Source organism: Streptomyces sp. NPDC052496, assembly GCF_040679095.1.
Classification (GTDB): Bacteria; Actinomycetota; Actinomycetes; order Streptomycetales; family Streptomycetaceae; genus Streptomyces.
The window spans coordinates 111,850-194,241 of the sequence record NZ_JBFAUH010000019.1 but is presented as its reverse complement, the minus strand read 5'-3'; the positions used below and the strand labels follow the sequence as shown (position 1 = coordinate 194,241).

The window sequence follows — 82,392 nt, the reverse complement described above, 5'->3', positions numbered from 1 at the left end:
GCCGCCGCAGTCCGCGCCCGCCGGGCCGGTGGCCGCCGCGCCGCCGCTCTCCGCGGCCCCGCAGGCCCCGTCCGCCCCGCTCGCAGCGGCACGGCTGCCGGACGCCGACATTCCCGACGGCTCCGTACGCCTCGCCGGCACCTCGGCACCGATAGGCCCCGGCCCCCGCGCCGGGGACGGCGGCCAGCCGCAGCCGCCGCGCGCCCAGGCGCCCGCGACGGACTGGGTCCGGCCGCCCGCCGGCGCGCCCGCGCCCGGCTCGCACGAAGGCGAGCCGGCCGCGCCCCTGCCGCAGCAGGGCGGTGCCCCGGGGCACGGCTCCGGGCAGGCCCCCGCCGGGGCTTCCGCGGGCGCGGCCCCGGCCCGCTGGCGCCCCTGGCGCTTTCGCATGTCCAACGATGTGTGGGGCACGCCCACGGTCGCCGGTGACCTGCTGTACGTCACCTCCTTCGAGGTGCACGCCCTCGACGTGGCCAGCGGCCGGCGCCAGTTCAAGACCCGGGACGTGGCCTGGAGCATGGCCGTCGCGGACGGCCGTATCCACGCCTCCGACGGGCCCAGCCTGTACGCGCTGGACGCGGCCGACGGCGCCGAGCGCTGGCGGCTGGGCAGCGACGGCTGGATCTACGCGCTCAAGGCCGACCGGGGCACCGTCGTCACCGGCACCCGCGGCGGCGGCGTCCAGGCCTGGGAAGCCGCCACCGGCGAACGGCTGTGGGAGACCGGCGGCGTACAGACCGACTTCGAGACCGCCGACCTGGGACCGGTCCTGCACGAGGGCACGGTCTTCGTCTGGGCCGACGGGCGGCTGAAGGCCCTGGAGGCCCGTACGGGCGTGGAGCGCTGGTCGTACCCGGTCGGCGACGCGGCCTCCTGCGGCGGCGTGCCGGTGCGGCTGCTGCCCGCGCCGGACGGTGCCGTGTACGTCACCGCGGGGACACGGGTGCTGGCGATCGACATCGCCCGCGGCGAGGTGCGCTGGCACTTCGAGGCGCCCGCCGCCTTCCTCAGCCGCCCCGCGTTCGCACCGGGGCCCGCGGTGACCGGCGGCGGCCTCTACCTCGCCGACTACCTGGGCACGGTCTACGCCCTGGACGCGGCCGACGGCCGGGACCGCTGGCGCATCGCGACCGAGGCCCGGCAGTCCACCGAGCCGGTGCTGGTCGCGGACGGCGCCGTGCACCTCGGCAGCGGCAAGGCGCTCTACACCCTCGACGCCGTCACGGGCACGCCGCGCTGGCGCTTCCAGGCGGGCGGCGAGGTGATCGGCGCGCCCGTCGTGGCGGACGGCCGGGTGCACTTCGGCTCCGCCGACCACTGCCTGTACACCCTGGACGCGATGGGCGGACAGCTGCGCTGGAAGCTGGCCACCGGCGGCGAGATCACCGGCACACCGGTGGCCGTCGGGGGCGTCGTCTACGCGTGCAGCAAGGACCGGTGCGTGTACGCGCTGGACGCGGCGAAGGGGACGGGGCTGGCGCGGCGGTCGTGACGGGGGTCACGGCTCCTTGTCGAAGCGCGGGCGCTCCTCGGCAGCGGGCTCCGGGGGGCTCTGCTCCGGCCGCTCCGGGGGTTCCGAACGCTCCGGAGGCGGTGTGGTCCTCATGGGGCGCGTCTCGTCGTCGGGCCGGGGCGGCGGCTGTCCCGGGTCGTCCGAGGCCGGCGGCATCCGGACCGCGCGTGTGGGCTGGTCGTCCGCGGCCGGCTGACCCGACTCCGGCGGCGGGTGCCCGGCGCCCGGCCACCGTACGGGTGGCTGCTGGTGCGGTGCCTGGGGCGGCGGCGCGCCGTACGCGGGCACGCCCTGCGGCGGGGTGTCCCCGCCGCGGACCGGTCCGGGCTCCCACTCGGGGCCGGTGTTCACGAAGGCGGGGCCGCCGTACGGAGCGTCGTGCTCCGCGTCGTGGCTGACGGTGCGTACGCCGCGGCGCCCGCTCATCACCAGCGCCCCCAGCCACAGCAGCGCGCCCCCGCCGAGGGCGTACGCCACCCCGATGCCCAGGCCCCGGTCCGCGTTCTCGCCGACGGTCAGGCTGCCCGCCTCCTGGCCCTGGCGGACCATCCACAGGATGGTGAAGCCGAGCACCACCGCGCCGGCCACCGCGACGAGCAGGCGGGAGCGCAGCAGTACGCCGACCAGGGTCAGCAGCGCGGCGAAGGCCATCGGCAGGAACACCGAGCCGAACAGCTCGGCCTCCCCGTCGGTGAGGCCACGGAACAGGTCCTCGATACGGATCTCGCGTCCGGGGCGGCCGTCGTACCAGGCACGGAAGGGGCTCCAGACGGCGGCCGCCGCTCCGGCGAGGGCCAGTACGGATCCGAGTACGTTGCGCACCACAGGCGTCGCCTCTCAGGTCGCTGATTCGTCCCGTTTCCCTCTGTAAAAGACGCTACGCCCGACTGCGGGGGTGCGCCAGATCTCTGCGTTTTACCTGGTCAGGAGGAGATTTTGGGTAATGCAAAGAGGTTGCTAGTCTGCCGTGCACTCGTCAAGAAAAGATAAGGACGAGGTGCGCTGCCGCGTGCGGCGCGGTTCTTCCAACGGGGTCAACGGGGGCACAACATCATGAAGTTCCGTCATGTCCGCGCGGTCGCGGCGGCCGGGGTGGTCCTGGTCGCGCTCACCGGCGCCCGGCACTCGCACGGCGGCGGCTGCGGCAGCAGCCACAGCAGCAGCACGGGCGGCTCCAGCAGCAGCGGCAGCAGCACCAGCGGCGGCTACGAGGCCGGCACCGGCGGCTACGACGGCGGTACCAGCAGCGGCAGCTCCACCAGTGGCAGCTCGACGAGCGGCAGCACCTCCAGCGGCAGCACGTCCGGCTACACCACCGGCGGCTCCGGCAGCAGCCGCAGCGCGATGGGCGACATCAAGATCAACGGCTGCCAGTACAACGGCGCCGGAAGCGTGAAGACCACGGTCAGCGCCACCAACAGCTCGTCGACCACCAAGTACACGTACCTGCTGACGGTGAAGTTCACCGCGCCGGGCGGCAAGGACCTCGGTACCCGCCACCCGAGCATCCCGTACGTGATGCCGGGCCGCACCGACTCCACCGACGTGATCCAGTACGTGCCGTCCGACGCCGCCGTCGCCGGTACGTACCGCTGCTCGGTCACCGACGTCCAGCGCACCCCGCTGTCCTGATGGCCACCGAGGGACGACGGGCCGGCCGGGCGGCCGTCGCGGCCGCTGCGGTGGCCGCCTGCGCGCTCGGGCTGGTCGGCTGCGGTGCCCTGCTGCCCGGCGGGCACGCCCGCCGGGTGACACCGCCGCCGCCACCGCCCACCGGCTACAGCTACTCGCCGTCGTACGAGCCGTCGTACTCCTACTCGCCGTCGCCGACGCCGCAGGAGACGTACGACCCGGACGGCCGCACGGACGCGCGCGGCAGCAGCTGCCGCTACGACCAGTCGGCCCGCCGCCTCGAATACTCGGTCTCGGTGACCAACCCGTCGCTGAGCAAGACCTTCAAGTACGAGATGGCCGTCAACTGGATGAAGGCACGGCCCGCCGACGGCACGGCGTTCGGGCTGCACCAGCGCAGCATCATCGTCCGGCCTGGGCAGACCGAGACGTACACGGCCACGTACTACTACACCAACCGGTCGACGCAGGAGATGTGGTTCACCTGCGAGATCCGCAGGGCGCGCAAGTCGGAGCTGTGACGGGTCCGCCGGCGGCCCGGGGCGCCCACCGGGCCCTGCGGGCGCCGGGCGGCCCCTCGGGTCAGCGGACCCGGAAGTCCCGTGAGCGGCCCGCGAAGAGCTCCGCCTGCCGCTCCGGCGGCAGGCTGCCCAGCGCGATGAGCTGCGGGGCATGCGCGACCGCCTGTGCCAGCGCGGCCTGGCGGGACGCCCACAGGGCCCGTACGGTGCCCTGCACCGCGCCGGCCGGCTGGGCGGCGAGCACGGCGGCGGCGCGCCGGGCCGCGGCCACCGCGCCGCCCGGCGGCGTCAGCTCCGACACCAGGCCCGTCTCGTAGGCGCGCCGGGCGCCGAGCCGTTCCGCCGTGCCCATCAGGGACAGCCGCGCGATCTCGCCGTACGGCATCCGCTGCGCCATGAACACCGACTCGTACGCGCTGACCATCCCGTACGTCGTGTGCGGGTCGAAGAACGTGGCCTCCTCGGAGGCCACCAGGAACTCGCACTCGCCCAGCAGGTAGAACGCCCCGCCGCAGGCCATCCCCTCGACGGCCGCGACGACCGGCTTCCACAGGTCGTTCGCCTTCGGGCCGATGCCGAGCAGCGGGTCGTCGGCCGAGTACGGGGAGGACGGCTGCGGAACGTCCGCCGAGCGGTCGATGCCGGTGCAGAACGCCGCCCGCCCGGCGCCGGTCAGCACGATCGCGCGGATGTCGTCGGCGGAGCGGAACCGGCGCCAGACGGCCGCGAGCGCGCCGGCCGTCTCCAGGTCGACGGCGTTGTGGCGGCCGGGCCGGTCGAGGGTGACCAGGGCGACGCCGTCCGGCGTCGCCTCGACGCGGACCGGAGGCGGGGGCTCCGCAGGCGCGGACGGCGCTGTCACGGCCGCTCCAGCAGCCAGCGCGGCACGGTGACACCCGGCGCCTGCTCGTGGAACGCCACCCGCACCGCGGCGCCGATCCGGATCCGGGCCGGGTCGACGGAGTTCAGCGGGGCGTCCGGGGCGGTGACCAGATTGCCGACGAGGCGGATGCGCGGAGCGTCGGCCAGCTCCACCACGACGACGTTGTACGGGGCCTGCGCGGCGTAGGCGGGCAGCAGCGGTGGGTGCGGCACGACGTACGACCAGATGCGGCCCCGGCCGGACATCCGCCGCCAGCGGTCGTCGAAGGACTGGCAGTGCGGGCAGCACGGGCGGGGCGGGAAGCGCAGCTCGCCGCAGGCGGCGCAGGCCTGGACGCGGAGTTCGTGGCGGGCGGTGTACGCCCAGAACGGGGCGCCGTCGTCGTCGGGGACGGGGAGCAGGAAGGTTTCGCCGGATCCGTTGTCAGTGGCCGGCCCCATGCTGGTGGACATGAGCACTCAACTCCTCAGCAGCAGCGCCGATGTCGGGACGCCCTCCCCGGCCGTGACCAGGCAGGTGGCGGCGTCCGGGACCTGCGCGGTGCTGGTGCCGCGCAGTTGCCGGACGCCCTCGGTGATGAGGTTGAAGCCGTGGACGTACGCCTCGCTCAGCCCGCCGCCCGCGGTGTTGAGGGGGAGCCGGCCGCCGGTCTCCAGGGCGCCGCCCTCGGTGAAGGCCGCGCCCTCGCCGCGCCCGCAGAAGCCGTAGCCCTCCAGGGAGAGCGGGACCAACGCGGTGAACGCGTCGTAGATCTGCGCCACGTCGACGTCCCCGGGGCCGAAGTCGGCCTGCTTCCACAGCTGCCGGGCGGCGGTCCAGGCCGGTCCGGTGAGCGGGTCGTCGGTCCAGTAGTTCACCATGCCGTGGTGCTGGGCGGGCAGGCCCTGCGCGGCGGAGTGGACGTAGACCGGGCGGTGGCGCAGGTCGCGGGCGCGTTCGGCGGCGACGACCACGCAGGCCAGCGCGCCGTCGGTCTCCAGGCAGTTGTCGAAGAGGCAGAGCGGCTCGCTGATCCAGCGGGCGGTCATGTACATCTCGCGGGTCAGCGGCCGGTCGTACATGACCGCGGCCGGGTTCTGGTTGGCCCGGTTGCGGCAGGCGAGGGCGACGTTGAAGAAGTGGTCGCGGGTGGCGCCGTAGTCGTGCATGTAGCGCCGGGCGAGGATGCCGATCTCGTCGGCGGGCCGCAGCAGACCGAAGGGGCGGGTCCATTGGGCCGGAGTGGGCAGTTGGACAGCGGTGTTCCGCCACGGGCGGGGCCCCGAACCGCGCTTGCGCGAGCGCCAGGCGACCCCCACGCTCGCCTGCCCGGTGGCGATCGCCGCCGCCAGGTGCGCGACGGTCGCGCACGAACCGCCGCCACCGTAACCGGCCTTGGCGAAGAAGGTGACGTCCCCGGCGCCGATGGCCTTGGCGACCTCCACCTCGTCGGTCTCCTCCATGGTGTACGAGGCGAACGCGTCCACCTCGGCCGGGGCGATCCCCGCGTCGTCCAGGGCCGCGACGATCGCCCGGCACGCCAGCGCGCGCTCGGACTCCGGCAGCCGCTTGGCGAACGCCGTCTGGCCTATCCCGGCTATCACCGCCGCGTCCTTGAGGGTCGCGCCCATCGCCACCTCCGTGGTCGGCCGTCCTTACGGACCTCGGTGCCGCCGGCGCGGGCGTCCGGGCCGGGGCCGGGGACGTCCGTGCTGACAGCCGAGGAGGCTACCGCTAACCTGACGGGTAGTCAGCTCCCTGTATCCGGTCGGCTTTCCCGCGGGAGGTTGTGCGATGCCCGGTGACCTGGACGAGCCCGGCGCCACCGACCCCCGCGCCGACCTGGAGCACGGCACGATTCCCCGCCTGGTGCGCGCCGCCGCCGCGCGGTACGGCCCGGCCGAGGCGGTCGCCGAAGGGCGCCACCGCCTGACGTACGCCGCGCTGGGGGAGCGGGTCGGACGGGCCGCGGCGGCCTGCGTCGCCGCCGGCGTCGGCCCCGGTGACCGGGTGGCCGTCTGGGCCCCCAACACCGCCGACTGGATCACCGCGGCGCTCGGCGCGGTGACCGCGGGCGCCGTCCTGGTGCCGGTCAACACCCGCTTCAAGGGCGCCGAGGCGGCCGATGTGCTGCGCCGCACCCGCACCCGCCTGCTCTTCGTCACCGGCACGTTCCTCGGCACGTCCTACGTGGCCTCGCTGCGCCGCGCGGCCCGGGACGGCACCGGCCGCGGACCGCTGCCCGGCCTGCCGGACCTGGAGCAGGCCGTCGTCCTGTCGGCGGACGCCCCCGACGGCTTCCGCACCTGGCAGGACTTCCTGGCGGCGGGCGAGGCGGTGCCCGCTGCCACGGTGCGCGCGCGGGCCGACGCGATCCGCCCCGAGGACCCCTCCGACATCATCTTCACCTCCGGTACCACCGGCCGCCCCAAGGGCGCGGTGATCAGCCACGCCCAGACCCTGCGTGCGTACGCCGTCTGGAGCGAACTCGCCGGACTCGCGCCCGGCGACCGCTACCTGATCGTCAACCCCTTCTTCCACACCTTCGGCTACAAGGCCGGGATCATCGCCTGCCTGCTGCGCGGCGCGACGATGATCCCGCAGCCGGTCTTCGGCGTCCCCACGGCGCTCGCCCACATCGCCGCCGAGCGCGTCACGGTCCTGCCCGGCCCGCCCACCCTCCACCAGCAGCTCCTCGACCACCCCGACCGGACCCGGTACGACCTGGGCTCGCTGCGCCTGGTCGTCACCGGCGCCGCCGTCGTACCGCTGGAACTGGTCGAACGGCTCCGCACCGAACTGGGCGTCGGCACGGTCCTGACCGCCTACGGCCTCTCGGAGTGCTCCGGCATCGTCACGATGTGCCGCCGCGACGACCCGCCCGCGACCGTCGCGGCCACCTCCGGACGCGCCATACCGGGCACCGCGGTACGGATCGCGGACCCCGGCGGCCGGCCGGTGCCGCCCGGCACGGCGGGCGAGGTCCAGGTCCGCGGCTACCACGTCATGTCCGGGTACTACGAAGACCCGCAGGCCACCGCGGACGTGCTGACGCCGGACGGGTGGCTGCGCACCGGCGACGCCGGAGTGCTGGACGCCGAAGGCAACCTGCGCATCACCGACCGCCTCAAGGACATGTTCATCGTCGGCGGCTTCAACGCCTACCCCGCCGAGATCGAGCACCTGCTGGCCCGCCACCCGGAGGTGGCCGAGGTCGCCGTCGTCGGCGTTCCCGATCCCCGGCTCGGCGAGGTCGGCAAGGCGTACGCGGTGCGCCGCCCGCGCTCCACGCTCACCGCGGCGGAGCTGATCGCCTGGGCGCGCAGGGAGATGGCGAACTACAAGGTGCCGCGGGAGGTCACGTTCGTGGCGGCGCTGCCGCGCAACGCGAGCGGGAAGATCGTGAAGAGGGAGCTGGGAGACGGACTCCGGGCCTCCTCGTAGCAGGTTGGAAAGCGGGCCTCGCGTGGAAGGCGTGCAGTATGAGCACTCCGTACCCCGACGGGCCGGAACCCGGCGGCCCCGTACCCGACCCGCCCGGCCCCACCCCCGGCCCGCAGCCCGGGCACGACCCCCGGCCGGGCCCCGGCCACCCCGACCCGAGCCCGCCCCCGCCCGGACCGAGCGACCCCATGGGGCCGGACCCGATCCCGCGGCCGTCCGACCCCGACGCGGCTCCGGAGCCGGCGCCGCAGCCCGGCCCCCTCACCTGACCCAGGCCCCTCACTGGCCCCGGCCCCTCCATGACCCCGGCCCCTCCATGACCCCAGCCCCTCACCTGACCCCGGCCGGCGGCTCAGTGCCCCCGAACCGTTCCCGCAGCGCCCCCTTGAGCACCTTGCCCAAGGGCCCGCCCCGCGGCAGCGCGTCCAGCACCTCCAGCTGCTCCGGCAGCTTCTGCGGCATCAGCCCGGCCCGGCGCAGGTGGGCGGTGAGCGCGTCCAGCGTCAGCGCCCCCGCGCCCGGCCCGGGCACCGGCCCGGACCCCGGCCCCGGACCCGCTGCCGCCGGCGTCACCACCGCGCAGACCCGTTCACCGCGCTCCCGGTCCGGCAGGCCGATCACCGCCACCTCGCCCACCGCCGGGTGGGCGCGGATCAGCTCCTCGATCTCCGGGGCGGAGATGTTCTCGCCCTTCCTGATGATGATGTCCTTGAGCCGCCCGGTGATGACGAGATGCCCGTCCGTACGCAGCAGCCCCAGGTCACCGGTGCGGAAGTAACCGTCCGCGTCGAACACCTCGGCCGTCAGCGCCGGATCCGTGTAGCCGCGGCAGACCATCGGCCCGCGTACCGTGATCTCGCCCGCTTCGCCGGGCTCCGCCGCGCTGCCGTCGGGACGGGCGATCCGGACACGCGCCCCGGTCACCGGCTTCCCCACGGTGTGCGCCAGCTGTTCGTCGGTGTCGTACGGCGTGCCCATCGTGATCATGGGACACTCCGTCATCCCGTACCCGTGCACCACCGCGCACTCCAGCTCGCGGCGCGCCGCGTGGTACAGCTCCGGCGGGAGCGGTGCCCCGCCTCCGGTCAGCAGCCGCAGGGTGGGGATGAGCGGGTCCGCCGGCCCCGGCCCGGCATGTGCCCGCCGTCGCCGGGCCTCGTCGAGGAACGCCTGGTAGAAGGCGGTGCTGCCACCGGCCGTCGTCACGTGGTGCCGCCGGTACGCGGCCACCGCCGCGGCCGGCTCGAACACGTCGAGCAGTACGGCCGGAAAGCCGCTGAGCAGCATCGTGATGACGTAATCGGGCCCGGCGACGTGCGCGAACGGGAAGGCGACCGAGCCGGTGTCCGCGTCCGTCGTGCCCAGCGCGGTGGCCAGCCCGATGCCGCCCGCGAGGAGCGAGCCGTCGGTGTGCTCGACGCCCTTGGGCTCGGCGGTGGTGCCGGAGGTGTAGTAGATCCAGGTCGGTGTGCTGCCCGGCGGTACGAAACCCGGCACACTGCCGTCGGGCGGGGCTTCCGGCAGCCCGTCGGCGACGGAGAGCACGCGTACGCCGTCGGGCGCGGCCTTCCGCAGCATGGCCGCGTAGTCGTGGCCGCGCCACTCGCCCGGCACGATCGCGTACGTGGCGGCCGACTGCCGGAGCGCGAAGCCGACCTCGCGCTCCCGGTGCAGGTGCAGGACGGGTATCTGTACGGCTCCGAGGCGGGCCAGCGCGAGGGACACCGCGACGGTCAGGGGCCAGGTGGGCAGCTGCCACAGGACGCGCGTGCCGGCGCCGATCCCCAGCCCGTGGAAGCCGGCCGCCAGCCGCAGGGCCCGGTCCCGTACCTCGCCGAAGCTGACGGACCGGCCGGATCCGGTGGTGGTCTCGTCGTGGAACATCGGCGCCCGCGGGGACAGCTCCGCCCGGTACTGCATCAGTTCCCACAGCGAACGCACACGATCGGGTTCGAACACGTCGCGCCTCCTAGGGGAGCGGGGGCGTGAACGTACCAGACCCGCCATGATGTGACGAGGCGTCAGGCAGGGTGCGGGTGGAACATTCCCGCGAGCGGCGACGTTGGGCGGGCTGGTGGCCTTGTCCGCACGAGCACGCGAGGAGACGATCCATGCCGTTGAGTACGGAAGAGCGCGCAGCATTCCTGGCCGAGCCGCACATCGGGGCGCTGTCGGTGGCATCGGGCGAGGCGGACCGCGCCCCGCTCACCGTGCCCATCTGGTACGCGTACGAGCCGGGCGGTGACCTGTGGATCACCACCGAGCGGGACTCGCGCAAGAACCGGCTGATCACGGCGGCGGGCCGGTTCTCCCTGATGGTGGACCGGGTCACGCCGACGGTCCGCTATGTGTCGGTCGAGGGCGAGGTCGTCTCGGCCGAGCCGTCGACGGACGGGGAACTGCGCGCGATGGCCGAGCGCTACCTGCCTCCGGAGGCCGCGGCGGCGTACCTCAAGGACGTACTGCCCACGTTCGGTCCGTCGGTGACCATCCGGATGCGGCCGCGGCGCTGGCTGTCGGCGGACATGGGATCGCTCGGGTAGCGGCGGCGCGGTACGCCGCGGGGGCCGGCCCCTCACCCGGACCGGCCCCCGCGGCATGCGTACCCGGGCCCGGAACGGGCCGGCGGGTCACGGCCGGTGGTTGTCCTGCGGTGCGAGACCGCCGGCGTCCGGCCGGTGGTTGTCCGGTGCCACCGAGCGGTCGGACGGTATCGGGCGGTGGTTGTCCTGGGCGCCGACGCCGGCCGCCCGGACCGGCGTGTGGCTGTCGGCCATGGCGGGGGCCGCCGCGGCGCCCGCCACCGCGGTGGTCAGGGCGAGGGTGACGAGGGTGCGCTTGATACGGCTCATTTCCAACTCCTCCGTGGGGGAATCCCTGGTGAGTGACGCTAGCTAACGGTGAGGCGGATGTTCGATCCCCCCGGCTGGAAATAGCCGTAAAAATGGGGAGAAATCAATATGGCTGTGGATATGCCGCGGGGACCGGCTTCGATGGCTCCCCCCTGAGTGCCATCGAAACCGGCCCCCGCGATCCCCCGGATCCCCCCGGATCCCCCGATCCCCGGATTCAGCGGTCCCCCCGGATCCCCCGATCCCCCGGACCGCCGAAACCGCAGTGGGTCTCTGTGTGGTGGTGCTCGCCGTACGGGCGGGCCGTGCTTCCCCCGTGGCCCGCCCGTACGGGCGTCGCGCTACTTCGGCTCGGCGACGGGCACGCTGCCCTCGTCCATCACGACCACATGGGCGTCCTCGGCGACCAGCGGGCCGTCGATGATGGGCCGGTGGCTGTCCTCGGGCTTGATGGGCCGGTGGCTGTCCATGGGCTGGATCGGCCGGTGGCTGTCCTCCGGCAGAATCGGCCGGTGACTGTCCATGGGCTGGATCGGCCGGTGGCTGTCCATCGGCTGGATCGGCCGGTGGCTGTCCATCGGCTGAATCGGCCGGTGGCTGTCCTCCGGCTGGATGGGCCGGTGGCTGTCCATCGGCTTGACGATGTCCTTGTCGTCGTCCTTTCGAGCCTGGTTCTGAGAGCTCACGGTGATCAACTCCGTTGTGTGGGCGCTGTCGGCCCACCCGGCCGGCAACTCCCCCGTGGGTCGCCGGACGGGCGGACCGCGGCCTGGCACCTTACGGTGGGGCCTGGTCACCGAGCCGCTTGCCCCCCGAGGCGGCGGATCGGTTAAGAAGAGACTGGCCCCTCGCGATGAACGATCGATAAACGCCTGAAGCCCACGGTCCGGGCGGCTTTTACACCAGCGCGACGGGGGCGGTGAGACGGTGTATCTCCCCGTCCACGGGCAGGCCCATCTGCTCGTGGATGGACACGACTTCCTGCCAGCAGACCTTCGCCCGGCCGGTGTGCCCGATCTGGTTCAGGGCGTGCCCCAGGGTCGTCAGCGCGTCGGCCCGCCACCGGCCGCCGCCCAGCCCCCGCAGGGCGGACAGTGCCTGCTCGGCGTAGTTGGCCGCGTTGGCCGGCCGGTGCGCCGCGAGGTCGACCTCGGCCAGCCGCAGGTAGGCCATGCCCTCCCAGAACCGCTGCCGGCTGTCGCGGAAGATGGCGAGCGCCTCGGTCAGCTGCTGGGTGGCCTCGTCGAGTCTGCCGGCCAGCGTCAGCGCGATGCCGAGCGCGTACATCCCGTTGCCGAGGCGGCGGGAGGCACCGACCTCCCGCAGGGCGGCGATGCCCTGCTCGGCGAGCTGGATGGCGCTCTCGACGCGCCCGGTGTCCAGGTGCAGGCGCGAGAGGTTGCACAGCGCGCTCGCCTCGGACTGCTTGTTGTTGTTCTCGCGGAAGGCCAGCAGGGCCTGGTTCAGGTAGCCCTCGGCCGCCTCGTGGCGGTGCTGGATGCTGGCGATGATGCCCCGGTCGTTGGGGCCGTTGGAGGCGGAGAAGGAGTCTCCGGCGGCGAGCCCCAGCAGGGTGGCCAGCTTCGCGTGCTCGTCCGCCTCGTTGAGCCGGCCGGACTGGATGTAGATGGGGGCCAGCGACCAGTGGGCCCGGCCTTCCGCGTGCTGGTCACCGGCCCGGCGCGCGGCGGCCAGCAGGGCGAGGTTGGCCTGCTCGTACTGGCGGTTGTTGGCGCCGGACTCGGCCATGTCCCGGGTCAGGAGCAGCAGGTCGACGGCGCGTCGCAGCACCTTCTCGCCGGTGTTCTGCAGCGCGCAGGCGATCAGGCAGCGGGTCTCGTTGAAGAGCCAGCTGAGCGCCTCGGAGCGGTCGGCGAAGGTCAGGCCCGGGTAGTGCGGGGTCTCGGTGTGGTCGGCGAGGCGGTCGCCGGGGCGCTCCAGCGCGTACATGTGGGTGGCGGTGGCCAGGTAGAAGTCCAGCAGCCGGGACAGGGCCGCCGCGCGCTCCTCCGGCGGCTGCTCGTCGCGCTCGGCGCAGCCGCGGGCGTAGAGGCGTACCAGGTCGTGGAAGCGGTAGCGGCCGGGGGCCGCGGACTCCAGGAGGGAGGTGTCGACGAGCGTTTCGAGGAGTTCCTCGGCGTCGTCGGTCTCCATGTCGAGCAGCGCGGCCGCGGCGGCGAGCGAGATGTCGGGGCCGTCGGCCAGGCCCAGCAGGCGGAAGGCCCGCGCCTGGCGGGGCTCCAGCTGCTTGTAGCCCAGTTCGAAGGTGGAGTTCACGGCGAGGTCGCCGGCGCGCAGCTCGTCCAGCCTGCGGCGTTCGTCGGCGAGCTTGCGGGCGAGTACGGAGACGGTCCAGGTACGGCGGGCCGCCAGCCGGGACGCGGCGATCCGGATGGCCAGCGGCAGGAAACCGCAGGCGCCGACCACGTCCATGGACGCCTCGCGCTCGGCGTTGACCCGCTCCTCGCCGACGATGAGGGCGAAGAGGGTGAACGCTTCGTCAGGGCTCATCACGTCCAGGTCGACCAGGTGCGCGCCGGCCAGGTCTATCATCCGGATGCGGCTGGTGATCAGCGCCGCGCAGCCGTCCGTACCGGGCAGCAGCGGGCGGACCTGGGCGGCGTCGCGGGCGTTGTCGAGCAGGACCAGCACCCGGCGGCCGGCCAGGGACGAGCGGTAGAGGGCGGCCCGTTCCGCGATGCCGTCGGGGATGGCCGTACCGGGGGTGCCGAGTGCGCGCAGGAACGCGCCCAGCACCGCTTCCGGGTCGGACGGGGAGTGTCCGGCGCCCTGGAGGTCCACGTACAGCTGGCCGTCCGGGAAGTGCGCGTGGGCGGCGTGCGCGACGTGCACGGCGAGGGTCGTCTTGCCGACGCCGCCGATGCCGGTGAGCGCCGAGACGGCCATCACCCGGCCCTCGGCGGTGGCGAGCTGCTCGCTCAGTTCCGTGACGAAGGCGGCCCGGCCGGTGAAGTCGGCGACCGTGGCCGGAAGTTGCTGCGGGCGGACGAAGACGGGCTCGCCGGGGTCCTGGACGCCGGGCGGCATGGTGGGCGCGTCCAGCTCGGTGTCCGCGCGTAGGATGCGCTGCTGGAGGTCGGAGAGCGACGCGCAGGGGTCCACCCCCAGCTCATCGGCGAGCAGACGCCGCGTGTCGGCGTATACGGCGAGTGCCTCGGCCTGCCGGCCGCTGCGGTACAGCGCCAGCATGAGGAGTTCTCGCAGCCGCTCCCGCAGCGGGTGGGCGGCGGTCAGCGCGGTCAGCTCCGAGACGGCCTCGGCGTGGCAGCCCAGCTCCAGGTCGAGTTCCAGGCGCGTCTCCATGAGGGACAGGCGCCACTCCTCCAGGCGGGTGCGCTGGTTCTCCGCGTAGGGCCCGGCGAGGTTGGCCAGCGGTTCGCCGTCCCACAGGGCCAGCGCGGAGTCCAGGAGGTCCCGGGCGCGGCAGCGGTCGCCGGACGCCTTGGCCTTCTCGGCCTCGGCCGCGTACTGCTCGGCGTGGTCCATGTCCAGGTCGAGCGGCTGGTTGTCCACGGGCCGCAGCGCGTAGCCGCCGGACTCGCTGACCAGGGTGTCCGCGTCCGCGCCGAGCGCTTTGCGGATGCGGGAGGCGTACGTGCGCAGCGCCGCGAGGGCGGCGTGCGGTGGTTCCTCGCCCCAGAGGGCGTCGACGAGTTCGGACGCGGTGGCGGTGCGTCCGCCCCGCAGGAGAAGGGCGGCCAGCAGCGCACGCTGCTGCGGGGAGCCGGCCGCCAGTGGCGTCGCGCCGCGCCAGGCCCGTACGGGACCGAGCACGGTGAAGCGGAGCCGCTCCTGGCCCTGCCCCGGACCGTCGTCCATGGTGTCCCCCTGCCCTGTGCACTTCGTTCGCATCGGCCAGTCTGCCTTGTCGTAGCCCCTTACGTCAGTAGGGGTCCGGTCTCAGCACCGACTCTCCACGCCTGGTGTTCGGGCTGGTGTTCGGCTGTGCGGCGGGTGGGGGGCCGGGCCGGGCGGGGGTGCGGATGCCCGTGCGGATGCGCGTGCAGCTGCCCGTGCGCGGTCCGGGCGCGGTCGCGGGCCCGAGCGTCGCTGCTCAGCCGCCTGTGCGGCCGCGTGCTGCCCGGTGTGCGCGGAAACCGGTGTCATCTGCATGCATTCCCTCGCGTCACAGCTTTGCTGACGGGCCGTCAGTTCGGCGCTACCGTAAAAACATGGAGAGTTTTCCGAAGATAATCTCGGTGGACGACCACACGGTGGAGCCACCCCATGTCTGGCGGGACCGTCTCCCCATGAAATATCAGGACATCGGCCCCCGAATCGTCCGGGCACCCCTGGCGGAGATGACGTTCGTCGGCGGCAGATTCGCGCCGAAGATGGGCCGGCCGGGGGACGCGGGACCGCTCGCCGACTGGTGGGTCTACGAGGACCTGCACCGCCCGCTGACCCGCCTGGACACCGCCGTCGGCTGCGCCCGCGACGACATCAGGCTGGAGGGCATCACCTACGAGCAGATGCGCCCCGGCTCCTTCAGCGTCCCGGAGCGGCTGGCCGACATGGACCTCAACCACGTCCAGTCGGCCCTGTGTTTCCCCACGTTCCCGCGCTTCTGCGGCCAGACCTTCACCGAGGCGAAGGACCGCGAACTGGGGCTGCTGGGCGTGCGCGCGTACAACGACTGGATGGTGGAGGAGTGGTGCGGTCCGGAGGCGCGCGGACGCCTCATACCGCTCGGCCTCATCCCGTTGTGGGACGCGGAACTGGCCGCACAGGAGGTGCGCCGCAACGCGGAACGCGGCGTACGGGCGGTCTGCTTCAGCGAGATTCCGCCACATCTGGGCCTGCCCAGCGTGCACACCGGCGACTGGGATCCCTTCCTGCGCGCCTGTGAGGAGACCTCGACCGTCATCGCCATGCACATCGGCTCCTCCAGCAGGATGCCGTCCACCTCCGCCGACGCGCCGCCCGCCGTCGGCTCCACGATCACCTTCGCCAACTGCTGCTTCTCGATGGTCGACTGGCTGATGAGCGGGGCGTTCGACCGCTTCCCCGGCCTGAAGATCATGTACGCGGAGGGGCAGATCGGGTGGATCCCGTACATCCTGGAACGCGCGGACGTGGTCTGGCAGGAGAACCGCGGCTGGGGCGGCGTCGCCGACAAGGTCCTGCGGCCGCCGTCCGAACTCTTCGCCGGCCATGTGTACGGCTGCTTCTTCGACGACGCCTTCGGGCTGCGCAACCTGGACGCGATCGGCGTCGGCAACGTCCTGTACGAGACGGACTACCCGCACTCCGACTCCACCTGGCCGCGCTCCCGGGAGGTCGGCGAGGCACAGATGGGACACCTGGCGCCCGACGTGGTCGAGCGGATCGTCCGCGGCAACGCCATCGAACTGCTCGGGCTGACGCCGGAGGGGCTGTGGGCCGGGGCGGGGGCCGGAGCGGGAGCGGGGGTGTAGCGCCGGCGCGCGCCCGCGCGGCATGACGCCGTTCGTGCACCCGGAACCTCCGGAAACCTCCCCGTACGGCAGCCGAGCGGTCACGATGGGAGGTCTGGGAGGTGACACACATGACGACGTTCGTGCTGGTGTCGGGCGGGTACACCGGAGGATGGATCTGGCGGGAGGTGGCGGACCACCTGCGCGCGGCGGGACACCGGGCGCAACCGGTGACCCTGACCGGGATGGGGGACCGCCGCCACCTGTCAGGCCCGGGCACCGACCTGAACACCCACATCGAGGACGTGGTGCAGGTCCTGGACCACGAGGGCGCGGGGGAGGAGGGCGAGGCCGGGGAGACGGTGCTCGTCGCCCACTGCTACGGCGCCTACCCGGCGCTGGGCGCCGCCGACCGCGACCCGGACCGCCTGGCGCGCCTGGTGTTCGTGGACGCGGGCCTGCCCCGGGACGGCGCCGCCGTCCTCGACGCGCTGCCCGACCCGGCCGTACGGGACCGGCTGCGGCGCCGTGCCCAGGAACACGGCGACGGCTGGCGGCTGCCGCCCCCAGCCTTCGAGGAGACCGACATCTGGGGCAGCCTGGACGGCATCTCGGCGGAGGACCGGGACCGGCTGGCCCGCCTCGCCGCGCCGCAGCCGCTGCCCACCCTCACCCAGCCGATCCGGCTGACCGGCGCCACGGCCGCGCTGCCCGCCACGGGCATCTTCTGCACGAAGAACGTCACCAGCACCGCGGCCCTCCGCGCCCTGGTGGCGTCCGGCGATCCGCTCTTCGCGGACTTCGCCGACCCCCGGTACGGCTTCTTCGACCTCGACACCGGGCACTGGCCCATGCTGTCGTGCCCCGGCGAGCTGGCCGACCTGCTGCTGCGGGCGGCGGCGGGCGAGGGGGAGCGCCTCGGCCCGTCCGATCACGCCCCGGCATGATGGGGGCATGAGGACACGACCCGTACTCGTCTACGACGGAGACTGCGGCTTCTGCACCACCTCCGTGCGGTTCGCCGAACGCCGCATCCGCCCCCGCTGCACCGTCACGGCCTGGCAGTTCACCGACCTGGAGGCGCTCGGCGTCACCCAGGAGCGGGCCGAGCACGAGGTCCTGTGGATCACCCCGGCCGGGACGGTGCACGGCGGCGCGCAGGCGGTCGCCAAGCTGCTGATGAGCGCGCGGGGCGCCTGGGCGGTCCCGGGCGCGCTGCTGACCCTGCCGCCGTTCCGCCAGGCCGCGCACGCCGTGTACCGGCTGGTGGCCGACAACCGGCACCGGATGCCCGGCGGCACGGCGGCCTGCTCGCTGCCGTCCCACCTCCGGCCCTGACGCCCGCACCCCCGCAGCCCTTGCCTGACGGCCCGTCAGGCCGGACCATGACGCGAGGCCGTCGAGGACGGGCCGCCGGCCGGGAGCGCGGGGGTGGACGTGGACAGCGGCACGGAGCACGGCACACCGGACAGCGGCACCGGCGTACGGATCCTCCCCGAGGGGCGGCTGTCCTACGGCATCCAGCTCCCCGTGCAGTCCCGGAGCACCCTCTACGCGGAGCCGTGGGAGGCCGCGGCCGGGCCCGCCGATCTCGTCGAGACCGCCCGGGCCGCCGACCGCCACGGCTTCGCCTACATCGCCTGCTGCGAGCACATCGGCATCCCGCGACGCCTGGCCGCCGCCATGGGCACGGTCTGGTACGACCCGGTCGCCACCCTCGCCCACCTGGCGGCGGTCACCACCCGCGTACGGCTGCTCAGCCACATCGCCCTGGTCGGCCTCAGACACCCGCTGCTCAGCGCCAAGCAGTACGCGACGCTCGACCACCTCTCGGGCGGGCGGCTGGTCCTCGGGGTCGGCGCCGGGCACGTACGGGAGGAGTTCGACGCCCTCGGCGTGGATTTCACGCGGCGCGGTGCCCTGCTGGACGAGGCGGTCGACGCGCTGAAGGCGGCCCTGGGGCCGCGGGAGTTCCCCTCCTACCGCGGCGAAGAGGTCGCCTTCGAGGGGCTGGGGCAGTCGCCGCGCCCCGTACAGCGGCCGCGCCCGCCGCTCTGGGTGGGCGGTTCGTCGCCCGCCGCCGTCCGCAGGGCGGCCCTACGGGGGGACGGCTGGCTGCCGCAGGGCGGCCGCCGCGACCAGCTCCCGGCGCTCCTCGCCGAGCTGCGCCGGCTGCGCGAGGAGGCCGGCATCCGGACGCCCGCCGAGACCGGCGCCGTCACCGAACCGCTGTACGTCGGCGAGCCCGCGTGGGACGTCGGGCGGCGCACCCTCGCCGGGGCGCCCGAGCGGCTGGCGGAGTCGCTGCGCGCGTACCGGGCGATGGGGGTGGACCAGATCCAGGTCCGGTTCCGCAGCCGGAGCCGTACGGAGCTGACCGACCAGCTGGCGGCGTTCGCCGACGGCGTGGCCCCGCACCTCGACGGCTGAGCCGTTCCTGTCACCGGCCGCTCGCCTGACGGCTCGTCAGGTATTGACGCCCCGCGTACCCGGTGCGAGAGTCGGTGCCGATCTGACGAGGCGTCAGGTAGCGCGCCAGGGCGGACGAGGGACGGTGAACCTCCGTGGAATTCGGGCTGTTCGTACAGGGATATGTGCCCGCCGCGCGGACGGCGGTCGACCCCGAGGCAGAGCACCACGCACTGATGGAGGAGACCGAGTACGTCATCCAGGCCGACCGGTCCGGATTCAAGTACGCGTGGGCCTCCGAGCACCACTTCCTGGAGGAGTACTCCCACCTCTCCGCCAACGACGTCTACCTGGGCTACCTCGCCCACGCCACCGAGCGCATCCACCTCGGCTCCGGCATCTTCAACCCGCTCGCCCCGGTCAACCACCCGGTCAAGGTCGCCGAGAAGGCCGCCATGCTCGACCACCTCTCCGGGGGCCGCTTCGAGTTCGGCACCGGGCGCGGCGCGGGCAGCCACGAGATCCTGGGGTTCATGCCGGGCGTGACCGACATGAACCACACCAAGGAGCTGTGGGAAGAGACCATCGCCGAGTTCCCGAAGATGTGGCTCCAGGACGAGTACCAGGGCTTCCAGGGCAAGCACTGGCAGCTGCCGCCCCGCAAGGTGCTGCCCAAGCCGTACGGGACCGCGCACCCGCCGATGTGGTACGCCGCCGGCTCACCGTCCTCGTACGCGATGGCCGGGCGCAAGGGCCTGGGCGTGCTGGGCTTCAGCGTGCAGAAGGTCGCCGACATGGAGTGGGTCGTCGAGTCGTACAAGACGGCCGTGAAGGAGGCCGAGCCGGTCGGCGCGTACGTCAACGACAACGTCATGGTGACCTCCACCGCCATCTGCGCCGAGACCCACCAGAAAGCCGTGGAGATCGCGGTCGGCGGCGGGCTCAACTACCTCCAGTCGCTGCTGTTCCGCTACCACGACACCTTCCCGCGCCCCGAGGGCATCCCCGAGTGGCCCGAGCTGCTGCCCGCGTACACCGAGGAGATCATCGAGCTGCTGATCGCCGAGGAACTGATGATCTGCGGCGACCCCGACGAGGTCTTCCGGCAGTGCAAGCGCTGGGAACAGGCCGGCGCCGACCAGCTCTCCTTCGGCCTGCCGATCGGCGTCTCGCCCGAGGACACCCTCACCACCATCCGCCTCATCGGCGAACACGTGATCCCGAAGATCGACACGGACCCGGTGCACCGGACGGCCCGCTTCCGGCAGGGCGCCGCCGGGCCGGACGCCTGACCGGAAGGGGCCACCCGGGGATGTACGACCACCTGATCAAGGGCGCCACGGTCGCCGACGGCACCGGCGCCCCCGCGTACGAGACCGACGTCGCCGTCCACCAGGGCCGGATCGCCGCCATCGGCCGGGGCACCGGCCCCGCCAGGACCACCGAGGACGCCCACGGCCTCGTCCTCGCGCCCGGCTTCGTCGACCCGCACACCCACTACGACGCCCAGCTCTTCTGGGATCCCTACGCGACCCCCTCCCTGCACCACGGCGTCACCACCGTCGCCGGCGGCAACTGCGGCTTCACCCTCGCCCCGCTCAACCCGGACCGCCCCGGCGACGCCGATTACACCCGGCGCATGATGAGCCGGGTCGAAGGCATGTCGCTGGCGGCGCTGGAGCAGGGCGCGCCGTGGAACTGGTCCACCTTCGGCGAATACCTCGACGCCCTGGAGGGCCGGACCGCCGTCAACGCGGGCTTCATGGCCGGCCACTGCGCACTGCGCCGCCACGTCATGGGCCCGGACGCCATCGGCGGGCAGCCCACCGACGCGCAGCTGGCGGCCATGGTCCGGCTCCTCCACGACGCCATGGACGCGGGCGCCTGGGGCCTGTCCACCACCCAGTCCTCGACCCACGCCGACGGCGACGGGCAACCGGTCGCCTCCCGGCACGCCCGCCCCGCCGAACTCCTCGCGCTCTCCCGCGCGGTCGCCGAGCACGAAGGCACCCAGCTGGAGGCGATCGTCGCCGGCTGCCTCGACCAGTTCGCGGACGAGGAGATCGACCTGCTCGTGCAGATGTCGGCCGCCGCCGGACGCCCGCTGAACTGGAACGTGCTGACCATCGACAGCGCCGTACCGGAACGCGTGCCCCGCCAGCTGGAGGCGAGCGAGCGCGCCCGGAAGGCGGGCGGCCGGATCGTCGCCCTCACCATGCCGATCCTCACCCCCATGAACATGTCCCTGCGCACCTTCTGCGCCCTCAACCTCATCCCCGGCTGGGGCGACGTCCTCGCCCTGCCCGTACCGGAGCGCGTCGCCCGGCTGCGCGACCCGGCCGTACGGGAGGAACTGCTGCGGCACGCGGCGAGCAAGGAGGCGGGCGTCTTCCGGCGCCTGACCGACTTCGCCCGGTACGTCATCGGCGACACGTACTCCGCCGCCAACGCGGGCCTGTCCGGCCGGGTGGTCGGTGACATCGCCGCCGAGCGCGGCCAGGACCCCTTCCCCTGCCTGGTCGACATCTGCGCCGCGGACGACCTGCGCACCGTCCTGTGGCCGATGCCCACCGACAACGACCCGGCCAGCTGGGAACTGCGGCAGCGCACCTGGCAGCACGAGGACGTCATGCTGGGCGGCTCCGACGCGGGCGCCCACCTGGACCGCATGTGCGGCGCCCCGTACACCACCCGCTTCCTCGGCGACTGCCTGCGCGGCCGGAAGCTGGTCGGGCTGGAGCAGGCCGTACGGATGCTGACCGACGACCCGGCCCGGCTCTTCGGACTGCGCGACCGCGGCCGGATCGCCGTCGGCCACCACGCCGACCTCGTCCTGTTCGACCCGGAGCGGATCGACGCGGGCCCGGCCCGGCTGGTGCACGACCTGCCCGGGCAGAGTCCGCGGCTGGACTCGGAGGCGGCCGGGATCGTGAGCGTACGGGTCAACGGCGTCGAGACGGTCCGGGACGGCGCGGTGACCGGGGCGGTGCCGGGGACGGTGCTGCGGTCGGGGCGGGACACCGAGACGGTGCGGACGCGGTGAGCGCGGCCCCTGGTACGTCTTCGCCCTCGTTCGAGCCCCGCCCCGAGCGGCTGCTGATCGGCGGCGAGTGGAGCGCACCCGACCACGGGCACTACGAGGTGACCGACCCGGCGACGGAGGGGACCGTCGGGCTGGCGGCGGAGGCGAGCCGCGACCAGGTGTACGAGGCGGCGCGCGCGGCGCGCGAGGCGTTCGGGCCCTGGTCGCGCACGGCGCCCGAGACCCGCGCACGGGTCCTGGACCGCGCCGCCGGCATCCTGGCGCGCAACCTGGACCCGTACACCCGGCTCGCCCGGGCGGAGACCGGGGCGACCACCGGCACGGCACGCGCGATGCAGGTGGGCGTCGCCGTCGCGCGCCTCAAGCGGTACGCGCGCGGAGCCCTGGAACCCGTCGAGACGGCCCTGCCCCCGCAGATCAACGAAGCGGGACCGTTCGGCAAGGCCACCGTCCTCGGCGCGCTCGCAGTGCGCCGCCCCGTCGGCGTCGTCACCTGCATCACCTCCTACAACAACCCCTGGGCCAACCCGGCCGGCAAGATCGCCCCCGCCCTGGCCATGGGCAACACCGTCGTGATCAAACCCGCGCCACAGGACCCGCTCTCCGTCCACCGCCTGACCGAGGCACTCCAGCAAGCCCTGGACGAGGCCGGGGCACCCCCGGGCGTCGTCAACCTCGTCACCGGCGAGGACCCGGCGGTCGGCGCGGCCGCGGTCGACTCCCCGGACGTGGACATGGTCAGCTTCACCGGTTCCACGGCCGTCGGGCAGCGCATCGCCGAAGTGTGCGGACGCGGCATGAAACGCCAGCTCATGGAGTTGGGCGGCAAGGGCGCCGCGCTGGTCTTCGACGACGCCGACCTGGCCGCGGCGGTCGCCGGCATCGGCACCACGTACTCCTTCTACAGCGGCCAGATCTGCACGGCGCCGACGCGCGTGCTCGCGCAGCGCGGCATCCACGACCAGCTGGTGGAGAAGCTGGCCGGGTACGCGGCGCGGCTGAGGATCGGCGACCCTGCCGACCCGGACACGGTCGTCGGCCCGGTCATCTCCGCCGCGCACCGCGACCGCGTCGAGTCGTACATCGAACTGGCCCGCAAGGAGGGCGCCCACCTGGTCACCGGCGGCGACCGCCCACCCCGCCCACGCGGCTTCTACGTATCCCCCACCCTCTTCACCGACTGCACCCCCACCATGCGGGTGGTCCGCGAAGAGATCTTCGGCCCGGTGATCGCCGTCCTCCCCTTCACCGACGAGGAAGAGGCCGTGGCCCTGGCCAACGACACCGATTACGGCCTGCTGGACTACGTGTGGTCCGGGGACGTGGCGCGCGCGTTCCGGGTGGCGGGGCGGCTGCGCGCGGGTGGGGTCGGGGTCAACACGGTCGGCCGGAACATGGAGGCCCCGTTCGGCGGCTTCAAACGGAGCGGGGTGGGGCGCGACGTCGGCTCGTACGCGCTGCACGCGTACAGCGAGACGCAGGCGGTGGTGTGGCCGGGGTGAGTCCGGTGCGGGACGGTGCGGGACGGCGCGGGAAAATTTTGAAACGGGGCAAAACGGATGGGGCTGCGGTTCCCGCAGTCCGGAACTCGACCGTACGGCCTTCAAGTTACCGCCCGTAACGCGCGATTGGCCTTACAAACCTCACCCAGTAAACGTTTCGCACCTCACGAAGCGAGGAATTCGGCACCGCTCGGGGGTGGATCTTCAGCCCCACGATGCGGAAACAGCAGCCCTTAACGTCCTGTTCATGGTTCAGGTAGACCCCCGGCCCCAGGCCGGAGACATGGTGACGAGGGCCGGTGACACGGCTGGTGACACGGCCGGCGGCGGCACCGGCGGAACCCGCGGCAAGGGCCTGAGCGGCAACTCCGTCGGCCTGCTCGGCAGCGCCGTGATCGGCGTCTCGACCGTCGCCCCGGTCTACTGCCTGACCTCGACACTCGGCCCCACCGTCGGCGAGGTCGGCCTCCAGATGCCGGCCGTCTTCCTCGCGGGCTTCCTGCCGATGCTGCTGGTCGCCTTCGCCTACCGCGAGCTGAACAAGGCCGTCCCGGACTGCGGCACCTCCTTCACCTGGTCGGTGAAGGCGTTCGGCCCGCGCATCGGCTGGATGTGCGGCTGGGGCCTGGTGATCGCCACCATCATCGTCCTCTCCAACCTGGCGGGCGTCGCCACCTCCTTCTTCTACCTCCTGCTCGGCGAACTCACCGGCAGCGACGCGATCGCCGCCCTGGACGGCAACAAGGTGGCGCACGTCCTGACGTGCCTGGCCTTCATCGCCCTCGCCACGGCCGTCAGCTACCGCGGCATGACCGCCACCAAGGGAGTCCAGTACGCCCTGGTCGGCCTCCAGCTGGCCGTCCTGGCCGCTTTCGTGATCATGGCTTTTGTCGCGTCGGGGTCCGGCAGCCTCCCCACCTCCCTCCACTTCTCCCTCACCTGGCTGAACCCCTTCGCCGTCCAGTCCTTCTCCGCCTTCACCGCCGGCCTGTCCCTCTCGATCTTCATGTTCTGGGGCTGGGACGCCTGCCTGACCGTCAACGAGGAAACCGCCGGCAGCGACCGCACCCCCGGCCGCGCCGCCCTCCTCGCCATGCTGGTCCTCATCGGCTCGTACCTGCTCACCGCCGTCGCCGCCCAGATGTTCGCCGGCATCGGCACGAAGGGCTCCGGCCTCGGCAACCCCGACACCGCCGACAACGTCTTCGCCGCCCTCGCCCACCCCGTGATGGGCCCGGTCCTCGGCGTCCTCCTCTTCGTCGCGGTCCTCGCCTCCGCCGCCGCCAGCCTCCAGACCACCTTCATCCCGGTGGCCCGCACGGTCCTGGCGATGAGCGCCTACGAGGCCCTGCCCCCGTCCTTCGCCCGCATCCACCCACGCTTCCGCTCCCCGGGCCGCGCCACCGTCGCCGCGGGCATCGCCACCGGCGTCTTCTACGCCGGCATGACCTTCCTCTCCCAGCACGTCCTCGTCGACACCATCTACGCCCTCGGCCTCATGATCTGCTTCTACTACGCGATCACGGCCTTCGCCTGCACCTGGTACTTCCGCCGCGAACTGCGCCACTCAGCCCGCGACCTGCTCTTCAAGGGCGTCTTCCCGACTGCCGGCGGCGCGCTCCTGTCCGCCGTCTTCTGCAAAACCCTCATCGACATGTGGAACCCGGCCTACGGCTCCGGCAGCTCCGTCTTCGGCATCGGCTCGGTCTTCATCATCGGCGTGGGCCTGTTGCTGCTGGGCTTCATCCTGATGCTGATCATGCAGCGACGCAGCCCGGCATTCTTCCGGGGCGAAGTCCTGGGGCGGGGGACGCCGGTGTTGGTGGTGGAGGAGTAGGGGGACCTGCTCCGATCCCCACGTGACGTGTCTCTGGAACGGCAAGGGCGAGGCCTCGGCCGGGCTCAGGATTTCGCCGCCGCTATGTCCCGGACGCGTGCGCTCAGGTCACGTACCGCTCTGACGTGGCGGTGGGGGCGAATACGGCTGCGGAGGGCGGCGACGTGCAGGTGGCCGAGTTCGAACTGGCGCTGCGCGAGGAGGGCGTGGGAGTGGACGCGGCCCTGGCGTTCCTGGCGGGGCTGGGCTTTCAGGGAGCTGTGCAGGGCCTTGACCGAACCGGGCAGGTCCTGGAACTCGTACAGCACGTGCGAGACGTGGAAGAGGTACGCCGGCCGGTCGTAACCGCCGATCGACTCGCGGCGGGAGTCCGCCCTGGAGAGGGCGGTCTCCGCCTCTCGGAGCCGGGTGATCGCCGTATGCCGGTCACCGGTCATCGAGGCCGCGTGTGCCTGCTGGCCGCGGAGGAACGCCACGAGGCGTGGTCCGGCCGCGGGGGCGGCGGTCGCCGCCGAGTCGGCCAGCTCCAGGGCCTTGGCGCCGTAGCCGAGGCTGGACGCCTGGAGGGACATGCCGCGCAGCGTGCGGCAGTACGTCAGGTGGTCGTCGGCCTCGCCCGCCAAGTGCAGGGCTTTGACGTAGTAGCGCTGCCCGAGACCGTGCGCTCGCTCGTACATCGCCATCCAGCCGGTGAGGTACGTCAGATCCGCGGCGGCGGACAGCAGGTCCCGGTGCACCTGTTCCGGCGCGGGCGCCGTCAGCCACGGTCCTACCGTGTTCACCAGGAACGCCGCCGCCATCGGCCGTGCGTGGCCGCCCCCGTACTCGTCGAGAATGTCCGCCACCCGGTCGGTCACCGCCCGCACCGTCGCCACCTGTGCCGGGCCGGCACGGCCGGTCCGGCCCGGCCTCGCCGCCGCCTCGGCCCGCCCGGAGAGCTCCGAGAAGAGCGGCACGGCCAGCGCGGCGGAGTAGAGACCGGCCTGGAGGACGCCCCTGCGGGACGGGTCCATGTCGTCGCGGCTCAAGTCCGCCATGATCAACTCCCGGCGGTTTCCGGGGGGTTCGTCATCCCGTCGGCTGTCCACGGTACGCGCGCAGGTGACGTACCGGGCCGGACTCCGGCCCCAGCTCACTCCCGTACGGGCCGCTTGTCTGTGTGTGAGCAGGTCAGGCGTGGTACGTCGTGCCCCAGCGCATGGACCTGCGCAGGTAGCCGCGTCGTACGTGCGCGTCGGTTTCGTGCTGGTCGGCCCCGGCCGGCAGAGGGTCGAACAGGGCCAGGACGCGTACGGGGGTGCCGGTACTCACCATGCGAGCCCATGAGGGCGCGGCGGGCAGGCAGAGGCGGTACGAGTCGTCGCCGTAGTCGAGCCATGGCAGACCGCGCCATATCCGGACGCGATGGCCGATCAGGGGTGGGTTTTCGGCGACCGGCCCGAGGCGGAGGGAGGTGGCGAGCGATTCCATACCGGTTCGGATGTGTTCGTCGCTCTCGTGCGGGAGCCGGGGCGGTAGATGCGAGACGAGGAGCTGGGCGACGCTGTGCGTCGGGGTGTGGTGCAGGCCGGTCGCGAGCCGGAGACCGGCGACGAACCCGGGGCCGGGAGGCGCTGTGACGCCGGGCGTGGTCACACTGTCACCTCCGCCCACACGGATTTACCGAAAGGGATGTCGTCGACGCCCCAGTTGCCGGGGCACAGAGCGTCGAGGACCAGCAGGCCGCGCCCACGGGTGCGCACTCCGGATTCGGGCCTGGTGCGGGGGCGGCGGCGTACGGGGTCGTGCACCTCGACGCGCGTACGGTCGCCGTCGGCGTCGAGCACGAGGCGCAGGGAGTCGCCCGGTTCGGTGCCGTAGCGGATGGAGTTGGTGACCAGCTCAGAGGTCACGAGGGTGACCCGGTCAACGTGGTCTTCGGAGGCCCCCGGTACGTGGCAGGCGATGTACTCACGTACGAACTGCCGCGCGAGGCAAGCTGATTGCGGGGATCCGGCCAGGGTCAATACGGCTGAAGGGGCGATAACGGTGATGCCGCAGGCGGGTTGGTGATCCCGCCGTAGTTCGATCATGCAAGTCCCCTAACGGGAGCGCACTATGGAGCACGAGCCAGTCGAGAGTGCGCCGATGGCTCGATCGCGGTTCGTCGCACAGAGTGCTCCCGGTTCGCCACGCTCGGCAATAGCTGGCATGGGTGAATGCAAAATTGCACTCTTATGTGGGAGGGGATGTCGCGTGCGCAGCGCGTTGATGACAGGCGATGACGGAGCACGGCAGACTGTCGGGCATACACCGACCGGAGGGGGAAAATGTGAGCGCACCCACCGTGCGCCGTCGGCGCCTCGGTGCGAAACTGCGCACCTTGCGGGGTGACCTCACGCTCGACCAGCTCGCCGAGAAGTCCAGCGGCCGGTTCGTCGCCTCGAAGGTCTCCCGGATCGAGACGGCCAAAACAGCGGCCAAGGCCAAGGACGTGGAGGCCCTGCTCGACCTGTACGCCGAGGCCGGCCGCGAAGTGAGCGAGGAGCTCCGGGCCGCGCTGTTGACGCTCACGAAAGAGGGCGGTCAACGGGGCTGGTGGCACTCGTACCGGGGCGTACTGACGCCGGTCTACGAGGATTTGATCAGCCTGGAAGCCGAGGCGGAAGCGGTGTCGTCGTGGCAGTTGGGTGCCATTCCCGGCCTGCTGCACACAGCTGAGTACGCCCGCGAGATCATCGGCGCGACGGCGATGTCCGAAGCGGTTGAGGCGCGCGTCGATGCGCTGGTCGAGGTTCGACTCGCACGACAGGCGGTACTCACCAGGGAGGACCCCCTCGCCTTGTGGGCCATCATCGGCGAGGGCGCCCTACGCTCCAGCTCCGAGGGTGAGGGCGTCATGCACGAGCAGCTTGGTCGGTTGCTGACCATCGGAAAGCGACCGAACGTGAACGTGCAGGTGCTGCCCTCGGACGCCCCGTTGCACGTGGGGCAGCTGGGCAGCTTCACGATCCTTGGTTTCGGACCGCATATCGACCTCGATGTCGTGCATTCCGAGGGGCTGACCTCGGCCCTGTACATCGAGGAAGCCGACAAGGTCGCGGCTCACCGGGACGCCTGGCAACGGCTCACATCTGCCGCGCTCTCGGTCGAGGCGTCGGCGGAACTGATCACAAAGATAAGGAAGAACACATGAGCCACGTTGACGACGCCTCCGCACTCCGCGTGAGCTGGCGGAAATCCTCGTACAGCGATACGGGAGCCCAGTGCGTCGAGTGCGCCATCGTCGACGCCGGGACGGTGGCCGTACGGGACAGCAAGAACCCGAACGGGCCGGCGTTGCTGCTCGACCGCGAGCAGCTGTCCGCGTTCGTTTCCGCCGTGGCCGGGGGCCGGTTCGGCGGTCTCGGGTAGGGAGCCAGGTATGAGCGGCGGCCCGTCCCTCGGTACCCGGGGCGGGCCGTCGGCCGTGTCAGCCCCGCCCCAGGAAGATGGGATTCGTCATGGCCGCCATCGGGCCCGGCACCCCCGGTGTCGTCGCCGGGTGCCGTACCTCGGCGCGTACGTAGGCGGCGTTGGCCGGGGTGGTGTGCCATGTGGTGGTTTCCGTGGCGGGGGTGGTGAAGCGTTGGCCCTGGTCGGTGAGGAGGCGGATGGTGGTGTCGGGTGGGGCGCCGGTAAGGGTGAGGCGGATGGTGACGGGGGTTGAGGGGGATACGGGGAGGCGGTCGCCGATGGTGGCGTGTTCGCCCTTCGGGCCGGTGGCGGTGAAGGTGAGGGTGAGGGCAGCGGATTCGGCGAGGTAGGTGTGGCCCGTGCGGATGCCGGTGAGGATCGCGTCGCGGGAGAGGGCGTCGGCGAGGACGACGGTCTGGGGGAGGCCGATGACGTCCGGGTCGCGGTGGGCGTCGCTGTGGCCGACGGCGGGGAGGAAGCGGCCGTGTCCTTGGGCGTGGGCGATCAGGGAGTTGTCCCAGTCGGCGATGGCCACCTCGTCGTCGAGGGTGAAGGGGCCGTTCCAGACTTCGACGGCGTCCGCGTCGGCGTAACCGAATTTCCAGTTGCAGCCGATGCAGGGGGCGTGCGGGTGGGCCGGGACGACGAGGCCGCCCGCGCGGCGGATGCGGCGGGCGAAGCGGGGGAAGGCGTCGTCGCGGGCGCGGTAGCGCCAGTCGATGAAGGTGCCGGGGTCGGTGCCCATCGCCACCACGTGGCCGTTGCGGGTGGTGACTTCCTCGCCGGTGAGGATGAGCAGGTCATCGCCCCACAGGCCGTCCCACGCGCGGTGCGAGGACGTGGTGTTGTGCTCGGTGGTGGTGAGGAAGTCCAGGCCGGCGGCGCGGGCGAGGGCGGCGATCTGGGCGGGGGTGCGCTTGCCGTCGGAGTGGACGGAATGGAGGTGGCTGTCGCCGCGATACCAGGAACGGCCGCGGCCCTTGGCGCGTTGGGGTGGGTAGACGGGTGTGCGGGGCGCGGGAGGGGGGCCGTGGTGGAGGGTGATGGTGACCTCGTAGGCGAGGCCTTGCGGGGCGACGGTGTACGGGCCGAGGGCGATGTGCCAGGTGCCGGGGTTGACGGGGCCCGGGAGATAGCCGGGCGTGGCGTCGTCGGCGCGGAGGAAGAACTCCGTACGGGCGCCGCCTGACCAGCCGCGGAAGCCGCGGCCGCCCAGGTCCGTGCCGCGTTCGTCGAAGATGCCGATGTCACAGGCGTTGCCGGCGGTGCCGGGGGGAGTGGTGGGGCGGTCGTAGGTGTAGGAGACGGCGATCTCGCGTACGCCGGCGGGGACTTCGACCGGGAGGTATACGTAGTCGGGCGCGCCGGGCGGGAGCCGGCCGGTGAGTTTGCGCGTGGTCTCACCGGTCCGGCCGCCGTCCTGGGCCGCCCCGGTGCCGTCCCCGTCGGCGGCCGCGAAGCTCACACCGTTCAACGTAAGCGCCGCGGCGGCTCCCGTCACCAGGAGCGCGCGGCGCCCGAGCGGATCGGTAGTGCCGGGTGTGTCGCTGGTGCCGATGATGTCGATGGGGTTTCTGGCGTCGGTGGCGTCGGTGGCGTCGGTGGCGTCGGTGGCGTCGGTGGCGTCGGTGGTGCCAGCGGTGCCGCTGGTGTCGCTGGTTCTGTCGTCGTCGCACATGGGCATCGCTCCCGGGTGGTCGTGGCGGATGCGGTGTACGGAGGCCTTCGTGGGCCCTCGTGGGCCACAGCGAACCTTCGTATTCAGGCGTGAACGGGCGGACAAGGGAAGGGGGCGGGGCGGAAGCACTCCCGCGTACGGGGGACGCGGCGGGTGTGGTGGCGCGGCACGTGTCGCCTGAGCCGTACGCGTCCTCCGTACCGGCCCCCGGCGCCTCATGGACGCCGGCTCTCCCCGCCGGTAGGAAGGAAGCACTGCCGACGCGGAGGTACGCCCAGTATGCGGATCTCGACCACCATCTTCCTGACCGACGAGACCGTCCGGCCCGACCGGCTGGCCCGGGAACTGGAGCAGCGCGGTTTCGCCGGGCTCTACCTTCCGGAGCACACGCACATCCCGGCGAGCCGTGACACGCCCGCCCCCATGGGTGAGCCGCTGCCGCGCGAGTACGGGCGCACCCTCGACCCGTTCGTGGCGCTGAGCCAGGCCGCCGCCGTCACCGAACGGCTGACGGTCGCCACCGCCGTCACCCTCGTCGCCCAGCACGACCCGATCGCCCTGGCCAAGCAGGTGGCCTCGCTGGACTTCCTGTCGGGCGGTCGGTTCACGCTGGGGGTCGGGTACGGCTGGAACGTGGAGGAGGCGGCCGACCACGGGGTCGAGTGGTCCACCCGGCGCGCACTCGTACGGGAGCGGATGCTGCTGATGCGCGCCCTGTGGGCGGACGAGCCGACCTCGTACGAGGGCCGGTTCGTCTCCGTACGGGCCAGCCTGGCGCACCCGAAGCCGGTCAAGGGCGCGCCGCGCACGCTGCTCGGCGGCGCGGCGGGGCCACGGCTCTTCGCGAGCATCGCGGACTACGCGGACGGGTGGCTGCCGATCGGTGCCTCGGGGCTGGCGGAGGCGTTGCCGGCGCTGCGGCAGGCGTGGTCGGAGGCGGGCCGGGACGGCGAGCCGGTGGTCGTGCCGTGCGGGGTGCGGCCGTCGGCGGGGAAGCTGGCGCGGCTGCGGGACTTGGGGCTGGAGGAGGTCGTCGTGGGGCTGCCGGCGGCGGGGGAGGCGGAGGTGCTGCGGACGCTGGACGAGTACGCGCAGTATTTGTGACGCGGGCGGTGCCGGCGAGGGTGGGGCGGCGGCTCTCGCGCGCATACGGTCACATTCGTCCCGTCCGCCCTGCCCGCCTTACGGGCGCGTCCCTCCCGTCCAGGCTGTCCGCCCCACGGCCGCACCCCTCCCCGCCCAGGCTGCCCGCCGCGCCTCCGGAGGGAACCTCCGCATGACGTGATCAGTGGCACACCGTCGCAGGCCATCCGGTCGGCGGCACGGTCGGTGGTCGCTCGTATGCTCGTTGGATGACTAGCAGCGCGCAGGTACCCGGGCAGGGGACGGATCCGGTGGCAGTCCCCGCCGACACCACCCCGCCCGTCACCGCCCCCACCGCCAACGCCATGCGCCGCGCCCTCAAGCGCGCCCGTGACGGCGTCGCGCTCGACGTCGGCGAGGCGGCGGTGCTGCTCCAGGCGCGCGGCGACGACCTGCGGGACCTGTGCGCGTCGGCGGCCCGGGTGCGCGACGCGGGGCTGGCGGCCGCCGGGCGGCCGGGTGTCATCACGTACTCCAAAAGCGTGTTCATCCCGCTCACCCGCCTGTGCCGCGACAAGTGCCACTACTGCACGTTCGTGACCGTCCCCGGCAAGCTGCGCCGCGCCGGTCACGGCATGTTCATGTCCCCCGACGAGGTGCTGGACATCGCCCGCCGCGGCGCCGAACTGGGCTGCAAGGAAGCCCTGATCACGCTCGGCGACAAGCCGGAGGAGCGCTGGCCCGAGGCGCGTGAGTGGCTGGAGGCCGAGGGGTACGACTCCACGATCGCGTACGTCCGCTCCATCGCCATCCGCATCCTGGAGGAGACGGGGCTGCTGCCCCACCTGAACCCGGGCGTGCTGTCCTGGACGGACTTCCAGACCCTCAAGCCGGTCGCCCCGTCGATGGGCATGATGCTGGAGACCACCGCCGAGCGCCTGTGGAGCGAGCCCGGCAACCCGCACTACGGCTCCCCCGACAAGGAGCCGGCCGTCCGGCTGCGCGTCCTGGAGGACGCCGGGCGCTCCAACGTGCCGTTCACCAGCGGCCTGCTCATCGGCATCGGTGAGACGTACGAGGAGCGCGCCGAGTCGCTGTTCGCGCTCCGCAAGGTGCAGCGGGCGTACCACGGCATCCAGGAAGTCATCGTCCAGAACTTCCGCGCCAAGCCGGACACGGCCATGCGCGGGATGCCGGACGCCGAGCTGGAGGACCTGGCCGCCACCGTCGCCGTCGCCCGGCACATCCTGGGCCCGGCCGGCTGCATCCAGGCGCCGCCCAACCTGGTCGACTCCGAGTACGCGCTGCTCATCGACGCGGGCATCGACGACTGGGGCGGCGTCTCCCCGGTGACGCCCGACCACGTCAACCCCGAGCGGCCGTGGCCCCGGATCGAGGAGCTGGCCGAGAAGTCCGCCGCCGCGGGCTTCGAGCTGCGCGAGCGGCTGGCCGTCTACCCGGAGTACGTACAGCGTGGCGAGCCCTGGCTCGACCCGCGCCTGCTGCCGCACGTACGGGCGCTGGCCGACCCGGAGACCGGCCTGGCCCGCCCGGACGCCGTGGTCGAGGGCCGCCCCTGGCAGGAGCCCGACGAGGGCTTCTCGATGAGTTCAGCGGGCCGTACGGACCTGCACCGCACCATCGACACGGACGGCCGCACCGCCGACCGGCGTGACGACTTCGACGAGGTGTACGGCGACTGGGACGCGCTGCGCGAGGCCGCCGCCCCCGGTATGGCGCCCGAGCGCATCGACACCGACGTCCGCGCCGCCCTGGCGCAGGCCGCCGACGACCCGACCAAGCTCAGCGACGACCAGGCGCTCGCCCTGCTGCACGCCGACGGCCCGGCACTCGACGCGCTCTGCGGCATCGCCGACGACCTGCGCCGCGCCACGGTCGGCGACGACGTCACGTACATCGTCACCCGCAACATCAACTTCACCAACGTCTGCTACACCGGCTGCCGGTTCTGCGCCTTCGCCCAGCGCCGCACGGACGCCGACGCGTACACCCTCTCCCTCTCCCAGGTCGCCGACCGCGCCCAGCAGGCGTGGGACGTGGGCGCGGTCGAGGTCTGCATGCAGGGCGGCATCCACCCCGACCTGCCCGGCACGGCCTACTTCGACATCGCCCGCGCCGTCAAGGAACGCGTGCCCGGGATGCACGTCCACGCCTTCTCGCCCATGGAGGTCGTCAACGGCGCGTCACGCACCGGCCTGTCCATCCGCGAGTGGCTGAGCGAGGCCAAGGCCGCCGGCCTGGACACCATCCCCGGTACCGCCGCCGAGATCCTCGACGACGAGGTCCGCTGGGTGCTGACCAAGGGCAAACTGCCCACCGCCACCTGGATCGAGGTCATCAAGACCGCCCACGAGCTGGGCATCCGCTCGTCCTCGACGATGATGTACGGCCACGTGGACCAGCCCCGGCACTGGCTCGGCCACCTCCGCCTGCTCGCCGGGATCCAGCAGGAGACCGGCGGCTTCACCGAGTTCGTGACCCTGCCGTTCATCCACACCAACGCGCCCGTCTACCTGGCCGGCATCGCCCGCCCCGGCCCGACCACCCGCGACAACCGCGCCGTGACCGCCATGGCCCGCGTCCTGCTGCACCCGCACATCCCCAACATCCAGACCAGCTGGGTCAAGCTCGGCACGGAAGGCGCCGCCGAGATGCTCCGCTCCGGGGCCAACGACCTCGGCGGCACGCTGATGGAGGAGACCATCTCGCGCATGGCGGGCTCCAGTTACGGCTCGTACCGCTCCATCCAGGACCTGATCGCCATCGCGGACGCCGCGGGCCGCCCGTCGCGCGCCCGTACGACGACGTACGGCCCGGTGCCGGCGGAGCGCGAGGCGGCGGCGCTGGCCTCGGACGGGCACCTGCCGGAGCTGCTGCCGGTGGTGGAGTAGCGGGGCGGGGCCGGGCGCGGCCGTCTCCCGCTACGGTTACGCCCGGAAGCCCGCCGGGGGAGCGCGGGCCCGGGAGGTGAGCGGTGGACCGCAGGCGGCTCTCGCGCCAGGAACTGATCCGCGCCCGGCGCGGGGACGGCTTCGTCGGCAGGGAAGGGGAGCTGACCGCGTTCCGGGCCAACCTCCACCGCGACCCGGCCGACCCGGACTTCCGCTTCCTGCACCACCTGCACGGCCAGGGCGGCGTCGGAAAGACCTCCCTGGTGCAGCGGTTCGAGCAGCTGGCACGCGACCGGGGCGCGCTGACCGTGTACGTCGACGAGTCGGCGCACAGCGTCCCGGACGCGATGGCCGCGATCAGCGCCCGCCTGGGCCGCCAGGGCAGCCCGCTGAAGGCCTTCGACAAGCTGCTGGCCACCTACCGGGAGCGGCGGCACGAGGCGGAGGCGGTGCTCGCTGGGCCGGACGAGCCGGGCGGCGAGCCGCCGCCCTCACCCGGCAGCATGGTCATCGCCAGGGCGGGCGTGGCGGGCCTGGGCCTGATCCCGGGCGTCGGACCCTTCGCCGGCGCGCTGGACACCACCCACGTCGCCCGCGGCGCCGAACGGCTGCGCGGCCGGCTCGGCGCCCGGCTGCGCAGCCACGACGACGTCCAGCTGGTCCTGTCCCCGGTCGAGGTGCTGACCCCGGTCTTCGTACGGGAACTGGGCGACGCCGCCGACGCCGTGCCCCTGCTGGTGCTCTTCTTCGACACGTACGAGGCGACCGGGCCGCTCCTGGACACCTGGCTGCGCGACGTCCTCTTCAGCGACCGCTACGGGCTGCTGGCGCAGAACGTCGTGGTCGTCCTGGCGGGGCGCGACGCGCTGGACCGCACCTGCTGGGCCGACCACCTCGACCATGTCACGGACGTACCGCTGGACGCCTTCACGGAGGCGGAGGCGCGGCAGTTCCTGTCGGCCAAGGACATCACCGACCCCGGCACCGTCGACGCCATCCTGCGGCTCTCCGGCGGCCTGCCGGTACTCGTCTCCACCCTCGCCGGGAGCCGGCCCGGCGCCGCGGACGCCGTCGACGATCCCAGTGACACGGCCGTCGAGCGCTTCCTGAAGTGGGAGACCGACCCGGTACGGCGGGAGGCCGCGCTGGCCGCCGCCCTGCCGTGCCACCTGGACGAGGACGTGTACCGGGAGGCGGTCGGCGCGGAGGCCGCCGGCCACTTCGGCTGGCTGTGCGCGCTGCCGTTCGTGACCGGGCGCGGCGGCCGGTGGCAGTACCACGAGGTGGTCCGTTCGGCGATGCTGCGCCTCCAGCGCCGCCGCTCGCCGCGCGCGTGGGCCGAACGGCACGGGCGGCTGGCGGAGGCGGCGCGGCGGTGGAGGCAGGAGTACGCGGGGGACCGGGGCGCGGGCGGGTGCCGCAGGGACGAGCGGTGGCGGGAACTGCGGCTGGGGGAGATCTACCACGGGCTGTGCGCCGATCCGCGGGGGTTCCTGCCCGAGGCGCTGTCCGAGGTGACGGCCACCGCCGAGCACGAGCCGTCCGCCGTACGCCTGGTCGCGGAGACCGTACGGAAGGCGGGGGAGGACGCGGACGCGCCGGAGGTACGCGACTGGGGCACGCGGCTGACGGCGGCCCTCGACGGGGCGGACGGGCTGGTCGCGGTGCTGACGGCCCTGCTGGCCCGGCCCGGCCTCGACCTGCCGGAACAGGTAGGGATCCACCGCCTGCGCGGCCGCGAGCACCGCAAGGCCGAGTCCTGGCAGCAGGCCCTCGCGGACTTCGACCGGTGCCTGGAGCTGGCGCCGGACGATGTGCGGGGGCTCGTCGGGCGGGGGCTGACGTACCGGTACCAGCGGGAGTTCCTGAGCGCGGCCATGGACTTCCTCCGCGCCCGCACCCGCGAACCCGGCATGGTGTCCGCCGCCTTCCAGTTCGCCGAGGTCATGCGCCTGATGGGGTGGCACGAGGGCGCGCTGGCCGCCTTCGACCGAACGCTGGAACTGGACCCGCGGCACGCGCCGGCGCACGGCAGCCGCGCCGTCTGCCTGCGCCGCCTGGGACGGTGCGAGGAGGCCCTGGCGGGCCTGGCGCGCGCCATCGAGCTGCGGCCCGGATACGCCTGGGCGATGGCCGAACGGGGCATGGCCTACTGGACGATGGGCCGGTACGCCGAGGCGTTCGCGGAGTTCGACCGGGCACTGGCCCACAACCCGCGGTACGGGTGGGCGTACGGGGCCAGAGGCAGCCTCCGCCTCGTGACGGGCCGGCTCGACGCCGCCCTGGCGGATCTCGACACGGCCGTCGGCCATGGGACGGCGACCGAATGGACCTTCGCCCGTCGCGCCACGGCCCACCTCCTGCGGGGAGCGGAAGCCGCGGCACTCGCCGACTGCGACCGGGCCCTCGCCGCCGACGGGGACGGGCCACCGGCCTTCCTCCTGGCCATGAAGGCCGGCTGTCTGCGCCGCGCCCACCGGCCGGACGCGGCGCGGGAAGCCGTCGAGGCGGCCGCGGGCCTGGCGCCGGAACGGCCGGTGGTCCGGTACGAGGCCGCGATGCTCGCGAGCGCCGACGCGGGCGTACGGGGCGCGGCGTCCGCCTGGGAGGCGCTGCGGACCGCGACCGAGGAGAGCCGGCCGCCGGGGAGCAGTGACCCCGCGGGGGAGGCCAGGGCCGCCGTCGTCAGCAGGTGCGCGCTCGGCGACTGGGACGGCGCGTGTACATCGGTCGCCGGGCTGCTGGGTGACGGGACGGCGTGGGAGCACGTGGCCGATGTGGAGTTCGGCGTACGGGACCTGACGGCGACCTGGCCGGAACGGGACGCGTCGGCCGGCGGCCGGCTGGAGGCGGTCCGTCACCTGCTCCTGCGCCGCATGGACGAAGCGGCCGCCGCCGGCCGCTGACCCTCACCCGTCCCCCGACTCCGCCTCCGCCTCGTGCTGGAGGATGCACTGCTGCCACTGCGCCAGTGCTTCCGCACGGTCGCCGCCGGTGTCCTCGGCGGCGGAGATGAGCGCGTCGGCGGCCATCGCGGCCAGCCGGACGGTGACCTGGCACACGTCGCGCTGGGAGAGCGGACGGAGGAGTTCCACGGCACCGTCGCTGTCACCGGCCAGGGCACAGGCCACGGCGGCCATGGCGGTGCGGTCCCACTCGAAGTCGGGCATGGCGGAAGCATTCCCCCGGCGCGCCGGTCGTATGGCCTCGGTACGCAGGGGGCACGACTGTGCTGATCGGGACCGTCGTGATCAAAAGCCTCCTCCGGGGTGACTGTTCGCATAGCGTTCCTTGCCCGAAGCTGACTGTTCTTGGTCGATTACAGTGCTGCGGCAGGGGGAGAGTAAGGGCCCCGTAAGGGAAGTGGTGGGCCACGGGGAGGGACGAGAGTGAGCACAGCGGCAGGCGGCACGGCCATCTGGGGCCGGGCCGAACAGCAGGACTTCCGCAGCCGGGTACGCGGCTGTCTGCTGGGCGGGGCGATCGGCGACGCGCTCGGCGCCGGCATCGAGTTCAGCTCGCTGGACGCGATCCGCGAGGCGCACGGCCAGGACGGCGTGACGGACTACGTACCCGCCTTCGGACGGCGCGGCACGGTCACCGACGACACCCAGATGACCCTGTTCACCGTCGACGGCCTGATCCGGGCCCAGGTGCGGCGCGACACCGGCGCCTGGCACCCGCCCACCGACGTGCACCGCGCGTACCTGCGCTGGGCCGCCACCCAGCGCGACTGGGGCCCCGACGAGCGCAGGAAGGACGACGGCTGGCTGGCGCGCGAGGAGTGGCTGTACGCGCAGCGGGCGCCCGGCCGGGCCTGCCTGTCCGGGCTCGGTGACGAGGTCATGGGCACGCTGGAGAAGCCCAAGAACCCCGACTCCAAGGGCTGCGGCGCGGTGATGCGCTCCGCGCCGTTCGGGCTGCTGGTCGGCTGGGAGCCGCAGCTGGTCTTCCAGCTCGCCGTCGAGTGCGCCGCCCAGACGCACGGCCACCCCACCGGGTACCTCGCGGCCGGCGCCCTGGCGGTGATCACCCACTCGCTGGCCCGGGGCGAGGACCTGGACGGCGCCGTACAGAAGTCCCTGGCCCACCTGGCCGCCCGGCCGGGCCACGAGGAGACCAGCGAGGCGCTCAAGCAGGCGCTGGGCGCCGTACGGCAGGGCACGCCCACAGCAGCCCGGGTGGAGTCACTGGGCGAGGGCTGGACCGCCGAGGAGGCCCTGGCGATCGGTGTGTACTGCGCGCTGGTCGCCGAGGACGTCCGGCACGGGCTGCTGCTGGCGGTCAACCACGGCGGGGACAGCGACTCGACCGGCGCCGTCTGCGGCAACCTCCTGGGCACCCTGCACGGCGAGACCGCGCTGCCGCCCGTGTGGCTGGCCGAGGTGGAGGGCCGGGCGACGATCCTCCAGCTCGCCGACGACTTCGCCATGGAGATGACACAGGGGCCCGCGCTGCACGGGCCGGGGCACTCGGCGCCGGGGTGGCTGGAGCGGTATCCGCGGGCGTGACGGCCGGGGCCGGACCGACCCCTCGCTCGCCCGGTGAACTCCCGCACCCCTCACCGCCGTTCGCTTCGTCCCGCTTTAGGGGAGTCCCGGTCGACAAACCCGCCCCCCGCATGCGAGAACAGCCCAGGGGGCCGCGGACGGTCCGTGCCGGAAGCGTACGAGGGGGAGAGACAGCATGGGCCGCTACCTGCTGCGCAGGCTCGCCGGTCACCTGGTCCTGGTGATCGTGGCGGCGTCCCTGACGTACGTCCTCGCCGGCCTGAGCCTGAACCCGCGCGCCCGCTTCGAGAACCGCAACCCGCCGCTGCCCGAGGCCGCCGTCACCCGCACCCTCGACGACGTCAACATGAACCCGGACACCCCCGTGGTGACCCGCTTCACACGCTGGGCCGGTGACCTCGTCGGCCACGGCGACCTCGGCCGCACCGTCTCCGGCGACTCGCTCAACGACGACTTCGGCCGCCGGGTCGGCGTCAGCACCCGGCTGCTGCTCCTGGCCACGTTCGCCGGCTCGGTCCTCGGCGTCGCCGTCGGCGCGTACGGAGCGATCCGCCAGTACCGGATCTCCGACCGCTTCTCCACCCTCGCGTCATTCTTCGTGCTGGCGATGCCGGTGTTCGTGATCGGCGTCGCGCTGAAGATCGGTGCCACCGCCCTCAACGACGGTACGCAAACGCTCAAGGTGCTCGGGGAGTACGACGCGCAGTACGCCGGCCGATGGGATCCCGCCGCCCTCCTCAACCGCGCCCAGCACATGCTGCTGCCCGCCCTGACCCTCATCATCGTGCAGGTCGCGCTCTACAGCCGCTACCAGCGCAACACCATGCTGGACGTGCTCGGCGCCGACTTCCTGCGCACCGCCCGCGCCAAAGGCCTGCGCCGCCGCACCGCGCTGTTACGGCACGGGCTGCGCACGGCCGTCCTGCCGGTCGTGCCGCTGCTGGTCTACAACATCGTGCTGCTCTTCGCCGGTGCCACCTTCGTCGAGAAGACCTTCGGCTGGCACGGCATGGGCGAACTGCTCGTCGACGCGGTCGCCGGGCAGGACGTCAACGCGGTCGCCGCGGTCGGCGTGTTCACGGCCGTACTGGTGCTGGCCGCCGGGCTGCTCTCGGACCTCCTGTACGCGGCCCTCGACCCCCGCGTACGGGTGCGGTGATGGCAGCCCCGAAGCGCGGCCGTACGCCGCGGGACCGCCCCACCGCCCGGCCCGCCTCGCGCACCCGCCTCACCGCCCGCCGCTTCGCGCGCAACCGGCTCGCGGTGGCGGGCCTGGCGATGCTCGTCCTGCTCTTCCTCGCCGCGTACGCGGGCCCGCTCCTCACCCCCTGGGACCACCGCACCCACGACTTCCTCAACTTCCTCTCCGGGCCGTCCGCCGAGCACTGGTGGGGCACCACCCAAAGCGGCCTGGACCTGTACGCGCTGACCCTGCGCGGGCTCCAGAAGTCCCTGGTCATCGGCCTCCTCGTGGGCGTGCTGTCGACCTTCCTGTCGGCCGTCGTGGGCGCCTTCGCCGGATACTTCGGCGGCTGGACCGACCGCGCGCTGACCGGGTTCGTCGACCTGCTGCTGGTGATGCCCGCGTTCCTGGTCGTCGCCGTCCTGTCGCCGCTGGTCCGCGGCTCCGGCTGGCCGGTCTTCGTCGTCCTGCTGGCCGCCTTCAGCTGGATGGTCACCGGGCGGGTGGTCCGCAGCGTGACGCTCACGCTCAAGGAACGCGAGTACGTCAAGGCCGCCCGCTACATGGGGGTTCCGGGGCCGGTGATCGTCTTCCGGCACATCCTGCCCAACATGGCCTCGCTGCTGATCATCGAGGCGGTGATCCAGGCCGGCGCCGCGGTCATCGGGGAGAGCGGACTGTCGTACTTCGGCTTCGGGGTCCAGCCGCCGGACGTGTCGCTCGGCACGATCATCGCCGACCACACCAACATGGCCGCGAGCTACCCGTGGCTGTTCTTCTTCCCCGCCGGGTGCCTGGTGCTCATCGGCGTCTCCCTCGCCTTCATCGGCGACGGGCTGCGGGACGCGCTGGACCCCGGCGCCGTGGGGGCACAGGCCCGCGCCAAGGGCCGTGCGAAGCGCGGCCACCGCGCCACCGCCACGGAGGGCCGCCGCCCGTGACCGGACCCCGCACCACCACCCCGGACGCGCCGCCCGCCGCCCGCCCCGCCCTCCAGGTGACCGACCTGCACGTCACCTTCCCCGGCGAGGACGGCCCGGTGCACGCCGTACGCGGTCTGAGCTACGCCGTACGGCCCGGAGAGGTGCTCGGCATCGTCGGCGAGTCCGGCTCGGGCAAGTCGGCTGCCGCGCAGGCCGTCCTCGGGCTGCTGCCGGACGGCGCCGAGGTACGGGGCTCCGTCCAACTGGACGGCCGCGAACTGCTCGGCCTCGACGACGCCGCGCTGTCCGGCATCCGCGGCAACGGCATCAGCATGGTCTTCCAGGATCCGCTGTCCGCCCTCACCCCCGTCTACAGCATCGGCAGCCAGCTCGTCGAAGCGCTCCGCGTCCACCAGGACATCAGCCGCAAGGCCGCACGGGCCCGCGCCGTCGAACTCCTGGCCCTGGTCGGCATCCCCGACCCGCACCGCCGCGCGGACGCCTTCCCGCACGAGTTCTCCGGCGGGATGCGGCAGCGCGCGGTGATCGCCATGGCCATCGCCAACGACCCGCGGGTCATCGTCGCGGACGAGCCGACGACCGCGCTGGACGTCACCATCCAGGCCCAGATCCTGGACGTCCTGCGCACCGCCCGGGAGGTGACCGGCGCCGCGGTCGTCCTGATCACCCACGACCTGGGGGTGGTCGCCGGGTTCGCGGACCGGGTGCAGGTCATGTACGCGGGACGGCCGGTGGAGTCCGGGACGGTCGACGAGATCTACTACCGGCCCCGGATGCCGTACACGATCGGCCTGCTGGGCGCCACGCCCCGGCTGGACGCTCCTACGGGCGAGCCGCTCGTACCCGTACACGGCACCCCGCCGTCCCTGGCGTCCCTGCCTCCCGGCTGCCCGTTCGCACCGCGCTGCCCGGTAGCCGTAACCCCCTGCCACACAACGGAACCCGCCCCGTCCCGGGCCGCGACCACCGCGCACACCGCCGCCTGCCACCGCAGCGGGGAGATCGCGACGGGGGCGGTGCCGCGGGCGGGGATGTTTGGTGGGGCCGGGGCGGGGGCGGGGGCGGGGGTGGGAGTGGGAGCGGGGGAGGGGGCCTCGGGGTCGGCGGGGGTGCTCCTGGGGACGGACCTGGGAACGTCCCTGGGAACGGACCCGGAATTGCAACCGGACCCGGAGTCGCACCCGGACCCGGAATTGCACCCGGACCCGGAGTCGCACCCGGACCCGGAGTCGCACCCGGACCCGGAGTCGCACCCGGACCCGGAGTCGCACCCGGCCCCGGGCCCGGAGCCGCACCCGGACCCGGAGCCGCACCCAGCCCCGCAACCGGCCCCGGAACCACAACCGGAACCGGACCCACCGCATACGCATCGCGCGCCTACGAGGCCGAATCGAACGGCCACGTCCCCCCAGCTGGGGGTTACCCAGGGGCGGCGGCCACGAAGCGTGCCGCCTCCCGTCCTCGAAGTCGACGGTCTCGTCAAGCACTTCCCGGTCACCCGGGGCACCTTCGTCAAGCGGACCGTGGGCACCGTACGGGCCGTGGACGGCATCAGTCTCACCGTACGGGAGGGCGAGACGGTCGCCCTGGTCGGTGAGTCGGGGTGCGGCAAGACCACCACCCTGATGGAGATCATGGACCTGGCGGCCGGGCAGGCGGGCACCGTCCGCCTCTTCGGCCGGGACGTACGGGACCTGGACCGCGCCGCGCGCCGCGGCCTGCGCCGGGACCTCCAGATCGTCTTCCAGGACCCGACGGCCGCGCTGGACCCGCGGATGCCGGCCGGCGACATCCTCGCCGAGCCGCTGCGTACCCACCGCCGGCCCCGGGACCGGATCGCCGCCCGCGTCACCGCCCTGCTGGAGACGGTCGGGCTGTCGGCCGCGGACGCCGGCCGGTACCCGCGCGAGTTCAGCGGCGGCCAGCGCCAGCGCATCGCCATCGCGCGCGCCCTGGCGCTGGAGCCGCGGCTGCTGGTGCTGGACGAGCCGGTCTCCGCGCTCGACGTGTCCGTACAGGCCGGCGTGCTGAACCTGCTGGACGAGCTGAAGGCCCGGCTGGGGCTCAGCTACCTGCTCGTCGCCCACGACCTGTCCGTCGTGCGGCACAGCGCCGACCGGGTCGCGGTCATGTACCTGGGCCGCATCGTGGAGTCGGGGGACACGGCGGACGTGTTCGCGGCGCCGTCGCACCCGTACACGCGGGCCCTGCTGTCCGCCGTACCGCTGCCCGACCCGCGCAAGGAACGGGCCCGGGCGCGGAACCGCATCCTGCTGAGCGGCGACCTGCCCAGTCCGCTGGACGTGCCGTCCGGCTGCCGGTTCCGCGGCCGCTGTCCGCTGTACGCGACGCTCGGCCCGCCGGAGCAGCGCCGCTGCCGGGACGAGGACCCGGCGCCGCGCCCCGTCGCGCCCCGCCACCAGGCGGCCTGCCACTACGCGTCGGCCGACCCGTACGCCGCAGCCGCCCCGGCCTCGCCCGGAGGAGGCTGAAGAACACCTCCCGCACCGCGCCCGCCCTGTGTTTACGTCAGTCAGCCCAGTCGAGAAAGGGATCGTCTCCGCAATGAAGCACTCCAGAGTTCCGCTCGCCCTCGTCGCCACCGTAGCGGTGTCCGCACTGGCACTGACCGCGTGCGGCGGGTCGGACGACGAGGGCGGTGGCGGCAAGCCGGAACAGGCGCCGAAGACCACCGCACTGGACATCAACAGGACCGACCCCGCGCAGCTCACCCAGGGCGGCACGCTGAACTGGGCGATCGACCAGTTCCCGGTGCAGTTCAACGAAATGGAGACGGACGGCAACCAGGCCGCCACCAACGCCGTGGTCGAGGCCGTGCTGCCGTCGCTGTGGCACTCGGCGCCCGACGGCGAGCAGGTGCCCAACAAGGCGTTCCTGCTCGACGCCGCCAGCCGTACGGAGGGCGGCAAGCAGATCGTCACGTACCACCTGAACCCCAAGGCCAAGTGGTCCGACGGCACCCCCATCACCTACCGGGACCTGGAGGCCAACGTCCGGGCGCTGAGCAGCAAGGACCCGGCGTTCAAGGTCGGCGCGCCGGCCGGGTACGAGGACGTGTCGTCCGTCCGCAGGGGCAAGGACGACCACGAGGCCGTGCTGACCTTCGACAAGCCGTACGCGGACTGGCGCGCGCTGTTCGGCGCGCCGAACAACACCCCGCTCTACCCGGCGAAGTACATGGCCGACGCCAAGAGCTTCACCACCGGATACCTCAACGCGATCCCGGTCACCGCCAACGCGTACAAGCTCGGCGGCATCGACAAGACCGCGCAGACCGTCACCCTGGTGCCCGACCCCGCCTGGTGGGGCGAGAAGCCGAAACTCGACAAGATTGTCTTCCATGCGATGACGACCGAGTCGATGCCCGGCGCCTACGCCAACGGCGAGATCGACTACTTCGACCTGAACGCCGGTGTCGCCGCCTTCAAGCAGGCCTCGGCCGTGAAGTCGGGCGAGATCCGCGAGGCCGGTGGCCCCAATTACCGGCACCTGACGTTCAACGGCCGCAGCCCCAAGCTCAGCGACCCGAAGGTGCGCAAGGCGCTGTTCACGGCCACCGACCGCGAGACGCTCGTGAAGTCCAGCGTCAAAGGCCTCAACTGGGCCGCCAAGCCGCTCGACAACCACTTCCTGATGCCCAACCAGAAGGGCTACCGGAACAACTCCGGCGACCTCGGCACGTACGACCAGAAGGCCGCCGGCCGCATGCTGGACGAGGCCGGGTGGAAGCTGGACGGCGGCAAGGTCCGCAAGAAGGGCGGCGAGGAGCTCAAGCTGCGGTTCCTGATCCCCACCGGCCAGCCCGCCGCCAAGAACGAGGCCACCATCCTCACCCAGATGTGGGCCCAGGTCGGCGTCCGGCTGGACATCCGGACGGTGCCGGTCAACGAGTTCTTCGACAAGTACGTGACGCCGGGCGACTTCGACGTGGCGCCCTACAGCTACTCCCGTACGCCGTTCCCCGCGACCGGCTCCAGCAACACCTACCGCCGCGACGGCGGCGGCAACGACTCCAAGACCGGCAGCGCCAAACTGGACGACCTGCTGGACAAGGCCGGCCGCAGCCCCGACCAGGCCGCCGCCCTGGCGGCCGTCAACGCGGCCGACGCGGAGGCGTGGCAGGTCGCGGGCGTGCTGCCCACCTACCAGCTCCCCGAGATCACCGCGGCCAAGAAGAACCTGGCCAACCTCGGCGCGCAGGGCATGGCCGACATCGTCTACGAGCGGATCGGGTACACGAAGTAGCCCGCGGGGGCGGCACCCGCGCCACCGGTGCCGCCGCCGTCACCGGCCCCGTCCTCGCTCCCGCCCCCGTCCTCGCTCCCGGCCCCGTCCTCGTCGTCACCGGAGTTGATTCGGGCCAGCACCGCGTCCCGCTCCGGAGTGTCCTCCGGGCGCACGAAGCCGATCAGGACGTACAGCACCAGCGAGGTGGCCACCGGCGCGACGATCTGGAGCTGGAGCTGGACGCCGGACAGCCCGTCATGGGTGAGCCAGAAGGCGAACAGCCCGGCCGCCCAGGACACCAGCGCCGCCGTCGGCCCCGACCTGCGGAACCGCGGCACCATGCCCAGCAGGAACGGGATGGAGACCGGACCCACCAGCCCGGCCACCCACGTGATGACGACGGTGATGATGTCCTCGAACGTCGGCGAGTTCACCTGGGTGGCGACGGCCATCGACAGGGCCAGGAACGCGACGGTGGACAGCCGCGCCGCCAGCAGCCCCGCCCGGTGCGACCAGCCGCGGGCCCGCGCGCCCAGCTTCGGCAGCGCGGGCGCGATGTCGCGGGTGAAGACGGCGGAGATGGCGTTGGCGTCTGAGGAGCACATGGCCATCGTGTGCGAGAAGAACCCGACGATGACCAGGCCCAGCAGGCCGTGCGGCAGCAGGCGTTCGGTGAGCAGCGCGTACGCGTCGGACGCGTCCGGCCTCTCGGCCCTGACCAGCAGCGGCGCCACCCACATCGGGAAGAAGAGCACCGCGGGCCACACGAACCACAGGGCCGCGGACAGCCGCGCCGAGCGCCGCGCCTCGCGTGCGTTGCGGGTGGCCATGTAGCGCTGCGCCTGGTTCCACATCCCGCCGCTGTACTCGAAGGTCTTGATGAACAGGTACGCGAGCAGGAACGTCAGCGTGTACGGGCCGGCCGTCGGCCGCGCATGACCGTCCGGCAGCCGGTCCCACACCGTCCACAGCGCGCTGACGCCGCCCAGCTCGGCCAGCACGGTCACCAGCATCGCCACGCCCGCCAGCAGCTGGATGACGAACTGGCCCAGTTCGGTGAGCGCGTCCGCCCACAGGCCGCCGACCGTGCAGTAGACGCCGGTGACCACCCCGGTGATCAGGATGCCCTGGTGGAGGGAGAGGCCGGTGAACACCGACAGCAGGGTCGCGATCGCCGCCCACTTGGCCCCCACGTCCACGATCTTCAGCAGGACGCCGGACCAGGCGAGGGCCTGCTGGGTGGGCAGGTTGTAGCGGCTCTTGAGGTACTCCAGCGGGGACGCGACGCGCAGCCGCGAGCGCAGCCGGTTCAGCCGCCCGGCGAAGAGGCGCGCCCCGACGGCGATACCGACCGCGATGGGGAAGGACCAGGTGACGTACGAGGTGACGCCGTACTGGTAGGCGATGCCCGCGTACCCGGTGAACATCACCGCGCTGTAACCCGACATGTGGTGCGAGATGCCGGACAGCCACCACGGCATCCGGCCCCCGGCGGTGAAGAAGTCGCTCACGTCGTCCACACGCTTGTGGGACCACACGCCGATCGCGACCATCACGCCGAAGTAGCCGATGAGCACGGTCCAGTCGAGACTGTTCATGTGCCCCTCCAGGGGTCCGCCTTGTGAACGGGGAGACACGTGGCCGTACGTTCCGCGGGGCGGCGCCCCCGTGCGGGAGCGGGGACTTCGGGGATTGAACCGTTCTTGGCGTGGGGTGGTCAAGGGTGCGGGTGGTCAAGGATGTGAACTGGTGGCAGGGGAGCGAACGGATATGTGTTCTCACCCGGAGGGGACGGGAAGGGGCGGGAGGGGACGGAGAGGGGGAGGGGGCTGGCAGCGCCTGAGGGAATCAGCGGGTTTGAGAGATTCGGCGGGGCCTAGCGCATGATCTCCCCGGCGTTCACCAGCAGCGACTGGCCGGTGATCGCCCGCGCCCGGTCGGACGCCAGGAAGACCGCGGTCTGCGCGACATCGGCGTCCGTCGCCATCTCCGGCAGCGCCATCCGCGCGGTGAGCCGGTCCAGCACCTCGCGCTCCGGTACGCCCTCGGCGTGCGCCGCGTACCGTACGTACGCCTCGACCTGCGGCCCCCACATCCAGCCCGGCTGCACGGTGTTGACCCGTATCCGGCGCGGCCCCAGCTCCCGCGCCAGCGAGTACATCGCCGAAACCAGCGCCCCCTTGGACGCCGCGTACGCCGCCTGCCGCACCTCGGACGGCGCGGCGACCGACGACTGGGTGCCGATCAGCACGACCGACCCGCCGCCGCGCTCCGTCATCGACGGCAGGCAGGCGCGCGTCATGCGCAGCGCGCCGAACAGGTTGATGTCCACGACCTGCTGCCAGGCGCCGAAGTCGGCGTCCGCCAGCCCGCCGAAGTGCGAGTCCAGGGCGGCCACCTGTACGACGGCGTCGACGCCCCCGAAGCGCTCGGTGGCGAGGGCGGCCAGGGCGGCGCACTGTTCCTCGTCCGCGATGTCCGTCACCCGCCAGGCGACGCGCTCGCCGGACGGGTCGGCCTGCGCCGCCGTCCCGGCGAGGCGAGCCTCCGTACGGGCACCGAGCACCACCGAGGCGCCCTCCCGTGCGCACGCCGTCGCCACCTGGTGACCGAGACCGGCGCCGACGCCCGAGACGACGACGGTCTTGTCCCGCAGCAGCATGCGCGCCTCCAGGGCGGTACGCCGATCGGTGGCGGTGGCGGTGGCGGTGGCGACCGGCGGTAGGTGACGGGCCGTCAGGATAAGTGCGGCCGCCCACGATGGCTACGCCCGTACACTCCGCAGGGTCTTCGCCAGCCGCAGCAGGCCCTCCCGGATCTCCTCCGGCGGATGCGTCACGAAGGACAGCCGCATGGCTCCCGGGTCGGCCGGCCCCGCGTAGAAGGGCGCGCCGGGCACGTACGCCACGTCGTGCCTGACCACCTCGGGCAGCAGCGCCGTCGCGTCGTACCCGGCGGGCATCGTCGCCCAGACGAACATCCCGCCGTCCGGCCGGTTCCAGCGCGAGCCCTCGGGCAGGGCGTCGCCCAGGCCGTCCACCAGGGCGTCGCGCCGGGCGCGGTAGGCGCCGCGCACCCGGTCCAGGTGGGCGTCCAGGCCGGGGCCCGCCAGGTACCGGGCGGCCGCCGCCTGGTCGACCGTCGAGGTGTGCAGGTCCGCCGCCTGCTTGGCGATGACGCAGGCGCGGCGCAGTGCGTCCGGCGCGCGCAGCCAGCCCAGCCGCAGCCCGGGCGCCACGATCTTGGAGAAGGACCCGAGCAGCGCCGTACGGTCCTCGGCGCCCGGGAACGAAGCGAGGTACGGCACCGCCTCGCCCTCGAAGCGCAGCTCCCCGTACGGGTCGTCCTCCAGGAGCCACAGGCCGCGCCGGGTCGCCACCCGGGCCACCGCGGCCCGCCGCTCGGCGGACAGCGTCCGGCCCGTCGGGTTCTGGAACGTCGGTACGAGGTAGAGCAGCTTCGGCCGCTCGCGCGCGGCGATCTCGTCCAGCGCTGCCGGGTCCAGGCCCGCGTCGTCGGCCGGCACCGGCACCACCCGCGCGCCCGCCAGCGAGAAGACCTGGAGCGCCGCCAGGTAGCACGGGTCCTCGACCAGCACCGTGTCGCCGGGCTCCAGCAGGGCCGAGGCCAGCAGGGACAGGCCCTGCTGCGAGCCGGTGGTGACCAGCAGGTCGTCCGGCCCGGTGTCGAGGCCGCGGGCGCTCACCCGGGCGGCCACGGCCGCGCGCAGGGCCGGGTCGCCCTCGGTCGTCGAGTACTGGAGCGCCTGCCGCGGCGCCTCTTCGAGTACGTGCCGGAAGGCGGCGGTGATACCGCCGGTGTCGAACAGCTCGCCCGCCGGCAGCCCGCCGGCGAAGGATATGACCTCGGGCCGGGCGGTCAGGGCGAGAATCTCGCGTACCGGGGAGCCGCCGGTCTGCGCCGCCCGCGCGGCGAGCGGCGGGGCGGGGCGGCTGCCGGTCGGCAGGGTGTCCGGGGTGTCCGGGGCGTCCGGGGCGTCCGGGGTGTCCAGGGCGTTCATGGCGTTCATGGCGTTCTCCCGTCGTGGTGCCGCCTGCGCCGCGGGCGCGCGAAGTCGTCCGTCCCTCGATAGGTGCAGGGTGCAGGGAGCTTAGTTGCGGACTCCGGGGGTGCGCAGGAGTGCCCGCATGGTGAGCGGAGTGTGCTGCTGCCGCCGCACCCCTCCTCAGCTGGCGAGGCGTCAGCTACACCTGAGGGGCATGACCCATGACCCCGGCACGCACCGTCAACCGGACACCCGCAGCGACACCTACGCCGACCTGGCCGCCGTCGGCCCCTACGGAGTGCGCCCCGGACACGCGCTGATCACCCTGGTCGAGCCGCACCCGGGCCACGAGTACAGCTACAACCGCTGGTACGAGGACGACCATTACCTGGCCGGCGCGATGGCGATGCCCTGGATCTTCGCGGGCCGCCGCTGGGTCGCCACCCGCGACCTCCAGCTGCTGCGCCACCCCGAGCGCTCCGCCGTCGCCCACCCGGTCACCGCTGGCTGCTACCTCGCCACGTACTGGATCACCGAAGGACGCTACGCCGACCACATGCGGTGGACCGTCGCCATCAACCGGCGGCTGAACGCCGACGGCCGGATCCACCACGACCGTACGCACGTCTTCACGGCCTTCCACGACCACCAGGCCACCGTCTACCGGGACGGCCCCCGGGGGCCGCGCGACTTCCACGCCCTGGACCATCCGTACGCCGGACTGGTCGTCGAGGTGGTCGACGCGGCGGACGCGGCGGGCCGCGCCGCGCTGCTGCGGTGGCTGGTGGAGGAACGGCTGCCGCGCCGGCTGGCGGGCTCGCCGGCGGCCATGGTCACCGTCTTCCGGCCCACGACGCTGCCGGCGGACCGGATGGCGTACATCCGGCAGGCGGAGGGCGTGGACACCCGGCTGACGCTGCTGTGGTTCCTCCAGGAGGATCCGCGGGCGTGCTGGGAGCCGTGGTTCACGGGGCTGGACGGGCGGCGGGGCGGCGCCCGCGGTGGGGACGGAGAGGGCGCCGGTGCGGGGCTGGGGAGGGTGGAGCTGGTCGCGCCGTTCGTCCCGACGGTGCCCGGGACGGACCGGTACGTGGACGAGCTGCGCTGAGGAGCCGCTGCGCCCGGGGTGCCGGGGGTGCCCGGGGTGACCCGGGTGCCGCGCTCCGGGCCTGCCCGTGGGCAAGGCCGAGCCCCCTCGGCCGGGACGGCGATCCAGTCGAGAGGGCTCTGGGGTGGTGCAGGTCATGCGGTGCGCGGTACGCGGTGTGCGGTCACCGGAACCGGGCGGCTCAGGTCAGGTCGTACGCGCCTTTGCTCACGCCCGCCACGAAGGTGCTCCACGCGGAGGTGTCGAAGGTCAGGCGCGGGCCGTCGGGGTTCTTGGAGTCACGGACGGCGATGGCGGCGGGCGCCGGGACGGCGATCTCGACACAGGCGCCGTTGCCGCCGGAGTACGAGGACTTCGTCCAGGAAAACGCGGAATTGGGCTGAATGGCCATGTTCACTCCGACTCGCTCTGGGTTGCACCGCGTTGCCGCGGATTCGGTAGTCCCGACGCTACGCGCCAACATCACCGACGGCAGGAGTAGTTCACCCATCCGTATGGCATATTCCTTGATCTCTTTCCAAGGGAGTGCACCTCGGTGTACGGTGCCGGACTTCCTTCCGGAATCCTGGATTCAGCCATTCTGGTGCCACGATCACGCCATGCTGTCCGCGTGCCGCTTCGACGCCGCGGCGATGAACTCCCGGCTCTGGTCCGCACTCAGGGCCTGGGCCCGCAGATGCTCGTACATGATCGTGTACTTGTGTACGTCGTTGGTCTTCTCCAGATACAGATCACTGGTGACGCCCTCGATGTAGACCACGCTCGAATCCGCCGCGTCGTCGAACTCCAGGATCGAGAACGTGCCCGACATGCCGGCGTGCGCGCCCGCGTCGTACGGCAGCACCTGCACCGTCACATGCGGCAGATTGCTGACCTCCACGAGGTGGTCGAGCTGCTCGCGCATGATGAGGTGGCTGCCCACGACCCGCCGCAGCGCGCTCTCGTCCAGGACGACCCACAGGCGCAGCGGATTGTCGGGGTGGTTGACTCTTTCCTGGCGGCGCATCCGCACCTGGATGCGTTTTTCCAGTTGCTCCTGGGTCAGTTCCGGGACCGTGCCGGGAATGACGGCCTCGGCATATCCGGGCGTCTGCAAGAGGCCCGGTACGAGCAGCGACTCATACACCCGCAGCGACGCCGCCTCGGTCTCCAGACCGATGTAGACGCTGTACGGGATGTCGCCGAACGCGTGCCACCAGCCCTGCTGGCGGGAGTCCTTGGCCATCTGCATCAGCGAATCGACGACCCGGTGGTCGTCGACCTCGTACACCCCGCACAGATCCCGGACGTCCCGCTGGCTGATGCTGCGGCGGCCGTTCTCCAGCCGGCTGATCTTCGACTGCGACACGAGCAGGCGCTCGGCGACCTCCTCGGCCGTCATGCCCTTCAGCTCGCGAAGCCTGCGCAGCTCCTGGCCCAGCCGGCGCCGCCGGACGGTGGGATTGATGTTGGACGCCACGGGACGTGCACCTCCGGCTCCGTACTGCTGATTTCTCCTGCTCAGCAGATTGCCATCCCAGGTCCGCGCAGCGCAGTGGAATGGACACACAAGGCGAGCGGACGTGCGCGCGGGGTGGCGGGCCCGGCCGTCGTCCGGAACGGCCGTGCCCGCCACCCCGCGCTTGCTGCGGCTCCCGAACGGGACTGTGGGGACGGTGGTGCGGGTCGTGCGGGTGCTGGGGTGGTGCGGTTGCTGCGATGGTGCGGGTGCTGGGGTGGTGCTGGTGGTGCGGGTGCTGGTGGTGCGGTGGATACGTGCGGCTCCGTGCGCCTGCTGTGGGGGCGCCGGGTGTACACGTGGTGCGCCTGACACACACCACACGTGGGTGCCACGTGGTGTGTTCGCGCTACAGCAACTGCTGGTGGTGCGGTGCCGACCCGTCGTCAGCGCGCGCCGACGCGGGCCATGGCCCCGTGCCGCGGCTGTGCCGGAACGCCCGCCGGCTCGGCTGCGATACGGGCCGCGGGCTGCCTGCCCGCTCCCGGCCCGGATCCCGCTCCGGACGCCGCCACCGGTGCGCGCCTCGGCTGCGCCGCGACGCCGTTCTGCACATCCATGACGGCATGTGCGACCAGCCCGCCCATCGGGTCGTGCCGGATCAGGTCCCGGAGACGGGAGCGCGAGGAGCGCCCTTCGTTCCCGGGATACAGGTGCTTGCCGAGACCGACCGCGTGGGCCAGCGCGGCGAGCGCCGCGGTCCGCGGGTCCGGCGGTACGCCGGTGCGGATCGCGCTGTCCAGCCGGTTCTTGATCTCCCGGCTGATGGCCGTGTCCGTCGCCTGGTAGCGAGTCGTCGGCAGCACCCCGCACATCTGGCCCGCCACGGCATGGACCATGCCGCACCGCTCCAGATGCGTGAGATACGTCTGGCGCAGCCCCAGCCGGGGCCCGCCGATCCAGTGGACGGCGCGCACCGGGCTGCCGCGTCGGCGCAGCAGTTCGAGCGCGGAGTCCAAAGTCGGATCTCCGGTCGGCCGTGGCAGCACCACGGCGATACGATCCCCGTCAGGGGCTATCCGTCCGGCCAGAGCCAGCTCTACTAGCTGTGCCCCGGCCAGACCGAGGTCGAGCGACTGCGGCTGCGCTGTGGTTCCCGTTGCCGGGTCCAAAGCGAGCAGCAGAAGCTCCTCCGGAATTGTTCTGCGGCTCCTGCCCATCCATGCCTCCCCGCGTGGATGAATGACAGGGTGACCCCTCTCACATTCATCTGTCGAGAGCGCGTGGGGGGTTAGGCAGGGAACCTGTAGGTATGTCGTTCTCGTCTAGCACCTTGGCGACGCCTTCTGTGGGGCGGGGCGCCCAGCGTTTCGCGTGGCGGTGCGGGCGCGCCTCGCGGACACAGGACACTTGGGAACACTGGGCCAGACAGAGCGCGACGTATCGCGGACGTGTGAAGGAGACATAGGTGGCGGGCGAGTCCCCCGGCAAGCCGGAGCAGAAGCAGTCGTCGGGGGAGACGGCGGGGAGCGAACGCGATCCGCGACTCGCGGTCTTCCGCGAATCTCCGGCCGAGCCGGCGAAGCCGGCCGGGAAGGCGAAGGCCGACGAGACCGACGAGACCGACGAGATCAGCGGAACCGGCGTATCCGACGAGACGGCCGAGGCCGAAAAGTCCGATAAGGCGGACAAGGCTGACGCGGGCAAGGCTGACAAGGGCGGCGAGGGCGGTACGGCCGGCGCCGAGGGCGAGGGCCGGGACGAACGACTGCGGGAAGCGGTCGCCGCCTGGGTGGCGACCAAGGACGACGACGGTGACGAGGACGGGTCCGGCGACGCCGCCGGAGCTGGTACGGACGCGGAGAAGGAAACGCGTGCGAAGGCTGAGGCGGGGGAGGCGCCGGTGACGAAGGCGTCGGCCAAGAGCGTGGCGAAGGGTACGACGAAGGGCGCGGCGAAGCGTGGCGCTTCGGAGGAGGCGTCGAAGAGCGCCGCCGAGGGCGCCGCGAAGGATGCCCCCAAGAGCGCCGAGAAGGCCGCTTCCGCGGCCGGGGGCGCTGCCGGGGGTACGGACGGCCCCGATGCCCCTGAGCGGGCCGCGCAGCCCGTCGACCAGCCGACGGCGATCTTCAAGGCACCGAGCTTCGAAGAGGGCGGCGAGAAGCCCGCCGACGAGGCCACGCGAGTGTTCTCGATCGCAAAGCAGAAGGGTGCGGACGAGGGGGCCGGCAAGGACGTGACTGCGGCCGGGGCGAAGGGTGCGAAGGCCGGCGCGAAGGGCTCAAAGCCTGACGAGAAGGCCGAAGCTTCCGGCGAGAAGTCCGCTGCCGAGGCCGCCGCCCCGAAGTCCGGGGAGCCTGCCGAAAAGGGCGCTGAAAAGGGCGCTGAAGCTGAAAAGGGCGCTGAAAAGGCCGCCGGAAAGCCCGACCCGAAGCCCGACCCGAAGTCCGAGGGCAAGGCCGAGCCGAAGTCGGAGGCCGAGCCCGCTGCCCCGAAGTCCGCCGAAAAGCCCGACCCCAAGTCGGACAAGCCCGGCGACAAGTCTGACGCCAAGTCCGGCCCGAACTCCGACGCCAAGCCCGACGCCGAGTCCGATCCCAAGCCCGACGCCAAGTCCGGCCCGAAGTCCGACGCCAAGAAGTCCCCGGTCGACCAGCCGACCACCGCGATCAAGGCCGTACGGCCCCCCGGTGCCGCGGAGTCGGACGGGGAGCGCACCAGCCAGTTCGTGGCGCTGAAGTCCACCGATCCGCAGCCGATCAAGCCGCCGCGGCCGGTCGGCGGTGACAAGCCCGGCAAGGCGGGCAAGGGCGGCAAGGCGGCGGCCAAGGGCGCCGTAAAGGCCGACGAGAAGGACGGGAAGCCGGGCACCGGGCCGGGCGCGCAGCCCGCTGCCGAGCCGGACGTCGCCCCGGGCACGAAGTGGGGCGCGAAGGCCGCCGGCAAGACCGGTGCCGCTTCCGGCGCGCAGCCGGCCGCGAAGACCGGTGCCACCGAGGCGCCCGCCGCCGCTGCCGTGACCGGTGCCACCGCACAGCCGGGCGCCACCGCACAGCCCGGCGCGCTGCCCGACTCGGAGCAGACCAAGCAGCAGCCGCTGCCGCCGCTGGACCTGCTGGCGCAGCTGACCAACACCCCGCCGCCGCCCGAGACCCCGCTGCGCGTCGTCGCCCGCCGGTTCAAGATCTGGACCCCGCTGGTGATCCTGCTGGCGGTCATCTTCGTCGTCGTGCAGCAGGTGCGTCCGCTGCCCGACCCGACCCTGGCGCTGGGCGAGAAGACCTCGTACACCTTCGACGGCGACAAGTTCCAGATGCCGTGGCCGGGTGAGGGCCAGGCCGCGGCGAAGGTCGTGGGCGCGGGCAGCCTCGGTTCGTACGGCAGCGAGAAGCCGGTGCCGACGGCGAGCGTCGCCAAGATAATGACGGCGTACGTGATCCTGAAGGACCACCCGCTGAAGAAGGACGAGGAAGGCCCGAAGGTCAAGATCGACGACGCGGCGGTCAAGGACGCCGAGTCGAAGAACGAGTCGCGGGTGATGGGCCTCAAGGCGGGCGACGAGTACTCCGAGCGGCTGATGCTGCAGATGCTCATGATCCCGTCCGGCAACAACATCGCCCGGCTGCTGGCGCGCTGGGACACCCAGTCCTCGACCGTGGACGCGTTCGTCAAGAAGATGAACGACGCCGCCAAGGACCTGGGCATGAAGAACACCACGTACACCGACCCCAGTGGGCTGAACAAGACCACCGTCAGCACCGCCGTCGACCAGCTGAAGCTGGCCGAGGAGGTCATGAAGATGCCCGCGTTCCGGCAGGTCGTCGCGATGCCGAACGCCGACAAGGGCCTCCCGGAGCGGATCTACAACAACAACAACCTGATGTCCGAGCACCGCGAGCTGAGCATCAAGGGCATCAAGACCGGCTCCAGCACGGCGGCCGGCGGCGCGCTGGTGTGGGCGGCCTACAAGGGTGTGGACGGCAAGGACCAGCTGATCCTCGGCGCCACGATGGATCAGCACGCCAAGGGCCTGGACCCGGACGGCAGCACCAGCCTCCGGCTGGTCCAGGACCGCACCAAGCCCATGATCGAGGCCATCCGCAACGCGCTGACCTCCGCCACCACCGTGAAGAAGGGCCAGGTCGTCGGCTACGTGGACGACGGTGTGGGCGGGCAGACGCCGGTCGTGGCGACGAAGGACCTGAAGGCGATCGGCGTGCCCGGCCAGAAGATCGAGTTCAAGATCGGCCCCGCCGCCGGCAAGCCGGTCCCGCACGAGGCCAAGGCCGGGACGGTGGTCGGCGAGCTGACCGTCGGTTCCGGTGCGAGCGCGGCGAAGGTGCCGGTGGCCCTGCAGAAGGACCTGGCCGAGCCCACGTTCGGAGCGAAGCTGACGCGGATCGGCTGACGCAGCTCGACCGGCATGAGCCGGCCGGCATGAGCCGACCGACATGAGCCGGCCGACACGGGTCGGTTGAGCGCGGACGGACGTACAGCCGCCGCGCACCGGTGGGCCCCGGCCTGCCGGTGCGCGGCGGCTGTCGTACGGTCTAACCGTGTCCGCCCTGCCCCGCACTGTCCTGTACTGTCCGCCCGTCCCGGTGAAGCGGAGCCCGCCATCGATGTAGCGCAGACCGCGTACGCGTCCCCCGCGCGCGCCCGGAGCGTCTGGGCGTCCCGGGGGGCCGTCGCGCTGTTTCCGGCCGCGCTGATGCTCGTACTGGGGCTGTGGGGCATCCGGCGCCAGGACAGCATGTGGCGGGACGAGGCGGTCACGTACGACATGGCGCACCGCACCCTGGCGGAGCTGTGGCCCACCCTCCAGACCGTGGACGCGGTGCACGGCCTGTACTACGTGCTGATGCGCGGCTGGTTCCTCGTCTTCGACGGGGGTGTGGTGGCTCTGCGGCTGCCGTCCGTGGTCGCGATGGCGGCGGCCGCCGCCGGCGTCACCCTGCTGGGCAAGCAGCTGGCGGGCCGGCGGGCGGGGCTCTTCGCGGGCCTCGTCTTCGTGCTGCTGCCGATGGTGCAGCAGTACGCGCAGGAGGGCCGCTCCTACGCGATGGTCTGCGCACTGGTGGTGTGGTCCACATACCTCCTGGCGCGGGTCACCGCCCGGCCGTGCAGGCGCCTGTGGGCGGGGTACGCGGCGCTGTCGCTGACCGCCTGCCTGATGCACGAGTTCGCCGTGCTGGTCCTGCCCGCGCACGGCGCCGCCGTCGTCCTGTCCGGGCTGCCGCGCGCGGTGCGCCGGGCCTGGTGCGTGGCGGCGGGCGCGGTGGTCGCCGGCCTGGTGCCGCTGGCCCTGTTCAGCATGGGGCAGTCGGAACAGCTCGCCTGGCTCCAGTGGCCCAACCCCGTCCAGCTGGGCACCTTCATCGCCCTGGTGCTGGGCGGCCTGCTCTGCTCCCGCGCCCCGGTCGCCCGCGCGGGCCGGCAGCGGCTGCGGCTGCGGCCGGTCGCGTTCCCCCTGCTGGTCCTGCCCACGGCCCTGCTGGTGCTGCTCTCCCAGCTCAAGCCGATGTACGTGGACCGCTACGTCCTGTACTACGTGGCCGGCTTCGCCCTCCTGGCGGGCGCGGCGCTCGACTGGGTACTGCGCCCGCCGGGACGCCGCGGCCAGACCCGGCGCCGGGTGCTGTACCGGTCCGCCGCGCTCGTCGCCGTACTGGCGCTGCTCGTCCCCGTCAACCTCTTCCTGCGCAGCCCGCAGAGCCGTACCGACGACGCGATCGCGGTGACCCACGCCGTCCAGGAACTGTCCTCGCCGGGCGACGGCGTGCTGTTCCTCCCCGCCCGGCGCCGGGTGTGGACGGCGGCCGCGCCGCACGAGTTCCACCGCCTGCGGGACCTGGCGCTCGACGAGAGCCCGGTGGACTCGCACACCCTGTACGGCACCGAGCTGTCCGGCGACCGTGTGCACGCGCACATGATGCGGGCCCGCCGTATCGTCGCGGTCGGCGACGCGAAGGGGCAGCCGCTCGACCGGACCGATCAGGAGATCGCCAAGCGGACCACCCTGAAGTCCGCGTTCCAGGCCTGCGCGATGAGGGACGTGAAGGGCGCGCGGATCACGCTCTACGCCCGTCCTGGGCAGTGCCCGGGGGCGGGGATGAAGGCGGAGCCGGGGGCGGGGACGAGAGTGGGCACAGGAACGGGAGCGGGGACGGGATCGGATACAGGACCGGGGCCGGGATCGGGATCGGGACCGGGGTCGGGATCGGGATCGGGATCGGGGTCGGGGTCGGGGTCGGTCCGGTCCCGCTAGAGCAGCTCCGCCGCCTCCGCGTCCAGGCCGAGCAGGTCACGCAGCGCCTCGGCCCCCGTGGGCGTCAGCCGTACGGCCCGGCCGCTGCCGATACGCCGTACCCACGCCCGTTCCAGCAGCCCCGTGCACAGCCGCGCGCCCGCCACACCGGCCAGGTGCTGCCGCCGCTCGGTCCAGTCCAGGCAGCCGCGGGCCGTCGGGCGCCGGCCCGCGCGGAGCGCGGCGGCATCAGTGGCCAGGGCCTCGGCGAACCAGGTACGGCCCGCGCCGGTGAGCGCGAAGCCGCCGTCCTGGTCGATCAGGCCACGCCCGGTCATCGCGTCCGTGACGGCCACGCCCAGCCGCCCGGCCAGGTGGTCGTAGCACGTGCGCCCGCGGGCCAGCGCGGCCGACGCGTTGGCGGCGCGCAGCCCGCGCGGCCGCTCGGCGGGCGGGTCCAGGTGCGCGGTCAGCCCTTCGATCAGTTCGGCGACGCGGGGGCTCGCGAGCTGCACGTACCGGTGGCGGCCCTGGCGGTGTTCCACGAGCAGCCCGCCCTCGGTCAGCCGCGTCAGGTGCTCGCTCGCGCTGGACGGCGCGACCCGCGCGTACGCGGCCAGTTCACCCGCCGTCCAGGCCCGCCCGTCCAACAGGGCCAGGCAGAACGCGGCCCGGGTGCGGTCCGCGAGGAGGCCCGCGAGGCGCGCGAGACCGATGCTGTGCGCCGGTGCCGCGTCCGGGCGCGGTGCCTGTGTGGTGGTCATGGGTCCATTGTGCGCGGGTACGTTTCGGCCGGGCCCGAAACGAGACGGGCCTACGGTCCTGTCCATGCAGATCTTGGATTCCTCGGACAACGTGGACGACGGCACGCGGGTCACACGCGTACCGGTCGGCCCGGAGGCGTTGACGGACCCGGACTGGGTGGTCCCGCCGGTGCCCCAGGACGTACCGGAAGGCACGATGGCCTGGCTGCGTGCACACGTCGCCCGCTTCAGCAGCGGCGACGCGCACACGCGGCGGCGGGCGCTGGCGGTCGGCCCGCTCGCCGGGCTGGACGGTGGTCCGCTCAGCGACGCGGATGCGGACGCGAACGTGGCCGCGAGCGCGGATGCGAACGCGAACGTGGATGCGAACGTGGATGCGGACGGAGCGCTGCGTGCCGCGGCGCGCGTACGGGCGGAGGAGCTGCTGCGGGCCTCGGGAACGGTCGAGGTGATGTCGCGGGTGGCACGTGTCGTCCCCGCCGAAGTGCTCGCCGCGTCCCTCGGGTTGGCGGTCACGGCGGAGACGGCCGCCCTGGTGGGTGACGTGGCCCGCGCGTACCACGCGCACGGCGAGACCGTCCCGGCCGCCGACCGCGCCCTCACCCGCCTCGTGGCGGTCTGCGGCGGTACGTGGGACGAGGCCACGGCGGCCCGGATCGGCCTGCTGGTGCAGGCGCACGACGCGACGGCGGGGCTGATCGGCAATGCCGCTCATCTGATGCTGGTGGGGGATGCGGGGGTGCCGTGGGCGGGGCGGGCGGCGCCGCCCGGGCCGGTCCCGGTCGAGGACTCCGGTACGGGCCGTCCGGTCACCGACCCCGTCACAGACCGACTGGATCAGGCGCTGCGCACCGATCCCCCCGTACGTGGCACCCTCCGCGCCCCCGTGGACGGCGGCGAGCCGGTACGGATCAGCCTGGTCAGCCCCGACGGATCGCTGGCCTTCGGAGCCGGGGCGCACGCCTGCCCCGGGCGCGCCCAGGCCCGGGCCCTCGCCGCCGGAGTGCTGGACGCGCTGCGCGCACGCGGCTGCCGCCTGGCAGGCCCGGAGATCACGTACGAACCGTCCGCGAACCTGCGGGTGCCGACGAAGCTGGAGGTGACGTGCGGATGAACACGGACCACGGAACGCCGACGAGCCCCACCGACCAGGCCCGTGCCGATCAGGTGCGTGCCGACCAGGCCCCTACCGACCAGGCCCCTACCGACCAGACCCCTGCCGGCCGGACTCACATCGCCCGCCCCCATGCCGACCGGACGCACGCCGCCCGACCCCGTACCGACCGTACGCACCTGACCCGCGCCTTCCACGCCCTGCACCACGCCGACGAGCCGCTGCTCCTGCCCAACGCCTGGGACGCCGCCTCGGCCGCCGCGCTCGCCGCCGCGGGCTTCGCCGCGATCGGCACCACGAGCCTGGGTGTCGCGGCCGCGCTGGGCGAACCCGACGGGCAGGGCTCGGCCACCGTACGGGATGCCACGGTCGCCTTCGCGCGACGGCTCGGCGACCGCCTGACCTGCCCCTTCACGGTGGACATCGAAGGCGGCTTCGGCGGCGGCCCGGAGGAAGTGGGAGCACTCGCGCGCGAGTTGGCGGCGGCCGGGGCGTCCGGCGTCAACCTGGAGGACGGGCTGCCGGGGCGGACGGGGGACGGCCCCCTGGTCGCGGCCGGGCAGCAGGCAGAGTTGATCCGCGCGGTCAAGGAGCATGCGCCGGAGCTCTACGTCAACGCCCGGGTCGACACGCACTGGCTCGTGGACGATCCCGCCACGCGGCCGCTGGACGAGACGCTGGCCCGTGCCGAAACGTATCTGGCGGCCGGGGCGGACGGCATCTTCGTACCGGGTGTCACCGACGAGCGGGCCCTCGCCACGCTCGTCGCAGGCATCCCGGCGCCGCTGAACGTCCTGTACGCGCCGGGCCGGCACCGCCTCGCCCGCCTGGCCGAGCTGGGCGTACGGCGCGTCAGTACCGGGTCACTGCTGTTCCGTTCGGCTCTGCACGCGGCCGTGACACTCGCCGAGTCCGTGCGTGCGGACGGGGTGGGTGGGGCGGTTGGGACGGCCGGGGGTGATGGTGCGGCCGGTGGGCCCGATCTCGCCGGGGTGCCCGGGTACGGGGAGGTGCAGCGGCTGGCGGAGTGAGGGGGCTTACGGGCGGGGGGCTTACGGGCGTGTGGGTTACGGGTGCGGGGGACCGAGGGCGGGGCGCGCGGGGTGCGGCGCGCCCTCGGCCGTCACTCAGGCCTGCTGTGCCTGGCGGCGGCGGTGCACCGCGACGCCCACGCTCGCCGCGCCCAGTACGCCGGCCGCACCCGCGAACCCGCCCGCGGGGAGGTGGCCGATCCGCTCGGCGACACCGGCGAGCCCGTCCGCGGGGAGCACGGCGGACAGGCGGCCCGTCGCGTGCTGGGTGGTGGCGGGGGAGGCGTCGGCGGCGAACGCGCCGCCCGCCGGGAGGAGCAGGGCGGCTGCGACACCGGTCGTGACGGCGGCGGTACGGAACACGGAGCGGCGCTTTGCCCGCATGAAACTACTCCTCGTCGTAGCGGCCCTGGCCGCCATAGGTCTGCTGTTTCGCTCGTCGTGCTTCATCGTTGTGCTTCATCGTCGTGCGGCGTGCGGCGTGCGGCGTGCGGATCTGCTCAGCCGTGCCGACGAAGAAGAATGTACGAGGTGTGTTTCACGGCGATCCGTAGGTTGTGTAACAGCCTGGATCCGCTCTGCGGGCAGTGATGTCACGGCATGAGCGTCGGTGACCGTAAGCGCGCCGCCACTATGGGTAGCTTTGTCTCGTTACGTTGATCTTTATCCGTACCGGGAAGGCGGTGGGCCGTGCGGTGCCGGACGTTCTCAGCGGCGGCGCCGTTCGTGGTGCTGCTGCCGCTCGCCCTGGTGGCCGGCTGCGCGGGCGTCGCGGGTCTGCACGACGACGGGCGCGCGCGGAACGTGAAGGCGCCACTGGCCCTGTGGGCGGACCGTACGCCCGCGCCGCGCATCCGCGACGAGGACCCCGGCGACCAGCGGGCCGTGCCGGGCCTCGCCCGGGTGCCCTCCGGCGACATGAAGGACACCCGCCCGGAGGCCGTCGTCCGGGCGGACTTCGCGGCCGACGGGGACCACCCGCCCGCCCCGGACGCCGTACGCAGCCCGGTCTTCCACGACCTCACCGACGACGGGAAGCCCGACCTGATCAGCGCGGTCGACCTGGACGCGCGGACCAGTCTGCTGCGCGTCTACAGCGTCCGGAACCAGGTCGTGACCCGCGTCCTGGCGCTGCGTGCCGTGCTCGCGGGCGTCGAACTGGCCGCGGGTCACCTCGCCGTCCGCGAGGCCACCAAGGACCCGCGCTACGTCAGCGTCACCGATTACGTGTGGGACGGCAGCCGGATGGGCCTGTGGGACCTCACCCTGGACGATTACCGGACGCCGCAGAACCCGCTGCCAACGGCAGCGTCGAGCCCTGCGAGCCCTGCGAGCCCTGCGAGCCACGAGAGCCCCGCAAGCCACGGGAGCCCCGCGAGCCCCGAGAACCCTGCGAGCTCCGAGAACTCTGCGAGCCCCGCATGACCCGCCCGTCGCGCCCGACCCGCCCGTCCCACCCCGGCCCCCGGGGCCTCCCGGCACTCTCCCTCCGCTGGAAGATCGCGCTCACCGTCACGGCGGTGTGCTGCGCCGTCGCCGCCGTACTGGGCGTCCTCGTCCACAACGCCGTCGCCCGCCAAACCGTCGGCCAGGTACGCAAGGAGACCCTCACGGACCTCGACGAAGCGCTGGACCTGTACGAGTACGGGACCTCCCGCGAGGGCTTGAACTCCGTCCTCGACCCCGCCGAACTCCCGGCGCCGCTCCGCACGTTGGTGCACCACGACCGCCGCGGCAGCATGGTCGGCACGTACCACGGGCAGCGCGTCATGTGGACGGCCGCGCCGGCCGGTGACCAGGTGCTGGCCGTCTGGTCCCCGTACGAGAACACCCGCCGCTCCCTGGAGAACCTGGACACGGCGATCTTCGGGTCCGCCGTCCTCGCCGCCACCGCCGTCGCCCTCGCCGGACTCTTCCTCGCGCACCGCATCAGCCGCCGGCTGAGCACCACGGCGGCCGTCGCACGCCGTATCACCGCGGGTGACCTGGACGCGCGGGTCGACGCCGAGGGGGCGGGCCGGCGGGCCCGGCCGGGCGCGAAGGACGAGGTGGCGGCGGTGGCCGCGGCGCTGGACTCGGTGGCAGGATCGCTCCAGGGCCGCCTCCAGGCCGAGCAGCGCTTCACCGCCGACGTCGCCCACGAACTGCGTACGCCGCTGACCGGCATCCTCGCCTCGGCCGAGCTGCTCCCCGAGGGCCGCCCCAAGGAGATGATCAACGACCGGCTGCGGGCGCTGCACCGGCTCACCGAGGACCTGCTGGAGATCTCCCGGCTCGACTCCGGCGCCGAACGTCCCGACCTGGCCGCGTACGAGCTGGGCGCGCTGGTCCGGAGTTCGGTGCGCGGCATGGGGCTCGACACCGAGGTACGGGTCGTGCGCGACGCGGTCGTACGGACGGACCGCCGCCGACTGGACCGCATTCTGTGCAACCTCGTCCTCAACGCCCACCGGCACGGGCGGCCCCCGGTGGTGGTGACCGTGGACGTACCGGGCGCCGGCGATGCCGCACCGGACGACGGACACGAAGCGAACGGAGTACGTGGAGCGCAGGAAGTACGTGGAGCGCAGGAAGTACGTGGAGCCCACGAAGCGCAGGGGGCGCAAGAAGTACGTGGAACCCACGAAGCACACGGAGCGCAGGGAGCCCACAGAACACGCGAGGCGCACGCAGCTCACGCATCACACCGAGGCGGCCCGCCCCCGGTACCCGTCGTCGAAGTCCGCGACCACGGGCCCGGCTTCCCGGACGAGCTGCTGCACCGCGGCCCGCAGCGCTTCCGTACCGACGCGCCGGGCCGTGGCAAGGGGCACGGTCTCGGCCTGACCATCGCGGTCGGCCAGGCAGCCGTCCTGGGCATCGAGCTGCACTTCACCAACGCACCGGACGGCGGCGCGCGAGCCGTCCTCCGCCTCGAAGCGGAGGACTGACCGGCGCCCCGGCCCCGGCCCCGACCTCGGCCTTGGCCCCTGCCGGGCCCCCCCCGGCCCACCGCCCGGCCCCTACCGCGCCACCGCCCCGCCCCCGACCCGGATCGCCAAGGCGTACACCCGGGTGATCTGGTGCGGACTGTTGTTGTTGTCCGACACGAGGAAGAGCGGCAGCCGCCCCTTGTACGGGCCAGAGGCCAGCGGCGCGGATCCGAGCGCCATCCCCTCGATGTTCTCCAGCAGCGGGTTCAACTGCGGCTGAGCGGCCGCCGCGCCACCGCGCGGACACGTGACCAGGTCGACCGGCTCCCACTTCTTCGCGAATGCGTCGACCGGCTCGGACTGCAACGACGCGACCTTCGAGACGTCCTTCGCACGGCTCAGGTCGGCCCCGAAGATCCGCACCGCGTTGCCCTGCCCCTCGGCGTGGTTGGTCTCCAGGACGAGCAGTCGGTCACCGCCCAGCGCCACCAGCTCCGACACACGCAGCCCGGCCGCCGACTGGTAGGCGAACTGCCGGTCCGGCACGTACGCGCCCCCCGGCTTCCCCACGAAACGCTGGATACGGAGCAGGCTGCGGCCGCGCGCCTTGCCGTCGCGGAAGAGCGGCGCCTCCATGCCCGCGTACAGGTACCGGCCGTCCGGGGACGCGCCCAGCGCCTCCAGGTTCTCCGGCCCGGACCACTCGACGAGGTTGCGCGGCAACTCGATACGGCCCGTCTCCGCGCCGTCCGACACCCGGAACCTGCGGATCGACGGGCCCGCCTCCGAGGCGACCAGGACCGTACGCCCGCCCTTCTCCAGAACCAGGCCCTCACCGTCGAAACGGCCGCCACCGGTGGGGCGGAGGGTGCGCATGTGGACGGCGCGGACGTCCGGGGGCGAGGCGCCCGACGTACCGAGGTCGAGGTCGAAGATCCGGCCCGGCGGGTTGTCGGCCAGCGCCCAGGCCCGGGAGGGCCCGGACATCGCCAGCGCGGAGAGCCCGTCGACCGGTACGGCGGCCTCGTACTCGACGCCGTTGAGCGCGTCGCTGTGACCGACCAGCGCCACGTCGTCCGAACAGCCGCCGGAGGACGGCTCGTCGTCCCGCGACTGCCACCACACGGCGGACGGAACCGCCACCACGACCGCCGCGACGCAGAGCGTGGCCATCAGCGCCCGGCGGCGGATCCGGCGGGCCCTGGCGGCTTCGGGGTCGGGGGCGTGGGTGATGCCTGGGGCGCCCGGGGCACCCGGGGCACCCGGGGCGCTTGCGGTGTTCGTGACGTTCGAGGTGCCTGTCGTGCCTGCACCTCCTGTGGCTCCCGGAACGCCTGAAGCCCTTGTGACCTCTGTAGCTCCTGTAGCCCCTGTAGCCCCTGTGATGCGTGCGGCGCCTCCAGCCGGACCGACCGGACCGACTGGGCCGACTGGGCCGACCGAACCGACCGAACCGGGGCCCGAACCCTGCCCAGGCTGGCCGGAATGCTCCGGCCGCCCCGACTGCTCCGGCTGCCCTGGCCACCCTGGCTGCCCAACCTCCCCCACACCGATGGCCGGACCCACCGAAGGAGCAGGGAACGCCGCACGATTCCGTACGAACGGCAGCTTTTCGATCCCGTTCTGCGCCTGTTGCTGAGGCAGCGGGCGGTTCTTCTCGCGGAGGGCGCGGCGGACCTCGCGGTAGATCGCCTCCAGGCTGAGGTGTTCGGGCGGCGGGGGCGCGGCAGCGGCGGGCGGCGTGGGTGCCGGAATCCCGTCCCGCAGCACCCGCAGGAACTCCCCGGTGAAGGCGGTGTGCTCCTCACCTTCCGGGGCCAGCGCCTCGACGTTCCAGGGTGTGGAGGTGAGCAGGTACGAGACGCCCTCAAGGCTGTCCATGCCCTCGAACAGCGCCTCGCCCAGCCGGCTGGACGCCTGCTGCGTGGCCGCCGCGGTGGACAGGGTGCCGGCGGCCATCGTCCCGGCGGACATGCCCTTGATCACGCTGCCGCTGTAGCAGCAGTCGAGGATGATGATCCGGCGTTTGGGCGGCGTACGGGTGCCCAGGGCGCTGCGCAGCCAGGTGTACGGGATGCCGCTGTGCACCTTCCCCGGCTCCGTACCGGGCAGCGTGAGGTACAGGCCCTCCTGGCGCGAGTCGAGGAAGCCGTGGCCCGCGTAGTACACGATCAGGGTGTCGTGCGCGGCCCGTACCGCCTCCTCGATGGGCTTCAACGCCGCGGTGACCGTACGCGGATTCGCCACGATCCGGCAGTTCTTCTTGGGCATCCCCCCGATGGTCCGGTCGGTCAGCGCGGCCTTGAGCGCCTTGAGGTTGTTGCGCACGCCGGGCAGTGGGGGCAGGTGGGCGTACCGGTCCACCCCGACGATCACGCAAGCCGACTCCGCGGGGTCGAACGCCACCCCCGCATCTCCCCCGACTCCACCCATTCCGTCAGCCCCCACTCGTCAGGTCGCACCTGTCAGCCCGCACCTGTCCCACCTTCGCTCGCGTCGTCGGGGCGCGCTTCTCCCTCGCGTGCGGCTGCCACGCCGGCCGCGTCACCGGGGCCGCTGCTCGCCCGTTCCAACTCCTCCAACGCGCGAAGGATGCTCCGGGCACCGTCCGTGTCCGACGTGGCGAAAGTGACCCGCACGCCGTTGCGCTCGACCGTGATCTTGGGGCGCGCCGCGTACGCCCTGCGCCAGCCGTCGATGGCGATGGCGAGGCTGCTCAGCTGGAACGCGCTGTCGACGATCAGCTGTACGGCCTCGAACGCCAGCCCCATCTCCCCGGGCCGGTGCTCCCGCGCCCGCAGCGAGACGTCCGCGCCGCGGCCCACGGCGGGATCGTCCGCCAGCCACTCGCACAGCGACCGCAGCTCCAGGTCGCTCTCCGCCTCGTCCAGCCTGACCTGAATCGTCATTCGTCCCCCATGCTCCGGACCGGCCTCACCTCAACTCTCGCCCCATACCCACCCCCTCCGCAGCAACTCCCGCAACCACCCGCAATCACCCTGCGCGCGCAGTGCCGGTCCGGGCGGCCGAAGTGGAAGCGCGTGCACGAAGGTCGGCCGCCTGCCAAGATCCGGTGCATGTCGAACGTTTCATCGATGACCTACACCCGTATCGGCGCGATCCTGCACGAGATCGGCATGGTGTCCGAGGAGCAGCTGCGCAGCGCCCTCGAAGAGGTGGCGAACTACGCCGACGAGCCGCTGGAGGAGCACTACGAGGCGGCGAGCGCTCTTGAGGAATTCGGGGTGGCGGTCTCGGTCCACGCCGACGACATCGACTCGATCCACTACGACTACGCCATCCTGCTGGAAGACGCCGCCAGGGTGGCCGGCGACCGGGTCGAGATCAGCAACGTCCGGATCGTCGCGGGCGAGGGCGACTTCGAGGGCGGCCGCCTGGACCAGCTGGAGTTCGAACGGGATGGCCGACCCGTATCCATCCTCGCCGACCACCTCGCGGAGGACTACTTCGACCAGGGCGCCGCCTGCGAGGCCATCGCCGAAACCGCCCACGACGACGACCCCCGCACCTGGCGCTACCTCGACTTCGACCGCAAACCGAGCCACGGCTACGACAGCATCATGGTCCTGGCCACCCCCGACCAGGCCCAGGACCTGCACGACCGCCTGGGCTTCACGTTCCCTGAGTGATCACCACTCCTCTTCGAACGGCGGCTCCCCCCAGTCCAGCTCTTCCTCCCTCTCCACCCCTTGCGACTGCCCCGACGGTTCCGCCCGACGCAACTGTTCCGCCTGACCCGCCTGGTCGGCCTGGCCGGCCTGCTCAACCTGGCCCGCCTGACTCGCCTGTTCCGTCTGACCTGCCTGTTCCGCCTGTCCTGACTGTCCCGACAGCACGGCCAGGATCTGCTCGCCGTACTTCGCCAGCTTGTTCTCGCCCACCCCGCTCACGGATCCGAGCTCGCCCACGCTCGACGGCCGGACGGTGGCGATCTCCCGCAACGTCGCGTCGTGGAAGATCACGTACGCCGGTACGCCCTGTTCCTTGGCCGTACGCCCCCGCCAGGCCCGCAGCTCCTCGAACACCGGAACCGCCTCCTCCGGGAGGTCCACCGGCGCCGCCCGCCGCCCCTTGGCCGCCTTCGCGGCCTTGGCCTTCACGGCCTTCTCCGGCTCGCGCCGCATGGGTACCTCGCGCTGCCCCCGCAGCACCTCACCGCTCGCCTCGGTGAGCACCAGCGTGCCGTAGTCACCCTCCACCGCGATGAGCCGCTGCGCGAGCAACTGCCGTATGACACCCCGCCACTCGGCCTCCCGCAGGTCCGCCCCGATCCCGAAGACGCTCAGCTGGTCATGGTCGAACTGGATGACCTTCGCGGTCTTCCGCCCCATCAGGATGTCGATGATCTGCCCGGCGCCGAACTTCTGCTTCCGCTCGCGCTGCAGCCGTACCACCGTGGAGAGCAGCTTCTGCGCGGCGATCGTGCCGTCCCAGGTCTGCGGCGGCGTCAGACACGTGTCGCAGTTCCCGCACGGACTGCTCTGCTGCCCGAAGTAGGCGAGCAGCCGCACCCGCCGGCACTCCACCGTCTCGCACAGCGCCAGCATCGCGTCGAGGTGGGCCGACAGCCGCCTGCGGTGCGCGTCGTCCCCCTCCGAACCGTCGATCATCTTCCGCTGCTGGACCACGTCCTGCAGCCCGTACGCCAGCCACGCGGTGGACGGCTGGCCGTCGCGCCCCGCGCGCCCCGTCTCCTGGTAGTACCCCTCCACCGATTTCGGCAGGTCCAGGTGGGCCACGAAGCGTACGTCGGGCTTGTCGATGCCCATCCCGAACGCGATGGTGGCGACGACCACCACCCCGTCCTCCCGCAGAAAGCGGGCCTGATGTTCCGCACGCGTCCGCGCTTCCAGCCCGGCGTGGTACGGAAGCGCCGTAATGCCGTTCTGCACCAGGAATTCGGCGGTCTTTTCCACAGACGCCCGCGAAAGGCAGTACACGATGCCCGCATCACCGGCGTGCTCGGTCCGCAGCAATTCCAGGAGCTGCTTCTTCGGGTCGTTCTTCCCGGCGATCCGGTACTGAATGTTCGGCCGGTCGAAGCTGGCCACGAAATGCCGGGCGTTCTCCATACCCAGCCGCGAGGTGATCTCCTGGTGCGTCGCTTCCGTGGCCGTCGCCGTCAGGGCCATCCTCGGGACGTCGGGCCACCGCTCCCGGAGCATGGAAAGAGCCAGGTAGTCCGGCCGGAAGTCGTGACCCCACTGCGCGACACAGTGCGCCTCGTCGATCGCGAACAGCGAGACCTTGCCCCGGTCCAGCAGGTTCAGCGTCTGCTCCACGCGCAGCCGCTCGGGCGCCAGATACAGCAGATCCAGCTCCCCGGAGAGGAATTCCGCCTCCACCAGCCGCCGCTCGTCCAGGTCCTGCGTGGAGTTGAGGAACCCGGCCCGGACCCCCAGCGCCCGCAGCGCGTCGACCTGGTCCTGCATCAACGCGATCAGCGGTGAGACGACCACCCCGACGCCGGGCCGCACCAGCGCCGGAATCTGGTAGCACAGGGATTTTCCGCCGCCGGTCGGCATCAGTACGACCGCGTCGCCGCCCGTTATGACGTGCTCGATGATCGACTGCTGTTCCCCGCGGAACGCGTCGTACCCGAATACCCGCCGCAGCACGCTCACCGCGCCACTGACGTCGTCCTCGGTTTCCCCGGCACCGGAAGCCATCTCCACCTCGCTCATGCCAGCAGCGTACGAGCAATCCCACCACCCGCGCTCAGCCCTGTGGATAACTCCGCGCCGAACCGTCCTTCTCTGCTACTTCCCGTACGGACCCACACGGCCCCGAAGCGCCGCGCCCCACGGCCGTACAACGAAAACCGCCCCCCGCCCGTCTCACAGAACGACGACGAACATCACATATCGCGCCCCGCGAACGCCGCGCCCCACCCCTCCCAGCACCCGGGCCTGCCCTCGCACCCTCCGCCACCAGTAATCCACCCACAGGACGGAGATCCACATGCGCGCCCACAACCACGCATCCCTCAGCCAGCCACCCCACAGCCACTCGCCCCACCACCGCACCGACCCCACTCACCCCAAGCGCCACCGCCCGGCCAGGCCCACCACAACTCTTCTCGCCACCCTCACAGCCACCCTCGCAACCTTCACCGCTCTAACCACCCTCGCCCCCACAGCCTCAGCAACCTCAGGAACCTCAGCGACCTCGTCGACATCGACCTCGACGGCCCCAACCCCCACCTCCTCCCCCCTCACCCCCCGCTGCCCAGACTCCGCCTCCACCCTCCCGATCAAAGCTTCCGTCCTCACCCATCAGCACCCCGACGTACTGCGCATCAGCGTCACCAACCGCACCACCAAGCCCTGCGTGATCGACCGCATCCCGACCGTCACCTTCGGTGATCTGGACGGCGCCGCCGAGCCTGACCCGCCCACCGAGAGCGCCCCGTACCGCCTCGCACCCGGCGCCACCGCGTACGCCACGGTCCGCACCGTCACCGGCCGGCCCACCCCACCCACCCGTACCGTCGACCACATCACCGTCGCCGCCGACCCGTCCCACCACGGCCGCCGCTTCGACGCCTCCGCCATCGGAGCCCCGCCCACCGGCATCCGTGTGTGGTCCCCGACCACGACCTGGTGGAGTCCCACCCCCTCCTGAGGACCGACGCCCACCCCCTCCGCAGAGCCGATGCCCAACCACCCGCAAGCCCACCTCGGTCCTCAAGTGCCCGCCAACGGGGGCGGGTTGCCCCGAACCGCCCGCCCCCACCCCCTCGATCCACCAAAGTGAGCGCATGAGCCTCACGACTGCCGGCGACCCGCCGGGCCCCGTACGTTTCTTCCTGCTGTGCGACCGTCCGGGCTGCGACGCCCGCGCCGTCCTCGACCTGGTCGTCCCGGATCGGCCGCCGGACATCGAGACCGACCTCTTCGGCCACCTCCTGCACAGCGCCCAAGCGGCCGCCCCGCACATCGCGGACATGGGGTGGACGTACTACCAGGGTGACGGTTACTGGTGCCCACGCTGCTCGACCCCCCGCTCCCAGCGCCCCCGAAGAGGCCGCACCCGCTCCTCATGACAACCGCCCCACCCGGGAGGCGTCCCCCGCTTGCCCTCCCTCTCGAACAGGAGTAACCGGCCAGTAGCTCTCCGTAAAATTTTGCCTTCTTTCGTTGCACGACTGAGCACTCCTGAACGCTATTGCGGTCAGAGAGCCCGTACTGGCTCTCCGGTGCCGGGACGAGCAGGCACCGTCCATCCCGACCGGAGGGACCGAGGGTTCCGTGAACCTTGATCTCGTACGTGACTGGGCCGTGGCCGCCGTCGTGCTCCGCGTGTTCAGCGCCGACATACGGCTGCTGCTGCGCCGCCTCGCCGCCGCCCAGGTGCTGGCGGGCGTCTCCGAACTCACGCGTACGGGTACGAGCGCCCGCCCACGCCCGCGTACCCGCGCCTGCACCCACCGCACGCCCGACCGCGACTCCCCGTATGACCTCCAGCGCGACCACGACCTCCAGGAGGGCGAGCGCTGATGCCCGACCACGAGCCGATGGCCGACCACCACCCCACGACCGACTGCCACCCCAAGACCAGCCATCACCCCAAGACCAACCACCACCCCGAGAGCAACCACCACCCCACGACCAGCCACCACCCGAGGCCCCCACAAACACCTCCCCAACCCACCCACCCAGCCTCCACCCCAGCCCCCATGCTCCCCACACCTCCCATCCCCGCACCCCCCATCCCCACACCCTCCACCCCCGCACCCTCCACCCCCGCACCCCCCATCCCCCCACCCCTCATCCCCACAACCTCCACCACCCTCGGCCTACCCCCCGACTTCCGCGCCTTCCACCAGCTCTACCGCGCCGGCTACATCCGTTACGCCGAACTCCACCTGGAGTCCCGGGCGGACGCCGAAGAAGCCGTCGACCTCGCCTTCGAGCAGCTCTCGCTCTGCTGGCGCACCGTCCTCGAACAGCCAGTACCCGAGGCGTACGCCTGGCGCGTCGTGAAGAACCGCACCATCGACCACGCCAGGGCCCGCGGCCGCCGCCCGGTCGTCGTCGACGTCGCCGCCTTCGAGACGCACTCCCTGCGGCACTCCCTCGACCCGATAGGCGAGCTGGAGGAGTCCCTCACCCTCTACCAGGCCGTCGCCGCCCTGCCCGAGCGGCAGCGCGACGTCATGCTCCTGCGTTACGCACTCGGGTACGCCACCAAGGAAACGGCGCGCCTCATGGGCATCACCGAGGCCGGCGTCCGCTCGACCACCCGCCACGCACGCCGCAGACTGCGCCAGGCGTTCGGCCTGGAGGAAGGAGAGGACGATGCCCGCCTCGCGGACTGAACTCGACCGGATCCTGCGCAAGGCGCGCCTGGACACACCCGCGTACACCGCCGACGAACTGGCCGCCGCCGAAGCCCGCTTGACCACCCGCGTCGCCAACCGCGTCCTGTACGGCGCCCTCTCCTTCGACGCCGCCGTACAGGCACGCGTAGAGGCCGCCCTCGGCCGCGACCGTACCCCCGGCGAACGCGGTGAACCCACCGAACAGCGCCAGATGCGCGACGCCGCCCAGGACCTCCAGCGCCTCTGCGCCCTCGTCGTCGGCGAGCCGGACGCGCTGCACCAGATGTCCGTCTTCATCGGCGGCCGCGTCCTCGAACCCGACGGCGCCCGCGTACTGGCCTGCGTCCTCCAGCTGGCCGGACGGGAGGACTCCGCCCGCTTCTGGTGGCAGTACGCCGCCGGCGCCGGTGACACCTCCGCGGCCTACTGCCTCTACCTCCACCACCTCTCCCTGGCCGAGGTCGGCGAGGCCCACTGGTGGCACGCCCACGCCGACCCGGACCGCCCCGCGCGCTCCCGCCCCCCGGCCGACGCGTACGACCTGTTCGTCTCCTGGGCCATCACCCTCGAAGTGGCCCGCGACTCCGGCACGCCCCCGCCCCCGGCCGCCGTCGTCGGCTACGTCTCCCGCGCCATCCAATTCACCGACAACCCCGACCTCGACCTCCCCCTCCCCCCCGCCGGCTTCGCCGAACGCATAGAACAACTCACCACCACGACCCCCTGACGCCCCTGACGCCTCTGACGCCTGACGCCCCTCACCGGGAGCATCGGCCCGCAGCTCGCTCCACAGCCGCCCTGGCCAACCCCGCGATCAACGGGTGTACCCGGTGATGGGCACCCTCGCCATCCAGCTCAGGCTGAAAGAGAGTGGCCAAAAAGAAGGAATGCCCAGGCAGTTCGGCAATACGAACGTTCCCGGACTCATCGATACCACTGAAGGACATTCCATGCTCACGCAGGACACCGAGGTGCTGGGGATTGGGCCCGTAACTGCAGTGGTAGCGGGCCCGCGTACGGTCCGATCCGATCAGCTGGGCGGCCCGTGAACCGGCAGCGATCTCGACCATGCCTTCGTGACCGACCAGCGAGCACGCCAACGGCACGACGACGGCCTCCTCCGCAGGAGTCTCCGGCTCATTCTCGGCATGACCGGCACGGTCGAGACCGCACACATTCCGAGCGAACTCCAGCAGCGCATGCTGGAACCCACCACACGTACCCAAGAACGGGACGCCCCCTTCCCGCGCCGCCCGAATCGCCGCCAGCACACCGGCCTCACTGCGATACGGACTACCAGGAACCACCCAAACAGCATCAAACCCCCCAACCTCCACTCCACCCCCAACCCCTCCCCCTATTCCCGTCCCCGCTCCCGCCGCCGCCCCCTGCTCAACATCCTCACTACCAACCCAATAAGCATCCAGATCCAGCCCATCCCGCACACGGAGGGCATCGAGCAGGCCAGGAATACGGACATGGGAACGCACGGCCTCGGAGCGGTCCCCAACCAGAGCGATACGAGCGGTAATTGCCATGCCGCAGATCCTGCCGCCGCGCACGGATCGCGTCCAACAATGATCCCTGCACTCTCCATAAGCACTACTGATGCTCATCGGTGATGCTTGAGCCCATGGACCCGCACCTCCTGCGCACCTTCGTCGCCGCCCTCGACCACCGCTCCTTCTCGGCCGCCGCCACAGCCCTCGGCTACACCCAGTCCGCCGTCTCACAGCACATCGCGGCCCTAGAAACCGACCTGGGCACCCGGTTGCTCGAACGCCGCCCCGTGGCGCCCACCCCGGCCGGCGCACGGCTGATGGAGCACGCCCCCGCCGTGCTGCTGCGCCTGGACGCAGCGCGCGCCGATATCGCGCGCCTGCACCACACCTGCCCCGCCCAACTGACGCTCGCCTGCTCGCCCGCATCCCTAGGCCCGGCCGTAACCCGCGCCCTGGCCGATCTACGCGCGACCTCCCACTCCCTGGACCTGGAGGTACGCGTACTGACCCGCGAGGCAGTGATCGAGGACGTACTCACCGGGCGCGCCGACATCGGTCTCGTCGACGGCATCGCCGCCCCCAGCGACCCGCTGCCCCTCCCCGACCTCGGCTCCACCACCATCCTCCCCGCAGCCGAGGAACCCCTGGCCGTCCTGTTCCCCCGGGACCACCCTTTGGCGCGGTGCCGCTTAGTACGCCTGGCCGACCTGGCCCAAGCTCACTGGATCGACGCCCCGGGCACCGCCATCCCCCTCGACCGGCTACGCGCCGTAACCCACACCGACGGCTTCCAGGCCCACATGCACCACCGCGGCACCGACCTCCACAGCCTCGCCGCCCTGACCAACGCCGGCCACGGCCTGGCCACCCTCCCCCTCGCCCTGGCCACCACCCTCAACACAACCCCCGCCCCCATAACCCACCCCCACCTACTCCACCGCACAGAACTCCTCCACCCCCACACCCCAACCACCCCCACCCGCCACCTCATCTCCCTCCTCACCCCGCACACCGTCACTGCACTCTCCGCCCCTTCGACGCCTCCCGTACCTCCCGCCGCACCAACACCTCCGCGAACGGCTCCCCGGTAGCCCGCGCATGAGCCATTCGCTCCCGCACCTCCCCGAGTGTTCGAGGCCGATACCCGGGCCCGTCACAGCAGCCCATGTGAAAGCGGATCCCGGCATGCAGCAGCACGGAAAGCGTCCGCCAGGCAGCGGTGTCCCGCCTCTTGGGTGCGGCAAAGGCAGACCCGACGTGGATCAGCGGTCCGGCACACCGAGGACAGACCCGCTCGCCGGCGTCACGACCGGGCCGGGCCTGCTTGTACGAGGCCCGGCAGGGCAGACAGACGTACGACGTCTTGGCCGAAGGCATACGGCAAGCCTAAAACTGCTCCCACCCAACCTCGACGCCTTTTCCACCCACCCACCCCCCCCACGTCCGCTTAGCCTCCGCACGCACGACCCCGCCCTCCCGGACCGGCCACTGGCGACGCGCACCCATCACCGCTGCTACCGCACGAGAACGCCAAAGGCCACCCACACACATGCGTAGGTGGCCTTCACACTGGTGCCCCCGGCAGGATTCGAACCTGCGACACCCGCTTTAGGAGAGCGGTGCTCTATCCCCTGAGCTACGGAGGCGGGGAGTGGTCGGCGCCTGGTGGGCGCGCGGCCGGGCTGCTGGTGGGCAGCTTTGGACAGGGTAGCGGATGGGGGGTGGGTGGTGGGGAGGGTGGCTTCGGCTGGGGGTCGGGGGTGGGGGTGGGGGCTTCGGGGTGGGGGCTTGTGGGGCGGGGCTGTGCCGGGGGTGGGGATGTGTGGGAGGCGCCCACGCCCCGGGGTGGGGGAGTGGGCGCCTCAGTGGTTGGGGGTGCGGGTGGGGTTAGGGGGCGTGGGCCGGGTTGTCGGGGGTTGGGGAGTTGGTGGAGGTGGTGCGGTGGTTGGACCAGGTGGTGAGGGCGGTGGCGCAGGCGTGGTCGAGGTGGCGCAGGCCGGAGAGGTCGAGGGTGACTTCGCGGTCGTGGGGGAGGGCCTCCAGCTGGTCGAGGATCTTGGGGAGGCGGAGGAAGGTGGCGTTGCCGAGGGCGCGTACCTGGATGGGCTCGCCGGCCGGGGCGTCCAGGCCGCTGATCTCCAGGTGGACGTGCGAGGTCTCCCAGGCGGTCTTGGCGACGGCCAGGAGGAGGCCGATCAGGACGCCCTCGAACATGTTGGTGACGACGATGGCGATGGCCGTCGCGGCGAGGACCACCGCTTCGCCGCGGTGTTCGCGCCACAGGGGGACGAAGTCGCGTACGGGCAGGAGTTTCCAGCCCGCGTGGACGAGTACGCCGGCCAGCGCGGCCACCGGGATGATGCCCAGGGCCGCCGGTACGGCCGCCGCGAAGATCAGCAGCCAGGCGCCGTGCATCACGCGCGAGGCCTTCGTACGGGCTCCGGCGCTGACGTTCGCGGAGCTGCGGACGATCACCGCGGTCATGGGCAGGGCGCCCAGGATGCCGCAGACGGTGTTGCCCGCGCCCTGCGCCATCAGTTCCTTGTCGTAGTTCGTCCGCGGCCCGTCGTGGAGCCGGTCCACGGCCGCCGCGCTGAACAGGGACTCGGCGGACGCGATGAGCGCGAAGGCGAGGATGGTGCCGATCGCGCCGATGCCTGCCAACTGGGCGAAGTCCGATCCGCCCGGCGGCTGGATCGAGGAGAGGAGACCCTGTACCTCGACACGCGCTATGGGCAGGTCGAGGGCGAAGACGGCGAGCGTGGCCAGGGCCACTGCCGCGAGCGGGGCCGGCAGGATGCGGGCCGCGCGCTTCCACCGGGGCCAGAGCACCAGTACGGCGATGGTGCCCGCGCCGACCGCGAACGCGGCCAGGGCCGCTCCCGAGCCGGCGGTGCCGATGACCAGGCGGGGCAGGCCGCCGAGGTTGGCGAGCCCGCTGCCGGGGGCCTTGGCGTCGGTGAGGGTGTACAGCTGGGCGGCGATCAGGACGAGGCCGATGCCCGCCAGCATGCCCTGGACGACGGCCACGGAGATGGCCCGGAACCAGCGGCCGAGGCGCAGGGCCCCCATGGCGAGCTGCAGCAGGCCCGCCACGAGGACGAGTGCGCCCAGCGTGCCGAGTCCGAACTGTTTGACCGCCTCGAAGACGAGCACGGTCAGTCCGGCGGCCGGGCCGCTGACCTGGAGGCTGCTGCCGGGCAGGAGGCCGGTGAGCAGGCCGCCGACGATGCCGGTGATCAGTCCCAGCTCGGCCGGTACGCCGGAGGCGACGGCCACGCCGACACACAGCGGCAGCGCCACCAGGAAGACGACGATCGAGGCGGTGAAGTCGGCGCGGAGGTGGGGCCAGCGGCGGGAGGGGGGAGAGGAGGAGGGAGAGGAGGGAGGGGAGGAGGGAGAGGAGGAAGAGTTGGTGGAGGGGGTGGATGTGGTGGAGGTGGTGGAGGTGGTGAGGGGCGCGTCCGTGGTGGTGTGCGCCGGTGGGGGAGCTGTCACGCCCGTGGTCACGTCCGTAGCCGCGCCTGGGGTCGATTTCGGTGTCATGGGAGGCGCCTTCGCCGTCAGAGGGGGAGGAACGTGTCGGTGTCGGGCTGGTGCGCCGAGACGAGGCCGGTGTGCACCTCGTAGTACCAGCCGTGCAGGTTCACCTCGCCGGCGTCGACGCGCTCGCGTACGCAGGGGTACTGGCGCAGCCGTGCCAGCTGTTCGGTGACGTGCCGCTGGACCGCGGTCGCGACCGTCGGTGCCTCGTCCATCGGCAGCTCCGTGGAGAGCTGCTGGGTCAGCCAGGCGCGTACGTCGGGAGCGCCGGCCAGGTCCTCGCGGCGCGCCATGGCGCCGACCGCCCCGCAGTGCGAGTGACCGCAGACCACGATGTCCGCGACGCGCAGTACCCGCATCGCGTACTCGATGGTGGCGGCCTCCGCGCTGGCGGGCATGTCCGGCCGGTGCGCGGGCACGGCGTTGCCCGCCGTACGCAGCTCGAAGAGTTCGCCCGGCAGTGCTCCGGTGATCAGGGACGGAATGATCCGTGAGTCGGAGCAGGTGATGAACAGGGCGAGCGGCGACTGGCCGTCGGCGAGCCGCTGGTAGGTCTCACGCTCCTCGTGCGCGGCCGCGATGCGGGCGTTGAAGGAGCGCGCGTGTTCGATGAAGGTTTCCACGTGGGAATGTCTCCTGCTGGTCGGTAAGTGGTGCCATTGAGGGCATGGCAGAACCCGTTCGACTGGTGCGGAGCAGGGAGCCCCAGCGGGGCCCCTCAGCAGCGGAAGACGCAGTGCAGACAGTGCAGGGCGGGGCGATTGGACACGCCTGGTCTTGAAGTGGTGAGTGTGGCGGCGGTGCCGGTGTGCGAGAGGGAGAAGGCAGCGGCCGGGTAGGCCCGGGACGCGCAGGGGTGCGGCGGCAGCGGCCGGCGGCACGGGGACGGTGCGCCCGGCGCGGCCCGCGTGCAACGCCGCGCCTGGTTACGGTCCTTGTCCTTCTCACGCCCGGGGTCGCGCTCGCTGTCGCGCCGGTACTGGATGCCCGTGGAGGAGTTGGCCTGGACGGGGGACACCTGGGTCGGGGGGCCGTGCGCGCCGGGGGGAGCCGCCGGGGTGGGGGTGGGGTCCGGGGCCTGTACGGGCGCGGCGCCGGCGGCCGTGCGGGACGGGATCTTGCCGCCCTTGGCCGCTGCCGTCCCGTAGAAGAGCAGGGTCAGGACCACGGCGAGGACGCCGAGGATGCTGAGGAGGTGGGGGGTGGTGCGGTGGGGGGTGGTGATGTGGCCGGGGCTGGCGGTGGCGGTGGCGGTGGTCGTACGCGTCGCCGCGCGGGCCGCCGTACGGACCGCTCCCGCGCCCGGCGGGCTGTGCGGGCGGTTGGAAGCCGTGTAGTGGGCCGGGTGGCCTGCTGTGTCCGGGCGGGTCTGGAGCTGCGGGAAGCCGGTACGGCCTGTGAAGGTCTTGAGGTACTTCATGCCTGCTTCCCCGGGGGTGCGGTGGGGGAAGAGGGGGCCGTGATCGGTGCGGGCGTCGGTGACGTGGCCGTACCCGTACCTGTACTTGTACGTGTACTCGCATTCGTATCCGCGGCCGTACCTGTACTTGCGTCCGCATCCGCATCCGCATCCGTAGCCGTAGCCGTAGCCGTACGGCCCCCACGTCCGCCCACCACCAGAAGCAGCGGTACGAGGCCCAGGGCCACGATTCCGCCGCTCAGCGCCAGCGTGGCGTAGCCCCCGGTGGCCACGACCAGCCCCGACGCCATGCCGCCCGTCGCGCCCGCGACGGCGATGCCCACGTCGACCAGGCCCTGCGTCGAGGCGCGGGTGGCCAGGGGCACGGCGTCGGTGACGATGGCGGTGCCGCTGACGAGTCCGAAGTTCCAGCCGACGCCCAGGAGTACGAGGGCGGTGGCGAGCGCCGGTACGGAGTGCGCCGGCGCGAGCGCGGCGAGGGTGCCGGCGGCGAGCAGGACGATGCCGGAAGCCACCGCGACGCGCAGCCGGCCGATCCGGTCCACGAGCATTCCGGTGAGCGGTGACGGCAGGTACATCGCCGCCACGTGCAGGGCGATGACCAGGCCGGCGGTCTCGGTCGCGTGGCCGTGCGCCCGCATGTGGACGGGCGTCATCGTCATGATCGCGATCATGACGAGCTGGGTGAGGGTCATGACGGCGGCGCCGGTGCCGACCTTGCGGATGTCGGCGCGGGCCGCGGGGGTGCCGGCCGTGGTCTCCGCCGCGTCCTGTGCGGTGTCGTCCGGTGCGTCCTGTGCGGACTCCTCCGGGGCCTCCGGGGCCTCCTGCGCCGCCGCGAGCTCCCGTGCCAGGTGCAGCGGGTCCGGGCGCAGGAACAGCCCGAGCACCACGGCTGCCGCCGCGTACGCGACCACCGCCAGCAGGAACGGTCCCGCCAGGCGCGGTACGCCCATGCCGGCCGCGACATCACCCGTGACGCCGACCAGGTTCGGCCCGATCACCGCCCCGAGCGTGGTGGCGAACAGTACGAGGCTCACCGCACGCCCCCGGCGCGCGGGCGCGGCCAGGTCGGCGCCCGCGTACCGGGCCATCAAGGTCGTCGCCGTACCCGCCCCGTACACGAGGAGCGAGAGGAACAGCAGCCACACGGAACCGAGGGCGGCGGCGAGGACGACGCCGAGGCTGCCCAGGCCGGCGGTCGCGTACCCCGCGGTGAGGCCCGGCCGCCGGCCCCAGCGCTGGCAGACCCGTCCGATGCCGACGGCACCGAGCGCCGCCCCACCCGTGAACAGGGCCGCGGGCAGGCCGGCCAGCCCCGTCGAGCCGAGCATCTCCTCAGCGAGCAGCGCGCCCACCGTGATGCCCGCGGCCAGCCCGGCGCCGCTCAGCGTCTGCGACAGCGCGAGCACGATCAGGACACGCTTCTGCTCCGGGGGCTCCGCGAGCTCCACGGGCTTCGCAAGCTCCACGGGCTTCGCGGCCGGATCGGCGGGTGCGCCTTGAGGTGTGGCGTGGGGGGCCGGTGTGCCGGGCCGAGCACTCATAGGTCCTTTTCCTCGTTCTCGGGGCTGCCCCGGAAGCACGCTCAGGGCGCGCCGGCAGGCTGGAGTGCCGCGATGTCCCGCAGCGACATGCTCAGCTGGTCGTGCAGGAAGCGCACGATCGTCCAGTGCGGCAGGGCGCCTTCGTCGAAGGGCCCGAACTCCCGGACGTACAGCGGTATCCAGCGCAGCGCCTCCTCGATCACCTGCTCCCGCCCCGGCTCCTGCTGGTACGCGTCGTAGCCGATGCTGCGGTGCTCGATGAAGAACCGTCCCGGCAGGCGCTGCTCGCACCATTCGCGGTATTCGCGCGTCTGGAGGATGAGGTAGTGCCAGATCTCGTCGATGTCCTGTTCGACGGGCAGGAAGAGACCGCTGAGCTGCTCGCGGTGGCGGGAGACGAGGTAGAGGTAGCGCAGGCACTCGACGACCTGGCGTTCCACGTACTCGGGCGGGGCGTCGGTCAACGCCACGAAGTGCTGCACCACTTCGGCGTGCAGGCGTTCGCCGAGCAGGGATATGAGGGCGTCGGGGGTGACGGGGCCGTCGGGGGTGACGGGGCCGTCGGGGGTGACAGGGCTACCCGTACGGACGAGAGCGTCCGGGGTCTCCGGGGCGTCCGGGGTGACGTGTGGGTCCTGCGGTTGGGTGGTCATGGTTCTCCCGTGGTCCAGGGGCGATCCGTACGGAGGTGAGGTGGTGCGGGGCGGGTCGGGGCGGGGTGGCGGGGCCGGTACCAGGACGGCGCCGGAAGAGGCCGGTGGCGGCCGGTGGCGGCTGGAGGCGGCTGGTGTCGGCTGGAGGATGCCGGAGGCCGGTCTCGTCGCCGGCTCAAGCACCGGCTGCGGCTTCGGCACCGGATTCAACGCCGGCTTCAACACCGGCTTCGGCTCCGGTCTCGGCAGGCCCCGGCCCGCTCCCGTTCCCGCTCCCGCTCCCGCGCTCAGCGACTCACGGCTCGCCCGCCTGCTCCCGCTCCAGCCACGCGTACTTCCCCGACTTCCCGATCGGGATGTGCGCGCGGTGCTCGACCCGGCACGGCAGGCCCGTCAGCTGCTCCACCCCCGTGCTCAGCGCGGCCGTTTCCGACGCGTCCACGGGAGCGCCGTCGAACGTCGTGTACCGCAGTTCGGCGTGGCTCCGGTCAGCCGGTACGCGCAGCTGGTGGACGAACACGCGGGACGACGCCGCGCTGACGCAGTCGTCGAGGTCGCCCTGGGCGACCGGGCCCTGGCCGTGTGCCGACGCGAACAGCTCCTTCTCGCGGCCGCAGAACCGGGAGATCTTCGTCGGGTCGGGCGTGCCGTCCAGCGTGCGCGCGCAGTCCCCGGAGCGGTAACGGATCAGCGGCATGTACGGGTTCCGGACGCTCGACACGATCATGCTGAAGATGTGGCTGCCCGGCTCCACGGGGACCAGCTCGACGCTCATCTTGTCGAGGTACGGGTGGTACCGGCCGTGCCGGTCGCTGTAGTACAGGTAGCCCAGCTCGGTGCTGCCGAACAGGTCGATGACCGGGCAGTCGAAGTGCTCGTGGAGGTAGCGCCGTACGTTCACCGGCGTGTACTCGTACGCGTGCACGATGCTGGCCGGCCGCGGGAAGCGGTGCCACAGGCCCCAGTCGGTCACCTTCCGTACGAGGTGCGCCAGGTGGTAGCTGGAGCAGTCGAGGTGGTAGCGGCCCTGCGGGTGTGCCTCCTGGGCCGTACGGATCTCGGCGAGCATCCGTTCGACGTCCGCGCGCTCCCAATGGGCCGGGTCGAGCGTGAGGTTGACGTAGAAGGTGCGGTCGTCGAGGCGCCGGTCCGCCAGGTCGGGTACGGGCGCGGGCCGGCTCCGGCCGTGCTTCTTCGCGTTGACGCGCGCCACGTGCTCCGTGGCCAGCACCGTGGTGAGGGAGACGCGGCGGCACCCCTCGTGCCAGGTGCCGGCGATGTCCGGGTGCTCGCTCCACAGCTGGTAGTAGGAGTTCAGCAGGAAGTACGGCGGCCGGATGATCTGCATCCGCGCGTGGTTGGTGCCTGTGGAGAGCACGTACTCCGCCTTGCCGGCGGCGAGTGCGTCGGCCAGTACCGGCGTCATCCAGTTGTCCGGAAATCCCCGGGCGATCTCGGGCTTGTCCAGTATGGGGAAGTGCCCCCGCTCGATCGACGAGCGGTAGATCGGTATGTCCCTTATCCGGTTCACGATGTCGGCGGTCGGTTGTCCCGACCGGCTCGGCTGGCCATCCATGGTCACCCTCAGGTCTGTCTTGTCTGGCGGACGGGGAGTGATCGGTGTCGCGGCGTACGAGAACCTGTACCAAAACGTATGAAGTATGCGGAACGCTCGAATTCCACGGAATGCGTGGTGTCGTGCGACCGGACCTCGTGCCACTGCGCGGTGGCGGGAAG

70 protein-coding genes, 1 tRNA gene and 1 pseudogene are annotated in these 82,392 nt (G+C 72.5%); 38 read left to right on the top strand and 34 right to left on the bottom strand.

Annotated elements, in window-relative coordinates:
- Positions 1 to 1,492: PQQ-binding-like beta-propeller repeat protein (locus AB0L45_RS25285; RefSeq protein ID WP_365843596.1), on the top strand; the 1,492-nt coding region annotated here is incomplete at its 5' end.
- Positions 1,493 to 1,498: 6 nt separating this feature from the next.
- Here AB0L45_RS25285 and AB0L45_RS25280 read toward each other — a convergent pair.
- Complete coding sequence (locus tag AB0L45_RS25280) at positions 1,499 to 2,338, bottom strand: hypothetical protein (RefSeq protein ID WP_365843594.1); 840 nt, start codon at positions 2,336 to 2,338, stop codon at positions 1,499 to 1,501.
- A gap of 228 nt (positions 2,339 to 2,566) precedes the next feature.
- Here AB0L45_RS25280 and AB0L45_RS25275 point away from each other — a divergent pair, with 228 nt between their 5' ends.
- Together AB0L45_RS25275 and AB0L45_RS25270 are read left to right on the top strand one after the other, a co-directional pair.
- Complete coding sequence (locus AB0L45_RS25275) at positions 2,567 to 3,145, top strand: hypothetical protein (protein WP_365843592.1); 579 nt, start codon at positions 2,567 to 2,569, stop codon at positions 3,143 to 3,145.
- Positions 3,145 to 3,666 (top strand): hypothetical protein, encoded by a 522-nt coding sequence (locus tag AB0L45_RS25270; protein WP_365843590.1) that lies wholly within the window; start codon positions 3,145 to 3,147, stop codon positions 3,664 to 3,666. The genes AB0L45_RS25275 and AB0L45_RS25270 overlap by 1 nt, the downstream gene beginning before the upstream one ends.
- Positions 3,667 to 3,727: 61 nt before the next feature.
- Here the strand turns inward: AB0L45_RS25270 and AB0L45_RS25265 are convergent, their stop codons facing one another.
- The 3 genes from AB0L45_RS25265 to AB0L45_RS25255 are packed head-to-tail and all read right to left on the bottom strand — an operon-like array spanning position 3,728 to position 6,159.
- Positions 3,728 to 4,528 (bottom strand): enoyl-CoA hydratase/isomerase family protein, encoded by an 801-nt coding sequence (locus AB0L45_RS25265; RefSeq protein ID WP_365843588.1) that lies wholly within the window; start codon positions 4,526 to 4,528, stop codon positions 3,728 to 3,730.
- Positions 4,525 to 5,001, bottom strand: a complete 477-nt coding sequence (locus AB0L45_RS25260) for an OB-fold domain-containing protein (protein WP_365843586.1) — start codon at positions 4,999 to 5,001, stop codon at positions 4,525 to 4,527. The genes AB0L45_RS25265 and AB0L45_RS25260 overlap by 4 nt, the downstream gene beginning before the upstream one ends.
- 6 nt (positions 5,002 to 5,007) lie before the next feature.
- On the bottom strand, positions 5,008 to 6,159 hold the full coding sequence (locus AB0L45_RS25255) for a lipid-transfer protein (protein ID WP_365843584.1): 1,152 nt from the start codon (positions 6,157 to 6,159) through the stop codon (positions 5,008 to 5,010).
- Positions 6,160 to 6,322: 163 nt separating this feature from the next.
- Here AB0L45_RS25255 and AB0L45_RS25250 point away from each other — a divergent pair, with 163 nt between their 5' ends.
- Together AB0L45_RS25250 and AB0L45_RS25245 are read left to right on the top strand one after the other, a co-directional pair.
- Positions 6,323 to 7,972 carry a FadD3 family acyl-CoA ligase gene (locus AB0L45_RS25250; RefSeq protein ID WP_365843582.1) on the top strand — a complete coding sequence of 550 codons (1,650 nt, stop codon included), beginning with the start codon at positions 6,323 to 6,325 and terminating at the stop codon, positions 7,970 to 7,972.
- Between the two features lie 38 nt (positions 7,973 to 8,010).
- Complete coding sequence (locus AB0L45_RS25245; protein WP_365843580.1) at positions 8,011 to 8,241, top strand: hypothetical protein; 231 nt, start codon at positions 8,011 to 8,013, stop codon at positions 8,239 to 8,241.
- 61 nt (positions 8,242 to 8,302) lie between these two features.
- Here AB0L45_RS25245 and AB0L45_RS25240 read toward each other — a convergent pair whose 3' ends face one another.
- Positions 8,303 to 9,931, bottom strand: coding sequence for an AMP-binding protein (locus AB0L45_RS25240; protein ID WP_365843578.1), 1,629 nt, complete (start codon positions 9,929 to 9,931; stop codon positions 8,303 to 8,305).
- 152 nt (positions 9,932 to 10,083) lie between these two features.
- Here AB0L45_RS25240 and AB0L45_RS25235 point away from each other — a divergent pair, with 152 nt between their 5' ends.
- Positions 10,084 to 10,515 (top strand): pyridoxamine 5'-phosphate oxidase family protein, encoded by a 432-nt coding sequence (locus AB0L45_RS25235; protein WP_365843576.1) that lies wholly within the window; start codon positions 10,084 to 10,086, stop codon positions 10,513 to 10,515.
- Positions 10,516 to 10,602: 87 nt separating this feature from the next.
- Here the strand turns inward: AB0L45_RS25235 and AB0L45_RS25230 are convergent, their stop codons facing one another.
- The 3 genes from AB0L45_RS25230 to AB0L45_RS25220 all read right to left on the bottom strand — a co-directional run bounded on the left by AB0L45_RS25230 (position 10,603) and on the right by AB0L45_RS25220 (position 14,664).
- Positions 10,603 to 10,824, bottom strand: coding sequence for a hypothetical protein (locus tag AB0L45_RS25230; protein WP_365843574.1), 222 nt, complete (start codon positions 10,822 to 10,824; stop codon positions 10,603 to 10,605).
- A 341-nt stretch (positions 10,825 to 11,165) separates the two neighbouring features.
- Positions 11,166 to 11,510 (bottom strand): laminin G, encoded by a 345-nt coding sequence (locus AB0L45_RS25225; protein WP_365843572.1) that lies wholly within the window; start codon positions 11,508 to 11,510, stop codon positions 11,166 to 11,168.
- Between the two features lie 211 nt (positions 11,511 to 11,721).
- Complete coding sequence (locus AB0L45_RS25220) at positions 11,722 to 14,664, bottom strand: BTAD domain-containing putative transcriptional regulator (protein ID WP_365843570.1); 2,943 nt, start codon at positions 14,662 to 14,664, stop codon at positions 11,722 to 11,724.
- 353 nt (positions 14,665 to 15,017) lie between these two features.
- On the opposite strand from AB0L45_RS25220, the gene AB0L45_RS25215 reads away from it, so the two are divergent.
- The 8 genes from AB0L45_RS25215 to AB0L45_RS25180 all read left to right on the top strand — a co-directional run bounded on the left by AB0L45_RS25215 (position 15,018) and on the right by AB0L45_RS25180 (position 25,032).
- Positions 15,018 to 16,262, top strand: a complete 1,245-nt coding sequence (locus AB0L45_RS25215) for an amidohydrolase family protein (protein ID WP_365843568.1) — start codon at positions 15,018 to 15,020, stop codon at positions 16,260 to 16,262.
- 110 nt (positions 16,263 to 16,372) lie between these two features.
- Positions 16,373 to 17,188 (top strand): alpha/beta hydrolase, encoded by an 816-nt coding sequence (locus AB0L45_RS25210; protein WP_365843566.1) that lies wholly within the window; start codon positions 16,373 to 16,375, stop codon positions 17,186 to 17,188.
- A gap of 7 nt (positions 17,189 to 17,195) precedes the next feature.
- Positions 17,196 to 17,579: a DUF393 domain-containing protein gene (locus AB0L45_RS25205; RefSeq protein ID WP_365843564.1), complete on the top strand. Its 384-nt coding sequence runs from the start codon at positions 17,196 to 17,198 to the stop codon at positions 17,577 to 17,579.
- Positions 17,580 to 17,729: 150 nt separating this feature from the next.
- A complete protein-coding gene (locus AB0L45_RS25200) occupies positions 17,730 to 18,671 on the top strand; it encodes a TIGR03619 family F420-dependent LLM class oxidoreductase (protein WP_365843631.1) in 942 nt (313 codons plus the stop codon).
- A 134-nt stretch (positions 18,672 to 18,805) separates the two neighbouring features.
- Positions 18,806 to 19,942 carry an LLM class flavin-dependent oxidoreductase gene (locus AB0L45_RS25195; protein ID WP_365843562.1) on the top strand — a complete coding sequence of 379 codons (1,137 nt, stop codon included), beginning with the start codon at positions 18,806 to 18,808 and terminating at the stop codon, positions 19,940 to 19,942.
- A gap of 20 nt (positions 19,943 to 19,962) precedes the next feature.
- Positions 19,963 to 21,693: a D-aminoacylase gene (locus AB0L45_RS25190; protein WP_365843560.1), complete on the top strand. Its 1,731-nt coding sequence runs from the start codon at positions 19,963 to 19,965 to the stop codon at positions 21,691 to 21,693.
- Positions 21,690 to 23,195, top strand: coding sequence for an aldehyde dehydrogenase family protein (locus AB0L45_RS25185; RefSeq protein WP_365843558.1), 1,506 nt, complete (start codon positions 21,690 to 21,692; stop codon positions 23,193 to 23,195). The genes AB0L45_RS25190 and AB0L45_RS25185 overlap by 4 nt, the downstream gene beginning before the upstream one ends.
- A 247-nt stretch (positions 23,196 to 23,442) precedes the next feature.
- On the top strand, positions 23,443 to 25,032 hold the full coding sequence (locus AB0L45_RS25180; protein WP_365843556.1) for an APC family permease: 1,590 nt from the start codon (positions 23,443 to 23,445) through the stop codon (positions 25,030 to 25,032).
- Between the two features lie 65 nt (positions 25,033 to 25,097).
- On the opposite strand, the pseudogene AB0L45_RS25175 reads toward AB0L45_RS25180, so the two are convergent.
- The 3 genes and pseudogenes from AB0L45_RS25175 to AB0L45_RS25165 form a co-directional block, all read right to left on the bottom strand.
- Positions 25,098 to 26,078, bottom strand: a pseudogene (locus AB0L45_RS25175) (hypothetical protein); the annotation flags it as partial.
- A gap of 124 nt (positions 26,079 to 26,202) precedes the next feature.
- The gene (locus AB0L45_RS25170; RefSeq protein ID WP_365843554.1) at positions 26,203 to 26,667 is read right to left on the bottom strand and encodes a hypothetical protein; all 465 of its coding nucleotides are present in this window, start codon (positions 26,665 to 26,667) and stop codon (positions 26,203 to 26,205) included.
- On the bottom strand, positions 26,664 to 27,104 hold the full coding sequence (locus AB0L45_RS25165; protein ID WP_365843552.1) for an ATP-binding protein: 441 nt from the start codon (positions 27,102 to 27,104) through the stop codon (positions 26,664 to 26,666). The genes AB0L45_RS25170 and AB0L45_RS25165 overlap by 4 nt, the downstream gene beginning before the upstream one ends.
- Positions 27,105 to 27,343: 239 nt before the next feature.
- Between AB0L45_RS25165 and AB0L45_RS25160 the strand changes: the two genes are divergently transcribed.
- Together AB0L45_RS25160 and AB0L45_RS25155 are read left to right on the top strand one after the other, a co-directional pair.
- Entirely contained in the window at positions 27,344 to 28,207 is an 864-nt protein-coding gene (locus AB0L45_RS25160) for a helix-turn-helix transcriptional regulator (RefSeq protein ID WP_365843550.1), read from the top strand.
- On the top strand, positions 28,204 to 28,425 hold the full coding sequence (locus tag AB0L45_RS25155; RefSeq protein ID WP_365843548.1) for a DUF397 domain-containing protein: 222 nt from the start codon (positions 28,204 to 28,206) through the stop codon (positions 28,423 to 28,425). The genes AB0L45_RS25160 and AB0L45_RS25155 overlap by 4 nt, the downstream gene beginning before the upstream one ends.
- A gap of 58 nt (positions 28,426 to 28,483) precedes the next feature.
- Here the strand turns inward: AB0L45_RS25155 and AB0L45_RS25150 are convergent, their stop codons facing one another.
- A complete protein-coding gene (locus AB0L45_RS25150; RefSeq protein ID WP_365843629.1) occupies positions 28,484 to 29,932 on the bottom strand; it encodes a CehA/McbA family metallohydrolase in 1,449 nt (482 codons plus the stop codon).
- A 492-nt stretch (positions 29,933 to 30,424) separates the two neighbouring features.
- On the opposite strand from AB0L45_RS25150, the gene AB0L45_RS25145 reads away from it, so the two are divergent.
- The 3 genes from AB0L45_RS25145 (at position 30,425) to AB0L45_RS25135 (ending at position 37,046) form a co-directional block, all read left to right on the top strand.
- Positions 30,425 to 31,249, top strand: a complete 825-nt coding sequence (locus tag AB0L45_RS25145) for an LLM class F420-dependent oxidoreductase (protein WP_365843546.1) — start codon at positions 30,425 to 30,427, stop codon at positions 31,247 to 31,249.
- 248 nt (positions 31,250 to 31,497) lie between these two features.
- The gene (locus AB0L45_RS25140) at positions 31,498 to 34,140 is read left to right on the top strand and encodes a bifunctional FO biosynthesis protein CofGH (RefSeq protein ID WP_365843544.1); all 2,643 of its coding nucleotides are present in this window, start codon (positions 31,498 to 31,500) and stop codon (positions 34,138 to 34,140) included.
- An 83-nt stretch (positions 34,141 to 34,223) separates the two neighbouring features.
- Positions 34,224 to 37,046 (top strand): tetratricopeptide repeat protein, encoded by a 2,823-nt coding sequence (locus tag AB0L45_RS25135; RefSeq protein WP_365843542.1) that lies wholly within the window; start codon positions 34,224 to 34,226, stop codon positions 37,044 to 37,046.
- A 3-nt stretch (positions 37,047 to 37,049) separates the two neighbouring features.
- Here AB0L45_RS25135 and AB0L45_RS25130 read toward each other — a convergent pair whose 3' ends face one another.
- Positions 37,050 to 37,310 (bottom strand): hypothetical protein, encoded by a 261-nt coding sequence (locus tag AB0L45_RS25130; protein WP_365843540.1) that lies wholly within the window; start codon positions 37,308 to 37,310, stop codon positions 37,050 to 37,052.
- 219 nt (positions 37,311 to 37,529) lie between these two features.
- On the opposite strand from AB0L45_RS25130, the gene AB0L45_RS25125 reads away from it, so the two are divergent.
- The 5 genes from AB0L45_RS25125 to AB0L45_RS25105 all read left to right on the top strand — a co-directional run bounded on the left by AB0L45_RS25125 (position 37,530) and on the right by AB0L45_RS25105 (position 45,044).
- Positions 37,530 to 38,651: an ADP-ribosylglycohydrolase family protein gene (locus AB0L45_RS25125; RefSeq protein ID WP_365843538.1), complete on the top strand. Its 1,122-nt coding sequence runs from the start codon at positions 37,530 to 37,532 to the stop codon at positions 38,649 to 38,651.
- A gap of 175 nt (positions 38,652 to 38,826) precedes the next feature.
- Positions 38,827 to 39,810 (top strand): ABC transporter permease, encoded by a 984-nt coding sequence (locus AB0L45_RS25120; protein WP_365843536.1) that lies wholly within the window; start codon positions 38,827 to 38,829, stop codon positions 39,808 to 39,810.
- Positions 39,810 to 40,775 (top strand): ABC transporter permease, encoded by a 966-nt coding sequence (locus AB0L45_RS25115; RefSeq protein WP_365843534.1) that lies wholly within the window; start codon positions 39,810 to 39,812, stop codon positions 40,773 to 40,775. Before AB0L45_RS25120 ends, AB0L45_RS25115 begins: the two co-directional genes overlap by 1 nt.
- The gene (locus AB0L45_RS25110) at positions 40,772 to 43,270 is read left to right on the top strand and encodes a dipeptide ABC transporter ATP-binding protein (protein WP_365843532.1); all 2,499 of its coding nucleotides are present in this window, start codon (positions 40,772 to 40,774) and stop codon (positions 43,268 to 43,270) included. Before AB0L45_RS25115 ends, AB0L45_RS25110 begins: the two co-directional genes overlap by 4 nt.
- Before the next feature lie 73 nt (positions 43,271 to 43,343).
- Complete coding sequence (locus tag AB0L45_RS25105) at positions 43,344 to 45,044, top strand: ABC transporter family substrate-binding protein (RefSeq protein ID WP_365843530.1); 1,701 nt, start codon at positions 43,344 to 43,346, stop codon at positions 45,042 to 45,044.
- Here the strand turns inward: AB0L45_RS25105 and AB0L45_RS25100 are convergent.
- The 3 genes from AB0L45_RS25100 to AB0L45_RS25090 all read right to left on the bottom strand — a co-directional run bounded on the left by AB0L45_RS25100 (position 45,017) and on the right by AB0L45_RS25090 (position 49,047).
- Positions 45,017 to 46,624 (bottom strand): sodium:solute symporter family protein, encoded by a 1,608-nt coding sequence (locus AB0L45_RS25100; RefSeq protein WP_365843528.1) that lies wholly within the window; start codon positions 46,622 to 46,624, stop codon positions 45,017 to 45,019. The two genes, AB0L45_RS25105 and AB0L45_RS25100, sit on opposite strands and share 28 nt — an antisense overlap.
- Before the next feature lie 278 nt (positions 46,625 to 46,902).
- Positions 46,903 to 47,688, bottom strand: a complete 786-nt coding sequence (locus tag AB0L45_RS25095; RefSeq protein ID WP_365843526.1) for an SDR family oxidoreductase — start codon at positions 47,686 to 47,688, stop codon at positions 46,903 to 46,905.
- A 102-nt stretch (positions 47,689 to 47,790) separates the two neighbouring features.
- Positions 47,791 to 49,047, bottom strand: a complete 1,257-nt coding sequence (locus tag AB0L45_RS25090) for a PLP-dependent aminotransferase family protein (protein ID WP_365843627.1) — start codon at positions 49,045 to 49,047, stop codon at positions 47,791 to 47,793.
- A gap of 199 nt (positions 49,048 to 49,246) precedes the next feature.
- Here AB0L45_RS25090 and AB0L45_RS25085 point away from each other — a divergent pair, with 199 nt between their 5' ends.
- Entirely contained in the window at positions 49,247 to 50,140 is an 894-nt protein-coding gene (locus AB0L45_RS25085; RefSeq protein ID WP_365843524.1) for a hypothetical protein, read from the top strand.
- Positions 50,141 to 50,321: 181 nt separating this feature from the next.
- Here the strand turns inward: AB0L45_RS25085 and AB0L45_RS25080 are convergent, their stop codons facing one another.
- The 3 genes from AB0L45_RS25080 to AB0L45_RS25070 all read right to left on the bottom strand — a co-directional run bounded on the left by AB0L45_RS25080 (position 50,322) and on the right by AB0L45_RS25070 (position 52,798).
- Complete coding sequence (locus AB0L45_RS25080; RefSeq protein WP_365843522.1) at positions 50,322 to 50,531, bottom strand: DUF397 domain-containing protein; 210 nt, start codon at positions 50,529 to 50,531, stop codon at positions 50,322 to 50,324.
- Positions 50,532 to 50,732: 201 nt separating this feature from the next.
- Positions 50,733 to 51,599 (bottom strand): helix-turn-helix transcriptional regulator, encoded by an 867-nt coding sequence (locus tag AB0L45_RS25075; protein WP_365843520.1) that lies wholly within the window; start codon positions 51,597 to 51,599, stop codon positions 50,733 to 50,735.
- Between the two features lie 425 nt (positions 51,600 to 52,024).
- A complete protein-coding gene (locus tag AB0L45_RS25070) occupies positions 52,025 to 52,798 on the bottom strand; it encodes a GPP34 family phosphoprotein (RefSeq protein ID WP_365843518.1) in 774 nt (257 codons plus the stop codon).
- A gap of 248 nt (positions 52,799 to 53,046) precedes the next feature.
- Here AB0L45_RS25070 and AB0L45_RS25065 point away from each other — a divergent pair, with 248 nt between their 5' ends.
- Positions 53,047 to 55,986, top strand: a complete 2,940-nt coding sequence (locus AB0L45_RS25065; protein ID WP_365843516.1) for a D-alanyl-D-alanine carboxypeptidase — start codon at positions 53,047 to 53,049, stop codon at positions 55,984 to 55,986.
- A 303-nt stretch (positions 55,987 to 56,289) separates the two neighbouring features.
- A complete protein-coding gene (locus AB0L45_RS25060; protein ID WP_365843514.1) occupies positions 56,290 to 57,846 on the top strand; it encodes a glycosyltransferase family 39 protein in 1,557 nt (518 codons plus the stop codon).
- Here the strand turns inward: AB0L45_RS25060 and AB0L45_RS25055 are convergent.
- Entirely contained in the window at positions 57,843 to 58,589 is a 747-nt protein-coding gene (locus AB0L45_RS25055; RefSeq protein ID WP_365843512.1) for a winged helix-turn-helix domain-containing protein, read from the bottom strand. The genes AB0L45_RS25060 and AB0L45_RS25055 overlap by 4 nt on opposite strands.
- A gap of 64 nt (positions 58,590 to 58,653) precedes the next feature.
- On the opposite strand from AB0L45_RS25055, the gene AB0L45_RS25050 reads away from it, so the two are divergent.
- Together AB0L45_RS25050 and AB0L45_RS25045 are read left to right on the top strand one after the other, a co-directional pair.
- The gene (locus AB0L45_RS25050) at positions 58,654 to 59,703 is read left to right on the top strand and encodes a hypothetical protein (RefSeq protein ID WP_365843510.1); all 1,050 of its coding nucleotides are present in this window, start codon (positions 58,654 to 58,656) and stop codon (positions 59,701 to 59,703) included.
- Positions 59,700 to 60,734: an isocitrate lyase/phosphoenolpyruvate mutase family protein gene (locus AB0L45_RS25045; protein ID WP_365843508.1), complete on the top strand. Its 1,035-nt coding sequence runs from the start codon at positions 59,700 to 59,702 to the stop codon at positions 60,732 to 60,734. The genes AB0L45_RS25050 and AB0L45_RS25045 overlap by 4 nt, the downstream gene beginning before the upstream one ends.
- Positions 60,735 to 60,830: 96 nt before the next feature.
- Here AB0L45_RS25045 and AB0L45_RS25040 read toward each other — a convergent pair whose 3' ends face one another.
- Positions 60,831 to 61,118, bottom strand: a complete 288-nt coding sequence (locus AB0L45_RS25040) for a hypothetical protein (RefSeq protein WP_365843506.1) — start codon at positions 61,116 to 61,118, stop codon at positions 60,831 to 60,833.
- A gap of 306 nt (positions 61,119 to 61,424) precedes the next feature.
- On the opposite strand from AB0L45_RS25040, the gene AB0L45_RS25035 reads away from it, so the two are divergent.
- Together AB0L45_RS25035 and AB0L45_RS25030 are read left to right on the top strand one after the other, a co-directional pair.
- A complete protein-coding gene (locus AB0L45_RS25035; RefSeq protein ID WP_365843504.1) occupies positions 61,425 to 62,159 on the top strand; it encodes a hypothetical protein in 735 nt (244 codons plus the stop codon).
- The gene (locus AB0L45_RS25030) at positions 62,156 to 63,664 is read left to right on the top strand and encodes a HAMP domain-containing sensor histidine kinase (protein ID WP_365843502.1); all 1,509 of its coding nucleotides are present in this window, start codon (positions 62,156 to 62,158) and stop codon (positions 63,662 to 63,664) included. Before AB0L45_RS25035 ends, AB0L45_RS25030 begins: the two co-directional genes overlap by 4 nt.
- A 72-nt stretch (positions 63,665 to 63,736) precedes the next feature.
- On the opposite strand, the gene AB0L45_RS25025 is transcribed toward AB0L45_RS25030, so the two are convergent.
- Positions 63,737 to 66,052 carry an esterase-like activity of phytase family protein gene (locus AB0L45_RS25025; RefSeq protein ID WP_365843500.1) on the bottom strand — a complete coding sequence of 772 codons (2,316 nt, stop codon included), beginning with the start codon at positions 66,050 to 66,052 and terminating at the stop codon, positions 63,737 to 63,739.
- A gap of 59 nt (positions 66,053 to 66,111) precedes the next feature.
- Positions 66,112 to 66,555 (bottom strand): hypothetical protein, encoded by a 444-nt coding sequence (locus tag AB0L45_RS25020; protein ID WP_365843498.1) that lies wholly within the window; start codon positions 66,553 to 66,555, stop codon positions 66,112 to 66,114.
- 168 nt (positions 66,556 to 66,723) lie between these two features.
- On the opposite strand from AB0L45_RS25020, the gene AB0L45_RS25015 reads away from it, so the two are divergent.
- The gene (locus AB0L45_RS25015) at positions 66,724 to 67,296 is read left to right on the top strand and encodes a hypothetical protein (protein ID WP_365843496.1); all 573 of its coding nucleotides are present in this window, start codon (positions 66,724 to 66,726) and stop codon (positions 67,294 to 67,296) included.
- Here the strand turns inward: AB0L45_RS25015 and recQ are convergent, their stop codons facing one another.
- Positions 67,297 to 69,336, bottom strand: coding sequence for a DNA helicase RecQ (recQ, locus tag AB0L45_RS25010; RefSeq protein WP_365843625.1), 2,040 nt, complete (start codon positions 69,334 to 69,336; stop codon positions 67,297 to 67,299).
- 366 nt (positions 69,337 to 69,702) lie between these two features.
- Entirely contained in the window at positions 69,703 to 69,939 is a 237-nt protein-coding gene (locus AB0L45_RS25005; protein WP_365843633.1) for a hypothetical protein, read from the bottom strand.
- Between AB0L45_RS25005 and AB0L45_RS25000 the strand changes: the two genes are divergently transcribed.
- From AB0L45_RS25000 to AB0L45_RS24980, 5 genes are all read left to right on the top strand, one after another.
- Positions 69,920 to 70,291: a DUF4232 domain-containing protein gene (locus AB0L45_RS25000; protein ID WP_365843623.1), complete on the top strand. Its 372-nt coding sequence runs from the start codon at positions 69,920 to 69,922 to the stop codon at positions 70,289 to 70,291. The two genes, AB0L45_RS25005 and AB0L45_RS25000, sit on opposite strands and share 20 nt — an antisense overlap.
- A 136-nt stretch (positions 70,292 to 70,427) precedes the next feature.
- Positions 70,428 to 70,712 carry a hypothetical protein gene (locus tag AB0L45_RS24995; protein ID WP_365843494.1) on the top strand — a complete coding sequence of 95 codons (285 nt, stop codon included), beginning with the start codon at positions 70,428 to 70,430 and terminating at the stop codon, positions 70,710 to 70,712.
- Positions 70,713 to 70,917: 205 nt separating this feature from the next.
- Positions 70,918 to 71,166 (top strand): hypothetical protein, encoded by a 249-nt coding sequence (locus AB0L45_RS24990; RefSeq protein ID WP_365843492.1) that lies wholly within the window; start codon positions 70,918 to 70,920, stop codon positions 71,164 to 71,166.
- Positions 71,166 to 71,987 (top strand): sigma-70 family RNA polymerase sigma factor, encoded by an 822-nt coding sequence (locus AB0L45_RS24985; RefSeq protein WP_365843490.1) that lies wholly within the window; start codon positions 71,166 to 71,168, stop codon positions 71,985 to 71,987. The genes AB0L45_RS24990 and AB0L45_RS24985 overlap by 1 nt, the downstream gene beginning before the upstream one ends.
- On the top strand, positions 71,968 to 72,717 hold the full coding sequence (locus AB0L45_RS24980) for a hypothetical protein (RefSeq protein ID WP_365843488.1): 750 nt from the start codon (positions 71,968 to 71,970) through the stop codon (positions 72,715 to 72,717). The genes AB0L45_RS24985 and AB0L45_RS24980 overlap by 20 nt, the downstream gene beginning before the upstream one ends.
- 31 nt (positions 72,718 to 72,748) lie before the next feature.
- Here AB0L45_RS24980 and AB0L45_RS24975 read toward each other — a convergent pair whose 3' ends face one another.
- Positions 72,749 to 73,528: a hypothetical protein gene (locus tag AB0L45_RS24975; RefSeq protein ID WP_365843486.1), complete on the bottom strand. Its 780-nt coding sequence runs from the start codon at positions 73,526 to 73,528 to the stop codon at positions 72,749 to 72,751.
- A 95-nt stretch (positions 73,529 to 73,623) separates the two neighbouring features.
- Between AB0L45_RS24975 and AB0L45_RS24970 the strand changes: the two genes are divergently transcribed.
- Entirely contained in the window at positions 73,624 to 74,583 is a 960-nt protein-coding gene (locus AB0L45_RS24970; protein ID WP_365843484.1) for a LysR family transcriptional regulator, read from the top strand.
- Here the strand turns inward: AB0L45_RS24970 and AB0L45_RS24965 are convergent.
- From AB0L45_RS24965 to AB0L45_RS24930, 8 genes are all read right to left on the bottom strand, one after another.
- A complete protein-coding gene (locus AB0L45_RS24965; RefSeq protein ID WP_365843482.1) occupies positions 74,507 to 74,869 on the bottom strand; it encodes a deoxyxylulose-5-phosphate synthase in 363 nt (120 codons plus the stop codon). The genes AB0L45_RS24970 and AB0L45_RS24965 overlap by 77 nt on opposite strands.
- Before the next feature lie 193 nt (positions 74,870 to 75,062).
- Positions 75,063 to 75,138, bottom strand: a tRNA-Arg gene (locus AB0L45_RS24960).
- 241 nt (positions 75,139 to 75,379) lie between these two features.
- Positions 75,380 to 77,038, bottom strand: coding sequence for a SulP family inorganic anion transporter (locus tag AB0L45_RS24955; protein ID WP_365843480.1), 1,659 nt, complete (start codon positions 77,036 to 77,038; stop codon positions 75,380 to 75,382).
- 17 nt (positions 77,039 to 77,055) lie between these two features.
- The gene (locus AB0L45_RS24950; protein ID WP_365843478.1) at positions 77,056 to 77,658 is read right to left on the bottom strand and encodes a carbonic anhydrase; all 603 of its coding nucleotides are present in this window, start codon (positions 77,656 to 77,658) and stop codon (positions 77,056 to 77,058) included.
- 95 nt (positions 77,659 to 77,753) lie between these two features.
- Positions 77,754 to 78,455, bottom strand: coding sequence for a hypothetical protein (locus AB0L45_RS24945; RefSeq protein ID WP_365843476.1), 702 nt, complete (start codon positions 78,453 to 78,455; stop codon positions 77,754 to 77,756).
- Positions 78,452 to 79,867, bottom strand: coding sequence for an MFS transporter (locus AB0L45_RS24940; RefSeq protein ID WP_365843621.1), 1,416 nt, complete (start codon positions 79,865 to 79,867; stop codon positions 78,452 to 78,454). Before AB0L45_RS24940 ends, AB0L45_RS24945 begins: the two co-directional genes overlap by 4 nt.
- A 176-nt stretch (positions 79,868 to 80,043) precedes the next feature.
- Positions 80,044 to 80,655, bottom strand: coding sequence for a hypothetical protein (locus AB0L45_RS24935; RefSeq protein ID WP_365843474.1), 612 nt, complete (start codon positions 80,653 to 80,655; stop codon positions 80,044 to 80,046).
- 295 nt (positions 80,656 to 80,950) lie between these two features.
- Positions 80,951 to 82,231 (bottom strand): hypothetical protein, encoded by a 1,281-nt coding sequence (locus AB0L45_RS24930; RefSeq protein WP_365843472.1) that lies wholly within the window; start codon positions 82,229 to 82,231, stop codon positions 80,951 to 80,953.
- Between the last annotated feature and the right edge of the window lie 161 nt (positions 82,232 to 82,392).

Coding starts and splice junctions, on each gene's coding strand:
- AB0L45_RS25275 (WP_365843592.1), top strand. CDS start 2,567: ATGAAGTTCCGTCATGTCCGCGCGGTCGCGGCGGCCGGGGTGGTCCTG.
- AB0L45_RS25270 (WP_365843590.1), top strand. CDS start 3,145: ATGGCCACCGAGGGACGACGGGCCGGCCGGGCGGCCGTCGCGGCCGCT.
- AB0L45_RS25260 (WP_365843586.1), bottom strand. CDS start 5,001: ATGTCCACCAGCATGGGGCCGGCCACTGACAACGGATCCGGCGAAACC.
- AB0L45_RS25255 (WP_365843584.1), bottom strand. CDS start 6,159: ATGGGCGCGACCCTCAAGGACGCGGCGGTGATAGCCGGGATAGGCCAG.
- AB0L45_RS25250 (WP_365843582.1), top strand. CDS start 6,323: ATGCCCGGTGACCTGGACGAGCCCGGCGCCACCGACCCCCGCGCCGAC.
- AB0L45_RS25245 (WP_365843580.1), top strand. CDS start 8,011: ATGAGCACTCCGTACCCCGACGGGCCGGAACCCGGCGGCCCCGTACCC.
- AB0L45_RS25235 (WP_365843576.1), top strand. CDS start 10,084: ATGCCGTTGAGTACGGAAGAGCGCGCAGCATTCCTGGCCGAGCCGCAC.
- AB0L45_RS25230 (WP_365843574.1), bottom strand. CDS start 10,824: ATGAGCCGTATCAAGCGCACCCTCGTCACCCTCGCCCTGACCACCGCG.
- AB0L45_RS25220 (WP_365843570.1), bottom strand. CDS start 14,664: ATGGACGACGGTCCGGGGCAGGGCCAGGAGCGGCTCCGCTTCACCGTG.
- AB0L45_RS25215 (WP_365843568.1), top strand. CDS start 15,018: ATGGAGAGTTTTCCGAAGATAATCTCGGTGGACGACCACACGGTGGAG.
- AB0L45_RS25210 (WP_365843566.1), top strand. CDS start 16,373: ATGACGACGTTCGTGCTGGTGTCGGGCGGGTACACCGGAGGATGGATC.
- AB0L45_RS25205 (WP_365843564.1), top strand. CDS start 17,196: ATGAGGACACGACCCGTACTCGTCTACGACGGAGACTGCGGCTTCTGC.
- AB0L45_RS25190 (WP_365843560.1), top strand. CDS start 19,963: ATGTACGACCACCTGATCAAGGGCGCCACGGTCGCCGACGGCACCGGC.
- AB0L45_RS25180 (WP_365843556.1), top strand. CDS start 23,443: ATGGTTCAGGTAGACCCCCGGCCCCAGGCCGGAGACATGGTGACGAGG.
- AB0L45_RS25165 (WP_365843552.1), bottom strand. CDS start 27,104: ATGATCGAACTACGGCGGGATCACCAACCCGCCTGCGGCATCACCGTT.
- AB0L45_RS25155 (WP_365843548.1), top strand. CDS start 28,204: ATGAGCCACGTTGACGACGCCTCCGCACTCCGCGTGAGCTGGCGGAAA.
- AB0L45_RS25145 (WP_365843546.1), top strand. CDS start 30,425: ATGCGGATCTCGACCACCATCTTCCTGACCGACGAGACCGTCCGGCCC.
- AB0L45_RS25140 (WP_365843544.1), top strand. CDS start 31,498: ATGACTAGCAGCGCGCAGGTACCCGGGCAGGGGACGGATCCGGTGGCA.
- AB0L45_RS25130 (WP_365843540.1), bottom strand. CDS start 37,310: ATGCCCGACTTCGAGTGGGACCGCACCGCCATGGCCGCCGTGGCCTGT.
- AB0L45_RS25120 (WP_365843536.1), top strand. CDS start 38,827: ATGGGCCGCTACCTGCTGCGCAGGCTCGCCGGTCACCTGGTCCTGGTG.
- AB0L45_RS25115 (WP_365843534.1), top strand. CDS start 39,810: ATGGCAGCCCCGAAGCGCGGCCGTACGCCGCGGGACCGCCCCACCGCC.
- AB0L45_RS25105 (WP_365843530.1), top strand. CDS start 43,344: ATGAAGCACTCCAGAGTTCCGCTCGCCCTCGTCGCCACCGTAGCGGTG.
- AB0L45_RS25100 (WP_365843528.1), bottom strand. CDS start 46,624: ATGAACAGTCTCGACTGGACCGTGCTCATCGGCTACTTCGGCGTGATG.
- AB0L45_RS25095 (WP_365843526.1), bottom strand. CDS start 47,688: ATGCTGCTGCGGGACAAGACCGTCGTCGTCTCGGGCGTCGGCGCCGGT.
- AB0L45_RS25090 (WP_365843627.1), bottom strand. CDS start 49,047: ATGAACGCCCTGGACACCCCGGACGCCCCGGACGCCCCGGACACCCCG.
- AB0L45_RS25085 (WP_365843524.1), top strand. CDS start 49,247: ATGACCCATGACCCCGGCACGCACCGTCAACCGGACACCCGCAGCGAC.
- AB0L45_RS25080 (WP_365843522.1), bottom strand. CDS start 50,531: ATGGCCATTCAGCCCAATTCCGCGTTTTCCTGGACGAAGTCCTCGTAC.
- AB0L45_RS25070 (WP_365843518.1), bottom strand. CDS start 52,798: ATGGGCAGGAGCCGCAGAACAATTCCGGAGGAGCTTCTGCTGCTCGCT.
- AB0L45_RS25060 (WP_365843514.1), top strand. CDS start 56,290: ATGCTCGTACTGGGGCTGTGGGGCATCCGGCGCCAGGACAGCATGTGG.
- AB0L45_RS25055 (WP_365843512.1), bottom strand. CDS start 58,589: ATGACCACCACACAGGCACCGCGCCCGGACGCGGCACCGGCGCACAGC.
- AB0L45_RS25050 (WP_365843510.1), top strand. CDS start 58,654: ATGCAGATCTTGGATTCCTCGGACAACGTGGACGACGGCACGCGGGTC.
- AB0L45_RS25045 (WP_365843508.1), top strand. CDS start 59,700: ATGAACACGGACCACGGAACGCCGACGAGCCCCACCGACCAGGCCCGT.
- AB0L45_RS25040 (WP_365843506.1), bottom strand. CDS start 61,118: ATGCGGGCAAAGCGCCGCTCCGTGTTCCGTACCGCCGCCGTCACGACC.
- AB0L45_RS25030 (WP_365843502.1), top strand. CDS start 62,156: ATGACCCGCCCGTCGCGCCCGACCCGCCCGTCCCACCCCGGCCCCCGG.
- AB0L45_RS25020 (WP_365843498.1), bottom strand. CDS start 66,555: ATGACGATTCAGGTCAGGCTGGACGAGGCGGAGAGCGACCTGGAGCTG.
- AB0L45_RS25015 (WP_365843496.1), top strand. CDS start 66,724: ATGTCGAACGTTTCATCGATGACCTACACCCGTATCGGCGCGATCCTG.
- recQ (WP_365843625.1), bottom strand. CDS start 69,336: ATGGCTTCCGGTGCCGGGGAAACCGAGGACGACGTCAGTGGCGCGGTG.
- AB0L45_RS24995 (WP_365843494.1), top strand. CDS start 70,428: ATGAGCCTCACGACTGCCGGCGACCCGCCGGGCCCCGTACGTTTCTTC.
- AB0L45_RS24985 (WP_365843490.1), top strand. CDS start 71,166: ATGCCCGACCACGAGCCGATGGCCGACCACCACCCCACGACCGACTGC.
- AB0L45_RS24980 (WP_365843488.1), top strand. CDS start 71,968: ATGCCCGCCTCGCGGACTGAACTCGACCGGATCCTGCGCAAGGCGCGC.
- AB0L45_RS24975 (WP_365843486.1), bottom strand. CDS start 73,528: ATGGCAATTACCGCTCGTATCGCTCTGGTTGGGGACCGCTCCGAGGCC.
- AB0L45_RS24970 (WP_365843484.1), top strand. CDS start 73,624: ATGGACCCGCACCTCCTGCGCACCTTCGTCGCCGCCCTCGACCACCGC.
- AB0L45_RS24965 (WP_365843482.1), bottom strand. CDS start 74,869: ATGCCTTCGGCCAAGACGTCGTACGTCTGTCTGCCCTGCCGGGCCTCG.
- AB0L45_RS24955 (WP_365843480.1), bottom strand. CDS start 77,038: ATGACACCGAAATCGACCCCAGGCGCGGCTACGGACGTGACCACGGGC.
- AB0L45_RS24945 (WP_365843476.1), bottom strand. CDS start 78,455: ATGAAGTACCTCAAGACCTTCACAGGCCGTACCGGCTTCCCGCAGCTC.
- AB0L45_RS24935 (WP_365843474.1), bottom strand. CDS start 80,655: ATGACCACCCAACCGCAGGACCCACACGTCACCCCGGACGCCCCGGAG.
- AB0L45_RS24930 (WP_365843472.1), bottom strand. CDS start 82,231: ATGGATGGCCAGCCGAGCCGGTCGGGACAACCGACCGCCGACATCGTG.